The sequence below is a fragment of the Burkholderia sp. 567 genome (assembly GCF_040545115.1).
In the GTDB taxonomy this organism is placed as follows: Bacteria; Pseudomonadota; Gammaproteobacteria; order Burkholderiales; family Burkholderiaceae; genus Burkholderia; species Burkholderia ambifaria.
Genome location: NZ_JBEPLG010000001.1, coordinates 449,840 through 560,538 on the forward strand (window position 1 = coordinate 449,840; position 110,699 = coordinate 560,538).

At 67.5% G+C, this 110,699-nt stretch carries 107 protein-coding genes, 3 tRNA genes, 1 other RNA gene and 1 riboswitch (2 of these 112 running past the window's edge); of the genes, 55 read left to right on the plus strand and 56 right to left on the minus strand.

What is annotated here, in order from left to right; genetic code table 11:
- Positions 1–1,001 carry the 3' portion of an exonuclease domain-containing protein gene (locus tag ABIC50_RS02150; protein ID WP_175754788.1) on the plus strand. It extends 127 nt beyond the left edge of the window, so only the last 1,001 of its 1,128 coding nucleotides appear in the window; its start codon lies beyond the left edge, outside the window; it ends in the stop codon at positions 999–1,001.
- A 36-nt stretch (positions 1,002–1,037) separates the two neighbouring features.
- On the opposite strand, the gene ABIC50_RS02155 is transcribed toward ABIC50_RS02150, so the two are convergent.
- Together ABIC50_RS02155 and ABIC50_RS02160 are read right to left on the minus strand one after the other, a co-directional pair.
- Positions 1,038–1,631, minus strand: a complete 594-nt coding sequence (locus tag ABIC50_RS02155) for a chorismate mutase (protein ID WP_354161341.1) — start codon at positions 1,629–1,631, stop codon at positions 1,038–1,040.
- Between the two features lie 220 nt (positions 1,632–1,851).
- Entirely contained in the window at positions 1,852–1,998 is a 147-nt protein-coding gene (locus tag ABIC50_RS02160; RefSeq protein ID WP_006756195.1) for a hypothetical protein, read from the minus strand.
- A 197-nt stretch (positions 1,999–2,195) separates the two neighbouring features.
- Here ABIC50_RS02160 and ABIC50_RS02165 point away from each other — a divergent pair, with 197 nt between their 5' ends.
- The 4 genes from ABIC50_RS02165 to ABIC50_RS02180 all read left to right on the plus strand — a co-directional run bounded on the left by ABIC50_RS02165 (position 2,196) and on the right by ABIC50_RS02180 (position 6,793).
- A complete protein-coding gene (locus tag ABIC50_RS02165) occupies positions 2,196–2,585 on the plus strand; it encodes a DUF2946 domain-containing protein (RefSeq protein ID WP_354161343.1) in 390 nt (129 codons plus the stop codon).
- 127 nt (positions 2,586–2,712) lie between these two features.
- On the plus strand, positions 2,713–5,067 hold the full coding sequence (locus tag ABIC50_RS02170; protein ID WP_354161346.1) for a TonB-dependent receptor: 2,355 nt from the start codon (positions 2,713–2,715) through the stop codon (positions 5,065–5,067).
- Complete coding sequence (locus tag ABIC50_RS02175) at positions 5,055–6,314, plus strand: sialidase family protein (RefSeq protein ID WP_354161349.1); 1,260 nt, start codon at positions 5,055–5,057, stop codon at positions 6,312–6,314. Before ABIC50_RS02170 ends, ABIC50_RS02175 begins: the two co-directional genes overlap by 13 nt.
- Positions 6,311–6,793, plus strand: coding sequence for a TlpA disulfide reductase family protein (locus tag ABIC50_RS02180; protein ID WP_354161352.1), 483 nt, complete (start codon positions 6,311–6,313; stop codon positions 6,791–6,793). Before ABIC50_RS02175 ends, ABIC50_RS02180 begins: the two co-directional genes overlap by 4 nt.
- An 84-nt stretch (positions 6,794–6,877) precedes the next feature.
- On the opposite strand, the gene ABIC50_RS02185 is transcribed toward ABIC50_RS02180, so the two are convergent.
- From ABIC50_RS02185 to pepN, 7 genes are all read right to left on the minus strand, one after another.
- Positions 6,878–7,132 (minus strand): GlsB/YeaQ/YmgE family stress response membrane protein, encoded by a 255-nt coding sequence (locus ABIC50_RS02185; RefSeq protein WP_011656234.1) that lies wholly within the window; start codon positions 7,130–7,132, stop codon positions 6,878–6,880.
- A 260-nt stretch (positions 7,133–7,392) separates the two neighbouring features.
- A complete protein-coding gene (locus ABIC50_RS02190; RefSeq protein WP_354161355.1) occupies positions 7,393–7,605 on the minus strand; it encodes a hypothetical protein in 213 nt (70 codons plus the stop codon).
- The gene (locus ABIC50_RS02195) at positions 7,602–9,347 is read right to left on the minus strand and encodes an FAD-dependent oxidoreductase (RefSeq protein WP_354161357.1); all 1,746 of its coding nucleotides are present in this window, start codon (positions 9,345–9,347) and stop codon (positions 7,602–7,604) included. The genes ABIC50_RS02190 and ABIC50_RS02195 overlap by 4 nt, the downstream gene beginning before the upstream one ends.
- Positions 9,348–9,522: 175 nt before the next feature.
- On the minus strand, positions 9,523–10,332 hold the full coding sequence (locus tag ABIC50_RS02200) for a helix-turn-helix transcriptional regulator (RefSeq protein ID WP_354161359.1): 810 nt from the start codon (positions 10,330–10,332) through the stop codon (positions 9,523–9,525).
- A gap of 185 nt (positions 10,333–10,517) precedes the next feature.
- Positions 10,518–10,593, minus strand: a tRNA-Thr gene (locus tag ABIC50_RS02205).
- Positions 10,594–10,802: 209 nt separating this feature from the next.
- The gene (locus tag ABIC50_RS02210; RefSeq protein ID WP_012363316.1) at positions 10,803–11,822 is read right to left on the minus strand and encodes a class 1 fructose-bisphosphatase; all 1,020 of its coding nucleotides are present in this window, start codon (positions 11,820–11,822) and stop codon (positions 10,803–10,805) included.
- Positions 11,823–12,110: 288 nt separating this feature from the next.
- The gene (gene pepN / locus ABIC50_RS02215; RefSeq protein ID WP_354161362.1) at positions 12,111–14,804 is read right to left on the minus strand and encodes an aminopeptidase N; all 2,694 of its coding nucleotides are present in this window, start codon (positions 14,802–14,804) and stop codon (positions 12,111–12,113) included.
- A 186-nt stretch (positions 14,805–14,990) separates the two neighbouring features.
- Between pepN and ABIC50_RS02220 the strand changes: the two genes are divergently transcribed.
- Positions 14,991–15,692: a DUF4136 domain-containing protein gene (locus tag ABIC50_RS02220; protein WP_175668634.1), complete on the plus strand. Its 702-nt coding sequence runs from the start codon at positions 14,991–14,993 to the stop codon at positions 15,690–15,692.
- Positions 15,693–15,749: 57 nt separating this feature from the next.
- On the opposite strand, the gene ABIC50_RS02225 is transcribed toward ABIC50_RS02220, so the two are convergent.
- The 8 genes from ABIC50_RS02225 to ABIC50_RS02260 all read right to left on the minus strand — a co-directional run bounded on the left by ABIC50_RS02225 (position 15,750) and on the right by ABIC50_RS02260 (position 23,759).
- Positions 15,750–16,322 (minus strand): TMEM165/GDT1 family protein, encoded by a 573-nt coding sequence (locus ABIC50_RS02225; RefSeq protein ID WP_041489770.1) that lies wholly within the window; start codon positions 16,320–16,322, stop codon positions 15,750–15,752.
- 78 nt (positions 16,323–16,400) lie between these two features.
- Positions 16,401–16,541: riboswitch (yybP-ykoY riboswitch) on the minus strand.
- Positions 16,542–16,643: 102 nt separating this feature from the next.
- On the minus strand, positions 16,644–17,960 hold the full coding sequence (guaD, locus tag ABIC50_RS02230; protein ID WP_354161365.1) for a guanine deaminase: 1,317 nt from the start codon (positions 17,958–17,960) through the stop codon (positions 16,644–16,646).
- A gap of 16 nt (positions 17,961–17,976) precedes the next feature.
- A complete protein-coding gene (locus tag ABIC50_RS02235) occupies positions 17,977–18,339 on the minus strand; it encodes a hypothetical protein (RefSeq protein ID WP_354161368.1) in 363 nt (120 codons plus the stop codon).
- Positions 18,340–18,366: 27 nt separating this feature from the next.
- The gene (locus ABIC50_RS02240; RefSeq protein WP_175695593.1) at positions 18,367–19,392 is read right to left on the minus strand and encodes an adenosine deaminase; all 1,026 of its coding nucleotides are present in this window, start codon (positions 19,390–19,392) and stop codon (positions 18,367–18,369) included.
- A gap of 18 nt (positions 19,393–19,410) precedes the next feature.
- A complete protein-coding gene (gene xdhC, locus ABIC50_RS02245; protein ID WP_354161370.1) occupies positions 19,411–20,415 on the minus strand; it encodes a xanthine dehydrogenase accessory protein XdhC in 1,005 nt (334 codons plus the stop codon).
- 639 nt (positions 20,416–21,054) lie between these two features.
- Complete coding sequence (locus ABIC50_RS02250; protein ID WP_011656245.1) at positions 21,055–21,567, minus strand: disulfide bond formation protein B; 513 nt, start codon at positions 21,565–21,567, stop codon at positions 21,055–21,057.
- Positions 21,568–21,699: 132 nt separating this feature from the next.
- On the minus strand, positions 21,700–23,076 hold the full coding sequence (locus ABIC50_RS02255; RefSeq protein ID WP_011656246.1) for an amidase: 1,377 nt from the start codon (positions 23,074–23,076) through the stop codon (positions 21,700–21,702).
- Positions 23,073–23,759, minus strand: a complete 687-nt coding sequence (locus ABIC50_RS02260; RefSeq protein WP_354161373.1) for a GntR family transcriptional regulator — start codon at positions 23,757–23,759, stop codon at positions 23,073–23,075. The genes ABIC50_RS02255 and ABIC50_RS02260 overlap by 4 nt, the downstream gene beginning before the upstream one ends.
- A 269-nt stretch (positions 23,760–24,028) precedes the next feature.
- Between ABIC50_RS02260 and ABIC50_RS02265 the strand changes: the two genes are divergently transcribed.
- The 3 genes from ABIC50_RS02265 (at position 24,029) to ABIC50_RS02275 (ending at position 27,823) form a co-directional block, all read left to right on the plus strand.
- A complete protein-coding gene (locus ABIC50_RS02265; RefSeq protein ID WP_354161376.1) occupies positions 24,029–25,249 on the plus strand; it encodes a gamma-glutamyl-gamma-aminobutyrate hydrolase family protein in 1,221 nt (406 codons plus the stop codon).
- 164 nt (positions 25,250–25,413) lie between these two features.
- Positions 25,414–26,064, plus strand: a complete 651-nt coding sequence (locus ABIC50_RS02270; RefSeq protein ID WP_354161379.1) for a DUF2968 domain-containing protein — start codon at positions 25,414–25,416, stop codon at positions 26,062–26,064.
- A gap of 460 nt (positions 26,065–26,524) precedes the next feature.
- Positions 26,525–27,823 carry an MFS transporter gene (locus ABIC50_RS02275; protein WP_175674740.1) on the plus strand — a complete coding sequence of 433 codons (1,299 nt, stop codon included), beginning with the start codon at positions 26,525–26,527 and terminating at the stop codon, positions 27,821–27,823.
- 75 nt (positions 27,824–27,898) lie between these two features.
- Here the strand turns inward: ABIC50_RS02275 and ABIC50_RS02280 are convergent, their stop codons facing one another.
- Positions 27,899–29,737 (minus strand): tetratricopeptide repeat protein, encoded by a 1,839-nt coding sequence (locus ABIC50_RS02280; RefSeq protein ID WP_471685901.1) that lies wholly within the window; start codon positions 29,735–29,737, stop codon positions 27,899–27,901.
- A 130-nt stretch (positions 29,738–29,867) separates the two neighbouring features.
- On the opposite strand from ABIC50_RS02280, the gene ABIC50_RS02285 reads away from it, so the two are divergent.
- Complete coding sequence (locus ABIC50_RS02285; RefSeq protein ID WP_354161384.1) at positions 29,868–31,520, plus strand: FAD-dependent monooxygenase; 1,653 nt, start codon at positions 29,868–29,870, stop codon at positions 31,518–31,520.
- A gap of 8 nt (positions 31,521–31,528) precedes the next feature.
- Here the strand turns inward: ABIC50_RS02285 and ABIC50_RS02290 are convergent, their stop codons facing one another.
- The 4 genes from ABIC50_RS02290 to ABIC50_RS02305 are packed head-to-tail and all read right to left on the minus strand — an operon-like array spanning position 31,529 to position 36,831.
- Positions 31,529–31,780 carry a formate dehydrogenase subunit delta gene (locus ABIC50_RS02290; protein WP_006750770.1) on the minus strand — a complete coding sequence of 84 codons (252 nt, stop codon included), beginning with the start codon at positions 31,778–31,780 and terminating at the stop codon, positions 31,529–31,531.
- 7 nt (positions 31,781–31,787) lie between these two features.
- On the minus strand, positions 31,788–34,739 hold the full coding sequence (gene fdhF, locus ABIC50_RS02295) for a formate dehydrogenase subunit alpha (RefSeq protein ID WP_354161387.1): 2,952 nt from the start codon (positions 34,737–34,739) through the stop codon (positions 31,788–31,790).
- Between the two features lie 17 nt (positions 34,740–34,756).
- Positions 34,757–36,334, minus strand: coding sequence for a formate dehydrogenase beta subunit (locus tag ABIC50_RS02300; protein ID WP_354161390.1), 1,578 nt, complete (start codon positions 36,332–36,334; stop codon positions 34,757–34,759).
- Positions 36,331–36,831 carry an NAD(P)H-dependent oxidoreductase subunit E gene (locus tag ABIC50_RS02305; protein ID WP_175701841.1) on the minus strand — a complete coding sequence of 167 codons (501 nt, stop codon included), beginning with the start codon at positions 36,829–36,831 and terminating at the stop codon, positions 36,331–36,333. Before ABIC50_RS02305 ends, ABIC50_RS02300 begins: the two co-directional genes overlap by 4 nt.
- 131 nt (positions 36,832–36,962) lie before the next feature.
- Between ABIC50_RS02305 and ABIC50_RS02310 the strand changes: the two genes are divergently transcribed.
- From ABIC50_RS02310 to ABIC50_RS02320, 3 genes are all read left to right on the plus strand, one after another.
- Complete coding sequence (locus ABIC50_RS02310; protein ID WP_354161391.1) at positions 36,963–38,069, plus strand: substrate-binding domain-containing protein; 1,107 nt, start codon at positions 36,963–36,965, stop codon at positions 38,067–38,069.
- Positions 38,070–38,169: 100 nt separating this feature from the next.
- Complete coding sequence (locus ABIC50_RS02315; protein WP_012363336.1) at positions 38,170–38,439, plus strand: hypothetical protein; 270 nt, start codon at positions 38,170–38,172, stop codon at positions 38,437–38,439.
- 324 nt (positions 38,440–38,763) lie between these two features.
- The gene (locus ABIC50_RS02320; protein ID WP_011656259.1) at positions 38,764–39,117 is read left to right on the plus strand and encodes a DUF4148 domain-containing protein; all 354 of its coding nucleotides are present in this window, start codon (positions 38,764–38,766) and stop codon (positions 39,115–39,117) included.
- Positions 39,118–39,356: 239 nt separating this feature from the next.
- On the opposite strand, the gene ssrA is transcribed toward ABIC50_RS02320, so the two are convergent.
- From ssrA to ompA, 4 genes are all read right to left on the minus strand, one after another.
- Positions 39,357–39,726, minus strand: a transfer-messenger RNA (tmRNA) gene (ssrA, locus tag ABIC50_RS02325).
- A 17-nt stretch (positions 39,727–39,743) separates the two neighbouring features.
- Positions 39,744–40,460, minus strand: a complete 717-nt coding sequence (gph, locus tag ABIC50_RS02330; protein WP_175661010.1) for a phosphoglycolate phosphatase — start codon at positions 40,458–40,460, stop codon at positions 39,744–39,746.
- A 13-nt stretch (positions 40,461–40,473) separates the two neighbouring features.
- Entirely contained in the window at positions 40,474–41,172 is a 699-nt protein-coding gene (gene ubiG / locus ABIC50_RS02335; RefSeq protein WP_175735013.1) for a bifunctional 2-polyprenyl-6-hydroxyphenol methylase/3-demethylubiquinol 3-O-methyltransferase UbiG, read from the minus strand.
- Between the two features lie 153 nt (positions 41,173–41,325).
- Positions 41,326–41,994 carry an outer membrane protein OmpA gene (gene ompA, locus ABIC50_RS02340; RefSeq protein WP_006750761.1) on the minus strand — a complete coding sequence of 223 codons (669 nt, stop codon included), beginning with the start codon at positions 41,992–41,994 and terminating at the stop codon, positions 41,326–41,328.
- 538 nt (positions 41,995–42,532) lie between these two features.
- Here ompA and gyrA point away from each other — a divergent pair.
- The 16 genes from gyrA (at position 42,533) to cysM (ending at position 60,245) form a co-directional block, all read left to right on the plus strand.
- The gene (gyrA, locus tag ABIC50_RS02345; RefSeq protein ID WP_011656274.1) at positions 42,533–45,136 is read left to right on the plus strand and encodes a DNA gyrase subunit A; all 2,604 of its coding nucleotides are present in this window, start codon (positions 42,533–42,535) and stop codon (positions 45,134–45,136) included.
- Between the two features lie 83 nt (positions 45,137–45,219).
- Entirely contained in the window at positions 45,220–45,819 is a 600-nt protein-coding gene (locus ABIC50_RS02350; protein ID WP_006750759.1) for a DUF2059 domain-containing protein, read from the plus strand.
- A gap of 161 nt (positions 45,820–45,980) precedes the next feature.
- Positions 45,981–47,063, plus strand: a complete 1,083-nt coding sequence (gene serC / locus ABIC50_RS02355; protein WP_175661011.1) for a 3-phosphoserine/phosphohydroxythreonine transaminase — start codon at positions 45,981–45,983, stop codon at positions 47,061–47,063.
- 34 nt (positions 47,064–47,097) lie between these two features.
- Positions 47,098–48,180, plus strand: coding sequence for a prephenate dehydratase (gene pheA, locus ABIC50_RS02360; protein WP_011656277.1), 1,083 nt, complete (start codon positions 47,098–47,100; stop codon positions 48,178–48,180).
- A 186-nt stretch (positions 48,181–48,366) separates the two neighbouring features.
- Positions 48,367–49,293: a prephenate dehydrogenase gene (locus ABIC50_RS02365; RefSeq protein WP_354161394.1), complete on the plus strand. Its 927-nt coding sequence runs from the start codon at positions 48,367–48,369 to the stop codon at positions 49,291–49,293.
- Between the two features lie 13 nt (positions 49,294–49,306).
- Entirely contained in the window at positions 49,307–50,611 is a 1,305-nt protein-coding gene (gene aroA / locus ABIC50_RS02370; protein WP_175744699.1) for a 3-phosphoshikimate 1-carboxyvinyltransferase, read from the plus strand.
- A 13-nt stretch (positions 50,612–50,624) separates the two neighbouring features.
- On the plus strand, positions 50,625–51,311 hold the full coding sequence (cmk, locus tag ABIC50_RS02375; RefSeq protein WP_006750754.1) for a (d)CMP kinase: 687 nt from the start codon (positions 50,625–50,627) through the stop codon (positions 51,309–51,311).
- Between the two features lie 142 nt (positions 51,312–51,453).
- On the plus strand, positions 51,454–53,166 hold the full coding sequence (rpsA, locus tag ABIC50_RS02380; protein ID WP_034176254.1) for a 30S ribosomal protein S1: 1,713 nt from the start codon (positions 51,454–51,456) through the stop codon (positions 53,164–53,166).
- Between the two features lie 22 nt (positions 53,167–53,188).
- Positions 53,189–53,512: an integration host factor subunit beta gene (locus ABIC50_RS02385; protein ID WP_006750752.1), complete on the plus strand. Its 324-nt coding sequence runs from the start codon at positions 53,189–53,191 to the stop codon at positions 53,510–53,512.
- A gap of 210 nt (positions 53,513–53,722) precedes the next feature.
- Positions 53,723–54,016 carry a lipopolysaccharide assembly protein LapA domain-containing protein gene (locus ABIC50_RS02390; RefSeq protein ID WP_006750751.1) on the plus strand — a complete coding sequence of 98 codons (294 nt, stop codon included), beginning with the start codon at positions 53,723–53,725 and terminating at the stop codon, positions 54,014–54,016.
- A gap of 53 nt (positions 54,017–54,069) precedes the next feature.
- Positions 54,070–55,242 carry a lipopolysaccharide assembly protein LapB gene (gene lapB / locus ABIC50_RS02395; RefSeq protein ID WP_354161397.1) on the plus strand — a complete coding sequence of 391 codons (1,173 nt, stop codon included), beginning with the start codon at positions 54,070–54,072 and terminating at the stop codon, positions 55,240–55,242.
- Between the two features lie 90 nt (positions 55,243–55,332).
- Positions 55,333–56,733: a UDP-glucose dehydrogenase family protein gene (locus ABIC50_RS02400; protein WP_175735009.1), complete on the plus strand. Its 1,401-nt coding sequence runs from the start codon at positions 55,333–55,335 to the stop codon at positions 56,731–56,733.
- Positions 56,734–56,740: 7 nt separating this feature from the next.
- Positions 56,741–57,691, plus strand: coding sequence for a D-glycero-beta-D-manno-heptose-7-phosphate kinase (gene rfaE1, locus ABIC50_RS02405; RefSeq protein ID WP_011656282.1), 951 nt, complete (start codon positions 56,741–56,743; stop codon positions 57,689–57,691).
- Positions 57,692–57,746: 55 nt separating this feature from the next.
- Positions 57,747–58,739, plus strand: coding sequence for an ADP-glyceromanno-heptose 6-epimerase (rfaD, locus tag ABIC50_RS02410; protein WP_105833414.1), 993 nt, complete (start codon positions 57,747–57,749; stop codon positions 58,737–58,739).
- Positions 58,740–58,812: 73 nt separating this feature from the next.
- On the plus strand, positions 58,813–59,157 hold the full coding sequence (locus tag ABIC50_RS02415) for a ComEA family DNA-binding protein (RefSeq protein ID WP_212119016.1): 345 nt from the start codon (positions 58,813–58,815) through the stop codon (positions 59,155–59,157).
- Between the two features lie 185 nt (positions 59,158–59,342).
- Entirely contained in the window at positions 59,343–60,245 is a 903-nt protein-coding gene (gene cysM / locus ABIC50_RS02420; RefSeq protein WP_011656285.1) for a cysteine synthase CysM, read from the plus strand.
- Between the two features lie 76 nt (positions 60,246–60,321).
- Here the strand turns inward: cysM and mltB are convergent, their stop codons facing one another.
- On the minus strand, positions 60,322–61,668 hold the full coding sequence (gene mltB / locus ABIC50_RS02425; protein WP_175713906.1) for a lytic murein transglycosylase B: 1,347 nt from the start codon (positions 61,666–61,668) through the stop codon (positions 60,322–60,324).
- Between the two features lie 43 nt (positions 61,669–61,711).
- Here mltB and ABIC50_RS02430 point away from each other — a divergent pair, with 43 nt between their 5' ends.
- A complete protein-coding gene (locus ABIC50_RS02430) occupies positions 61,712–62,635 on the plus strand; it encodes a histone deacetylase family protein (RefSeq protein WP_006750743.1) in 924 nt (307 codons plus the stop codon).
- Between the two features lie 26 nt (positions 62,636–62,661).
- Here the strand turns inward: ABIC50_RS02430 and ABIC50_RS02435 are convergent, their stop codons facing one another.
- A complete protein-coding gene (locus ABIC50_RS02435) occupies positions 62,662–63,582 on the minus strand; it encodes an alpha/beta hydrolase (protein ID WP_354161400.1) in 921 nt (306 codons plus the stop codon).
- Between the two features lie 215 nt (positions 63,583–63,797).
- On the opposite strand from ABIC50_RS02435, the gene ABIC50_RS02440 reads away from it, so the two are divergent.
- From ABIC50_RS02440 to ABIC50_RS02460, 5 genes are all read left to right on the plus strand, one after another.
- Positions 63,798–64,832 carry a methionine ABC transporter ATP-binding protein gene (locus ABIC50_RS02440; RefSeq protein ID WP_105833416.1) on the plus strand — a complete coding sequence of 345 codons (1,035 nt, stop codon included), beginning with the start codon at positions 63,798–63,800 and terminating at the stop codon, positions 64,830–64,832.
- Positions 64,822–65,475: a methionine ABC transporter permease gene (locus ABIC50_RS02445; RefSeq protein ID WP_011656289.1), complete on the plus strand. Its 654-nt coding sequence runs from the start codon at positions 64,822–64,824 to the stop codon at positions 65,473–65,475. Before ABIC50_RS02440 ends, ABIC50_RS02445 begins: the two co-directional genes overlap by 11 nt.
- A gap of 28 nt (positions 65,476–65,503) precedes the next feature.
- The gene (locus ABIC50_RS02450; protein ID WP_354161403.1) at positions 65,504–66,298 is read left to right on the plus strand and encodes a MetQ/NlpA family ABC transporter substrate-binding protein; all 795 of its coding nucleotides are present in this window, start codon (positions 65,504–65,506) and stop codon (positions 66,296–66,298) included.
- A gap of 228 nt (positions 66,299–66,526) precedes the next feature.
- Positions 66,527–67,276, plus strand: coding sequence for an electron transfer flavoprotein subunit beta/FixA family protein (locus ABIC50_RS02455; protein ID WP_354161406.1), 750 nt, complete (start codon positions 66,527–66,529; stop codon positions 67,274–67,276).
- Between the two features lie 16 nt (positions 67,277–67,292).
- Positions 67,293–68,228: an electron transfer flavoprotein subunit alpha/FixB family protein gene (locus ABIC50_RS02460; protein ID WP_126227367.1), complete on the plus strand. Its 936-nt coding sequence runs from the start codon at positions 67,293–67,295 to the stop codon at positions 68,226–68,228.
- A gap of 324 nt (positions 68,229–68,552) precedes the next feature.
- Here the strand turns inward: ABIC50_RS02460 and ABIC50_RS02465 are convergent, their stop codons facing one another.
- Complete coding sequence (locus ABIC50_RS02465) at positions 68,553–69,839, minus strand: D-amino acid dehydrogenase (protein WP_011656293.1); 1,287 nt, start codon at positions 69,837–69,839, stop codon at positions 68,553–68,555.
- Positions 69,840–69,984: 145 nt separating this feature from the next.
- On the opposite strand from ABIC50_RS02465, the gene ABIC50_RS02470 reads away from it, so the two are divergent.
- Positions 69,985–70,473, plus strand: coding sequence for an Lrp/AsnC ligand binding domain-containing protein (locus ABIC50_RS02470; protein WP_006762687.1), 489 nt, complete (start codon positions 69,985–69,987; stop codon positions 70,471–70,473).
- 103 nt (positions 70,474–70,576) lie between these two features.
- Positions 70,577–71,755: a PA0069 family radical SAM protein gene (locus ABIC50_RS02475; protein WP_175674726.1), complete on the plus strand. Its 1,179-nt coding sequence runs from the start codon at positions 70,577–70,579 to the stop codon at positions 71,753–71,755.
- Between the two features lie 17 nt (positions 71,756–71,772).
- Here the strand turns inward: ABIC50_RS02475 and ABIC50_RS02480 are convergent, their stop codons facing one another.
- Both ABIC50_RS02480 and ABIC50_RS02485 read right to left on the minus strand, forming a co-directional pair.
- Positions 71,773–72,240 carry an NINE protein gene (locus ABIC50_RS02480; protein WP_165751070.1) on the minus strand — a complete coding sequence of 156 codons (468 nt, stop codon included), beginning with the start codon at positions 72,238–72,240 and terminating at the stop codon, positions 71,773–71,775.
- 109 nt (positions 72,241–72,349) lie between these two features.
- Positions 72,350–73,489, minus strand: a complete 1,140-nt coding sequence (locus ABIC50_RS02485) for a PQQ-dependent sugar dehydrogenase (protein WP_354162161.1) — start codon at positions 73,487–73,489, stop codon at positions 72,350–72,352.
- Positions 73,490–73,642: 153 nt separating this feature from the next.
- On the opposite strand from ABIC50_RS02485, the gene rpsP reads away from it, so the two are divergent.
- The 6 genes from rpsP to ABIC50_RS02515 all read left to right on the plus strand — a co-directional run bounded on the left by rpsP (position 73,643) and on the right by ABIC50_RS02515 (position 77,769).
- Positions 73,643–73,897: a 30S ribosomal protein S16 gene (rpsP, locus tag ABIC50_RS02490; protein WP_006476550.1), complete on the plus strand. Its 255-nt coding sequence runs from the start codon at positions 73,643–73,645 to the stop codon at positions 73,895–73,897.
- Positions 73,898–73,939: 42 nt separating this feature from the next.
- Positions 73,940–74,620: a ribosome maturation factor RimM gene (rimM, locus tag ABIC50_RS02495; RefSeq protein WP_175729898.1), complete on the plus strand. Its 681-nt coding sequence runs from the start codon at positions 73,940–73,942 to the stop codon at positions 74,618–74,620.
- Positions 74,617–75,411, plus strand: a complete 795-nt coding sequence (gene trmD, locus ABIC50_RS02500; RefSeq protein WP_354161409.1) for a tRNA (guanosine(37)-N1)-methyltransferase TrmD — start codon at positions 74,617–74,619, stop codon at positions 75,409–75,411. The genes rimM and trmD overlap by 4 nt, the downstream gene beginning before the upstream one ends.
- 133 nt (positions 75,412–75,544) lie before the next feature.
- Positions 75,545–75,937 (plus strand): 50S ribosomal protein L19, encoded by a 393-nt coding sequence (gene rplS, locus ABIC50_RS02505; RefSeq protein WP_006761288.1) that lies wholly within the window; start codon positions 75,545–75,547, stop codon positions 75,935–75,937.
- Positions 75,938–76,023: 86 nt separating this feature from the next.
- Positions 76,024–76,710 carry a CoA pyrophosphatase gene (locus ABIC50_RS02510; protein WP_011656299.1) on the plus strand — a complete coding sequence of 229 codons (687 nt, stop codon included), beginning with the start codon at positions 76,024–76,026 and terminating at the stop codon, positions 76,708–76,710.
- Between the two features lie 120 nt (positions 76,711–76,830).
- Positions 76,831–77,769 (plus strand): CobD/CbiB family protein, encoded by a 939-nt coding sequence (locus tag ABIC50_RS02515; protein WP_011656300.1) that lies wholly within the window; start codon positions 76,831–76,833, stop codon positions 77,767–77,769.
- An 85-nt stretch (positions 77,770–77,854) separates the two neighbouring features.
- On the opposite strand, the gene ABIC50_RS02520 is transcribed toward ABIC50_RS02515, so the two are convergent.
- From ABIC50_RS02520 to ABIC50_RS02530, 3 genes are read right to left on the minus strand one after another with little or no spacing between them, the layout of a single operon-like run.
- Positions 77,855–78,172, minus strand: coding sequence for a putative signal transducing protein (locus ABIC50_RS02520; protein WP_012363366.1), 318 nt, complete (start codon positions 78,170–78,172; stop codon positions 77,855–77,857).
- A 52-nt stretch (positions 78,173–78,224) separates the two neighbouring features.
- Positions 78,225–79,166, minus strand: a complete 942-nt coding sequence (gene rsgA, locus ABIC50_RS02525) for a ribosome small subunit-dependent GTPase A (protein ID WP_229080372.1) — start codon at positions 79,164–79,166, stop codon at positions 78,225–78,227.
- Complete coding sequence (locus ABIC50_RS02530) at positions 79,163–80,422, minus strand: M48 family metallopeptidase (RefSeq protein WP_229080374.1); 1,260 nt, start codon at positions 80,420–80,422, stop codon at positions 79,163–79,165. Before ABIC50_RS02530 ends, rsgA begins: the two co-directional genes overlap by 4 nt.
- A 99-nt stretch (positions 80,423–80,521) precedes the next feature.
- Between ABIC50_RS02530 and orn the strand changes: the two genes are divergently transcribed.
- Complete coding sequence (orn, locus tag ABIC50_RS02535) at positions 80,522–81,142, plus strand: oligoribonuclease (protein WP_011656304.1); 621 nt, start codon at positions 80,522–80,524, stop codon at positions 81,140–81,142.
- A 34-nt stretch (positions 81,143–81,176) separates the two neighbouring features.
- Here the strand turns inward: orn and mog are convergent, their stop codons facing one another.
- Complete coding sequence (gene mog / locus ABIC50_RS02540; RefSeq protein WP_105833462.1) at positions 81,177–81,785, minus strand: molybdopterin adenylyltransferase; 609 nt, start codon at positions 81,783–81,785, stop codon at positions 81,177–81,179.
- Positions 81,769–82,371, minus strand: a complete 603-nt coding sequence (gene yjgA / locus ABIC50_RS02545; RefSeq protein WP_277601550.1) for a ribosome biogenesis factor YjgA — start codon at positions 82,369–82,371, stop codon at positions 81,769–81,771. The genes mog and yjgA overlap by 17 nt, the downstream gene beginning before the upstream one ends.
- 130 nt (positions 82,372–82,501) lie before the next feature.
- On the opposite strand from yjgA, the gene pmbA reads away from it, so the two are divergent.
- Complete coding sequence (gene pmbA / locus ABIC50_RS02550; RefSeq protein ID WP_011656307.1) at positions 82,502–83,872, plus strand: metalloprotease PmbA; 1,371 nt, start codon at positions 82,502–82,504, stop codon at positions 83,870–83,872.
- 91 nt (positions 83,873–83,963) lie between these two features.
- Here pmbA and ABIC50_RS02555 read toward each other — a convergent pair whose 3' ends face one another.
- Together ABIC50_RS02555 and ABIC50_RS02560 are read right to left on the minus strand one after the other, a co-directional pair.
- Positions 83,964–84,464 (minus strand): dihydrofolate reductase, encoded by a 501-nt coding sequence (locus ABIC50_RS02555; protein ID WP_175679002.1) that lies wholly within the window; start codon positions 84,462–84,464, stop codon positions 83,964–83,966.
- A gap of 282 nt (positions 84,465–84,746) precedes the next feature.
- Positions 84,747–85,115 carry a hypothetical protein gene (locus tag ABIC50_RS02560; protein ID WP_471685903.1) on the minus strand — a complete coding sequence of 123 codons (369 nt, stop codon included), beginning with the start codon at positions 85,113–85,115 and terminating at the stop codon, positions 84,747–84,749.
- A 463-nt stretch (positions 85,116–85,578) separates the two neighbouring features.
- Here ABIC50_RS02560 and ABIC50_RS02565 point away from each other — a divergent pair, with 463 nt between their 5' ends.
- Both ABIC50_RS02565 and ABIC50_RS02570 read left to right on the plus strand, forming a co-directional pair.
- A complete protein-coding gene (locus ABIC50_RS02565) occupies positions 85,579–86,976 on the plus strand; it encodes a sigma-54 dependent transcriptional regulator (protein ID WP_012363373.1) in 1,398 nt (465 codons plus the stop codon).
- Positions 86,977–87,018: 42 nt separating this feature from the next.
- Positions 87,019–87,990 carry a thymidylate synthase gene (locus ABIC50_RS02570; RefSeq protein WP_126227378.1) on the plus strand — a complete coding sequence of 324 codons (972 nt, stop codon included), beginning with the start codon at positions 87,019–87,021 and terminating at the stop codon, positions 87,988–87,990.
- Positions 87,991–88,098: 108 nt separating this feature from the next.
- Here ABIC50_RS02570 and ABIC50_RS02575 read toward each other — a convergent pair whose 3' ends face one another.
- Together ABIC50_RS02575 and ABIC50_RS02580 are read right to left on the minus strand one after the other, a co-directional pair.
- Positions 88,099–90,597, minus strand: a complete 2,499-nt coding sequence (locus ABIC50_RS02575) for a DUF6600 domain-containing protein (protein ID WP_354161412.1) — start codon at positions 90,595–90,597, stop codon at positions 88,099–88,101.
- A gap of 162 nt (positions 90,598–90,759) precedes the next feature.
- A complete protein-coding gene (locus ABIC50_RS02580) occupies positions 90,760–91,467 on the minus strand; it encodes an ArsR/SmtB family transcription factor (protein WP_354161415.1) in 708 nt (235 codons plus the stop codon).
- Positions 91,468–91,640: 173 nt separating this feature from the next.
- Between ABIC50_RS02580 and ABIC50_RS02585 the strand changes: the two genes are divergently transcribed.
- Both ABIC50_RS02585 and ABIC50_RS02590 read left to right on the plus strand, forming a co-directional pair.
- Positions 91,641–91,781: a hypothetical protein gene (locus ABIC50_RS02585; RefSeq protein ID WP_166488177.1), complete on the plus strand. Its 141-nt coding sequence runs from the start codon at positions 91,641–91,643 to the stop codon at positions 91,779–91,781.
- Positions 91,782–91,923: 142 nt separating this feature from the next.
- Positions 91,924–92,436: an acyl-CoA thioesterase gene (locus ABIC50_RS02590; protein ID WP_006753077.1), complete on the plus strand. Its 513-nt coding sequence runs from the start codon at positions 91,924–91,926 to the stop codon at positions 92,434–92,436.
- Positions 92,437–92,493: 57 nt separating this feature from the next.
- Here the strand turns inward: ABIC50_RS02590 and fumC are convergent, their stop codons facing one another.
- The 3 genes from fumC to ABIC50_RS02605 form a co-directional block, all read right to left on the minus strand.
- The gene (gene fumC / locus ABIC50_RS02595) at positions 92,494–93,888 is read right to left on the minus strand and encodes a class II fumarate hydratase (protein WP_166725229.1); all 1,395 of its coding nucleotides are present in this window, start codon (positions 93,886–93,888) and stop codon (positions 92,494–92,496) included.
- A gap of 166 nt (positions 93,889–94,054) precedes the next feature.
- On the minus strand, positions 94,055–95,443 hold the full coding sequence (norM, locus tag ABIC50_RS02600; protein ID WP_011656317.1) for a multidrug efflux MATE transporter NorM: 1,389 nt from the start codon (positions 95,441–95,443) through the stop codon (positions 94,055–94,057).
- Positions 95,444–95,571: 128 nt separating this feature from the next.
- Positions 95,572–95,790, minus strand: coding sequence for an RNA-binding S4 domain-containing protein (locus ABIC50_RS02605; protein ID WP_006753074.1), 219 nt, complete (start codon positions 95,788–95,790; stop codon positions 95,572–95,574).
- Between the two features lie 287 nt (positions 95,791–96,077).
- Here ABIC50_RS02605 and ABIC50_RS02610 point away from each other — a divergent pair, with 287 nt between their 5' ends.
- Positions 96,078–96,488, plus strand: coding sequence for a hypothetical protein (locus tag ABIC50_RS02610; RefSeq protein ID WP_011656319.1), 411 nt, complete (start codon positions 96,078–96,080; stop codon positions 96,486–96,488).
- A gap of 115 nt (positions 96,489–96,603) precedes the next feature.
- On the opposite strand, the gene ABIC50_RS02615 is transcribed toward ABIC50_RS02610, so the two are convergent.
- From ABIC50_RS02615 to fdxA, 8 genes are all read right to left on the minus strand, one after another.
- Complete coding sequence (locus ABIC50_RS02615; RefSeq protein WP_105833464.1) at positions 96,604–97,380, minus strand: DUF4088 family protein; 777 nt, start codon at positions 97,378–97,380, stop codon at positions 96,604–96,606.
- A 156-nt stretch (positions 97,381–97,536) separates the two neighbouring features.
- Positions 97,537–97,875, minus strand: a complete 339-nt coding sequence (locus ABIC50_RS02620; protein WP_012363382.1) for an AzlD domain-containing protein — start codon at positions 97,873–97,875, stop codon at positions 97,537–97,539.
- Positions 97,872–98,645, minus strand: coding sequence for an AzlC family ABC transporter permease (locus tag ABIC50_RS02625; protein WP_105833433.1), 774 nt, complete (start codon positions 98,643–98,645; stop codon positions 97,872–97,874). The genes ABIC50_RS02620 and ABIC50_RS02625 overlap by 4 nt, the downstream gene beginning before the upstream one ends.
- A 122-nt stretch (positions 98,646–98,767) precedes the next feature.
- Positions 98,768–99,688, minus strand: coding sequence for an AraC family transcriptional regulator (locus tag ABIC50_RS02630; protein ID WP_354161418.1), 921 nt, complete (start codon positions 99,686–99,688; stop codon positions 98,768–98,770).
- Between the two features lie 61 nt (positions 99,689–99,749).
- The gene (locus ABIC50_RS02635) at positions 99,750–100,235 is read right to left on the minus strand and encodes a CreA family protein (RefSeq protein WP_354161421.1); all 486 of its coding nucleotides are present in this window, start codon (positions 100,233–100,235) and stop codon (positions 99,750–99,752) included.
- A gap of 107 nt (positions 100,236–100,342) precedes the next feature.
- A tRNA-Asn gene (locus ABIC50_RS02640) sits at positions 100,343–100,418 on the minus strand.
- 71 nt (positions 100,419–100,489) lie between these two features.
- Positions 100,490–100,565 (minus strand) — tRNA-Asn (locus ABIC50_RS02645).
- Between the two features lie 105 nt (positions 100,566–100,670).
- Positions 100,671–100,994: a ferredoxin FdxA gene (gene fdxA / locus ABIC50_RS02650; RefSeq protein ID WP_006753067.1), complete on the minus strand. Its 324-nt coding sequence runs from the start codon at positions 100,992–100,994 to the stop codon at positions 100,671–100,673.
- 287 nt (positions 100,995–101,281) lie between these two features.
- On the opposite strand from fdxA, the gene pncB reads away from it, so the two are divergent.
- The 5 genes from pncB to ABIC50_RS02675 all read left to right on the plus strand — a co-directional run bounded on the left by pncB (position 101,282) and on the right by ABIC50_RS02675 (position 107,268).
- Positions 101,282–102,481: a nicotinate phosphoribosyltransferase gene (gene pncB / locus ABIC50_RS02655; protein WP_011656325.1), complete on the plus strand. Its 1,200-nt coding sequence runs from the start codon at positions 101,282–101,284 to the stop codon at positions 102,479–102,481.
- An 86-nt stretch (positions 102,482–102,567) separates the two neighbouring features.
- Positions 102,568–103,230, plus strand: a complete 663-nt coding sequence (locus ABIC50_RS02660) for a LutC/YkgG family protein (protein WP_165751080.1) — start codon at positions 102,568–102,570, stop codon at positions 103,228–103,230.
- A gap of 52 nt (positions 103,231–103,282) precedes the next feature.
- Positions 103,283–104,713: a sodium:proton antiporter gene (locus ABIC50_RS02665; protein ID WP_354161424.1), complete on the plus strand. Its 1,431-nt coding sequence runs from the start codon at positions 103,283–103,285 to the stop codon at positions 104,711–104,713.
- A gap of 81 nt (positions 104,714–104,794) precedes the next feature.
- Entirely contained in the window at positions 104,795–105,784 is a 990-nt protein-coding gene (locus ABIC50_RS02670) for a 2-hydroxyacid dehydrogenase (protein WP_011656328.1), read from the plus strand.
- Positions 105,781–107,268 (plus strand): DNA recombination protein RmuC, encoded by a 1,488-nt coding sequence (locus ABIC50_RS02675; RefSeq protein WP_105833437.1) that lies wholly within the window; start codon positions 105,781–105,783, stop codon positions 107,266–107,268. Before ABIC50_RS02670 ends, ABIC50_RS02675 begins: the two co-directional genes overlap by 4 nt.
- 94 nt (positions 107,269–107,362) lie before the next feature.
- Here ABIC50_RS02675 and ABIC50_RS02680 read toward each other — a convergent pair whose 3' ends face one another.
- From ABIC50_RS02680 to moaA, 5 genes are all read right to left on the minus strand, one after another.
- Positions 107,363–107,848 (minus strand): GNAT family N-acetyltransferase, encoded by a 486-nt coding sequence (locus tag ABIC50_RS02680; protein WP_175661035.1) that lies wholly within the window; start codon positions 107,846–107,848, stop codon positions 107,363–107,365.
- The gene (locus ABIC50_RS02685; RefSeq protein ID WP_006401288.1) at positions 107,845–108,120 is read right to left on the minus strand and encodes a hypothetical protein; all 276 of its coding nucleotides are present in this window, start codon (positions 108,118–108,120) and stop codon (positions 107,845–107,847) included. The genes ABIC50_RS02680 and ABIC50_RS02685 overlap by 4 nt, the downstream gene beginning before the upstream one ends.
- A gap of 37 nt (positions 108,121–108,157) precedes the next feature.
- On the minus strand, positions 108,158–109,453 hold the full coding sequence (moeA, locus tag ABIC50_RS02690; protein WP_354161427.1) for a molybdopterin molybdotransferase MoeA: 1,296 nt from the start codon (positions 109,451–109,453) through the stop codon (positions 108,158–108,160).
- Positions 109,454–109,558: 105 nt separating this feature from the next.
- Positions 109,559–110,176 (minus strand): molybdenum cofactor guanylyltransferase MobA, encoded by a 618-nt coding sequence (gene mobA, locus ABIC50_RS02695; protein ID WP_354161430.1) that lies wholly within the window; start codon positions 110,174–110,176, stop codon positions 109,559–109,561.
- A 28-nt stretch (positions 110,177–110,204) separates the two neighbouring features.
- Positions 110,205–110,699 carry the final stretch of a GTP 3',8-cyclase MoaA gene (gene moaA, locus ABIC50_RS02700; RefSeq protein ID WP_175661038.1) on the minus strand. It continues 618 nt past the right edge of the window, so the window shows 495 of its 1,113 coding nt (coding positions 619–1,113); its start codon lies off the right edge, out of view; it ends in the stop codon at positions 110,205–110,207.

Genomic DNA, 110,699 nt, shown 5'->3' on the forward strand with positions numbered 1-110,699 from the left:
TCGGTGTGTCGACGTGGACGACGCTGGTCAACCCGGGACAGTCGATTCCGCCGTTCATCCAGCAACTGACCGGCATCTCGGACGACATGGTGCGCGACGCGCCGTCGTTCGCGTCGCTCGCGCCCACGCTGTTCGAGCGGCTCGACGGCAAGCTGTTCGTCGCGCACAACGCGAGCTTCGACCGCGGCTTCCTGCGCGCCGAATTCGAACGTGCCGGCATCGCGTTCAATCCGGACGTGCTCTGTACGGTGCGGCTGTCGCGCGCGCTGTTTCCCCGCGAAGCGCGGCACGGACTCGATGCTTTGATCGAGCGACATGGCCTCGTTCCCGCGGCGCGCCACCGGGCGCTCGCGGATGCCGATCTCCTTTGGCAGTTCTGGCGGCAGTTGCACGAGATCGTGCCGCTCGAGCGTTTGCGCGACCAGATTGCGCGTACGACGCGCCACTTCCGTCTCGCGGGCGGCATGACCGAAGCGTGGCTTGATACCGCGCCCGCCGGATGCGGTGTGTACGCGCTGTTCGGGGAGGGCGACGAAGCCCTTTACGTCGGGCGCAGTGTGCGGGTGCGGCAGCGCTTGCGCGCGTTGCTGACCGGCGAGCGGCGCTCGTCGAAGGAAATGCGGCTCGCGCAGCAGGTGCGGCGGGTCGAATGGCGGGAGACCGGCAACGAGCTGGGCGCGATGCTCGCCGAAGCGCAGTGGATCGCCCGCCTGCGTCCGTCGCACAACCGGCGTCCCGCGGCCGATAAAGCCCGTGCGGGCAATGCGGGCTGGCCGTTCGACGGCGCGGTCGCATTCGAAGCCGGCGACGAGCGCCGCCTGTTTCACGTGATCGACGGGTGGCGCTATCTCGGTGCGGCCGAATCACTCGACGCGGCCATGCGGCTCGCGGCCGACGGCCTGGACGGTGCGTACGAACCCCATACCCATCGCCTGCTGCAGACCCATCTTGCGCGCGGCCTGCAACTGATTCCGCTCGCGGCGCTCACGCCTGCCGACTGAGCGCCGCGTGCCGCCGCACGCGGCGGCCGCGCGTCGTCAGCCGATCGCGCTGGCGCCGCCGGCCGAGCACACGTGCGACAGCGCGGTGTCGAGCGCCTGCGAGCGGCTCGCGTCGTAGCGGGTGAGCGTCTTCCAGTTCGCGATGCTGCGGGCAAGCCGCGCCTGGCAATCGGGCGCGTCGCGCAGCGGCGCGATCCGTCCTAGGCCGGCCAGCATCTTTTGCGTGAGCTGGTCGAGCGCCGGCCGCGTGCTGGTCGCCAGGTCGGGCGGCGTGCCTTCGGGCGGCCGCGTCGCGCGCCAGGTGGCAAAGAGCGCGTTCTGCACGTCCTTGCTCGCGGCGATCTGATCCTCGAAGAACGTACGCGCGAACGCCGGATCCACGCCCGACTGTGCGGCGCGCTTCTCCACCGATGCGAGCAGTTCCGCTTCGCGCGGCTGATCCTCGATCGCCTTGTGGTTCGCCCATTTCCAGCGTGCGACGGGTTCGGCAAGCGCGATCCGCTGCGACGCGAGTGCGACGAGGTTGGTGAGCGCGGTGTCGTCGCCGTCGGCGCGCGCGACAAGCGGTGACGAAAAAAGGGCGACGCCGAGCGCGGCGACAGCGACGCTGACACGAATGGCTTGTTTCATCGGAACGATCGGGAGAGCCGGGCGGGCCGGAGGTGGAAAACCAGAAGGATAGACGAAGACAGTCGCGCGGCGAAACGACGCGACAGAAGAATCAGCGGACGCGCTGACCCGGCACCGTCAGGCCGTTGCAGCCCGGGTGCGAAGCGATCTGCGCCGAAAACGCAGCGATGAACCGCATGATCTCGATCGACACGCGGCGGTTACAGAACCGGACGCAGGTTCACTTCGGCGAGTACAGCTTGTGCTGCTCGTCGAAGAATGCCCGGACGTGATCGGGCAATTCGGCGAGGAATTCCACGCCGACGGGTTCCGGATCCGGGCTCATCACTTGCTCGGGCGGGGGCATGCGAGTTGGTCTTTCGTCCATGGTCGTTTCTCCAGCAGGTCCAATAATTATCAACCTCGCGCTTGGATTTGTGCCAGCGGCGAATCGTTAGATTTTGTCTCTGTTGTATTAACGGCACATGCGCTGCGGCGCGCCGTGCGATGCCGGCTATTGCATCCGGCTCAATCGGCAACCGGCGGGTGCTTGCTATACTTGCGCGCACTTTTTCCTGGACCGCGATGAAACGGACGACGCGATGGATCGGCCTCGTATGGCTGGCGCTGGTACTGAACGTACTGTCGCCTGTCATCGGCTACGCGCGTCTCGCGTCGAGCGGTTCCGGCGAGCTCACGCTCGAGCTGTGCAGCGCGGCAGGCGCGCGTCAGGTCACCCTCGCGCAGTCCGGCGACGATCGCGGCGCAGCGTCGTTCGACCATGCCGGCGTGCCGCACTGCGTGTACTGTCCCGGCTTCGCGGCGAACGTCGCGCTCGGCGCGAGCCTGCCCGCGTTGCCGGGTTTCGTGCGCGCGTTCGCGTACCGGGCGGCCGCCCCGGCCGTTTCCGATTTTCCCCGCAAGGGCATCCGCCTCGCGCAGCCGCGCGGTCCGCCTGAAAACGTCCCGGTCTGATTGATATCGTTCGCGCGCCCCGGTGGCGCGCGTGCCGCCCGCGGCCCGATCCGCGCGCCGCGCCGTAGGCGCGCGGCGCGTCGGCGCGCGTGCGGCGGCTCCCGGTCACGTTTTCAGGAATTCATCCATGTCGTTCACCTTCGCCGCGCGGCCGTCGCGCGGTCGGCTCGCGCTCGCGTGCGCGGCCGCTTTTGCGTGGCCTGCCGCACAGGCGGCTGCGATCGATCGCGCATCCGCCGAGCCGGTGCCCGGCGGCTCGGGCAACCCGGCCGGCCGTGCCGCACCGGTTGCCGCGGTCGTACCCGCGCCGCCGGGCGACACGCTGACCGAGGTCAGCGTTACCGCCCGGCGGCAGCCCGTCGATCCGGATACGCCGGCCGTCGTCGAGTCGATCACGCGCGAGCAGATCGACGCGCACACCAACGTCACGACCGAGGACGCGCTGAAGTACGCGCCCAACCTGATGGTTCGCAAGCGCTACATCGGCGACCGCAACAGCGTGTTCGCCGGCCGCGACTTCAACGAACTGCAGAGTGCGCGCGGGCTCGTGTATGCCGATGGCCTGCTGCTGTCGAACCTGCTCGGCTCGAGCTATGCGTACCCGCCGCGCTGGTCGCTGATCGCGCCGGACGATATCGAGCGCGTCGACGTGCTGTATGGCCCCTTTTCCGCGCTGTACGCCGGCAACGCGATCGGCTCGACCGTGCTGCTGACCACGCGGCGGCCCGACAAACTCGAGGCGTCGCTGTCGACGCAGTTCTTCACGCAGCGCTATCACGACGGCTACGGGCTGGCGGACAGCTTCGGCGGCAATCACCAGACCGCGCGGATCGCGAACCGGATCGGCAAATTCTGGTTCTCGCTGTCGCTCGACCGGCTGGAGAACGACGGTCAGCCGATGCAGTATGCAAGCCCCAATTCGGCGTACAACCCGAAGCTCGGCGCCGCGGTGCCCGTGTCGGGCGCGGCCACCGACATCGGACCCAACGGCAAGCCGCGCACGATCGTCGGCGCGCAGAACATCGAGCGGACCGAGCAGCTCAACGAGACGGTCCGGATGGGCTATGCGTTCACGGACCGCATCGACGCGACGCTCACGCTCGGGCATTGGGAGAACCATTACCGGCAGCACGGCGAAACCTTCCTGCGCGACGCGGCTGGCAATCCCGTCTACGGCGGCAACGTGTCGATCGGCGGCCGGAACATGACCGTCGCGCCGAGCGCGTTCGCGCCGCAGCGCGGCCACCAGGAGAACTGGCTGTACGCGCTCGGCCTGAACGGCCGGCTCGATTCGGGCTGGCGGCTGTCGGGCGTGGTGTCCGCCTACGACGTGTCGCGCGACGTGCTGCGCGCGGCATCGACCGCGCAGGGCGGGGCGGGCACGCTGTTCCAGGGCGACGGCACGGGCTGGCGTACGCTCGACCTGAAGGCCGAGGCGCCGGAAGTGAAGGGCCATACGTTCACGTTCGGCTATCACTACGACAACTATTTCCTGCGCAACGTCACGTACAACACGGCCGACTGGCTGGCCGGGCCGACCACCTCGCTCGCGAGCGTCTACCGGGGCGATACGCGCACGCAGGCGCTGTTCGCGCAGGACGCGTGGCGATTCGCGCCCGGCTGGCTCGCGACCCTCGGCCTGCGCTACGAGCGCTGGGATGCATACGGCGGCGCGCTGGGCAACGCGGGCGGCACGATCGGTTACGCGGATCGCGGCGCGAATGCGCTGTCGCCGAAAGTCGCGTTGCAGTGGGACGCGACGGACGTCTGGCGTTTCCGCGTGTCGTTCGCGACGGGCACGCGCTTCCCGACGGTCGGCGAGCTGTTCCAGGGCACGATCTCGAACAACGCGATCGTCAACAACAACCCGGGCCTGCGGCCGGAAAAGGCGATCGACTGGGACTTCACGGCCGAGCGTGACGTGGGCGTCGGCATCGTGCGCGCGAGCGTGTTCCAGAGCGACCTGCGCGATTCGATCTACAGCCAGACGACGGTGTCGGGCGCGTCGACCGTCACCAACATCTCGAACGTCGATCGCGTGCGCGTGCGCGGTGTCGAACTCGGATTCAGCGGCCGCAACGTCGGGCTGCGCGGGCTCGACATCGACGCGAACGTGTCGGCGAGCAATGCGCAGATCCTGGCCGACACCGCGAATCCCGCGTACGTCGGCTCGCGCTTTCCGCGCATCCCGCGCATGCGCGCGAACCTGCTCGCGTCGTACCGCTTCGACGAGCACTGGCTCGCGAGCGTCGGCGTCCGGTACTCCGGTCGCCAGTTCAACACGCTCGACAACAGCGACGTGAATCCGGACGTGTACGGCGGCACGAGCACCTTCACGGTCGTCGACCTGAAGGCGCGCTACCGGTTCGACCGTCACTGGACCGCATCGGTCGGCATCGACAACCTGACGGACCGCCGCTACTACGTGTTCCACCCGTATCCGGGCCGCACTTTCTTTGGAGAACTGAAATGGTCGCTGTGAAATCGTTCGCGGCAGGCTGCGCGCTGTGGCTCGCGGTGCTGTCGCCCGCCGGCGCGCACGACGCACCGAAAACCGCCGACCCGCATGCCGCGCACATGAGCATGCAGGCTGCGCCGGCGCAACAGAAGCAGCCGCTCGCGACCGGCGCCGCGTTCGACGCGCGGCACCGGCTGTGGGTCGCATGGGTCGAAGGCGCGCACGTCGTCGTCGCGCACTCGGACGACGCGGGCCGCACGCTGTCCGCGCCCGTGACCGTCAACGCGATGCCCGAGCCGGTCTACACGAGCGCGGAGAATCGGCCGAAGATTGCGACGAGCCCCGACGGCCGTGCGGTGTACGTGTCGTGGTCGATGCCGCTCGATGCGCCGTACACCGGCATGGTGCGCTTCTCGCGCTCGCTCGACGGTGGGGCGACCTGGAGCGTGCCCGTCACCGTGCATCGCGACCGGCAGGCGATCACGCACCGCTTCGACATGATGGCCGTCGATCCGGCCGGCAACATCGCGATCGCGTGGATCGACAAGCGCGATCTCGTCGCGGCGAAGGCGGCGGGGCAGGCGTACGAGGGCGCGGCCGTGTACTACGCGGTGTCGCGCGACGGCGGCGCGTCGTTCGAGCCCGAGCGCAAGGTGACCGACCACACGTGCGAATGCTGCCGCATCGCGATGGCGATCGATCCGGCCGGACACATCGAAGGCGTGTGGCGCAACGTGTTCCCCGGACAGATCCGCGACCATGCGCTCGCGGTGCTGCCTGTGTCGGCGTCGGAGCCCGTCGTGCCGGTGCGTGCGACGTTCTCGAACTGGCATGTCGAGGCCTGCCCCGAGCACGGGCCGGCGCTTGCGATCACGCCCGACGGGACGCGTCATATCGCGTGGTTCGGCGTCGTAGATGGCCGCGCCGACGTGTTCTACTCGCGCATCGGCGCCGACGGCCGGCCGCGCGGCACGCCGTGGGCATTCGGCGCGAATCCCGCGGTGCCGGCCGAGCAGGCATCGCATGCGGCGCTCGTCGCGCACGGCGACGTCGTCTGGCTCGCGTGGAAGGCGTTCGACGGCGACACGATGCAGATCAAGCTGCGCCGCTCCGACGATCGCGGCGAGCACTGGTCGGCGCCGCGCGTGATCGCGTCGACGTCGGGCGCGAGCGACAATCCGCAACTGCTCGACGATGCGGGCCGCATCTACCTGTCGTGGCGTACGCGTAACGACGGCTACCGGCTGATTCCCGTGGAGGGCGCGCAATGAAACGGCTGATGGTGTTGATCGGCGCCGTGCTCGCGAGCCTGCCGGCGTGGGCCGGCGAGCTGCAGCCGCTGCGCGCGGCCGAGGTCGCGAAGTTGTACGCGACGGCGCACGAACGGCCGCTCGCGGTTGAGATCTGGTCGCTCGATTGCGGATACTGCCGCGAGAACGCCGCGCATCTCGTCGCGTGGCAGCGCCGGCATCCGGACGTGCAGCTCGCGATGGTCGCGATGGACGCTTATGACGACAACGGCGCCGCGATCGCGCAGGCGCTCGCGCAAATGAACGTGCCGCCGCAGGTCGCGCAGTATGCGAACGCGGAGCCGATGCCCGAGCGTCTGCGGGCGGCGCTCGATGCGGGATGGCGGGGAGAAATGCCGCGTACCGTGTGGATCGGTCGCGATGGCGCACGCGAAGCGCGCAGCGGATTGCTGACGACCGACGTGCTCGACGGCTGGTTGCAGCGCGGCAAGCGCCGCTGAAACGGCAGGCGGCGCGCGGGATGTCGCGCGCCGCTTCGATGCGAAAACGAACGAGCGCGCGCCCGAAGGCGCGCGAGAAGATCGTCAGGCCGCGCGCCTGAATAGCCGGATCACGAACAGCAGGATCACGGCGCCGATGACAGCGACGATCACCGAGCCGATGAATCCGCTGCCGATGCCGATACCGAGCATCGTGGCCAGCCAGCCGCCGATCACCGCGCCGACGATACCGACGATGATGTCGACGATCAGGCCGAACCCGCCGCCCTTGACGAGCAGGCCGGCCAGCCAGCCGGCGATCGCGCCGATGATGAGCCACATAATCAAGCCATGAGTCATGGTGATCCTCTCCTTGTATTGAGTCGAAATGACCGGACGTCGGCTGTTTCGCCGCAAGCTGCAGGAAGGCGGCATGCGACCCGCCGCGCCGCCCACGCAATGTAACGCGATAGACGGGTCGGAATCGTTAAGTAATGTTATGCACCCTTAACGGGTTTTTCCAGGGGATTCGTCTGCCTACGGCGCGACGGGTGCGCAGACGATGCGCGGCGAAATGAATATGTAAGGACGGGTGTGCCCGTTAGGCGGTGTGTCCTGCATCATTGCCTGTGCAATGGCGCCGGTGCGCCCGTATCGGGCAAGTCGTCGCCGGCATCTGCAATCAGGCGGGTGACGGTCGCCGTATCGCCGATCGTCTCGATCGCCAGCAGCGCGAAGCGGGCGAGAAAGAGTGCGGCGTCGGTTTCGCCGATGCGGGTCATTGCGCGGCACAGGTCGGTGTAAAGGATGTCGCGTTCGGTGTCGGTCATCATGCGTTCTCCTGAAGATCGGCTGACGTGCGCGGGTGGAGCGCACCCTCGAGTGCTGCGCTTAGATCGGCGGGGCGTGCGTCGTGCCAGCGGCCGAGCACGTGTCCGTCCGGACGCACGAGGTAGACGGTGCCGTCGCGCGCACCGTACAGGTCGAATAGGCGGCCGTCCGCATCGTAGCCGTTGCATCCCGGATGTTGAGGTGCCACATGCCGCGCGAGCGTCACCAGCGCGAACGGTATTTGGGCGTCGTGCAGGCGTCGCTCGAGTTCGGTGAACGACGGATCGGATGCGCCATCGCGCGTGAAGCGCAACGCCATGAAGCATGGGCCGACGAGATCGGTCAGATGGCCGCGGCGTGCGCCGCCGGCGTTGCCGATGTCGCGTGACGCCGGCAGCATCAGCGGACATTCCGCGAGCACCGTGCCGGGCGCCGGTCCGGCCGCAAACGCGTCGCGCTCGTCCGCGTTGAGCGGCGACGCCGTGTAGGCGATGGCCGTCGTCTGGCGCGGATTGATCAGCGAACGCAACGCCGGATGCCGCACAGCAAGTGTCAGCACGGCCTTGCGCATCAGGTCGAATGCGAACGACGGCGGCGCCATGAACTCGGTGCTCTTGGTGCCGTAGCGCAGGTTCTCGTGCGTCGCGAACACCCGCTCGTCCGAATAGCTGTCGAGCAGAGCGTCCGACGCGAGGCCGCGAATCACGTACGCCAGTTTCCACGCGACATTGTCGGCGTCGTCGATGCCCGAATTCGCGCCGCGCACGCCGAAGATCGGCACGAGGTGCGCGGCGTCGCCGCAGAACAGCACGCGGCCGTGCCGGTAGCGTTCGAGCGTCAGCGCGTTCGCCTTGTAGATCGTGATCCAGATCGGCGACCACGCGCCGCGTTCACCCATCATGTCCAGCAGGTTCTGCACGCGCGGGATCACGTTCTCGGGCTTCACGGCCGCTTCGGGATCCTCATCGTCGCGCAGCTGGTAGTCGATCCGCCACACGTTGTCGGGCTGCTTGTGGATGAGCACCGTCGAGCCGGGGTTCGACGGCGGGTCGAAATACGCGAGCCGTTCGGTCGGCCGGTCGCTGTCGAGCGCGATGTCGACGATCACGTAGCGGCCTTCATAGCTCGTGCCCTGAAGCGACAGGCCGAGCGCATCGCGCATCGTGCTGCGCCCGCCGTCGCTCGCGACGATCCAGTCGGCATCGAGTGCGTAGTTGCCGAGCGGCGTGTCGATGTCGACGCGCACGCCGTCCGGGTAGCGCGTGACGCCCGCGACCTTCGCCTGCCAGCGGATCTCGATGAGCTCGGGGCGGCGCAGCGCGGCATCGAGCAGAAACTGTTCGATGTGATACTGCGCGAGGTTCACCATCGGCGGCAGCTTCTGGTTCCCGTCCTGCGGCATCGTGAAATGCAGCACTTCGTCGCGACGATGGAAACTGCGCCCGCCGCTCCACGGCAGTCCGACGCGCAGGAAGTCGTCGAGCGCGCCGAGCCGCTCGATGATCTCGAGGCTGCGTCGCGAGATGCAGATCGCGCGGCTGCCGTGACAGACCGAGTCGTCGGCTTCGAGCAGCACGCTGCGGATGCCGTGGTTGGCGAGGCCGAGTGCGACGGCGAGGCCCACCGGCCCGCCGCCGACGATCGCGACGCGGTGTCGTTGCGTGTCGACACCGTCGCTGCAGGTCGGCAGGTGCGCCGGATGACGCGCGGCGACGAACGGATATGGCTTGAATTCGATGCCCATCGTTGGCTTCCAGGTTGCAGTGATCGGGACGCACGCGCGCGATGACGCGATACGTGCGGCGGGTCGATGCAGTATGGAAGCCGGGCCGGTCACCGCTGTCCCCATTCCGGGTACGGCGAACGGCTGGCGGCGGGTCGGGATTTACCCCGACGTGTTCAGGATCGGCGCGCGCCGTTCACGGTTGCAGGCACAGCGCAAACAGCTGGCGCTGGCTCGAGATGCCGAGACGCCGGTACGCGCGCTTCTGGTAGGTGACGACGCTCGACGCCTTCACGCCGATCGTGTCGCCGATTTCCCGCGCGCTCAGGCCTTCGAGCACACCGCGCAGCACGTCGAGTTCGCGCTTGGACAACGCCGGACAGGCGTCGCGCAGCCGCGCGAGCATCAGTTGCGGGATGCCGATCTGCGTCGAGCCCGCGAGCGCGTAGTGATGTTGCGCCGCCTGCGCGATCAGCGGCGCGAGCGTTTCGATGGCTGCGATCTCGCGCGACTGGAATGCGCCGCTGCGATGCGCGCGATACAGGTTGATCGACAACCAGGTCGAGTCGTTCGGCTGCATCAGCAGCGCGAGGCGATCGGATACGTCGGGGCCGCGATAGCAGGCCGCGCGATACGCGTCGTGACCGATCTCGTCGCCGGCCTGCTGATGCAGCAGCACGTCGCGGCGGTGCGGGCCGCGACCGGCGGCCGAGACGATCGTCTGGTTGCCGTCGAGCGCATAGAAATGTCGCGCGTAGGTGTCGGCGACATCGCTCAGGTAGCGGCCGCCGCGATGATCGGCGACCGACACGGTGCGCGGCCGGTTGCCGAACTCGTACGCGAAGATCGTGCACTGCGTGATGGACAGCGCATCGTCGAACAGCTTCAGGATTTCCGCGGCGAACGCGTTCGGCTCGCTGCCGCCGATCGCGGCGACGAGGCCGGTCGCGCGGCGCACGTCCAGTTGCCCGCTGAGGTTCGGTCGCTCGAGACGCCAGGTGCGCATGATGCAGGGGAGGGCAGGGTGATCCGGCGATTGTAATCGGCGGTGCGCGGGAAGGAAGTCGGGGGATGCCCGCAAGCGAAAACGACGGGGCTCACGATTTCGTGTATCGGAAAACGCGGCCGGAGAAAACGCGGCTGGAAAAGAGAAAAGGCCTGACAAGCGATGCTTGTCAGGCCTTTATGTCTTGGTGCCGGAGATAGGAGTCGAACCTACGACCTTCGCATTACGAATGCGCTGCTCTACCAACTGAGCTACACCGGCAGCAGAGAAATGAAATTATATGGTCAAATCCGAGATCTTGGCAATAGGTTTTGCGAATTTTTTTTCAGCTTGCTGCCGCTGCTTCGCGAAACCATCGATCCGGCGGACTTCCCGCTTTCACTTCACTGCGACGCAGCCTGTCAGGGCCACATCGCGAAGGCGCGATTGTACTGACGTCTCGCCCCTTCGTCCAGAGCTGCGATGCAAATTTATTTGCCTTCGCCTTCGGCGTGATAGCTGGTAACGCGCTCGACTTCGTTCTTCGAACCGAGGAAGACCGGCACGCGCTGGTGCAGGCCGGTCGGCTGCACTTCCATGATGCGCTGCGTGCCCGTCGTCGCGGCGCCGCCCGCCTGTTCGACGATGAACGACATCGGGTTCGCTTCATACATCAGGCGCAGCTTGCCCGGGCGATCGGGCGTGCGCTTGTCGGCCGGGTACATGAAGATGCCGCCGCGGTTCAGGATCCGGTGCACGTCGGCCACCATTGACGCGATCCAGCGCATGTTGAAGTTGTCGCCGCGCGGGCCGTCCTTGCCGGCGTTCAGTTCGTCGACATAGCGCTGGACCGGCTCGTACCAGTGGCGCGCGTTCGACGCGTTGATCGCGTATTCGCGCGTATCGGCCGGGATCTGCATGTTGCTTTGCGTGAGCACCCACGAACCGACTTCGCGGTCGAGCGTGAAGCAGTTCACGCCGTTGCCGGTCGTCAGCACGAACACCGTTTGCGGGCCGTACACCGCGTAGCCGGCCGCGACCTGCTCCGTGCCCGGCTGCAGGAACGATTCCTCGGTGGCCTGCTTGCCGTCCGGGCAGCGCAGCACCGAGAAGATCGTGCCGATCGACACGTTCACGTCGATGTTCGACGAGCCGTCGAGCGGGTCGAACACGAGCAGGTATTCGCCGCGCGGGTAGTTCGCGGGGATCGGGAAGAACGTTTCCATCTCCTCCGACGCCATCGCGGCGAGGTTGCCGCCCCATTCGTTCGCGTCGAGCAGGATCTCGTTCGACAGGATGTCGAGCTTCTTCTGCACTTCGCCCTGCACGTTCTCGCTGCCGGCGGTGCCGAGGGCTTCGCCGAGCGCGCCCTTCGACACGTTGTAGCTGATCGCCTTGCACGCGCGTGCGACGACTTCGATCAGCAGACGCAGGTCGGCGGGGAGGTTGTTGGTCTCACGTTGCTGTTCGATCAGGAACTTCGACAGCGTGGTGCGGCGGGCAATGGACATGACTGACTCCGAAAGGCCAAAGAATCCTTGAATGCCCGCAATTTTACCCGCCGCGCCTCCCGCGCCGCCGGCTTTTTTCGTCCGGTTACATGGCCGGATGGCCGATTCGGGCGGGTTCCCGCGTGTGCGGCGCGGCGGATCGGCCCTGCGGCGGCGCCACTGTCGGCCGGTCGAACGTGCTCTCCGGCTCCGACCCCGCGAACCTTCAGCCGATAAAAAAGCCGGCGCCGCAACGGAGCGGCGCCGGCTTCTGCGCGCGGGAGCGCGACGCGAATCGCGTACGTGCCGTTACGCGAGCGCCTTCTCGACGATCTCGCGCACGTCGCGCGATTTCGCGCCGGCCGCGACCTGCTCGAGCGCTTCGCGCATCCGGTCGCGCAGCGCCGGCGTGAAGCGGCGCCACAGTTCGAGCGAGCGGGCGAGGCGCGCGGCGACTTGCGGGTTGATCGCGTCGAGCGCGAGCACCTGCTCGGCCCAGAACGCGTAGCCCGAACCGTCCGCCGCGTGGAATTGCGCCGGGTTCGCCGCGCAGAAGCTGAAGATCAGCGAGCGTGCGCGGTTCGGGTTCTTCAGGTTGAACGCGGGGTGGGCCATCAGCTTGCGGACTTTCGCGAGCGTCGGCTGGGCGGCCGTGCCGCGTTGCGCGGCCTGCATCGCGAACCACTTGTCGATCACGAGCGCTTCCTTCTCGAAGCGACGGTAGAAGTCGTCGAGCGCATGCGTGGCCGCGTCGTTCGCGCCCGAGGCCGCGGCGGACAGCAGCGCGCCGAGCGCGGCGGCGCGATCGGTCATGTTGTTCGCCGCGTCGTACTGCGCGGTCGCGATGCGCACGGCGTCGGCCGGATCCTCGAGCTCGGCGAGATACGCGAGCGCGAGGTTCTTCAGCGCGCGGCGGCCGGACGCTTCGGGCGTCGGCTCGTACGCGCCGGGCGTCTGGTGCTGCTCGTACGCTGCGAGCCACTCGGCGCGCAGCGCGGTCGCGAGCTGGCGGCGCACGAACTGGCGTGCGCGATGCACGGCGGCCGGATCGGATTCCGCCATCTGGTCGGCGAGATAGGTTTCCGACGGCAGCGTCAGCGCGAGTTCGCGGAACGCGGGCGACAGGTTTTCATCGGTCAGCACGCGGCGGAACGCGGCGACGAAGTTCTCGCCGAGCGTGAGCGGCTGGTTCGCGGCGGCGCGCGCGGCGAGCGTCAGCAGCGCGCGCGTCGCGAGGCGCTGGCCGGCTTCCCAGCGGTTGAACGGGTCGCTGTCATGCGCGAGCAGGAATGCGAGATCGTCGTCGCTGTAGTCGTACTCGACGATCACCGGCGCCGAGAAATTGCGCAGCAGCGACGGCAGCGGTTGTTCCGGCACGTCGACGAACGTGAAGGTCTGCTCGGTGTCGGTGAACTCGAGCACGCGCGTCGTGCCCGCTGCGGCGGCTTCGCCGTCGACGCGCAGCGGCAGGTCGCGGCCGTCGCGGCCGATCAGGCCGATCGCGAACGGGATCAGCAGCGGCCCCTGTTGCGTGTCGCGCGCCGCCGGCGACGCGTCGCCGTAGCCCTGCGCGAGCGTGACCGTGTAGCGGCGGGCGGCCGCGTCGTACGCGGTACGCACCGACACGCGCGGCGTGCCGGCCTGGCTGTACCAGCGCTCGAACTGCGCGAGATCGCGCCCGTTCGCGTCGGCCATCGCGTGACGGAAGTCGTCGCACGTCACCGCGTGACCGTCGTGGCGCTGGAAGTACAGGTCCATCCCCTTGCGGAACCCGTCGCGGCCGAACAGCGTCTGGTACATCCGCACGACTTCCGAGCCTTTCTCGTAGACGGTCATCGTGTAGAAGTTGTTGATCTCGACGTAGCTTTCCGGGCGCACCGGATGCGCCATCGGGCCCGCGTCCTCGGCGAACTGCAACTGGCGCAGCACGCGCACGTCCTCGATGCGCTTGACCGCGCGGGCCGCCGATGCGACGTCGTCGCCCGCCGCCATGTCGGCCGAGAACTCCTGATCGCGGAACACCGTCAGGCCTTCCTTCAGGCTCAGCTGGAACCAGTCGCGGCAGGTCACGCGGTTGCCGGTCCAGTTGTGGAAGTACTCGTGGCCGACCACCGACTCGATGTTCGCGAAGTCGGTGTCGGTCGCGGTCTCGGGGTTCGCCAGCACGTACTTCGTGTTGAAGATGTTGAGCCCCTTGTTCTCCATCGCGCCCATGTTGAAGTCGCCGACCGCGACGATCATGAAGCGGTCGAGATCGAGCTCGAGACCGAAGCGCTTCTCGTCCCAGCGGATCGAATGGATCAGCGAATCCATCGCGTGACGGGTCTTGTCGAGATCGGCCGGTTCGACCCACACCTGCAGCAGCTTTTCCTTGCCGGAACCGGACGTGATCTTCTCCTCGATCGCGACGAGCTTGCCCGCGACGAGCGCGAACAGGTAGCTCGGCTTGCGGAACGGGTCTTCCCATTTCGCGAAGTGGCGGCCGTCGGGCAGCTCGCCCGAGTCGACCAGGTTGCCGTTCGACAGCAGCACCGGATAGGCGGCCTTGTCGGCGCGCAGCGTGACGGTGTACGACGCCATCACGTCGGGGCGGTCGAGGAAGTAGGTGATGCGGCGAAAGCCTTCGGCCTCGCACTGCGTGAAGAAGTTGCCGCTCGATACGTACAGGCCGGACAGCGTCGTGTTCTGGTCCGGCGCGCACGCGCTCTCGAGCGTGAGCTCGAACGCGTCGGGCACGTTTTCGACGGTCAGCCCGTGGTCGTGCGCGCGCACCGCACCGTACGGCGCGCCGTCGAGCCGCGCGCCGAGGAATTCGAGCGCTTCGCCCATCAGCTCCAGATGCGGGGTGGGCGCCGCGTCCGGATTGCGGCGCACGCGCATCGTATTCCTGACGATCGTGCGGGCCGGCGCGAGATCGAATTCGAGTGCGACGGAATCGATGAGGAAGGCCGGCGACGTGTAGTCGGCGCGGCGGATCACGGTGGAGGAGGCGTTGTCGGACATGGTCGTCGAGATCGGAGGGGGGGGATCGGACCCGCAGCGCGGACCGGGCGAATCGGGCCATTGTACAAAGGCTTGCGGCCGCGCGCCGCAGCGAACTTTTTACCGGTTCGGGGAGTCCGCGTATTATCGGCATCCCGTGCGGTTCGCGCGGTGCGACGGACGGATGACGGATCGACGAGGATCGACATGAAACGCGAATGGATTCAACGCGGTGCGGGCTGGGCGGCGGTGCTGTGCGTGGCGCTGCTGACGGGCTGCACCAGCTACGTGACGACGCAGGTCACGGCCTTCTCCGACTGGAGCGGCAGCGACGCGACACGCACTTACGCCTTCACGCGCACCGATGCGCAGAAGCACAGCATCGAGCAGTCGACCTACGAGCCGATCGTCGCGAACGAGTTGTCCGCGTACGCATTCCGGCCGGTGCCGGCCGCGCAGGCGCGCTATCTGGTCGGGCTGACCTACGGGGTCGGCAGCGATCTGGTGACGGTGCCGCAGCCGGTCTACTACGACCCGTGGTTCGCGGGCCCGGGGCCGTACTGGCGGGGCGGGCCGTGGGGCCCGTGGGGGCCCTGGGGGCCGATGCCGGCCGGTTATGTCGCGCAGACCTACCAGGTGTTCGACTACACGCTCGGCATCCGGATCACCGAGCGTGCGACCGGCAAGGAGGTCTACAACGTGACCGCGCGCACCACCGGCGACAACGGTGCGCTGCTGTATGCGATGCCGTTCCTCGCGCGCAGCGCGCTCGCCGATTTCCCGTTGGCGAACGGCGCGATCCGCACGGTGCGGCTGCCGGTCGACAAGCGCGGCGGGCCCGCGGCGCCGGCCGCCAACGAGCGTGCGGTGCCGGCCGTGCCGGCCTCGGGTGCGGCGGTCGCGAAGTAACGCGCTGTCGACACCGGCGCGGCCGCCCGGCCGCGCCAGTTGCCTGCGTTGTATGTGTCAGAACCCGACGCCCAGCAACGCCAGCACGCCCAGCACGACGAACAGCACGGCCGCGATGCCGTGCACCAGCTTCGTCGGCAGCCGGTGCGCGAAACGGTCGCCCAGCAGGATCGCGGGCACGTTCGCGAGCATCATCCCGAAGGTCGTGCCGGCCACCACGCCGATGTAATCCTGGAAGCGCGCGGCGAGCGCGACGGTCGCGATCTGCGTCTTGTCACCCATTTCCGCGAGGAAGAACGCGACGAGCGTCGCGCCGAACACACCGAGCCGCGAGCGGGTCGCATTGGCTTCGTCGGCATCGAGCTTGTCCGGCACGAGGATCCACAACCCCATCGCGATGAACGAGAACGCGAGCGCCCAGCGCATGATCGACGGCGTGACGAGTATGCCCAGCCACTCGCCGAACGCACCGGCGAAGCCGTGGTTCACGAGCGTCGCGACGAGCACGCCGAGAATGATCGGCACCGGCTTGCGATAGCGCGCGGCCAGCACGAGGGACAGCAGTTGGGTCTTGTCGCCGATTTCAGCGAGGGCGACGGCGCCGGTGGAGATCAGGAAGGCTTGAGACACGTATGGGGTTCCACGGGCCGATGTTGTGCGTGCGAGCGACGATCCGCCGCGCGCCGGGCCCTGATACGGCGCGCAGTGAACCATCGGTCTCGCCAGGCCTCGGTGGCTGCGTCCGCCATGGCCGATGAACGGCCAAGTCTGTTGACGGACGCCTCCGTCACGATGCGCGCCGGGAGCGCGGGACATCGAGCGGAGCGGCTACTCCCCAATGAGGGCCGAATTCTAGCACGGCGCGTGCGGCGGGCGGAGCGAATCCGGCGGCTCCGGGATGCGCCGTGGCGCACGCCGGAGCGGGAGAGGGAGCGGGCAAACGCGCGCGCGTTAGGCGGCGGCGCGGCGTGCGGCACCGCGCTCGTGCACGAGCCGGCCGGCCGCGTACGTGCGGTACACGGCGCGATCGTCGCCGAGCAGCGCGAACGCGAACAGCAGTTCCTCGAGCGAATCCGCGCGCTTCGTGCGGCGCGCGAGCAGCGGCGTGGCCTGCGGGTCGAGCACGATGAAGTCGGCTTCGGTTCGCGGCCCGAGCGTGCCGACCGTGTCGGCGAGATCGAGCGCCTGCGCGGCGCCGGCCGTCGCGAGCCAGAACATCCGCGTCGCGCTCAGGTGGTGGCCCGACAGCCGCGCGACCTTGTGCGCTTCGTTCATCGTCTGCAGCATCGAGAACGACGTACCGCCGCCGACGTCGGTCGCGAGCGTGACCGGCACGCCGTATTCGCCGGCCTTGTCGAAGTCGAACAGTCCGCTGCCGAGAAAGAAGTTCGACGTCGGGCAGTGCGCGACGACGGTGCGCGTCTGGGCCATCCGGCGGCGGTCCTCGTCGTCGAGGTGGATGCAGTGGCCGTACACCGCGCGCGGACGCAGCAGCCCGTAGCGATCGTAGATGTCGAGATAGCTGCGGTGGCCGGGGAACAGCTCCGCGACCCATTTCACTTCATCGACGTTTTCCGCGACGTGGCTCTGCACGAACACGTCCGGATGGCGGCGCGCGAGTTCGCTGCACGCCTCGAGCTGCGCCTCGGTGGACGTCGGCGCGAAGCGCGGCGTGAGCGCGTACAGCTGGCGGCCGTTGCCATGCCAGCGGCCGATCAGCTCGGCGCTGTCGTCATAGCCCGATTGCGCGGTGTCGCGCAGGAACTCGGGGCAGTTGCGGTCCATCAGCACCTTGCCCGCGATCATCCGCACGTCGCGGGCAGCGCTTGCCGCGAACAGCGCGTCGGCCGACTGTTTGTGCACCGTGCAGTAGACGAGCGCGCTCGTCGTGCCGCACGCGAGCAGTTCGTCGACGAAAAAGTCGGCGACCTCGCGCGCATGCTCAGGATCGCCGAACTTGCGCTCGGTCGGGAACGTGTACTTGTCGAGCCACGGCAGCAGGCCGGGGGCCGGCGACGCGATCATGTCCGTCTGCGGATAGTGGATGTGCGTGTCGATGAAGCCGGGCACGATCAGCTTGTCGCGCAGGTCGTGGACGATCGCGTCGCGCGCGAGCGTCGGGGCGAGCCGCGCATACGGGCCGGCCGCGACGACCTTGCCGTCGTCGACGATCAGCAGGCCGTCGGTCTCGTGGTTCGCGGCCTGGCTCGACTGCGCCGGGTCGCCGTTGAAGGTCAGCAGCTGGGAACGGAAAGCGGTTTGCGTCATGACGAATGGTCCTGCATCAAGGTAAGGCGAACAGAAGAAAACGGTCGGTGCCGCACGGGCGACGGTATGAAGGGCGCGGCCGTGCATGCGCGATGCGGCGGCGCGAGAAGGCGGGCGCGCCGCGGACTGTGCGTGCGCACGCGAGCGTCGCGGCCGCCATCACGCGGTTGCCGGCGGACGGCGCGGCAATCGCGACGCGCGCGGCGGCGAGCGGCATGACGCGCCGCAACGACAGGCTTCGGTGCACGACGACGCGCAACGCCGTCGCCGCGCGAGCGGCGGACGCGATGCCGGCGTGCAGGCGCCGCGCACGCATGCGGCCGGCGCGGCGCAGGGCCGAACCGGTCGTCACGAAGCGGATGTCGTCGCGCTGTTTCATCTGTCTAGCGAACCTCGATGCCGGCCGTCACGCGGCCTGCCAGTACGAATCGAGACGCGCGATCAGCGCGTCGCGCGCTGCCGCGTCGACGAACGATGCCTCGAAGCCGTTGCGGATCACGGTATGCACTTCGGCGTCCGTCAGCTGCAGCCCGTCGACCGTCGCGAAGTAGTTGTCGTTGACGTAGCCGCCGAAGTAGGCCGGATCGTCGGAGTTGATCGTCACCGCGACGCCGCGATCGAGCAGCGCCTTCAGCGTGTGCTTCGCCATGTCGTCGAACACGCACAGCTTCAGGTTCGACAGCGGGCACACGGTCAGCGCCACGCGCGTGCGTGCGAGGCGTTCGACGAGCGCCGCGTCCTCGATGCTGCGCACGCCATGGTCGATCCGGTCGACCTTCAGCACGTCGAGCGCTTCGTGGATGTAGGCGGGCGGGCCTTCCTCGCCCGCATGCGCGACGAGCTTCAGCCCGAGCGCACGGGCCTTCTCGAACACGCGCGCGAACTTCGCCGGCGGATGGCCGAGCTCGGACGAGTCGAGGCCGACGCCGATCAGCCGGCGGCGATAGCGTTCGAACAGCGGCCGCGCGGATTCGAACGTCGCGAGCGCGTCTTCTTCGGACAGGTGGCGCAGGAAACACAGGATCAGCTTGCTCGACAGCCCGCGTGGCTCGGCGTCGGCGAGCGCGCGGTCGATGCCGGCCACCACCGTTTCGATCGGCACGCCGCGTTCGGTGTGCGTCTGCGGGTCGAAGAACAGTTCGGTGTGGACGACGTTGTCGGCGAGCGCGCGTTCGCAGTACGCGGCCGTCATGTCGTAGAAATCCTGCTCGGTCAGCAGCACGCTCGCGCCTGCGTAATAGATGTCGAGGAACGACTGCAGGTCGGTGAACGCGTACGCGGCGCGCAGCGCGTCGATCGACTCGTACGCGAGCTTCACGCCGTTGCGTTGCGCGAGCGCGAAAATCAGTTCCGGCTCGAGCGAGCCTTCGATATGGATGTGCAGTTCCGCTTTCGGTGCACGGGCAATCTTGTCCTTGAATGTCGGGGTCATGGCGTTGTTCTTGGTCGGTCAGAAGGTAGGGGAAGCCTGCGCGGGTGCGTTCGCCTCGACGGCCTGCAGCAACTGCGCGGCCACCGAGATCGCGATGACTTCGGGCGCCTTGTCGATGATGCCTTCGACGCCGATCGGGCAGCGCATCCGCGCGACCTGGGCCGGGTCGATGCCGATCGCTGCGAGCCGATGATCGAACTGCATGCGCTTGGTGCGCGAGCCGGTCATCCCGAAGTACGCGTAGTCGCCGCGCCGCAGGATGCGCTCGGCCAGCACGAAATCGAGTGCGTGGTCGTGCGTCATCACGACGAAGTACGCGTGCGGCGGCGCCGTGTCGACGGCGTCGGCCGGGCTGGCCACCGCGTCGATCGCGAGATTGCCGATCCCGACGAGCGCCTCGGCCGGCGGGAATACCGCAGCGGGCCCGTCGATCCAGCGCACGTGGCACGGTAGCGTCGCCAGCACCTTCACGAGCGCGGTGCCGATGTGTCCGGCGCCGAACAGCATGACGGGGAACGCATACGGCGCGATCGTCTCGGTCATCAGCGACACGCCGCCGGTTTCCCACAGCAGGCAGTCGGCACGCGCGGCGGGCGATTCGGGCTCGCTCAGCAGCGGCGCGCCCGGCGAGGGGCCGAATGATACGCTACGCACGGTCGCGGCGCCGGCCGCGACGCGCTTCGCGAGCGACATGATCCAGCCGAGGTCGCCGACATCGAGCCGCTCGAACGCGAGCACGACCGCGCCGCCGCAGCACTGACCGAGGCTCGGGCCGAGCGCGAGCCGTTCGAGCCTGCGCGCGTGGGGCACGTGCGCGCCGTCTTTCAGCAGATGCCGTGCGATTTCGATCGCCTTCCATTCCAGATGACCGCCGCCGATCGTATGGCGGGCCGTGTCGCGCGTGACGAGCATCTTGGTGCCGGCCTCGCGCGGCGCGGAGCCGTCGGTATGCGCGACCGTCACGAGCACGGCCGCTTCGCCGTGCGCGAGCAATTGCTGCAGATCGCCGATCCACGCTTCCATCAGCACGCTCCGTTCACGACGACGCGGCACGACGCGCGGCGCGCGCTGGCGGGCGAGGCGATAACGAGGACTGACGGGAGCGACGCAGGCCGGCCGCACGGTCGATGCGGTGCGGCGGCGGGGCGCCGCGGGCGCGCGCGAACGGCTCCGCGGGACGGGCGGACGCCATGAGGGTGACGGATGCGGATGGTGTGCGTTGTCATGAGAAATCCAGTCGACATTGCGGATCGGGCGCGCGTTACGCAGGAGGTGAGACCGCCTGGCCTCGCGCACGTAGATCGCCATCCAGTCGCAAAGATAGCACCGCAACGCGGCGGGAACATCACCGGGCGGTGATCCGGGCTATCAGGCAGCGATCATGTCGATCATAGGCCCGCCGCGCGGGATCGGGGGCGTCGGTGCGCGCGCATCGGGCCGAAACGCTTGCGTGGCGGGGCATGCGCGTGGAGGTCGCGCGGATGTCGTGCGATGTGCGTTCGCCCGAAAATCCGGGCTGCGGCGGGGTTAGGTGTTTACGCGTGGCCGGCCAGGCGCGGCCGGCCAGCCGTGGCCGGCGAGGTGCGGCCGGCAGGGTGCGCCCGCGCGGGACGTCGCCGGCGGCGCCGAACGAACGCGGGGCGGCTACGTGGCCCCGACCGGTCAGCCTGCCAGCTTGCGGCGATGGCGCCAGAGGCTCGACGCGACCGCGACCAGGATCACGGCGAAGCCGATCAGCGCCCAGCCGGGCAGCAGGATGCCGAAAATCGGCGGATAGACTGTCTCGCACAGGCCGGCGACCTTGAACATGCCGGGGAACCACTGGGCGGGCGGCAGGCTGTCGACGATCGGCTGCAGCGTGTCGAAGCCGCAGCTGAAGCCCGGATTCATCTGGATCGACAGGTGCCGCGCGGCGGTGCCGACGCCGCCGGCCGCGGCGATCGCGATCAGCAGCTCGAACACCCAGATGACGCGCCAGTTGCGGATACCGGCCGCCAGGAACGCGAAGATGCCGATCGCCGCGAAGAAGTAGCGCTGGATGATGCACAGCGGGCACGGATCCTCGTTCTTCACATATTGCAGGTACAGCGCGCCGGCCAGCAAGGCGATGCACACCCAGCCGAGCAGCATCAGCAGGCGGCGTTCACGGCGGAGTGCGAGCGTGGAGTCATTCATGTCGGCGGGATTCCTGTCGTTGGTCGGTCCGATAAACAATCGCGCGATTTTAGCGCGAACGATCTGGCACGAAACTGACAGCGCGCGTGCGGCACCCTGCCGCACCCGTCCACCGACATTGCGCTTGCGCGATCATCGAATCGTGTTCAGCACGGCCTCGACCGCCTGGCCGATCGCGAGCAGCGCGTCGTCGCGATGCGGCGCGGCGGCGAGCATCAGGCCGACCGGCGCCGCGTCGCGCGGATGGCACGGCAGCGACAGCGCGCATGCGTCGAGGAAGTTGAAGGCGCTCGGGTTGCGCAGGATCAGCGCATTGGTGCGCGTGAACGCGGCGTCGTCCGCTTCGAGTTCGGCGATGCGCGGCGGCACGACGGGCACCGTCGGGGCGACGAGTGCGTCGAAGCGCGACCAGACCGTGTGTGCCGCTTCGTCCAGCATCGCCTGGCGGGCGGCGAGCAGGTCGAGATAGTCGGCCGCGCTCGCCGGCTCGCCCTTCAGGATGCGCGACAGCACGCGCGGGTCGTATCGGTCGCGGTGCTGCGCGAGCAGCGGGCGATGCCACGCGTACGCCTCGATCGGCGAGAAGCCGAAGCGGTTGATGTCCGGCAGCCGGTCGAGCGCGGAAAAGCGCACTTCCGTGACGATTGCGCCGGCGGCTTCGAGATGCTTCAGCGATGCGTCGAGCGCGGTGGCGACGTCGGCGTCGACGCCGTCCGTCACATAGTTGGTCAGCACGCCGAGCCGCACGCCTTCGAGCGGCCGCGCGGCCGGCACGTGCGGCTCGAGACCCGCGAGCATCCGGTCGACGAGCGCGCAGCAGGCGACCGTCAGGCCGATCGGGCCGAACGAGTCGAGCGTCGTCGACAGCGGCACGCCGCCTTGCGTCGGAATCCGGCTCGCGGTCGGCTTGAAGCCCGTGAGCCCGCACAGCGCGGCCGGAATCCGGATCGAACCGCCGGTGTCGGTGCCGAGCGCGACGGCCGCCATCCCGTCGGCGACGGACGCGGCCGCGCCGGACGACGAGCCGCCGGCAATGCGTGCGTCGCCCGGTACGTCGCGGTGATACGGCGAGCGCGGCGTGCCGAAGTGCGGATTCAGGCCGAGCCCGGAGAACGCGAACTCGCTCATGTTGGTGCGGCCGACCAGCACCGCGCCCGCACGCTTGAGCCGCGCGACGGCGACCGCATCGGCCTGCGCGGGCGGCGCGCCGTCGAGCACGCGCGAGCCGGCGCGCGTCACCTGGCCCGCGACGTCGAACAGGTCCTTCACCGACACGGGGATGCCCGCGAGCGGCGACAGCACGGTGCCGGCGGCACGCAGCCGATCGTGCGCGTCGGCGGCCGCGCGCGCGTTGTCGGCGTCGACTTCGGTGAAGACGGCCGCGCCCTGGCCCGACGGATCGGCGATCCGTTCGAGCGCGACGTCGACGAGCGCGCGGCTCGTGGTCCGGCCGGCGGCGAGGTCGGCGGCGAGCCGGGCGAGCGGGGGGAAGGGCGTGAAAGTGGTCATGGGCGGCTCAGGGGATGTTGGACAAGGGTGGCGCGAAACGAATCGATATGGCGTTCGACGGCCGCGCGCGCGCCGGCGGCGTCGCGTGCGGACAGCCGCTCGAACAGTTCGCGGTGCTCGCGCTGGACGTCGGACAGATGGTGCGGTTCGGACAGCGTCACGAACCAGAAGCGCAGCGAGCGTTCGTGCAGCGCGCGCAGGATCTCCGCGAGCACCGTATTGCGTGCCGCCGCGGCGATCGCCTGATGAAACGCGCGGTCGAGCTCCATCATGCCCTCGACGTCGTGCGTGTCGACGCACGCCTGCCCGTTATCGAGCAGCGCGGCGATGCGGGCGAGATCGTCGGGCATCGCATGGCGGGCGGCGAGCTCGACGCAGTGCGCTTCGTTGATGCGCCGCACGTCGATCACCGCAACGATGTCGTCGAGCGACAGCGGTTGCACCAGCAGCCCCTTGCGCGGCATCACGGACAGCAGCCCTTCGAGCACCAGCCGGTGCACGGCCTGATGGACGGGCGTGCGGCCGATGCCGGTGCGTGCGACGAGGTCGGCTTCGTTGAGCGCGGCGCCGGGCTTCAGGCGCATCGTGATGATGTCGCGCTGGATCAGCGCGTACGCGCGCTCGGCGAGGCTGAGCGCCGAGGCGGCGGGGCGGTCGGGTAGGGCATCGGGCAGGGCGTTCATGCGGAGGCCGGCTGGAGCACGATCATGGCGCGAGTGATCAGGGAAGATAGGCAATCCGTGAATATTATTGTGATATATCACTGATGTCCAGTTCACCGGGGCGACCCTTCGAGGCCGCCAGACGACTTACTCTGACGCGTCCGGCGCCGCATGCGACGACTTGCAACAATATCGACAGGATGTTGCAGGTTTACCGCGCGATCGTGCACTGAAGCATAATGAATCTTCGTCAATCCAAATACGCGCGAGCGACGCACCAGACCATCGTCATGAGCGAAACCACGCCTTCCTCGGCCGGTCTGACCGGCACCCCTTCCGCGTCTTCCCGTTCCCCCCGTTCCGATCCGGCACACGCGCCGGAGGTACCCGCCACGCAATCCTCCGTCGCGCAGGCTGCCGCGGCCGAGGATGTCGCTGCGGACGGCCCATCGCCGGTCACGGCGGCGTCGGAGCCGGGCGCCGCGGGCACGACGCCCGCTGCCGAATCCGCTTCCGAACCCGCTGCTGAACCCACCGCCGCGCCAAAAGCCGGTGCCGCGCCGCCCGGTTTTGGCGCGCAGCCCGATTTCGACACGCCGCGGCCGCCGCCCGCGAGCGCGCAGAATGCGCCGCCGGCTTACCTGAAGAACAGCGACACGCCATGGTCGGTGTTCGGCCGCATCGTCGCGGCGCGTGCGCGCCGGCTGTTCGACCGCGCCGGCCAGCGGATCACGCAGCGCACGTTGCGTATCGGCGTGTCGGCGCGGATCTTCCATCCGGAGCCGGGTGCGAAGGGTTTGCGCGGCAAGACCCTGCAGTATCTCGAGGAATCGATCGCGCACTGGGTGATGTCGCGTGACGTGCTCGTGTTCATGATTCCGACCGTCGGCCATCAGGGCATGCTGCATCCGAGCAACATCCGCCTGCGCGACTACGCGAAGCATCTCGACGGCCTGCTGCTGCAAGGCGGCGCCGACGTGTCGCCGCAAACCTACGCGGCATCGGATGCGCGTCCCGAATGGCCGGGCGACCGCGTGCGCGACATGTACGAGCTCGAGCTGTTTCACGAGTTCGTCGAGTCCGGCAAGCCGGTGCTCGGCGTGTGCCGCGGCTGCCAGCTGATCAACGTCGCATTCGGCGGCTCGCTATACCAGGACATCGCGACCGACGTGCCGACCGCGCATCCGCACGTGAGCGAGCATTACGACCAGCATCGCCATTCGATCCGCTTTCCCGACTCGTCGACGCTCGCGAGCATGTTTCCCGGGCGCAGCGAAGCGATCGTGAACTCGATCCACCATCAGGCGATCCGCGATCTCGGCCGCGATCTGAACATCGAGGCCGTGTCGGCCGGCGACGGGATCATCGAAGGCATCCGCTACCGGCGCGCGCCGTTCGTCGTCGGCGTGCAATGGCACCCCGAGTTCCATCGCGCGGGCGGCTCCGAGCTGCTCGACTGCACGCCGTTGCTCGACGCATTCCTGCGCGCGGCACGCGAAACGCGCCTGTAGCCGGCGCTCGCATCGCGTCGCAGGCAGGCCGGCCGCATCCCGTAAATTCGAGATGCGGCCGTTTCGTTTTGAACGATAATCGCGACTCCCGATTCGTACGCCGGAGTCTGACGTTGGTCTTCCGAAAATTTTCCCCCGCACGATGCGCAACGTGGATCGTTGCGATGGCCGCCTGCGTGCACGCGGGCGCAGCATGGTCGGCCGATGCGAGCGCGCCCGCTGCCGGTACGCGCCCCGCGGTGACGAGCCTGAGCGGCGATGGCGCGCCGGCGACGGCGTCCCCCGCGTCCGCGACGGATGCCGCCGCGCAAGGCAACGTGGCCGAACTCACGCAGATGCTGCAAGACGGGCGGATCGTCGAGATGCGCACCACCTACAACGGCAGCTATGGCGCGAGCCTGATGTTCGATCAGCGCGAGATGACGTATTACGTCGCGCTGTTCCAGGACAAGCATCTGTGGCGCGTGATCAAGTCGCAGGAGAAGAGCCGCGCGGAGAGGGTGTACGCGAACTTCGTCCAGCAGACGGTGCAGCTCGCGGACGTCGAGATCCGTCGCACCGAACTGCAGGCGCAGAAGACGTTCCTCGAACGCGTGATCGCGCTGCAGGCGAATCGCGCGCAGCAACTGCAGGCCGATCTGAGCGTCGCGCGCAGTCAGCAGGCCGAGGTCGCGCAGCGGCAGCAGTCGGCGCGGCAGCAGACACAGGCGCTGCAGGTCGAGAAGCGGGCCGCGCAGGCGCAGCTGCGCGATCTGCAGGAGCAGGTGCGGCAACTCCAGCGGCAAGCCGACACCGGGTTGCCCGCACGCAAGTGACGACAGGTCGGTCCATTGGATCGACGCACGAACGAAACCCGGCGAAGCCTGCTTCGCCGGGTTTTTTATTGGGTGGCCGTCGGCCGGGAAGCGTGCGAAGCAGGTCGGTTGGGCTGCGGTGCGACAGTCGCGACGCATGGTCGAAGTAAGTCTGTGCGTGGGCACCTCCGCGACTCGTGCCGGGGCGATCGGTCGATCGGATTGATCCGACTTTGATGCGCCTTTCGACAGGGGCTGTCCGATCCGCACGGGCCGGATGCGCGGTCGGCAACAGCGACTGCCGGCCCGCTCCAAGGCAACTGTCGGCTTCGCGTGGCATCATTTGCGGGCCATGCCGGCGTGCGCATCGTTGCGCGACGTGCCGCCGGATGGTGGCGATGTCCGTGCGCGCCGACCGGTGCGACACGCATCGCCGGCTCACACGGCGCGGATGTCGCGCCATCCGAACCGAGAGAACAACATGTCCACAGCAGCAACACACGCCGTCGCGCAGGAATCGAAAGTCCGCACCGTGTTCCGGGTCGTCAGCGGCAACTTCCTGGAAATGTACGACTTCATGGTCTACGGGTATTACGCGTCGGCCATCGCGAAAACCTACTTTCCGAGCGGTAACGCGTTCGCGTCGCTGATGCTGTCGCTGTCGGTGTTCGGCGCGGGCTTCCTGATGCGCCCGGTCGGCGCGATCGTGCTCGGCGCGTACATCGACCATCACGGCCGCCGCAAGGGGCTGATCCTGACGCTCGGCCTGATGGCCCTCGGCACGCTGACGGTGGCCGGGGTTCCCGGCTACGCGACGATCGGCGTGCTCGCGCCGGCGCTCGTGCTGCTCGGCCGGTTGCTGCAGGGCTTTTCCGCGGGTGTCGAGCTGGGCGGCGTGTCGGTCTACCTGTCGGAGATCGCGACGAAGGGCCACAAGGGGTTCTATACGTCGTGGCAATCGGGCAGCCAGCAGGTGGCCGTCGTGTTCGCCGCGTTTGTCGGCGTGCTGCTGAACCGCGTGCTGCCGGCCGAGGACATGAGCGCGTGGGGCTGGCGCATTCCGTTCCTGATCGGCTGCCTGATCGTACCGTTCCTGTTCCTGATCCGTCGTTCGCTGAAGGAAACCGACGAGTTCCTCGCGAAGCGTCACCGTCCGACGATGGGCGAGATCATGCGTTCGATGCTCGAGAACTGGGGTGTCGTGATCGCGGGCATGGGGATGGTGATCATGACGACGGTGTCGTTCTACATGATCACCGCATATACGCCGACGTTCGGCAAGGAAGTGCTGCACCTGTCGTCGCTCGACGCACTCGTCGTGACCGTCTGCGTCGGCCTGTCCAACCTCGTGTGGCTGCCGCTGTCCGGCGCGCTGTCGGATCGCATCGGCCGCCGACCGGTGCTGATCGCGTTCACGGTGCTCACGCTGCTGTCGGCCTATCCGGCCGTGCTGTGGCTCGTGGCCGAACCGTCGTTCCTGCGGCTGCTGGCGGTCGAGCTGTGGCTGTCGTTCCTGTACGGCTCCTACAACGGCGCGATGGTCGTCGCGCTGACCGAAGTGATGCCGGTCGACGTGCGCACCGCCGGCTTCTCGCTCGCATACAGCCTGGCGACGACGATCGGCGGCTTCACGCCCGCGATCTCGACGTTGCTGATCCACCAGACCGGCAACAAGGCCGCACCGGGGCTGTGGCTGAGCGTCGCGGCGCTTTGCGGGCTGATCGCGACGCTCGTGCTGTATCGCACGCGCGAGGCGCGCAACCAGTACAAGGCGGCCTGACGCCGCCTGCATCGCGCGACGTCGGGTGAAACAAGGGAGCGTGCCGCGCTCCCTTTTCTCATCGGCTTTCGGAATTCACGCGGCGCGCAGCGCGTCGGCGACCGTCGCTGCCACCTCGAGCCATTGTCCCGGTGCGGACTGGCGGGCCAGCCTGGCGTGCGGATACCACGGGCAGTCATCGCCGGTGAACCAGCGCCAGTCGGGCGCGAACGGCAGCATGATCCACAGCGGCTTGCCGAGCGCGCCCGCCAGATGCGCGACGGCCGTATCGATCGTGACGACGCCGTCGAGCCGTTCGATCAGCGCGGCCGTGTCGGCGAAGTCGTTCAGCCGCCCGTCGAGGTGATGCACGCGCGGATGCGCGTCGACGCGCGCCCGTTCGTCGTCGTCGAGCGCGGGCTGCAGCACGACCCAGTCGATGTCCGGCAGCGCGAGCAGCGGCGCGAGCGCGTCGAACGGCATCGAGCGGTTTTCCTGCGCCTGGCGGCGCCCCGACCACGCGAGGCCGAACTTGCGCTTCGACTGGCCGCCGAGCGAGCCGCGAAAGCGCCGGCGCGCGCTGTCCGGCGCGTCGAGGTAACGCTTGCCCGCGACGATGTCGGACGGCTGCATACCGAGCAGGAAAGGCAGGCTCATCAGCGTGCACGCGACGTCCGCCGCCGGCGGCTTCGCCGCGCCCTGTGCGACGAGCGTCACGCGCCAGCGCGTCGCCGCCGGCGCGAGCAGCGCGACGAGCTCCGGCTGCACTTCGAGCACGACGCGCGCGCAGCGCGCGCGGGCCAGCGGCACGAAGCGGACGAACTGCAGCGTGTCGCCGAAGCCCTGTTCCGCGCGGATCAGCAGCGTGCGCGACGCAATCGGCTCGCCTTGCCAGCGCGGCAGTGTGCCGAGCGGCGTCGCGCCCGGCGTGTCGTGACGCGTTTCGTACGCGGGCAGGCCGCGTGTGAAGTCGCCCAGCGTCAGCAGCGTGACCGCGCGGTGCAGTTGCGCGAGCTTCAGATCGGGCGCGACGCGCAGCGCCTGGTCGAACGCGCGCAGCGCCATTTCGTGCGCGCCGAGTGCGTGATGCGCATTGCCGAGGTTCAGCCACGCGAGACTGAACGACGGATCGAGGCCGACCGCGCGTTCGTAGTAGGGCAGCGCTTCGCGCTGGCGCCCGAGCGCGCACAGCGCGTTCGCGAGCCCGAACAGGGCGAGCGGGAACGGCGGGTGGAGCGCGAGCGCGGCTTCGAACGCCGCAGCGGCTTCGCCGTGACGGCCGAGCGCCTCGAACGTATTGCCGAGATTGAAATGCGCGGCGACGAAGCGCGGCTGCGCGGCGATCGCCGCCTGGAAGTGCGCGATCGCGTCGTCGGCCCGGCCCATCGCGTTCAGCGCCATCGCGAGATTGTTGTGCGCGCCGGCATGTCCGGGCCGCAGCTCGAGTGCGCGATGGAACGCGGCGAGCGCATCGTCGTGACGGCCGAGCGCGTTCAGCGCGTTGCCGAGATTGTTGTGGATCGACGCGTCGTCGGGCGTGAGCCGAAGTGCGCGGCCGAACGCGTCGACGGCATCTTCGTGGCGCTGCAGCGCCGCGTACGCGTTGCCGAGGTTGTAGTGCGCGAGCGGGAATTCGGGCGCGAGCGTCAGCGCGTTGCGAAACCGCTCGATCGCTTCGTCGAGCCGGCCGAGCGCCTTCAGCGCGTTGCCGAGATTGAGCTGCAGCGCGGCGTCGCCCGGGCGCAATTCGACCGCACGCCCGACGAGATCGGCTGCCTCGGCATGCTGGCCCTGCTGATGCCGCAGCACGCCGAACAGATGCAGCGCGTCGGCGTCGGCGGGATTGGTGCCGAGCGCGGCACGATAGCCGTGCTCGGCCTCGGCGAGGCGGCCCGCGCGGTGCGCGGCGTACGCTCGGTCGAATGCGGAATCCATGACGCGAAAACTGGCGGAAAGCGCGTATTTTCCCACACTGCGCGCGGGCGCCCCAGATTGGCCGGTCGGCATATGGCCCCGTCACGCGGAGCGGCGTAGACTTGCAGGATCGCGTGTCATCGAGGCGCACATGGCTGACACACTGCTCGACATCCCGCCCGTGCTGATCGTCGGCGCAGGCCCGACCGGCCTTGCCGCCGCAATGAGTCTCGCGCGCGCCCGCGTGCCGGTACGCATCATCGACCGGCTCACCACGCCCGCGCCGTATTCGCGTGCGATCGGCATCCAGGCGCGCACGCTCGAAATGCTGGAGCAGCATCGCGCGGTCGAACCGTTTCTCGTGCTGGGGCATCGCGCGCACGCGGCCGCGCTGCATGCGGGCGGCCGCGTGATCGCGCGGCTCGATTTCGATCCGCTGCAAACGCGCTATCCGTACCTGCTGTTTCTCGACCAGAGCATCACCGAGCAGCTGCTCGCCGAGCACCTGGCCGGCCTCGGCGTGACGGTCGAACGCGGCGTCACGCTCACGGCGTGCGACGCGGGCGGCACGTCGCTCGACGTGACGATCCGCGGCGCCGACGGGCGTGAACGATCGTTCGCGCCGTCCTACCTGATCGCCGCCGACGGCGCGCACAGCACGGTGCGCCATCTGCTTGGCCTCGGCTTCGCCGGGCAAGCGTTCGAGCAGACCTTCCTGCTCGCCGATTTCTCGGCGATACCCGACTGGCCGGAAGAAGAGATCCACCTGTTCACGACGCCCGACGGCATCGCGGGGCTGTTCCCGATGGGCGGCGGCCGCTACCGGCTCGTCGCCGACCGGCCGCCTGGCGATGCATCTCCCGATGCGCCGCCACCGTCGCTCGCGCAATGCGAGGCGATCGTGCGCGCCCGCGTCGGTGCGTCGATCGCGCCGAGCGACCTCGCGTGGTCGTCGTATTTCCGGCTGCATAGCCGGATGGTCGCCCGGCTGCGTCACGGGCGCGTGTTCTTCGCGGGCGACGCCGCGCACGTTCACAGCCCGGCAGGCGCGCAGGGCATGAACACGGGCATGCAGGAAGCGTTCAATCTCGGCTGGAAGCTCGCGCGCGTGCTTGGCGGCGGCACGCCGGAGCGGCTGCTCGACACGTATCACGCGGAGCGCCATCCGATCGAGCGTGACGTATTGCGGCAGACAGGCCTCGTCACGCAGATCGTCGAAGCCGATCACGGCGCGATGAAGCTGCTGCGCGATCACGTCGTGCCGCTGCTGGCGACGTTCGGGCCCGTGCGCGACGCGGTGCGGCGCACCGTCAGCGAGCTTGGCGTGCAATACCGGAAAAGCCCGCTCACGCTCGAGCGCGTGCTCGACGGCGGGCCGCGCGCCGGCGAGCGTGCGCCGGACGCGCTCGTGCATGTGGTCGACGGGCCGCTCGGGCGGGCACCCGGCACCGCGCGGCTATACGACCTGCACGACCCGGCGAGCTTCACGCTGCTGCTGCTCGAGGAGCCGGCAGGCGTCGACGCGGGCGATGCGAACGACGTGCCGCCGATGCCCGCGGATGCGCGGGCGCTCGCGCAGGGGCTGGAACTGATCATGCCGGGCGCGGTGCGCGCCTGGCGCGTCGCCGATGCCGAAAGCGACGGCGAGGACGGGCTGGCGCAGGCATACGGCCGCTCGCGGCCGTCGTTCTACCTGCTGCGGCCCGATGGTTACATCGCGGCGCGCGGCCGTACGGCCACCGACGCGAACGCGCTGCTGCGCCACTGCGAAAGCTGGTTCGCGGGCATGTCGCTGCCCGCGTAGCGGGGCGCTCAGGCGGAGACTGCGGCCGGCACGAGCGACGCGCGGTGCGCGGCGATCGCGGCGAGCACGATCGGCGCCGCGCGTTGAGCGGCTTCGCTCGACGGGTCGTCGAGCGCGGCGAGCAATGCACGACGCATCCGCGGTTCCCAGAAGCGCCGGATATGCTCGGCGATTCCGGTCAGCGCTTCTTCGCGATCGGGCATCGATTCGAAGAAAGCGCCGATCTGGTTGGCCATGTCGATCAGGTGTCCGTTGTCCATCGCGTCCTCACTTGCCCGTCGTCACGGCGGCCGGCGCGGCCGCGCGGCGCTCGAGCAGGTCGAGCTGCTCCGAGTTGAAGCGCGCGTACGCACGCTGCCAGTCGGACGGCTGCGCGACCGGCATCACCTGCACGGCCGTGACCTTGTATTCCGGGCAGTTCGTCGCCCAGTCGGAGCTGTCCGTCGTGATCACGTTCGCGCCCGATTCGGGGAAGTGGAACGTCGTATACACGACACCCGGCTGCATGCGATCGGACACGAGCGCGCGCAACACCGTCTGGCCCGCCCGCGATTCGATGCCGACCCAGTCGCCGGTCCGGATCCCGCGATCTTCCGCGTCGTGCGGATGGATCTCGAGGCGGTCCCCTTCGTGCCACTGGACGTTCTCGGTCCGGCGCGTCTGCGCACCGACGTTGTATTGCGACAGGATGCGGCCCGTGGTCAGGATCAGCGGATAGCGCTGCGTGACCTTTTCCGGCGTCGGAATGAACTGCGTGATCACGAAGCGGCCCTTGCCGCGCACGAACGCGTCGATGTGCATCGTCGGCGTGCCGTCCGGCGCCTGGTCGTTGCACGGCCACTGGATACTGCCGAGCGCGTCGAGCTTCGCGTACGACACGCCCGAGAAGGTCGGCGTGAGCCGTGCGATCTCGTCCATGATTTCCGACGGATGCGTGTAATGCATGTCGTAGCCGAGCGCCTGCGACAGCAGCAGCGTCACTTCCCAGTCCGCGTAGCCCGCGAGCGGCGGCATCACCTTGCGCACGCGCGAGATGCGGCGCTCCGCGTTCGTGAACGTGCCGTCCTTCTCGAGGAACGTCGAGCCCGGCAGCAGCACGTGCGCGTATTTCGCGGTCTCGTTCAGGAAGATGTCCTGCACGACGACGCATTCCATCGACGACAGCGCGGCGGCGACGTGCTGCGTGTTCGGGTCCGACTGGACGATGTCCTCGCCCTGGCAGTAGAGCCCCTTGAAGCTGCCGTCGAGCGCGGCGTCGAACATGTTCGGGATGCGCAGCCCCGGTTCCGGTTGCAGCGTGGCCGACCATGCGTGTTCGAACAGCGCGCGCACGCTGTCGTCGCCGATGTGGCGGTAGCCGGGCAGTTCATGCGGGAACGAGCCCATGTCGCACGAGCCCTGCACGTTGTTCTGGCCGCGCAGCGGATTGACGCCGACGCCTTCGCGGCCGATGTTGCCGGTCGCCATCGCGAGGTTCGCGATGCCCATCACCGTCGTCGAGCCTTGTGCGTGTTCGGTCACGCCGAGGCCGTAGTAGATCGCGGCGTTGCCGCCGGTCGCATAGAGGCGCGCGGCTTCGCGCACCACTTCGGCCGGCACGCCCGTCACATCGGCGGTCGCTTCGGGCGAGTTCTCGGCACGCGACACGAAGTCGCGCCATTGCTCGAATGCGCGCGCTTCGCAGCGCTCGGCGACGAACGCGTCGGCGACGAGCCCTTCGGTGACGATCACGTGCGCGAGCGCGTTGACGATCGCGACGTTGGTGCCGGGGCGCAGCTGCAGGTGGTGCGCGGCCTTCACGTGCGGGCCGTCGACCACGTCGATGCGGCGCGGATCGATCACGATCAGCTTCGCGCCTTCGCGGATGCGCCGCTTCAGGCGCGAGCCGAACACCGGGTGGCCGTCGGTCGGGTTCGCGCCCATCACGACGATCACGTCGGCGTGGTCGACCGACGCGAAGGTCTGCGTGCCGGCCGATTCGCCGAGCGTCGCCTTCAGGCCATAGCCGGTCGGCGAATGGCACACGCGTGCACAGGTGTCGACGTTGTTGTTGCCGAAGGCGGCGCGCACGAGCTTCTGCACGAGGTAGGTTTCCTCGTTCGTGCAGCGCGACGACGTGATGCCGCCGATCGAATCGCGGCCGTACTTCTGCTGCAGCTTGCGGAATTGCGTCGCCGCGTAGGTGAGCGCCTCTTCCCAGCTGACTTCGCGCCACGGGTCGGTGATCTTCTCGCGGATCATCGGCTTCGTGATGCGGTCCTTGTGGGTCGCGTAGCCCCACGCGAAGCGTCCCTTCACGCACGCGTGGCCTTCGTTCGCGAGGCCGTTCTTGTGCGGCGTCATGCGCACGACCTGCGTGCCCTTCATCTCGGCCTTGAACGAGCAGCCGACGCCGCAGTACGCGCAGGTCGTGACGACCGAGTGCTCGGCCTGGCCGAGCCGGACGACGGATTTTTCCTGCAGCGTGGCGGTCGGGCAGGCGGCGACGCACGCGCCGCACGATACGCATTCCGAGTCCATGAACGATTCGCTTTCGCCGGCGGCGACGCGCGATTCGAAGCCGCGCGCGGCGATCGTCAGCGCGAACGTGCCTTGCGTTTCCTCGCACGCGCGCACGCAGCGGTTGCAGACGATGCACTTCGACGGATCGTACGTGAAGTACGGATTCGACTCGTCCTTCTGCTCGCGCAGGTGATTCGCGCCGTCGAAGCCGTAGCGCACTTCGCGCAAGCCGACGACGCCCGCCATGTCCTGCAGCTCGCAGTCGCCGTTGGCGGGGCAGGTGAGGCAGTCGAGCGGGTGATCGGAGATGTACAGCTCCATCACGTTGCGGCGCAGCGACTGCAGCCGATCCGACTGCGTGCGCACCTTCATCCCGGCTTCGGCAGGCGTCGTGCACGATGCCGGATAGCCGCGCCGGCCTTCGATTTCGACGAGGCACAGACGGCATGAGCCGAACGGTTCGAGCGAATCGGTCGCGCAGAGCTTGGGCACGTTGACGCCGGCTTCGATCGCGGCGCGCATCACCGACGTGCCGGCCGGCACCGTCACCGGCTGGCCGTCGATTTCGAGCGTGACGTCGGTGTCGGCATGCCGTTGCGGCGTGCCGTAGTCGGTGTCGTCGAACGGATCGAAGGCGCGCGCCTGTGCGGCGCTCTTGCACGCGCATTGGCCTGAGCCGCAGCCGCCTTGGCGGACGTTGTTCGTGTCGAGGGACATGCAGGGCTCCTTCTGGGTCAGGCCGCAGCCTTGACCGGACCCGACGCGGCTTGCTTGCCGGCGGCGAGCCCGAAATCTTCGGGGAAATGATCGAGCGCGGACAGCACCGGGTACGGTGTCATCCCGCCCATCGCGCACAGCGAGCCGGCGAGCATCGTGTCGCACAGGTCGCGCAGCAGCGTGACCTGTCGCTCCGACGTATCGCCTTCGCGAATGCGTGCGATCGTCTCGACGCCGCGCGTCGATCCGATCCGGCACGGCGTGCACTTGCCGCACGATTCGATCGCGCAGAACTTCATCGCGTATTCGGCGAGCTCCGCGAGATTCGACGTGTCGTCGTGCAGCACGATGCCGCCGTGGCCGACGACCGCGCCGATGGCCGTATAGGCCTCGTAGTCGAGCGGCACGTCCCACTGGTGTTCGGGCAGATAGGTGCCGAGCGGGCCGCCGACCTGGGCGGCGCGCGCGGGCCGGCCGCTCGCCGTGCCGCCGCCGTAGTCGAACAGCAGCTCGCGCAGCGTGACGCCGAACGCGAGCTCGACGAGCCCGCCGTGGCGGATGTTGCCCGCGAGCTGGAACGGCAGCGTGCCGCGCGAGCGGCCCATCCCGTAGTCGCGATAGAACGCGGCGCCGCGCGCGAAGATCACCGGCGCGGTCGCGAGCGTGATCACGTTGTTGATCACGGTCGGCTGGCCGAACAGGCCGGAGAGCGCCGGCAGCGGCGGCTTCGCGCGCACGACGCCGCGCTTGCCTTCGAGCGATTCGAGCAGTGCCGTTTCCTCGCCGCACACGTACGAACCGGCGCCCTTCGCGACGTGCAGGTCGAACGCATGCGCGGAGCCGAGCACGTGCTCGCCGAGCCAGCCGGCTTCACGGGCACGCACGATCGCGGTTTCGAGCGCCGCGATCGCGTGCGGATATTCGCTGCGCACGTAGATGTAGCCGAGCGTCGCGCCCGTCGCGATGCCCGCGATGATCATCCCTTCGATCAGGCAGTACGGATCGCTTTCCATGATCAGGCGATCGGAGAACGTGCCCGAATCGCCTTCGTCCGCGTTGCAGACGATGTACTTCTGCGTCGCGCTGGCCTGCCGGACCGTGCGCCACTTGATGCCGGCCGGGAAGGCCGCGCCGCCGCGGCCGCGCAGCCCCGATTCGATCAGCGTCTCGCACGCGGCGTCGCCGTCGAGCGCGAGCGCGTTCTTCAGGCCGGCGAGGCCGTCGTGCTTCAGGTAGTCGTCGATCGACAGCGGATCGGTCAGGCCGATGCGCGCGAACGTGAGGCGCTGCTGGCGCGCGAGATAGGGCAGCGCATCGACGAGGCCGACGCCGCTCGGATGCGTGCCGCCGTCGAGCCAGTTCGCGTCGAACAGCGCGGGCACGTCGGCGGCCGACAGGTTCGCGTAGCCGACGCGCCCGGCGGTCGTGCCGACTTCGACCAGCGGCTCGAGCCACAGCAAGCCGCGCGTACCGTTGCGGACCAGTTCGATCGCGACGCCGCGCCGCTCGGCCTCCGCGACGATCGCGGCGGCAAGCGCGTCGGCGCCGAGCGCCAGTGCGGACGAATCGCGCGGAACGTAGATGCGGGTCGTCATGCGGCCTCCGGGGTGTGGGCGGCCGCGTCGGCGAGCAGCGCGTCGAACTTCTCGGGCGTGACCTTCGCGTGCAGCACGCCGTTGACCGTCATCGACGGCGATTGTGCGCACAGCCCCAGGCAGTAGACCGATTCGAGCGCGACGTCGCCCGGCGCGTGCGCAGCGGCGCCATCGCCGTGCGCGGCGTCGAACCGGCAGCCCGTGCGCGCTTCCGCGTGCGCCGCCAGCGTTTCGCAGCCCATGCTGCGGCACGCCTCGGCGCGGCACATCTGGATCGTCACGCGCGCGGGCGGTGCGGTGCGGAAGTGGTGATAGTAGGTGAGCACGCCGTGCACTTCCGCGCGCGACAGGTTCAGTGCCTTCGCGAGCGGCGCGACGCAGCCGGCCGGCACGTAGCCGGCGTCGTCCTGGATCGCGTGCAGGATTGCGACGAGCGAGCGGCCGGCGCGCGCATGGCGCTCGACGAGCACGTCGGGCGCAGGGGAATTCGGGGACATCGCTTATGCTCCTCCAAAGTCTCATATGCGCTGCGAATGCATATAGTGCGCAGCAGGACTTCGTACTGATTGATTTTCCCCAACGATAAGCGGAAGATTTCGCAGTCGCAATAGGAAATCGGAGTGCATAATTGATTCGAATTGAATGCGACGCGTATCTGACCGTACGCGACACGGAGGGCCGCACCGCAAGCCTGTCGGACGTCGCGCCTTTGCTCGAGCTCGTGGCCGAGACGGGCAGCATCGCGCAGGCCGCGCAGGCGAAAGGGCTGTCGTATCGGCACGCGTGGGGGCTGCTGCGCGCGCTGGAGTCGTGCGTCGGCGGCGAGCTGATCGAAACCGCGCGCGGCAAGGGGTCGACGCTGTCGGAGCTGGGGCAGGCGGTCGTCGACGCGCAGCGCCTCGCGCGCAGCCGTCTCGACGGGAACCTGCGCACGCTGGCGGCCGAGGTGGCGAGCGACCTGAACCGGCGGCTCGCGCAACGCGACGGCGCCGTGCGCATCCATGCATCGCACGGCTACGCGGTCGCGGCGCTCGTTTCCGCGCTCGTCGATGCGCAGGCAGCCGTCGACATCAAGTATCGCGAGAGCGTCGAGGCCGTGCAGGCGCTCGCGCGCGGCGAATGCGAGCTGGCCGGATTCCATCTGCCGCGCGGCGCGTTTCGCGAGCAGTGCGCGCAGATCTACCGGCCGTGGCTCGACGACACGCGTCACGTGCTGATTCATCTGACGCGTCGCCAGCAGGGGCTGTTCGTGCCGCGCGGCAACCCGAAGCAGATCCGTGGGCTCGCCGATCTCGCGCGCAACGACATTCGCTTCGTGAACCGGCAGCCGGGGTCGGGCACGCGCATGCTGCTCGATCTCGCGTTGCGCGCGATCGGCATCGATCCCGAGCGTATCGACGGCTATGCGTCCGCCGAACTCACGCACTCGGCGATCGCCGCGTTCGTCGCGAGCGGGATGGCCGATCTGGGCTTCGGCGTCGAGCCGGCCGCCCATCATTTCGGGCTCGATTTCATCCCGGTCGTCGACGAGGACTACTACTTTGCGTGCGAACGCGCGCGGCTCGATTCGCATCCGCTCGCCGGCGTGCTGGCCTTGCTGCGCGATGCGCGCTTCGTCGAGCGCGTCGCGTATCTCGACGGCTACGACCCGGCCGCATGCGGGACGCTGACCGGCATCGCGGCCGGGCTTGCGGGCACGGCCGACGCGGGTGGGCCGGACGGCAACGCACGGTAACGGCAAGCGTGCGAAGCGCGCTGCAACAGCGGGGGATTTGCGCTACGCTTGCCGCTTGATCAACGTCCCAACAAGCACGCCGTTCAGGCGTCATCCCGCCATGAAATTTTCCGTTCCCCTTGCCGCGGCAGCGTTGACCGCGGGGCTTCTGGTCGCTGTTTCGCCGTTTGCGTTCGCGCAGAATTCCCCCGGCGTGCCCGGCGGGATCCTGAGCGAGCAGTTCCGCCTGGCCGAGCATCCGCAGATGCCGTTCGCGGCGTCAGCGCCGTCGCAGAAATACCAGAACGGCAAAAAGTCGGCGTTGCGCCGCAAGGGCGATCTGGGTGACCCGAACGGCTGCAACCTGAAGTGCCCGCTCGACACCCAGTAAGCTCGCGCCGGCGTGCGGCATCGCTGCCGCCGCGAGCGCGTTGCCGATAACCGCACGAGATCGGGCGGTTGTTTCCGGGCCCCGCGAAGCTTGCTGCTTCGCGGGGCCGTGTTTTTTGCGGCACGTACGTTGTGTTCGAGCTTGAGCATCCGGCGCCGGAGCGGCCAAATGTCGAATTCATGAATCTAGGGTTAACCCTGAATCCAGGAAGGATGTCTTCCTGAAACCTGCCTTATTCTTAAGCATGCGCCTACATAAACTTCGATCTGTCAGCGATGAACGGGTGTTCACCGCGAAATCAGACAAATCTGGAGGTAGGTCATCATGAAGTCGCTCGTTCAAGCCGTTGTCGTTGCTGCCGCTCTCGTCGCCCCGGTCGTGTCGTTCGCGCAACCCGGCTCGGCACTGACCCGCGCACAGGTCCGCGCCGAACTGGTTCAGCTCCAGCAGGCCGGTTACAACACCGCCCGCGGCGAAGATCCGCACTATCCGGAAGCCATCCAGGCAGCCACTGCGCGCGTCGCCGAGCAGCAACGCAGCGCGCTTGCCCAGGCGCAAGGCGCCGATGCCAGCGGCTATGGCGCACAAGCGCAGGGCGCATCGGCATCGGGCTCACGTGCGATCGGCGTGCGCCCGGCCAGTGCCGAAGAAATGAAGTCGCTGTATCGCGGCAGCTAAGCGGCGCATCACCGGATGACGCTGCGCGGGCGGCGCAACGACGACACGTTGCGCCGCGTCGCGATGCCCGGCGGTACCGAACATCCGTGACCTCCGGCCGCCGGCATACCGGCGGCATTCCGCCCGGCCCGCCCGGGGCTGGGCGCTTTTTCGAAAAGGCGCGGGACGTACGGTTTCGCCGGCGACAAAAAACCCCGCAGACTCGCGTCGTGCGGGGTTTGTGCGTCAAGCGCGGAATTTGGTGGAGGCGGCGGGAATCGAACCCGCGTCCAGAAGCGCTCCACGACTAGTTCTACATGTTTAGTTCAGTCATTTGATTTAACCGCAGCGACGCGGACGAACACGCTGCACTACGGCGATTCGCTAAATTTTCGACCCTGGCGTCGCGACGCCGACAGGGCTTAACTGACGTAAATGACCTCTGGCGGTATTGCTACCGGTCTTACGACACTAGCCCGTCAGTGAACTAGGCAGAGGACGGCGGCCGTTAGGCTGCCAGTGCGAACGTATCGTCGTTTGCAGTTACGATTTTCCCATTGATTAACGAGGTGACGGGTCCTCGACATGCCCTAGCCGCTTCACAACCCCTGTCGAAACCAGGTCGCCCCCGCGGATCAGATCGATCATTATAGCCCAACATCGCGCAGCAGTTCGCGTAGTTCCTGCGTCGAGCCGACGAGATGCTGCGCCTGCCAGTCGCCCGGCGCGGCGCCGTCGCCGCAATAACCATAGGCGGCCGCGACCGTCGCCATGCCTGCCGCACTGCCGGCCTGGATGTCGCGAAGATCGTCGCCGACGTAGACGATGCGTTCCGGCGCGAGCGTCATTTGTTCGGCCGCATGCAGCAGCGGGGCCGGATGCGGTTTCGAGTGCGGCGTTGTGTCGCCCCCGACGATGCAGGCCGCGCGTCGTGCCAGCCCAAGCAGGTCGGCGAGCGGTGCGGTGAGGCGCATCACCTTGTTCGTGACGATGCCCCAGCGCACGCCGCGTGTATCGAGTTCGTCGAGCACGTCGCCGATGCCGGGGAACAGCGTCGTGTGCACGCAGATGTCCGTCGCGTAATTGGCCAGGAACTCGTCGCGCATCGCGTCGTAGCCGGGCGATTGCGGGTCGATGCCGAACGCGCCGCCGAGCAGGCCGCGCGCACCGGCCGATGCCAGTGGACGCAGCACGTCGAGCGGTGTTTCAGGCAGGCCGCGCACGCGCTGCATCTTGTTGACGGCTGCGGCGAGATCGGGCGCCGTATCGGCGAGCGTGCCATCGAGGTCGAACAGCACCGCAGCGCAGTGCAGCAGGCGCGGCTCGTCGAGCGCGGCCCGCCCGGTCGAAAGGGGAGTCGTCATGCCGGTTGGAAGGTCACGCGCCGCGGCGGCACGCGACGAGGTAGTTGATGTCGGTGTCGTTCGACAGCGCGAAGCGCTTGCCGATCGGGTGATAGGTAATGCCCTTGATCTCCACGATGTGCAGATCGGTGCCGCGCACGAAGCTCGCCAGTTCCGACGGCCGGATGAAGCGCGCGTAGTCGTGGGTGCCCTTCGGCAGCATTCGTGCGATGTATTCCGCGCCGATCACCGCGAACAGGTACGACTTCAGGTTGCGGTTCAGCGTCGAGAAGAACACCCAGCCGCCCGGTTTGACGAGCGTCGCGCACGCAGCGACGATGCCGGCCGGCGACGGCACGTGCTCGAGCATCTCCATGCACGTGACGACGTCGTAGGTGCCCGGCTCGCGTTCGGCGAGCGCTTCGGCGGCGATCGCCTCGTAGTCGACCGTGACGCCACTCTCCAGGCTGTGCAGATCCGCGACGCCGAGCGCCTCGGTCGACAGGTCGATACCTTTGACCTGCGCGCCGAGCCCGGCCATCGATTCGGACAGGATGCCACCGCCGCAACCGATATCGAGCGCGCGCTTGCCGGCCAGGTGCGCATGCGCATCGATCCAGCCGAGCCGGACCGGGTTCAGCTCGTGCAAGGGCTTGAATTCGGCATTCGGATCCCACCACCGATGGGCGAGGTCGCTGAATTTCTGGAGTTCGTGCGGATCGGCGTTGGTCATGTCGGCAAACGGGCTACGGGAGGAGGGCGGTGCAACGGTGCGTCAGCCCCGAGTATATAAGATGCGGGCGAGCGGCGAAGCGACGAGCGCGTGGACGGCGGCAACGAAAAAGCCCCGCCGGAGCGGGGCTTTGAAGCAGTCGAAAACCGTGGCTTACTGCGCCGGAACGGTCGTCTTCTGGACTTCTTGCGTACCGACCACTTCCACTTCCACGCGGCGATCCGGTGCGAGGCAGGCGATCAGTTGCTTGCGGTTCTTCTGGTTGCAGCCCGTCGTGACCGGGTTGCGCTTGCCCTTGCCTTCCGTGTAGATCTTGTTGGCCGGGACACCCTTGCTGACCAGGTACGACTTGACTGCTTGCGCACGGCGCAGCGACAGACGGTCGTTGTACTTGTCCGAACCGATGCGGTCCGTGTAGCCCGTTGCGACGACCACTTCCGTGTTCATGCCCTGGATCTTCGAAGCCAGTTCGTCCAGCTTCTGCTTGCCCAGCGGCTTGAGCGTTGCCTTGTCGAAGTCGAACAGTGCGTCGGCTTGGTACGTGATCTTCTGGCTCGAGATGGCCGGAGCGACCGGAGCGACCGGCGGCTGCGGTGCCTGGGCGACCAGTGCGCCATCGCACTTTGCGTTGGCGGTGGCCGGCGTCCAGAACGCGTCACGCCAGCAGAGCTCGTTCGTGCCGTTCATCCACACCCATTCGCCCGTGCCGTTCACCCAGTTGTCGTTGACGGCTTGACGCGACGCCGGCACCGACTGTGCCGAAGCGGATGCAGCCATAACTGCGGTAGCTGCAATGAACGCGAGCTTTGAAAGTTTATTCATATTTCTCCTCTCGAAATTGAGATTACCGCAGGTTTACTGCGAGCCTGTTGACGGTGACAAGTCATACATTGCTCGAAGTATAACATTGGTGCGGCACAAAAAACGCGGCACCGCTCTGTGTAGACTTCGAGCAGCGTCTAACTTCCAGTGCGTTGGCATTTTGCCATATCGTTCCCTTCCTACGAAAAAAAATCCTCCCCACCCCAAGATCGCCTCGACGTTTGTGGTGCATGCGCAACACCGACCTGCCGTAACTTTTAGGGATTGTCAAGGGCGTGTCGGCGAAATTGCGCGAAAGGCTGCATATGTTTACTCGCGTGCGTTACGCCCATTCGCGGACCCCGCAGCGCAGTGAAGGGGCGGGATCAGGGGCTGGGACGGGGGCGGCCCGCGCGTGACGCCGTTTCTTGCTGTTTACATATAGAGGGGGTGGCGAACTGGCGGCCGATGGGCGCATGTTAGAATCTCGCGTTGCGTTGCGCATGCAGCGCCCACGCGAAAGGCGGTCGCCGTCTTCGCTCCGAAACGATACGGATACATGGATCAATTCGCCAAAGAGACCCTGCCCACCTCCCTTGAGGAGGAAATGCGCCGTTCGTATCTCGATTACGCGATGAGCGTGATCGTCGGACGTGCCCTTCCGGATGTCCGCGATGGCCTGAAGCCCGTGCACCGGCGCGTACTGTTCGCGATGCACGAACTGAACAACGACTGGAACCGCGCGTACAAGAAATCGGCGCGTATCGTCGGTGACGTGATCGGTAAGTATCACCCGCACGGCGATACCGCGGTGTACGACACGATCGTCCGGATGGCGCAGGACTTCTCGCTGCGCTACATGCTGATCGACGGGCAGGGCAACTTCGGCTCGATCGACGGCGACAATGCCGCGGCGATGCGTTACACCGAAATTCGCATGGCGAAGATCGGTCACGAGCTGCTTGCCGACATCGACAAGGAAACGGTCGACTTCGAGCCGAACTACGACGGCAACGAAATGCAGCCGGCGGTCCTGCCGTCGCGCATTCCGAACCTGCTGATCAACGGCTCGTCGGGCATCGCGGTCGGCATGGCGACCAACATCCCGCCGCACAACCTGAACGAAGTCGTCGACGCTTGTCAGCACCTGCTGAACAACTCCGAAGCGACGATCGACGAGCTGATCGAGATCATTCCGGCCCCGGATTTTCCGACGGCCGGCATCATCTACGGCGTCGCCGGCGTGCGCGACGGCTATCGCACCGGCCGCGGCCGCGTCGTGATGCGCGCCACCACGCACTTCGAGGAGATCGACCGCGGCCAGCGGATGGCGATCATCGTCGACGAGCTGCCGTACCAGGTGAACAAGCGCTCGCTGCTCGAGCGGATCGCCGAGCTCGTCAACGAGAAGAAGCTCGAGGGCATCTCCGACATCCGCGACGAGTCCGACAAGAGCGGCATGCGCGTCGTGATCGAGCTCAAGCGCGGCGAAGTGCCGGAAGTGGTGCTGAACAACCTGTACAAGGCGACGCAGCTGCAGGACACGTTCGGCATGAACATGGTCGCGCTGGTCGACGGCCAGCCGAAGCTGCTGAACCTGAAGGAAATCCTGCAGTGCTTCCTGTCGCACCGACGCGAAGTGCTGACGCGCCGCACGATCTACGAACTGCGCAAGGCCCGCGAACGCGGCCACGTGCTCGAAGGTCTCGCGGTCGCGCTCGCGAACATCGACGAGTTCATCGCGATCATCAAGGCCGCGCCGACGCCGCCGATCGCGAAGCAGGAACTGATGGCGAAGCCGTGGGATTCGTCGCTCGTGCGCGAGATGCTCACGCGCGCCGAGACCGAGAACGCATCGGCGGGCGGCCGCTCCGCGTATCGTCCGGAAGGCCTGAACCCCGCGTTCGGGATGCAGACCGACGGGCTCTACCGTCTGTCCGACACGCAGGCGCAGGAAATCCTGCAGATGCGTCTGCAACGCCTGACCGGTCTCGAGCAGGACAAGATCATCGGCGAGTACCGCGAAGTGATGGCACAGATCGCCGACCTGCTGGACATCCTCGCGCGCCCGGAGCGGATCACGACGATGATCGGCGACGAGCTGACGTCGGTGAAGGCCGAATTCGGCGACGCACGCCGCTCGCGCATCGAGCTGAACGCGACCGAACTGAATACGGAAGACCTGATCACGCCGCAGGACATGGTCGTCACGATGTCGCACGCGGGCTACGTGAAGTCGCAGCCGCTGTCCGAGTATCGCGCGCAGAAGCGCGGCGGTCGCGGCAAGCAGGCGACGCAGATGAAGGAAGACGACTGGATCGAGACGCTGTTCATCGCGAACACGCACGATTACATCCTGTGCTTCTCGAACCGCGGCCGCGTGTACTGGGTCAAGGTCTATGAAGTGCCGCAGGGCTCGCGCAACTCGCGCGGCCGCCCGATCGTCAACATGTTCCCGCTGCAGGAAGGCGAGAAGATCAACGTCGTGCTGCCGGTCAAGGAATTCTCGGCCGACAAGTTCGTGTTCATGGCGACGTCGCTCGGCACCGTGAAGAAGACGCCGCTCGAGGCATTCAGCCGCCCGATGAAGAAGGGCATCATCGCGGTCGGCCTCGACGAGGGCGACTACCTGATCGGCGCGTCGATCACCGACGGCGCGCACGACGTGATGCTGTTCTCCGACTCCGGCAAGGCCGTGCGCTTCGACGAGAACGATGTGCGCCCGATGGGGCGCGAGGCGCGCGGCGTGCGCGGCATGCAGCTCGAGGACGGCCAGCAGGTCATCGCGCTGCTGGTCGCCGGCAGCGAGGAGCAGACCGTGCTCACCGCGACCGAGAACGGCTACGGCAAGCGCACGCCGATCGCCGAGTACACGCGTCACGGCCGCGGCACGAAGGGGATGATCGCGATCCAGACGTCCGAGCGCAACGGCAAGGTCGTGGCCGCGACGCTCGTCGACGCCGAGGATCAGATCATGCTGATCACGACCGCCGGCGTGTTGATTCGTACCCGCGTTTCCGAGATACGCGAGATGGGGCGCGCTACGCAAGGTGTTACACTCATCAGTCTCGATGAGGGTACCAAGCTCTCCGGCCTGCAGCAGGTCGCGGAAGCCGAAGAGGGCGAAGGCGAGGCCGACGAGGCGTCGGACGGCGAAGCCTGAATAACGGATGAGACTCGAGCCGCCGCGGGCGCTACGCGCCGCGGTCGGCGAGCAACCATTCATATTTCCAAAAGGGAGTGATGATGCAAAAGCAATTCAAGCAACTGGTTCTGCTGGCTGCACTGGTGCCGACGTTCGCGATGGCGCAAGCGCTGTCGAATTCCGCACCGGCTGCGACCGCGGCAGCTGCGCCGATCGACGCCGACAAGAAGGCTGCGATCAAGGATCTGCTCGACGCGATCGACGCGCCGAAGCTCGTGTCGGCTATCGGCAACAGCGCCGAAATGCAGGCAAAGCAGCTCGTGCCGGCGATCCTGTCGGACGCGCTGTCGGAAAACAAGTCGCTGAACGACAAGCAGAAGCAGGCGGCCGTGCCGTCGCTGCAGAAGAACGCGGTGCCGAAGCTGGTTGACGGCGCAGGCAAGGTGTTCGGCACGCAGCAGTTCCAGAGCGACGCGATGTCGGCTCAGTACGACGCCTACGCGAAGTACTACAGCACGTCGGAGATCAAGGATTTGACGACGTTCTACAAGAGCCCGACGGGCCGCAAGTTCATCCAGGTTCAGGATCAGGTCGGTCGCGACGTGGTCAACGGCCTGATGCAGAAGTACATGCCGCAAGCGATCCAGGCGACGCGCGCGCAGGCTGACAAGGAAGTCGCGGCAGTCAAGCCGGGCAAGTAAGCCGTCCGGGCACGCCGCCCGGCCATTCGGCCGGGTTTGGCGGGAGCCTGATGACAGTGCGATAATGGCCGTTTGCGCGCGAGCGCAAGCGGCCATTCCTTTTCTGGCGCGGTTCTTACTGCCGGCGGCAAGCCGGTCGCGTCCCTCCCGAGGTTTTCACGATGCGCGTCTTTAATTTCTCCGCCGGTCCTGCGGCGCTGCCCGAGGAAGTGCTGCGGCAGGCCGCCGACGAAATGCTCGACTGGCACGGCAGCGGCATGAGCGTGATGGAGATGAGCCATCGCGGCAAGGAATTCATGTCGATCCACGAGGCGGCGCTGGCCGACCTGCGCGAGCTGCTCGAGGTGCCGGCCAGCCACCGGATCCTGTTCCTGCAGGGCGGCGGCATTGCCGAGAACGCGATCGTGCCGATGAACCTGCTCGGTTCGCGCAAGACCGCCGACTTCGTCGTGACGGGCTCGTGGTCGCAGAAGTCGTTCAACGAAGCGAAGAAATACGGCACGCCGCATCTGGCCGCATCCGGCAAGACGGCCGACGGTTTCACGCGCGCGCCCGCCCGCGCCGAGTGGCAACTGTCGGACGATCCGGCGTACGTGCATCTGTGCACGAACGAGACGATCGACGGCGTCGAGACGTTCGAGATTCCCGACCTCGGCGACGTCCCGCTCGTCGCGGACGTGTCGTCGCACATCCTGTCGCGTCCGATGGACGTCGCGAAGTACGGCGTGCTGTTCGGCGGCGCGCAGAAGAACATCGGGATGGCCGGCGTGACGGTCGTGATCGTTCGCGAGGATCTGCTCGATCGCGCGCTGTCGATCTGCCCGTCCGCATTCGAATGGAAGACCGTCGCCGCGAACAACTCGCTGTACAACACGCCGCCCACCTATGCGATCTACATCGCGGGCCTCGTGTTCCAGTGGTTGAAGCGGCAGGGTGGCCTCGAGGCGATCGAGGCCCGCAATACCGAGAAGGCGAAGCTGCTCTACGACACGATCGATGCGAGCGGCTTCTACCTGAACAAGGTCGAGCCGGCGGTGCGTTCGCGCATGAACGTGCCCTTTTTCCTGGCCGACGAAACGCGCAATGAAGACTTCCTTGCCGGCGCAAAGGCGCGCGGGCTGCTGCAGCTGAAGGGCCACAAGTCCGTCGGCGGCATGCGGGCGTCGATCTACAACGCGGTGCCGCTCGAGGGCGTGAAGGCGCTCGTCGAGTACATGAAGGACTTCGAACAGCGCGGCGCCTGAGCGCGACGCTGTTCAAACAGCACGGCAACTACGCATGGACGACGAACTGAATTCCCGCCTGAAACCGCTGCGCGACCGCATCGATGCGATCGACGCGCAGCTGATCGCGCTCCTCAACCAGCGCGCCGCGGTGGCGCTCGAGGTAGGCGAGGTCAAGAAGCATTTCAACGCGCCGGTGTTTCGGCCGGAGCGCGAGCTGCAAGTGATCGCGCGCCTGCAGGACATGAGCGCGGGGCCGCTCGCGGGCGAGCACATCAGCGCCATCTGGCGCGAGATCATGGCCGCGAGCCGCGCGCTCGAGCAGACGATCCACGTCGCATTCCTCGGGCCGGTCGGCACGTACAGCGAACAGGCGATGTTCGAGTATTTCGGCCAGTCGATCGAAGGGCTGCCGTGTCCGTCGATCGACGAGGTGTTCCGCTCGGTCGAGGCCGGTGCGGCCGCATTCGGCATCGCGCCCGTCGAGAATTCGACCGAAGGCGCGGTGTCGCGCACGCTCGATCTGCTGCTGCAAACGCAGTTGCTGATCAGCGGCGAGCTCGCGCTGCCGATCCATCACAACCTGCTCACGCAGAGCGGCACGCTCGACGGCGTCACGCGCGTCTGCGCGCATGCGCAGGCGCTCGCGCAATGCCAGCAGTGGCTTGCCGCGAACGCGCCGCAGCTCGAGCGGCAAGCGGTGTCGAGCAACGCGGAGGCCGCGCGCCTCGCGGCGGCCGACCCGAGCGTCGCGGCCATCGCCGGCGATCGCGCGGCCGCGCACTACGGGCTGCAGATCGCGTTCTCGCTGATCCAGGACGATCCGCACAATCGCACGCGCTTCGTGATCATCGGCAAGGAGCCGGCCGGGCAGAGCGGTCATGACCAGACGTCGCTGATCGTGTCGGTGAAGAACGAGCCGGGCGCGGTGTTCAAGCTGCTCGAACCGCTCGCGCGGCACGGCGTGTCGATGACGCGCTTCGAGTCGCGTCCGGCGCGCGTCGGCACGTGGGAGTATTACTTCTACATCGACATCGAAGGGCACCGGGACGAGGCGGCCGTGGCCGCCGCGCTCGCGGAGCTCGGCCAGAAGGCCGCGTTCCTGAAGATACTCGGTTCGTATCCGCGCGCGCGCTGACGCGCGGCGGCCCGTCACCCGCACCGCGCGGGCGGCGGGTGAATCGGGCAGGGCAGGCCGGGTGGCACTGCCGAAGGCGGGCTCGGGCAGTATCCGGCGCAGGGCGCGCCGGGTGCGGGCCCGTTGCCCGGGATCTGGACTTCCGTGCGCGGGGCGTCGTTCCGCGCGCGTCACTTGGCTCTTGTCGTGTCAGGCTTTGCATTCAACAAACTGGTCATTTTCGGCGTCGGCCTGATCGGCGGATCGCTGGCGCGCGCACTGCGCGAGCGCGCGCCGGGCGGCGCGGGTGAAGTCATCGGCGTCGGCCGTTCGCGTGCGTCGGTCGACCGCGCGCTGGCACTCGGCGTGATCGACCGCGCGGCGGCGCTCGACGACGACGCGCAACTGCGCGACGCACTGGCCGGCGCCGATCTCGTGCTGCTGGCCGCCCCCGTCGCGCAAACGGGCCCGCTGCTCGCGCGCATCGCGCCGTGGCTCGACGCCGCGACGATCGTCACCGACGCGGGCAGCACGAAGTCCGATGTCGTCGCGGCCGCGCGCGCAGCGCTCGGTGCGCGGATTGCGCGGTTCGTGCCCGGACATCCGATCGCCGGGCGCGAGTCGAGCGGCGTCGAAGCCGCGCTGCCCGATCTGTACGTCGGCCGCAACGTCGTGCTGTGCCCGCTGCCGGAGAACGCGCCCGCCTCGGTTGCGCGGATCGACGCGATGTGGCGGGCGACCGGCGCCGACGTGCGCGCGATGAGTACCGAGCAGCACGATCGCGTGTTCGCGTCGATCAGTCATTTGCCGCACGTGCTGTCGTTCGCGCTCGTCGAGCAGATTCTCGGCGAGGCGGATGCCGAACTGAAATTCTCGTATGCGGCGGGCGGCTTTCGCGATTTCACGCGGATCGCGGCGTCGAGTCCGGAAATGTGGCGCGACGTGTGCGTCGCGAATCGCGCGGCGCTGCTCGACGAGCTCGACGGCTACACGCGCGTGCTCGCACGGCTGCGTGCTGCGATCGACGCCGGCGACGGCGCGGCGCTCGAAGCCGTGTTCACGCGCTCGCGCGCCGCACGCAAGGCATGGCAGGAGCGCGGCGCGCAGCCCGCTGCCGAACCGGTCAAGAAATAACAGGACGATTCCCATGGACTATCTCGATCTCGGCCCGTATTCCAGCGCTTCGGGCACCGTGCGCCTGCCCGGCTCGAAGAGCATCTCGAACCGCGTGCTGCTGCTCGCGGCGCTTGCCGAAGGCGACACGACGATCACCAACCTGCTGGATTCCGACGACACGCGCGTAATGCTCGATGCGCTCGGCAAGCTCGGCGTGAAGCTCGCGCGCGACGGCGACACCTGTGTCGTCACCGGCACGCGCGGCGCATTCACCGCGAAGACTGCCGACCTGTTCCTCGGCAATGCGGGCACGGCGGTGCGGCCGTTGACCGCGGCGCTCGCGATCAACGGCGGCGACTATCGCGTGCACGGCGTGCCGCGCATGCACGAGCGGCCGATCGGCGACCTCGTCGACGGCCTGCGCCAGATCGGCGCGCAGATCGACTACGAGCAGAACGAAGGCTTTCCGCCGCTGCGGATCAAACCCGGGGCGATCGCGGTCGACGCGCCGATCCGCGTGCGCGGCGACGTGTCGAGCCAGTTCCTCACCGCGCTGCTGATGACGCTGCCGCTCGTGAAGGCGAAGGATGGCAGGACCGTCGTCGAAATCGACGGCGAGCTGATCTCGAAGCCGTACATCGACATCACGATCCGGCTGATGGAGCGCTTCGGCGTGACCGTCGAGCGCGACGGCTGGCAGCGCTTCGTCGTGCCGGCCGGCGTCCGCTACCGGTCGCCGGGACGCATCATGGTCGAGGGCGATGCGTCGTCGGCCTCGTACTTCCTCGCGGCCGGCGCGCTCGGCGGCGGTCCGCTGCGCGTCGAGGGCGTGGGGCGCGCGAGCATCCAGGGCGACGTCGGCTTCGCGAATGCGCTGATGCAGATGGGGGCGAACGTGTCGATGGGCGACGACTGGATCGAGGTGCGCGGCATCGGCCACGACCACGGCAAGCTCGATCCGATCGACATGGACTTCAACCTGATTCCCGACGCGGCGATGACCATCGCGGTCGCGGCGCTGTTCGCGAGCGGCACGAGCACGCTGCGCAATATCGCGAGCTGGCGCGTGAAGGAAACCGACCGCATCGCGGCGATGGCGACCGAGCTGCGCAAGGTCGGCGCGATCGTCGAGGAAGGCGCCGACTATCTGGTCGTCACGCCGCCGCAACGGCTCACGCCGAATGCCGCGATCGATACGTACGACGATCACCGCATGGCGATGTGCTTCTCGCTCGTCAGCCTGGGCGGCGTGCCCGTGCGGATTAACGATCCGAAGTGCGTCGGCAAGACGTTCCCCGACTATTTCGACCGCTTCGCCGCGCTCGCCAAAGCCTGACCCGACTCACCCGATGAAATCGACCCGACCCTTTCACCCGACCCCCGTCATCACGATCGACGGCCCGACCGCTTCCGGCAAGGGGACCGTCGCGGCGCTCGTCGCCGCGCATCTTGGTTTCCACCTGCTCGACAGCGGCGCGCTGTACCGTCTCGCGGCGCTCGCGAGCGTGCGCTACGGCATCGCGGCGGAGGACATCGATGCCCTTGTGAAGCTGATCGACGATCTTCACATCACGTTCCGCGAGGGCTGCGCGCAGCTCGACGGCGTCGACGTGTCGAACGACATCCGCGCCGAAGCGGTCGGCAACCGCGCGTCGGCGATTGCCGTTCACGGGCCGGTGCGCTCCGCGCTCGTCGCGCGCCAGCGCGCGTTCCGCAAGACGCCGGGCCTCGTCGCCGACGGGCGCGACATGGGCACCGTGATCTTCCCGGACGCCGTGCTGAAGGTGTTCCTGACGGCCAGCGCCGAGGCACGCGCGGCCAGACGGCATAAGCAATTGATGCAAAAAGGTTTTTCTGCTAATATAGATGACTTGCTCCGGGATCTTCGTGAACGTGACGCGCGCGACAGCAATCGCGCGGCGGCGCCCCTGAAGCCCGCGGCAGATGCCGAGCTGCTCGATACGTCGGCGCTTTCGGTCGATGAAGCTGTCGACCAGGTGCTGCAGTGGTACCGGGCGCTTGGCCAGCCCGCCTGAAAAGGCGGGTGTTGTAGGTGCTTCGCGCTGGAGCGCGAAGCGTGTTTCGAACCCTTAACCCCGTGTGGAATTCGATCTGGCCCTTTCAGCCTGCCATTTCGGCCGGCGTGGCGCACAGCGATCCATGCACAATCAGATTTTTATGTCCGACCTGCAAACCTCCACCCCGAATACCGAATCCTTTGCGGCTCTGTTCGAAGAGTCGCTGACCCGTCAAGACATGCGCGCCGGCGAAGTGATTTCCGCCGAAGTCGTGCGCGTCGACCACAACTTCGTGGTCGTCAATGCAGGCCTGAAGTCCGAGGCTTACATTCCGATCGAGGAATTCCTGAACGATCAGGGCGAGGTTGAGGTGCAGTCGGGCGATTTCGTGTCCGTCGCGATCGACGCACTCGAAAACGGCTACGGCGACACGATCCTGTCGCGCGACAAGGCGAAGCGCCTTGCATCGTGGCTGTCGCTGGAAAAGGCCCTCGACAACAACGAACTCGTCACCGGCACGATCACCGGCAAGGTGAAGGGCGGCATGACCGTGATGGTCAACGGCATCCGCGCGTTCCTGCCGGGTTCGCTGGTCGACACGCGTCCGGTCAAGGACACGACCCCGTACGAAGGCAAGACGCTCGAGTTCCGCGTGATCAAGCTCGATCGCAAGCGTAACAACGTCGTGCTGTCGCGTCGTGCAGTGATCGAAGCAACCCAAGGCGAAGAGCGCGCGAAGCTGCTCGAGACGCTGAAGGAAGGCGCGATCGTCAACGGCGTGGTCAAGAACATCACCGACTACGGCGCGTTCGTCGACCTCGGCGGCATCGACGGCCTGCTGCACATCACCGACATCGCATGGCGTCGTGTGCGTCACCCGAGCGAAGTCCTGTCGGTTGGCCAGGAAGTCACCGCGAAGATCCTCAAGTTCGACCAAGAGAAGAACCGCGTCTCGCTGGGCATCAAGCAACTGGGCGACGATCCGTGGGAAGGCATCTCGCGCCGTTACCCGTCGGGCACGCGCCTGTTCGGCAAGGTCACGAACATTACCGACTACGGCGCATTCGTCGAAGTGGAATCGGGCATCGAAGGCCTCGTCCACGTGTCGGAAATGGACTGGACCAACAAGAACGTTGCTCCGTCGAAGGTTGTCCAGCTGGGCGACGAAGTCGAAGTCATGGTCCTCGAGATCGACGAAGACCGTCGTCGTATCAGCCTCGGCATGAAGCAGTGCAAGCCGAATCCGTGGGATGACTTCAGCCGCAACTTCAAGAAGGGCGACAAGATCACGGGCGCAATCAAGTCGATCACCGACTTCGGCGTGTTCATCGGTCTGCCGGGCGGCATCGACGGCCTGGTCCACCTGTCGGACCTGTCGTGGAGCGAAGCCGGCGAAGAAGCCGTTCGCAAGTACAAGAAGGGCGACGAAGTCGAAGCAATCGTGCTCGGTATCGACGTCGAGAAGGAGCGTATTTCGCTCGGCATCAAGCAGCTCGAAGGCGACCCGTTCAGCAACTACGTTGCAATGAACGACAAGGGCTCGATCGTCGACGGCGTGGTGAAGTCGGTCGATGCGAAGGGCGCTGTCATCACGCTGACGGGCGACATCGAAGGCTACCTGCGCGCATCGGAAATCTCGCAGGATCGCGTCGAAGACGCACGCAACGTGCTGAAGGAAGGCGACAAGGTCAACGCGATGGTGATCAACATCGATCGCAAGTCGCGTGGCATCAACCTGTCGATCAAGGCGAAGGATTCGGCTGAACAACAGGAAGCGATCCGCGGCCTGCAGTCCGACTCGAGCGCTGCCGCGACCGGTACGACCAACCTCGGCGCGCTGCTGAAGGCGAAGCTCGACGGCCAGAACCAGTAAGCCTCACGAGGTCTGCTGAAGTATGACCAAATCCGAGTTGGTCGCGCAGCTGGCACTGCGATTTCCGCAACTTGTCCTCAAGGATGCGGATTTCGCGGTGAAAACGATGCTCGATGCGATGTCCGACGCCCTGTCGAAAGGGCATCGCATCGAAATTCGGGGTTTCGGCAGCTTCGGCCTCAACCGTCGCCCGGCGCGCGTCGGACGCAACCCGAAGTCGGGGGAGAAAGTGCAGGTGCCCGAGAAGTTCGTGCCTCACTTCAAGCCCGGCAAGGAATTGCGCGAACGCGTCGACGGCCGCGCCGGCGAGCCGCTGAAAGCTGATGATCCGGACGACGAGCGTTGAGCGTCGTTCGGCTTGCCCGGAACCTGTCCGGCGAAGGCTGAAGAAAAAAGCGCCCCTAGCGGGCGCTTTTTTCGTTTTCAGCGGCCGCGTGGCAACGCGCATCCACAGGATGTGCGGTGACGCGGAAACGCTTCCTTTACAATACGGGTCGATTCGGCGTCGCGAAGGGGAGTCGCGCGTCACGGCAAACCTCAACAAAGAGAGGGCTACATGAAGTTTATCGTCTGGCTGATCCGGGTATTGGTGTTCGTGCTGCTGCTGGTGCTCGCACTGGCCAATACGCAAACCGCGACGCTGAATTTCCTTGCCGGCTACGCATGGCAAGCGCCGCTGATCCTGATCGGCCTCGCGTTCTTCGTCGTGGGTCTGCTGGCCGGCCTGCTGTCCGCGCTGCCGGCGATCTTCCGTCTGCGCCTCGAGAACGGGCGCCTGAAGCGCGACCTGCGCGCCGTGCGCGAAACCCCGGTCGTCGTCGATCAGCCGCCGATGCCGCCCGTCATTTAATACGGACGCCGCGCGAATCTCGCGCGGTTTTCGTCTCTGCTTCGATATTTCGCATGGATCTGGATTTCTGGTGGTTGCTCGCAATTCCGGTGGCGTTCGCGCTCGGCTGGGCGGCGTCACGCTATGACTTGAAGAACCTCCTGTCGGAGAGCGCCAACCTGCCGCGATCGTATTTCCGCGGCCTGAACTTTCTGTTGAACGAACAACCGGACAAGGCGATCGACGCGTTCATCGAGGTCGCGAAGCTCGACCCGGAGACGGTCGAGCTGCACTTCGCGCTCGGCAACCTGTTTCGTCGCCGCGGTGAAACGGACCGGGCGATCCGCGTGCACCAGAATCTGCTGAGTCGCACGGACCTGCCGGTGAACGAGCGCGACCACGCGCTGTATGAACTCGGCCAGGATTTTCTGAAAGCCGGCCTGCTCGATCGTGCCGAAGAGGCCTTTCACCGGCTCGCCGACGGCGACTACGCGCTGGGTGCGCAGCGGGCACTGCTGACGATCTACGAGATCGAGAAGGACTGGAACAAGTCGATCGATACCGCGAAGCGGATCGAGTCGATGAGCGACAAGCCGCTCGCCATCGAAATCGCGCAGTTCCACTGCGAACTCGCGCAGGACGCGCTGCAGCGCAAGGACGCAGCGGCAGCGGCCGAACAGCTGAAGCTCGCGCTTGCCGCGAACCCGCAGAACGTGCGCGCGACGATACTGTCGGGCGACGCCGCGGCGGCAGCGGCCGATCACGCGGGCGCGATCGAGCACTGGAAGCGCGTCGAAGCGCAGAATCCGGCGTATCTGCCGCTCGTCGCCGACAAGCTGATGAAGGCCTATGTCGCGCTCGGCCAGCCGGTCGAGGGCGCCGAGCTGCTGATGGGCTATGTCGAGCGTTATCCGTCGAACGACCTGCTCGAAATCGCGTATCAGCACATCGCCGGGTTGCGCGGCCAGGAGGCCGCGCATACGCTCGCACGCACGCAGATGGAGAAGTCGCCGAACCTGTCCGGCATGCTGCACCTGCTCGACGCGCAGATCGCGGCCGCCGACGAGCCGCGCCGTAAGGAACTTGAAATGATGCGCGCGCTGATCAAGCAGCGCACCAAAAATCTGCCACGCTATACGTGCCAGAATTGCGGTTTCCGGGCACGGCTCTTCTACTGGCAGTGCCCCGGCTGCAGCGGCTGGGAAACCTATGCGCCGCGCCGCGTCGAACCTGCGATGCCGGGCTGATCCCGGCGTGCGGCGCCGACACGCTGCGGTTGCCGCCGGGTCCGGCCCGGCGGCCAAGTTAGTCAATTACCGGGACGTACCGGAACATCTATGAAAATCACCATCATCGGCACCGGCTATGTCGGTCTTGTCACGGGCTCCTGTCTCGCCGAGATCGGCCACGACGTCTTTTGCCTGGATGTCGATCCGCGCAAGATCGACATCCTGAACAACGGCGGGATGCCGATTCACGAACCGGGCCTGCTGGACATCATCGCGCGCAACCGCGCGGCTGGGCGTCTGCGCTTCTCGACCGACATCGCGGCGAGCGTCGCGCACGGCGAGATCCAGTTCATCGCGGTCGGCACGCCGCCCGACGAGGACGGGTCGGCCGACCTGCAATACGTGCTCGAGGCCGCGCGCAACATCGGCCGTCACATGACGGGTTTCAAGGTGATCGTCGACAAGTCGACGGTGCCGGTCGGCACCGCGCAGCGCGTGCGTGCGGTGGTCGACGAGGCGCTCGGCGCCCGCGGGCTCGCGGGCAGCGTCGCGCACCGGTTCTCGGTCGTCTCGAATCCTGAATTCCTGAAGGAAGGCGCGGCAGTCGAAGACTTCATGCGCCCGGACCGCATCATCATCGGCGTCGACGACGACGAGACGGGCACCGTGGCGCGCGAGAAGATGAAGAAGCTGTATGCGCCGTTCAACCGCAACCACGAACGCACGATCTACATGGACGTGCGTTCGGCGGAATTCGCCAAGTATGCGGCGAATGCGATGCTCGCGACGCGTATCTCGTTCATGAACGAGATGTCGAATCTCGCCGACAAGGTCGGCGCCGACATCGAAGCCGTGCGCCGCGGGATCGGCTCCGATCCGCGCATCGGCTATCACTTCCTGTACGCGGGCGTCGGTTACGGTGGCTCGTGCTTCCCGAAGGACGTGCAGGCGCTGATCCGCACCGCGGGCGAAAACGGCCAGCCGCTGCGCATCCTGGAGGCTGTCGAAGCCGCCAACTCCGCGCAGAAGGACGTGCTGATCGGCAAGATCGAGCAGCGCTTCGGCGCGGACCTCACCGGTCGCGAATTCGCGGTCTGGGGCCTCGCGTTCAAGCCGAATACGGACGACATGCGCGAGGCGCCGAGCCGCCGGCTGATCGCCGCGCTGCTCGAGCGTGGCGCGACCGTGCGCGCGTACGATCCGGTCGCGATCGACGAAGCGCGCCGTGTGTTCGCGCTCGATCTTGGCGAGGCTTCCGACGCGCTTGCGCGCCTCCATTTCGTCGATACCCAGGACGCAGCCGTGATCGCCGCGGATGCGCTCGTGATCGTCACCGAGTGGAAGGAATTCAGGAGCCCGGATTTCACGCGCCTGAAGGCCGAGCTGAAGGCGCCGGTGATCTTCGACGGGCGCAACCTGTACGAGCCGGACGCGATGGCCGAACTCGGCATCGACTACCATGCGATCGGGCGTCCGCATGTCGCTCCCCAGTCTTCCTCCCGTGGATGAACGCACGATGACTACCCTTCGAGAAGTGGTGCCGGTACCGCGTGCGCAGCTCGCGGGTTCGCGCGTGCTCGTCGTCGGGGACGTGATGCTCGACCGCTACTGGTTCGGCAACGTCGACCGCATTTCGCCGGAAGCGCCGGTGCCCGTCGTGCATGTGCAGCGTCAGGAGGAGCGCCTCGGCGGCGCGGCCAACGTCGCGCGCAACGCCGTGACGCTCGGCGGTCAGGCCGGGCTCTTGTGCGTGGTCGGCTGTGACGAACCGGGCGAGCGGATCGTCGAGTTGCTCGACAGCAGCGGCGTGACGCCTCATCTGGAGCGCGATGCGTCGCTGCCGACGACGATCAAGCTGCGCGTGCTCGCGCGTCAGCAGCAGTTGTTGCGGGTCGACTTCGAGGCGATGCCGAAGCACGAGGTGCTGCTCGCGGGGCTCGCGCGTTTCGATGTACTGCTGCCGCAGCACGACGTCGTGCTGATGTCGGATTACGCGAAAGGCGGCCTGACGCACGTGACGACGATGATCGACAAGGCCCGCGCGGCCGGCAAGCCGGTGCTCGTCGATCCGAAGGGTGGCGACTGGGCGCGCTATCGCGGCGCATCGCTGATCACGCCGAACCGCGCCGAGCTGCGCGAAGTCGTCGGTCAGTGGCAATCGGAAGACGACCTGCGCGCGCGCGTCGCCAGGCTGCGTGCGGATCTCGATCTCGACGCGCTGCTGCTCACGCGTTCGGAGGAGGGGATGACGCTTTTTTCCGCAAACGGCGAACTGCATGCCCCGGCGCTCGCGCGCGAGGTGTATGACGTATCCGGCGCGGGCGATACCGTGATCGCGACGGTCGCGACGATGCTCGGCGCCGGCGTGCCGCTCGTCGATGCCGTCGTGCTCGCGAACCGTGCGGCAGGCATCGTGGTCGGCAAGCTCGGTACGGCCACGGTAGACTACGACGAACTGTTTCACTGAGCATATTCGGCGGCGCGCCGCACGGATGTCTCGCAATTTTTCAGGCAGAACGATCATGACCGTCATCGTCACCGGCGCAGCCGGTTTTATCGGCGCGAACATCGTCAAGGCGCTCAACGAGCGCGGCGAGTCGCGCATCATCGCGGTCGACAATCTGACGCGCGCGGACAAGTTCCGCAACCTCGTCGATTGCGAGATCGACGACTATCTCGACAAGACGGAATTCGTCGAGCGCTTCACGCGCGGCGATTTCGGCAAGGTACGCGCGGTGTTCCACGAAGGCGCCTGTTCGGACACGATGGAAACCGACGGCCGCTACATGATGGACAATAACTTCCGCTACAGCCGCGCGGTGCTCGACGCGTGCCTCGCGCAGGGCGCGCAGTTCCTGTACGCGTCGTCGGCCGCGACTTACGGCGGCTCGACGCGGTTCGTCGAGGAGCGCGAGGTCGAGGCGCCGCTGAACGTCTACGGCTATTCGAAGTTCCTGTTCGACCAGGTGATCCGCCGCGTGCTGCCGAGCGCGAAGAGCCAGATCGCCGGGTTCCGCTACTTCAACGTGTACGGCCCGCGCGAGACGCACAAGGGCCGCATGGCATCGGTCGCGTTCCACAACTTCAACCAGTTCCGCGCGGAAGGCAAGGTCAAGCTGTTCGGCGAGTACAACGGTTATGCGCCGGGCGAGCAGACGCGCGATTTCGTGTCGGTCGAGGACGTCGCGAAAGTGAACCTGTTCTTCTTCGATCATCCGGAGAAGTCGGGCATCTTCAACCTCGGCACCGGCCGTGCGCAACCGTTCAACGACGTCGCATCGACGGTCGTGAACACGTTGCGCGCGCTCGACAACCTGCCGCCGTTGACGCTCGCGCAGCAGGTCGAGCAAGGGCTGATCGAATACGTGGCGTTCCCCGACGCGCTGCGCGGCAAGTACCAGTGCTTCACGCAGGCCGACCAGACGAAGCTGCGTGGTGCCGGCTACGATGCGCCGTTCCTGACGGTGCAGGAAGGTGTCGACCGCTACGTGCGTTGGCTGTCCGGCCAGGTTTAAACGCACGCGCTGCCTCGCTAGACTGGGTCTCACGGTCGGCAGCCGCCGATCGTTTTCATCGGAGATCCAGCACATGATCAAAAAATGGTTTGCCGCGGCCGCGATGCTCGGCGCGATCGCGTCGGCATGGGCGGCCGTCGACGTCAACACCGCGAATGAAGATGCACTGGTCGGCATCAAGGGCATTGGTCCCGCGCGGGCAAAGGCGATTCTCGACGAGCGCGGCGCACGCGGGCCGTTCAGGAATGCAGAAGATCTCGCGTCGCGCGTGAAAGGCATGGGCGGCCATACGGTCGAGCGCCTTCAGCAGGAAGGGCTGACGATCGGCGCGGCCGCTTCGGTCGCGACGGCCCCGGCCGCCGGCAAGCCGGCTGCGGCGAAACCTGCCGCGGCGCCTGCCCGCACCGCGCAGAAGTAACGCACACCAGACGAAAGGCTCCTTCAGTCGCCGTCTTGCGACGGCTTCCCGCGGCATGCCGCGGGTTTTTTGCGTCATGCGTCATGCGGCAGACCTATTCCATCGTCGCGATGGGGTTGCCGGCGCGCGCCCCCGCGCTGGTTTACAATCGACTGATTGATCGGCCTCGCACTCACGGTATCTCCATGGCTTACAAAACTATCGAAGACACGATCGGCAACACGCCGCTCGTGCAACTGGTCCGCCTGCCGGACGACGAGATTCGCGCACGCAACAACGTGGTGCTCGCCAAGCTGGAAGGCAACAATCCGGCGGGGTCCGTGAAGGATCGCCCGGCGCTGTCGATGATCAGCAAGGCCGAGGCGCGCGGTCGCATCAAGCCGGGCGATACGCTGATCGAGGCGACGAGCGGCAACACCGGCATCGCGCTCGCGATGGCCGCGGCCATCCGTGGCTACAAGATGGTGCTGGTCATGCCCGAGGATCTGTCGGTCGAGCGCCGCCAGAGCATGGCCGCTTACGGCGCCGAAATCATCCTGACGCCGGTAAAGGGCGGGATGGAACTGGCGCGCGACCTCGCGGAGCAGATGCAGCGCGAAGGCAAGGGCGTGATCCTCGATCAGTTCGGGAACCCCGACAATCCGGTCGCGCACTACGAAGGAACGGGCCCGGAGATCTGGCGCGACACCGAAGGGCGCATCACGCACTTCGTGTCGGCGATGGGCACGACGGGCACGATCATGGGCACGTCGCGCTATCTGAAGGAACAGAATCCGGCGATCGAGATCGTCGGCGCGCAGCCGGAAGAGGGGTCGCGCATTCCGGGCATTCGCAAATGGCCGGAAGCCTACATGCCGACGATCTTCGATCGCAGCCGCGTCGATCGCGTCGAGAGCGTGAGCCAGGCCGCGTCGGAGACGATGGCGCGCCGGCTCGCGGCCGTCGAAGGCATCTTTGCCGGCATTTCGTCGGGCGGCGCGTGCGAAGTCGCGATGCGCATCGCCCGCCAGGTCGAGAACGCGACGATCGTGTTCATCGTTTGCGACCGCGGCGACCGCTATCTGTCGACCGGCGTGTTTCCTGCCTGAGCCCGATCGGCGTCCGCTGCGTCGAACGATAAAAAAACGCCGCATCAGCGGCGTTTTTTCTTTGCGCGGGCCGGGCTTACTGCGCCGGCGTCTCCGTATCCGCGGCCGGCAGCGGCAGCGCGCCGTTCGCTTCCATCTGCGCCTTCACGGCTTCGCCGAGCTGGTACACGGTGAGCGCGTAGAAGAAGCTGCGGTTGTAACGCGTCAGCACGTAGAAATTCTTCAGGCCGAGCATGTATTCGGTCGCGCGTCCCGGCGACGGCAGGTCGACCACGGTGACCGGCGTGCCGCCTTCGGTGGTGATGTTGACCGTCGGCTCGTTGAGGGTCAGGCCGGCGCGCAGCAGTTGCGACAGCGCCCAGTGCGGCTCGGGCTGACCGTCCGCCGCTGCCTGCGCGATGCCGAGGCTGCCCGTGTCGGGCGTGATGCGCCAGACCACCGGGCGATCGGTCTCCCAGCCATGCTGCTTCAGGTAGTTCGCGACGCTGCCGATCGCATCGGCAGGACTGCTGCGCAGATCGACGTGGCCGCCGTCGTAGTCGACCGCATACTGGCGGATGCTGCTCGGCAGGAACTGCGGGATGCCGATCGCACCCGTGTACGAGCCGAGCACGGTGGTCGGGTCGAGCTGGTTGTCGCGAGTCCAGACCAGGAAGTCCTCGAGATTCTTGCGGAACGTTGCCTGGCGGCTGTCGCGATTCGGCGTGTCCGGATAGTCGAACGTGAGCGTGGTCAGCGTATCGAGCACGCGGAAGTTGCCCATGTAGCGGCCATAGATCGTTTCGACACCGATGATGCCGACGATCACTTCGGGCGGCACGCCGAATTCCCGGGACGCGCGCTGCAGCGTCGCCTGGTTCGCCTTCCAGAATTTCACGCCCGCGTTGATGCGGATCGGCTCGATGAAGCGCGAACGATAGACGCTCCAGTTCTTCACCGAAGGCGTCGGCGCCGGCTTCACGAGCTTCACGGCGGTGGCCGAGTAGCTGATGCGTGAGAACAGCGCATGCAGGCTCGCGGAATCGAAGCCGTTGCGGCTCACCATCTCGTCGATGAACGCATCGACCTTCGCGTTGTTCGCGTAACGCTGCGGAACGATTTCCTCTTCGAAGGTCTGGCCTTGCGACGGCTGCTGCTGCGATTGCTCCTGCGCGACGCGCGTGCCGGAGGACTTCGCAGGCTGCGTCTGCGCGACGGCGGGTGCGGCGGCCAGCGTAGCGGCGACGGCAGCGGCAACGAGCGGAACGCGAACGCGCGACAGTGCGGAGAGAAGGGCGGCAGGCTTGCTGGAATTCATGTCGAAGCGGGCTGACAGGGCGATGGGGTTCGGCGCAGTATACCCGACGCACCCTGCGTGCCGGGGCGATGCAGCGCACCGTTGTGGTAAGTTAGCGGCGAATTCGCGGCAGACGATGGACATCATTGATGGAGACTCGTGGCGCACCTTGCGTCGCGGATGACAGCTTATGGCAACCGCCTTCTATACGCACCCCGATTGCATGCTGCACGAGATGGGGGAATGGCATCCGGAATGCCCGGCCCGACTGTCGGCGATCCAGGATCAGCTGATCGCGAGCCGCATCGACGACCTGATCGTGCACGAAACCGCCCCGTTCGCGAGCGAGGTGGCGCTGGGCCGCGTGCATACGCAGGCCCATATCGACTACATCCGCAGCATGACGCCCGTCGACGGCTACGTCGAGATCGATCCCGACACGCTGATGAACCGCGACACGTGGCGCGCCGCGCTGCGCGCGGCTGGCGCTGCGATCGCGGCGACCGACGCGGTGATCGAAGGCCGCTACGCGAATGCGTTCTGCAGCGTGCGGCCGCCCGGCCATCACGCGGAACCCGCGCGTGCGATGGGCTTCTGCTTCTTCAACAACGTGGCGATCGCCGCGCGGCATGCGCTCGACGTCCACGGTATCGAGCGCGTCGCGATCATCGATTTCGACGTGCACCACGGCAACGGCACCGAAGCCGCGTTCGCGAACGACGAGCGCGTGCTGATGTGCAGCTTCTTCCAGCATCCGCTGTACCCGTTCTCGGGCGCCGATCATCAGGCGCCGAACATGGTCAACCTGCCGATGCCGGCACGCAGCAACGGGATGGCGATCCGCGAAGCGGTCGACATGTTCTGGCTGCCGCGTCTCGACGCGTTCAAGCCGCAGATGCTGTTCGTGTCGGCCGGTTTCGATGCGCATCGCGAGGACGACATCGGCAACCTCGGTCTCGTCGAGGCTGATTTCGAATGGCTGACCGCGCAGGTCGTCGACGTCGCGCGCCGACATGCGCAGGGCCGCATCGTGAGCTGTCTCGAGGGCGGCTACAACCTGTCCGCGCTCGGCCGCAGCGTCGTCGCGCACCTGCGCGTGCTGGCCGGCATTTGACCGGCAGGCAGCGCGGCAGCGCGCGTTCAGCGCGCCGGCACGCGCGCGTGAATCCACGCGATCAGCGCATCGATCACGCGATCGCGCTCGAGATCGTTCATCGTCTCGTGGAACCCGCCTTCGTATAGCGTCAGCGTGCGATCGGGCGAGCCGACGTGGGCGCCGAATGCGAGGCTTCCGTCGGGCTCGGTCAGCTTGTCCTCGGTGCCGTGATAGACGAGCACCGGCACGCGCAGCGCACCGCGGCCGCGCTCGATGCGCGCCATCGCGTCGAGGATTTCGGCACCGGTGCGCGCCGGCACCGCGCCATGGTGCACGAGCGGATCGGCACGATTGGCCGCGACGACGGCCGGATCGCGCGACAGCAGCGCCGCATCGATCCTGATTGCGGGGAAGGTCGGCCATGCGCGGCTGATGAAGCGGCTCATCGCGAGCATCCAGCGCGGCACGTCGCGCCCCGGCGCGAGCGCCGGGCTCGACAGCACGAGGCCGGCCAGCGCGTGGCCGCGGGCCGGCACGCGTTCGATCGCATACAGCGCCGCGACGGCGCCGCCCATGCTGTGTCCCATCAGGAAGAGCGGCGTATCGCCGCAGGCGGCTTCGGCAACGAGTGCATCCGCATCGTTCAGGTAACCGTCGAAGCGCTCGACCCACGCACGTTTGCCGGGCGACTGGCCGTGCCCGCGCAGATCGATCGCCAGCACGTCGATGCCCGACGCGTTCAGTCTGGCCGCCACCGCCGCGTAACGGCCCGCATGTTCGGCGAGGCCGTGCACGAGCGCGAGCGTCGCGCGCGGCGGCACCGTGCCGTCGCCGGCCGGCCAGCGATACGACGCCAGTTCGAGTCCGTCCGCGGTGCGCAGCCGGCCCATGCGCGGAGCGGGCGGCGACGCCGGCTCCGGTGCTGCGGTGATGGGTCCGGCGGCCGGCGTGGTGGTGGCGTTCATCTGGCGGGTCCCCTGTTCGTTGGCATCGGTGTTCCGGATCATAGTCGCCGCATTCGCGAGGCGGGCCAGCAGCGCCCCTCTAATTTCGTCTGGTTATGAAAAGATCGAAATCGATTATTAAGGGGAATGAGGCGTTTGCGGTAAAATCGCCGGCTATTCCAGATGCATCGGCGGCCGACTGGCGGCCCTCGCCAGCCGGCCGCCGTTCTGTTTACATGATCGAATTACGCAATCTGTCTCAGCGTTTCCCCGGCCCGACCGGCTGGGTCGACGCGTTGCACAACGTCAACCTGACGATCCCGCAGGGCGAGGTGTTCGGCATCATCGGCCGAAGCGGCGCCGGCAAGAGCACGCTCGTGCGCACCATCAACCTGCTCACGCGGCCGACCGAAGGCAACGTCGTCGTCGGCGGACGCGATCTCACGCTGCTGCCGGCGGGCGCGCTGCGCGAAGCGCGCCGCGAAATCGGCATGATCTTCCAGCACTTCAACCTGCTGTCGTCACGCACGGTGTTCGACAACGTCGCGCTGCCGCTCGAGCTGGCCGGTGCAGGCCGCGCCGACATCGAGGCGGCCGTGCTGCCGCTGCTCGATCTCGTCGGGCTATCCGCGCAGAAGGACCGCTATCCGGCGCAGATCAGCGGCGGCCAGAAGCAGCGCGTCGGCATCGCGCGCGCGCTCGCGAGCAAGCCGCAGGTGCTGCTGTCGGACGAAGCGACGTCGGCGCTCGACCCAGAGACCACGCGCTCGATCCTCGATCTGCTCAAGCGCATCAATCGCGAGCTCGGCCTGACGATCGTGCTGATCACCCACCAGATGGAAGTGATCAAGCAGGTGTGCGATCGCGTGGCGGTGCTCGACGCCGGCCGCGTGGTCGAAGAAGGCCGCGTGATCGACGTGTTCCTGCAGCCGCATCACGAAGTGACGCGCGCGCTGATCGGCGACGTGATCGCGCAGGAGCTGCCGCCGGCGCTGAAGGCGCGGGTGGCCGAGCGGCTGAAGACAGGCAGCGGGCATTTGCTGCGGCTGGCGTTCACCGGCTCGGGTGTCGATCAGCCGATCCTGTCGGAGACGATCCGCCGGTACGAACTCGATTTCAACATCCTGCACGGCCAGATCGACGAGATCCAGGGGCAGGCGTTCGGGTCGCTCGCGGTGCTCGCGGGCGGCGAACCGGGCAAGGTCGGGCAGGCGCTCGCGTTCCTGCGCGAGCAAGGTGTGGTGGTAGAGGAGCTTTCGTATGTTGAGTGAGATGTTCGATATGTTCGTGCAGTCGTTCTGGGAGACGCTGATCATGGTCGGCATCTCGGGAGCGGTCGGCGCGCTCGTCGGGCTGCCGCTAGGCGTGCTGCTGTACCTGACCGACCGTCAGGGCGTGCTGCAGAACCTCGGCCTGAATCGCGTGCTCGGCGGCATCGTGAACGCGGTGCGCTCGACGCCGTTCATCATCCTGCTGGTCGCGGTCATTCCGCTCACGCGGCTCGTCACGGGGTCGTCGATCGGCACGGCCGCGGCGGTCGTGCCGCTGACGCTCGCGGCCGCGCCGTTCGTCGCGCGGCTGGTCGAGACCGCGTTGCGCGAGGTCGACCGCGGGCTGATCGAGGCCGCGCAGTCGATGGGCGCGACGACGTCGCAGATCGTGTTCAAGGTGCTGCTGCCCGAATCGCTGCCGGGCATCGTCGCGGGCCTGACGATCACGTTCGTGTCGCTCGTCGGCTATTCGGCGATGGCCGGTGCGATCGGCGGCGGCGGGCTCGGCGATCTGGGCATCCGCTACGGCTATCAGCGCTATCTGCCGGAAGTGATGTGGACGGTCGTCGCGATCCTGATCGTGTTCGTGCAGATCGTGCAATCGTTCGGCGACTGGCTCGTGCGCCGGCTGAGCCACAAGTAAAACGACATTCATCCATTTGGGGGAGACGATGCAACGACGTTTCATGCTGAAGTTCGCGGCCGCACTCGGCGCGGCCGCGCTGTTCGTGAGCGCACATGCGCAGGCCGAAACCATCAAGGTGGGTGTGACGGGCGGCCCGCACGCGCAGATCATGGACGTGGTGAAGAAGGTCGCGGCCAAGAGCGGCCTCGACATCCGCGTCGTCGAATTTTCCGATTACGTGCAGCCGAACGCGGCGCTCGCGTCAGGCGATCTGGACGCGAACAGCTACCAGCACGATCCGTATCTGCAGGCGCAGGTGAAGGATCGCGGCTACAAGCTGATCAAGGTCGCCGAGACGGTCACGTTTCCGATGGGCGTCTATTCGAAGCGCGTGAAGTCGCTTGCCGAGCTCAAGCCCGGCGCGCGCATCGCGGTGCCGAACGACCCGACCAACGGCGGCCGCGCGCTGCTGTTGCTGCAGAAGCAGGGGCTCCTGAAGCTGCGCGCGGACGCAGGCCTCAAGGCGACGCCGCTCGACATCGTCGACAATCCGCGCAAGCTGAAGATCGTCGAGCTCGACGCGGCGCAGATTCCGCGCTCGCTGGCAGACGTCGACGCGGCCGCGATCAACACCAACTACGCGATGGAAGCGGGGTTGAAACCGAAGCAGGACGCGATCGCGATCGAGGGCCCGAACGGTCCGTACGCGAACGTTCTCGCGATCCGCGACGCCGACCGGAGCAAGCCGTGGGTCGCGAAGCTGGTCGCGGCCTACCATTCGGCGGAAGTGAAGCAGTTCATCGAACAGAAGTTCGGCGGGGCGGTCATCGCCGCTTGGTAACACGATGTACAGGGCGCGCCCGGCGAGATTAGAGTCGATGATCGAAAACCCGGGCTTTGCGTCCGGGTTTTTTCTCTTTTAAAATAGAACGACCGTTCGCTATTGCCGGCGCGCCGAAGAGGAGCGCTATCCTCGATAGCCGCGATGGATGGGTCCGCTGGGCCGCGCAGTCACGAGGCCTCGCTATAGAATGGCCTCTGGTCGTATTCGTAACTTTGGAGCGTGTGCATGAAAATCCTGGTGCCAGTGAAAAGAGTGGTCGATTACAACGTGAAGGTCCGCGTGAAGTCGGACAACACGGGCGTCGACATCGCGAACGTGAAGATGTCGATGAACCCGTTCGACGAAATCGCGGTGGAAGAAGCGGTGCGCCTGAAGGAAGCGGGCGTGGCGACCGAAGTGATCGCGGTGTCGGTCGGTGTCGCGCAAGCGCAGGAAACGCTGCGCACGGCGCTGGCGATCGGCGCGGATCGCGCGATCCTGGTGGAATCGAACGACAGCGTCGAGCCGCTGGCCGTCGCGAAGATTCTGAAAGCGCTGGTCGACAAGGAGCAGCCGCAGCTGGTGATCCTCGGCAAGCAGGCGATCGACGACGATTCGAACCAGACGGGCCAGATGCTGGCCGCGCTGGCAGGTCTCCCGCAAGCGACGTTCGCGTCGAAGGTGACGATCGCCGACGGCAAGGCCACGGTCGCACGTGAAGTCGACGGCGGCGCGGAAACGCTGTCGCTGACGCTGCCGGCGGTGGTCACGACCGACCTGCGCCTGAACGAGCCGCGTTACGTGACGCTGCCGAACATCATGAAGGCGAAGAAGAAGCCGCTGGAAAACGTGAAGCCGGAAGACCTCGGCGTGGACGTCGCGCCGCGTCTGAAGACGCTGAAGGTGGCCGAGCCGCCGAAGCGCGCTGCCGGCGTGAAGGTGCCGGACGTGAAGACGCTGGTCGAGAAGCTGAAGACCGAAGCCAAGGTGCTGTAAGAGGGAGCGGAAAGAAATGACGATTCTGGTGATTGCAGAACACGACAACGCGTCGATCAAGGCCGCGACGCTGAACACGGTGGCGGCGGCCGCGAAGATCGGCGGCGACATTCACGTGCTGGTCGCGGGCCACAACGCGCAAGGCGCAGCCGACGCGGCCGCGAAGATCGCGGGTGTGTCGAAGGTGCTGCTGGCCGACGCGCCGCAGCTCGAAGCGGGCCTGGCGGAAAACGTCGAAGCGACCGCGCTGAACATCGCGAAGGATTACTCGCACATCCTCGCGCCGGCCACGGCCTACGGCAAGAACATCGCGCCGCGTATCGCCGCGAAGCTGGACGTCGCGCAGATCTCGGACATCACGGCAGTCGATTCGGCTGACACGTTCGAGCGCCCGATCTACGCGGGCAACGCGATCGCGACGGTGCAGTCGAGCGACCCGATCAAGGTGATCACGGTGCGTGCAACGGGTTTCGATCCGGTAGCGGCCGAAGGCGGCAGCGCATCGGTCGAGAAGATCGAAGCGGCGGCCGATGCAGGCAAGTCGCAATTCGTGAGCCGTGAAGTGACGAAGCTGGACCGTCCGGAACTCACCAGCGCGAACATCATCGTGTCGGGCGGCCGCGGTCTGGGCAGCGGCGAGAACTACACGAAGGTGCTCGAGCCGCTGGCGGACAAGCTGTCGGCGGCACTCGGTGCGTCGCGCGCGGCAGTCGACGCCGGCTACGTGCCGAACGACTACCAAGTCGGCCAGACCGGCAAGATCGTCGCGCCGCAGCTGTACATCGCGGTCGGCATCTCGGGTGCGATCCAGCATCTGGCCGGCATGAAGGATTCGAAGGTGATCGTCGCGATCAACAAGGATCCGGAAGCACCGATCTTCAGCGTGGCCGACTATGGCCTCGTCGGCGATCTGTTCGCGCTCGTGCCGGAGCTCGTGAGCGAGCTCGGCTGACGCGACGCGCCGCTTCGGCGGTAAGCATGCAGCAAGACAAGGGGCGCGATGAGCGCCCCTTTTTTTGTGGCGTGCAGGTGAAGGCGGGGTGTTCTGCGATGGACCGAGCCGCGATTGCGCAACGCTGCGGGGAGCATGCTCTTGTGCAGGCAGGCAGGCAGCCCCGCAGCGTCGATCGTTGGCGGGAAGAGCAACGAATGTGGGCGCGCTTGCGCAAGCCCGCTCCGGCGCCGGCAACGCGTTCGCTGCAACGAAAAAGGCGCCCCGCAAGGGGCGCCTTTCGATCGATGCCGGCCGCCCTGCGTCGCCGCGGGCCGTTCCGGCTTATGCGTATGCCGGGCGCGTCTGGCCGGCCACGTCCTTCAGGTAGCGATGCACCGACAGGTCGTCGGCCTGAATCGCCGGCTTCTTGCCCGAGATCAGGTCGGCGAGCAACTGGCCCGACCCGCACGACATCGTCCAGCCGAGCGTGCCGTGGCCGGTGTTCAGGAACAGGTTCGAGACCGGCGTGCGGCCGACGATCGGCGTGCCGTCCGGCGTCATCGGGCGCAGGCCCGTCCAGAACGTTGCCTTCGACGTATCGCCGCCGCCTGGGAACAGGTCGTTCACGCACATTTCGAGCGTTTCGCGGCGCGCGGCACGCAGGTTCTTGTCGAAGCCGACGATCTCGGCCATGCCGCCGACGCGGATGCGCTGGTCGAAACGTGTGATGGCGATCTTGTAGGTCTCGTCGAGCACCGTCGATACGGGGGCCGCCGCGTCGTTGACGATCGGCGCGGTGATCGAATAGCCCTTCAGCGGATAGACGGGGATCTTCATCAGGTTCGAGATGAAGCTGGTCGAGTACGAGCCGAGCGCGACGACATACGCATCCGCGCGCACCGTCTCGCTGCCGCACTGCACACCGGCGATCCTCCCGCCCGCGATCGCGAGCGAGTCGATCGGCGTGTTGTAGCGGAACTTCACGCCGAGCGATTCCGCAAGCGCCGCGAGGCGCGTCGTGAACAGCTGGCAGTCGCCCGTTTCGTCGCCCGGCAGGCGCAGGCCGCCCGTCAGCTTGTGCGACACGGCGGCGAGCGCCGGTTCGGCGTTCTTCAATTCGGCCGGCGACAGCAGTTCGAACGGCACGTTGGCTTCCTGCAGCACCGCGATGTCCTTCGCCGCGCCGTCGAGTTGCTGTTGCGTGCGGAACAGTTGCAGGGTGCCGCCCGTGCGCCCTTCGTACTGGATGCCCGTATCGGCTCGCAGCGCCTGCAGGCAATCGCGACTATATTCGGCGAGGCGGACCATGCGGCCCTTGTTGACTGCGTAGCGGTCGGCCGTGCAGTTGCGCAGCATCTGCCACATCCACTGGAGCTGGAAACGCGTGCCGTCGAGGCGGATCGCGAGCGGCGCGTGCTTCTCGAACATCCACTTGACGGCCTTCAGCGGCACGCCGGGCGCGGCCCACGGAGCCGCATAGCCGGGCGAGATCTGGCCGGCGTTCGCGAAGCTCGTCTCGAGCGCCGGGCCGGCCTCGCGGTCGATCACCGTGACTTCATGACCGGCGCGCGCGAGGTAATACGCGCTTGCCACGCCCACCACACCGCTGCCCAGAACGACGACTCGCATAGCTGCTCCAGATGGAAGGGATCAGGTCGAGGCCGGGCGCACCTGCGTCTCCGTGTAACCTCTAGCTGATCTAGTTTTTTGAGCTATGGTATTGTCGAATGTGCAGGTTTTGTTATCGTATTTTTCAGGTTTTCAGAATAAACAAATGAGAACGCAACGCCAGCCAGTACGCTCGCTCGACAAGCTCGACCGCCGCATCCTCAAACTGCTGCAGGACGACGGCCGGATGGCGATGAAGGACCTCGCGGAACAGGTCGGCCTGACCGTGACGCCGTGCATCGAGCGCGTGCGCCGCATGGAGCGCGACGGCGTCATCACCGGCTATCACGCACGCGTCGATCCGGGCCAGCTCGGCGCCGCGCTGCTGGTGTTCGTCGAGATCACGCTCGGCCACAAGGGCGGCAACATGTTCGAGCAGTTCCGTCGCGAAGTGATGAAGATCGACGAGGTGCTCGAATGCCATCTGGTGTCCGGCGACTTCGACTACCTGATCAAGGCGCGCATCGGTGAAATGGCCGACTATCGCAAGCTGCTCGGCGACATCCTGCTGCAACTGCCCGGCGCGGTGCAGTCGAAGAGCTATGTCGTGATGGAGGAAATCAAGGAAACGCTGACGATTTCGGTCGGCGAATGACCGCTGCGGCGGCCGGTTGCCGGCGCCGCTGTCGGGCCCCTTATCTCGCCCTTGGCATGCTGCACCCAATACTGTATAAATATACAGTATTGGGTGCAGGCGAATGGGTGAGCGCATGGACGGCCGGTCCGACAACGAATTTCCGATAGCGCCGCCGGCGCCCCGCAAGGGGCGCGGTGCGGTCGACAACCTCCAGGGGCGGTACGAAACGGCGCTGCGCGAAGCGGTCGACGACGGCTGGGTGCACGAATCGGACGACGCCGATCTGCCCGCGCCGCTGCGCACGCAGGTGTTCGAGGAGCGGGCGAAGAGCATCCTGACGCACAACCAGTCGCCGGACATTCCGTTCAGCGTGTCGCTCAATCCGTATCGCGGCTGCGAGCACGGGTGCATCTACTGCTTTGCACGGCCGACCCACAGCTATCTCGGCCTGTCGCCGGGGCTCGATTTCGAGAGCCGTATCTATGCGAAGGTCAATGCGGCCGAACTGCTCGAGCGCGAGATTTCACGCAAGCGTTACGTGCCGGAGCCGATCGCGCTCGGCGTCAACACCGACGCATACCAGCCGGTCGAGCGCGACCTGCGCATCACGCGCAGCGTGATCCAGGTGATGCACGATCACGCGTTGCCGTTCGCCGCGATCACGAAATCATCGCTGATCGAGCGCGATCTCGACCTGCTTGCCCCGATGGCCGAGCGCGGGCAGGTGATGGCGGCGGTCACGATCACGACGCTCGACGCCGATCTCGCGCGCACGCTCGAGCCGCGTGCGGCGACGCCGGCACGCCGGCTGCGTACGATCCGCGCGTTGCGCGACGCGGGTGTGCCGGTGGGCGTCAGCATTGCACCGATGATCCCGTTCGTCACCGAGCCGGACATGGAGCGCGTGCTGGAGGCCTGCGCGGAAGCCGGCGCGACGCATGCGAGCTATATCGTCCTGCGGCTGCCGTGGGAGGTCGCGCCGCTGTTCAAGAGCTGGCTCGCCGCGCATTTCCCCGATCGCGCGGAGCGCGTGATGAACCGTGTGCGCGACATGCGCGGCGGGAAGGACTACGACTCCGATTTCTCGAAACGGATGAAGGGCGAGGGGATCTGGGCCGACCTGTTGCGGCAGCGTTTCCGTCAGGCCGTGAAGCGGCTCGGGTTGAACGAACGCAGGAACGGCATTCTGGATCTGTCGCAGTTTCGCGGCGCGCCGGCGGCCGCGGTGGCGCCACGGCGCACCGTGGTGGGCGCAACGGGCACGAAGTCGCGTGACGACACGCAGTTGAGCCTGTTCTGACCGGTGTGCGTCGGCGCTTACTGCGAAATCTGCTTCGCCGCTTCGACTTGCGATTCGAAATACGTCTGGAACGACAGCGCAAGCGCGGTCATCAGCAGGAACGCGCCGATCAGCAGCGAGAAGATCACGATGAAGATCACCGTCCAGCCCGACCGGCTCTGCTTGCCCGTATCGGCATTGAATTGCGCGTCCCATTTCTCGTCGGGGCGCAGTCCGTAGACGAGCGCGGCGAGGAACGCGGCGAGCAGCGAGATCGCACCCGGCACGGCGAGCCACCAGCCGAGGCTGGCTGTGCGTTGGGTGGCGGCGAGCAGCATGAAACCCGGAATCCCGACGATCGTCGCGAGCAGGTGCGCCCAGCCGTACACGTCGCGAAGGCCGTACAGGTAGAAGCGGTGCGCGCCGAGCGAACCGAACAGGAACGCGAGGGCGGCGGTGAGCGTCTTGGAGCGGAAGCGGCGGGACGGTGCGGTGCTGCTGGACATGGGTGGCGGCGGATGATCGTTGGCGTGGCGGCCGGCAGGCCGGCGCGGGGCGCTCGGCCCGGCACGCATTCTACGATGCGCGGTCGGCCACGGTCACTCCTCGGCTGCGTCAAGGTGCCGCATAGGTGACGCGGTAGATGGCGCCTGCATAGTCGTCGCTGACGAGCAGCGAGCCGTCGGGCAGCGGCAGCACGTCGGCCGGGCGTCCCCACACGGTGCCGTCCGCGCGCAGCCAGCCGGTGATGAACGGCGTCTGGCGCGCGTGGCTGCCGTCGGCCGACACGACCGCGCGCATCACGCGGTAGCCGACCTTGCTGCTGCGGTTCCACGAACCGTGCTCGGCAATGAACACATTGTTGCGATACGACGCCGGGAACATCGGCCCCGTATAGAAGCGCATGCCGAGTGCCGCGACGTGCGCGCCGAGTTTCAGCACGGGCGGCACATGGCGGCGGCACGCGTCGGCGCTCCCGAATTCGGGGTCGGGCGTGTCGCCGCCATGACAGTACGGAAAGCCGAAGTCGAGGCCCGCGCGCGGCGCGCGGTTCAACTCGTCGTCGGGTACGTCGTCGCCCATCAGGTCGCGCCCGTTGTCTGTGAACCACAGCTCGCCCGAGTCGGGGTGCCATGCGAAGCCGACGGTATTGCGCACGCCGCGGGCAAATACCTCGCGGCCGCTGCCGTCGGCGTTCATGCGTGCGATGATCGCGTAGCGGCTGCGATCGGCGAGGCAGACGTTGCACGGCGCGCCGGTCGGCACGTAGAGCTTGCCGTCGGGGCCGAATGCGATGAATTTCCAGCCGTGGTGATGATCGGTGGGCAGCGCGTCCGTCACGACCGCCGGCGCGGGCGGCCGGGCGAGCCGGTCGTCGATGTGGTCGAGGCGCAGGATGCGCGACACGGCGGAGATATAGAGCGCGCCGTCGCGATACGCGACGCCGACGGGCATGTCGAGGCCCGATGCGACCACGTAGCGGGCCGTGATCCGGCCCTCGCGCATCACGAACGCATGCACACGGCCTTCCCGTGAGCCGACATACAGGATCCCGCGCGGCGACCACGCCATTTCGCGGGCGGTCGGCACGGCGTCGGTCAGTACGGTGACGTGAAAGCCGGGCGGCACGACGAGTTCGCCCACCGGCGGCGCGGCGCACGCCGCGGTGGCTGCGAGGCAGATGGCGAAGCCGGTCAGCAGGGCCGTGAGGCGATGCTGCGCGCGGTACGCCAGGGCGGCGCAAGATAGCGGCATGGCGGCGGGGAGCGTCGTGAACACGACGATTGTAGGCCCGGCGAACACGGCGCCTGCGGAATTTTTGCGCGTAAGTGTTTGTTGTGGCTTTGGTTTCCGGCTATAATCGCACGTTTCAGTAGTTTCGAACCCGGTTTCCCCGAAGGATTTCATATGGTTATCATCCGTCTGGCTCGCGGCGGCTCGAAGAAGCGCCCGTTCTACAACATCGTTGCTACCGATTCGCGCAATCGTCGTGACGGCCGCTTCATCGAACGCGTCGGCTTCTACAACCCGGTCGCCACGAAGGGCGAATCGCTGCGTATCGCTCAGGATCGCCTGACGTACTGGCAAGGTGTTGGCGCGCAACTGTCGCCGACCGTCCAGCGTCTCGTGAAGGAAGCGCAAAAGGCGCAACCGGCCGCCTAACATGGCGCGGTGTGCCGGTCGTGCCGGCTGCAAGGAGCATTGATGTCCGGTCACGATTCCGGTAACGCAAAGCGCGGGCGAGCGTCGTTTGGCGCATTCGTCCGCAAGCCGGTCGAGCGCGACGTTGTCGCGAGCGCCGGTGAGGCTGCCGAGCAGGGCAGTCTCGAAGCGGTGCAAGCCTGGCCCGACGATGCTGTCGAGGTCGGGGCAGTGGTCGACGCCTATGGCCTGAAAGGCTGGATCAAGGTGGCGACGCATGCCGACGCCGGTCGCGGCGGCGATGCGCTGCTCGACGCGCGCCGCTGGTGGCTGGAACGGGGTGGGGAGCGGTTGTCCGCCCGCATCCTGCAGTCGAAAACGCACGGCGACACAGTCGTCGCGCATGCCGCGGGTGTCAGCGACCGCGATGCCGCATTGGCTTTGCGCGGCTTTCGCGTGTTCGTGCGCCGGGAAGATTTCCCGGCATTGGCCGCGGACGAATTCTATTGGGTCGACCTGATCGGTCTCGAGGTCGTCAACGAGCAATCGGTGGCGCTTGGGACAGTGAGCGGGATGATCGACAACGGCGTGCATTCGATCATGCGCGTCGAGTATCCGGCAGTCGGCAAGGATGGTCAGCCGACCACCGGCGAACGGCTGATTCCGTTCGTCGGCGTATACGTCAAGACGGTGGATCAGGCGGCACGTCGCATCGTCGTCGACTGGGAAGCCGATTACTCATGAACCAGGTTACGGAGAGCGCGGTGCAGTTCGACGTCGTCACGCTCTTTCCTGAAATGTTCCGCGCGCTGACCGACTGGGGTATCACCAGCCGGGCCGTGAAGCAGGAGCGCTTCGGGTTGCGCACCTGGAACCCGCGTGATTTCACGACGGACAACTACCGCACGGTCGACGATCGTCCGTATGGTGGCGGTCCGGGCATGGTGATGCTGGCCAAGCCGCTCGAGGCCGCGATCTGCGCTGCGAAGGCAGCGCAGGCGGAGCAGGGCGTCGCGAGCACGCGTGTGGTGATGATGTCGCCGCAAGGTGCGCCGTTCACGCACGAACGTGCGGTGCGGATGGCGCAGGAGCCTGGTGTCATCGTGCTGTGCGGCCGCTACGAGGCGATCGATCAGCGTCTGCTCGACCGTTGTGTAGACGAGGAAATCAGCCTCGGCGATTTCGTTCTGTCCGGTGGCGAACTGCCGGCGATGGCGATGATGGATGCCGTCGTGCGCCTGCTGCCCGGCGTGCTGAACGATGCGCAGTCAGCCGTGCAGGACAGCTTCGTCGACGGGCTGCTCGATTGTCCGCATTACACGCGCCCCGAGGAATACGAGGGAATGCGCGTGCCTGACGTGCTGCTCGGCGGGCATCATGCCGAGATCGAGCGGTGGCGTCGCGAGGAAGCATTGAAGAATACGTTGCGGAAGCGGCCGGATCTGATCGTCCGGGCGCGCCGCGAAAAGTTGTTGAGCCGGGCCGACGAGGCTTGGCTTGCGAACCTCGCACGCGAAGCGAAGAACGCCTCCTGAGGCGGCGTCGCGGGCGGGAAATGGCGGTGCCGTGCATGCGTGCGCGGCGCCTGATGTGAATCCATCCTCTGTCGGGGCCAGGCCTGGAAGCAGGCGGGCGCAAACGCCGACACGATGGCTTTAGGAGTCAGTGATGAATCTGATTGCAAAACTTGAGCAGGAAGAGATCGAGCGCGCGCTCGCCGGCAAGACGATCCCCGAATTCGCCCCGGGCGACACGGTGATCGTGAACGTGAACGTGGTTGAAGGTACCCGCAAGCGCGTTCAGGCTTACGAAGGCGTCGTGATCGCGATTCGCAACCGTGGCCTGAACTCGAACTTCATCGTCCGCAAGATTTCGTCGGGCGAAGGCGTCGAGCGTACGTTCCAGACCTACTCGCCGCTGCTGGCGAGCATCGTCGTCAAGCGTCGCGGTGATGTGCGTCGTGCGAAGCTGTACTACCTGCGCGAGCGTTCGGGCAAGTCGGCTCGAATCAAGGAAAAGCTGGTGTCGAAGGATCGCACCGCAGCAGCTTCCCAAGAGTAAGAGCTGTAAGGAAAAAGCACCCTCCCGGGTGCTTTTTTCATTCTGGCGCGACAATATGCTCGATACGTCACGAACCGAGAGTCCCATTGAATCGCCGCCCCATCGTTGATCCCGAAGTGCTGCCGGTCGAAGGCACCGGCGCCGGCCTGCCGTCCATCGATGCACGCCTGCTGACGCCGCCCGGGCTGCGCGAACGTTTCGCACGCACGCTCGAATGGAACGTCGAGCCCGGCGAGGCTCGCCTGGTGGAAGGCGTCGATCCGCGCAGCGCCGCCGTCCTCATCCCGCTCGTGGTGCGCGAGAGCGGCCTCACGGTGCTGCTGACCCAGCGCGCCGATCACCTGAACGACCATGCCGGGCAGATCAGCTTCCCCGGCGGCCGCCGCGAGTCGTACGACCGCGATGCGACGGCGACCGCGTTGCGCGAGGCGAAGGAAGAAATTGGCCTGACGGCCGAACGGGTGGAGATTCTCGGCGCGCTGCCCGACTACCTGACGGGTACCGGCTTCTGCGTGACGCCGGTCGTCGGGCTCGTGCATCCGCCGTTCACCGTGCAGGCCGATGCGTTCGAAGTCGCCGAGATTTTCGAGGTGCCGCTCGCGTTCCTGATGAGTCCCGCGAACCACCAGGTGCGCGTGTTCCGCTGGGAAGGCGGCGAGCGTCGTTTTTTTGCGATGCCCTATCCGAATGGCGAATCGGCCGGGCATTACTTCATCTGGGGCGCAACTGCCGGCATGTTGCGCAATCTGTACCGCTTCTTGGCAGCCGGATAACATCGCGCCCGAGCATGCCCACGCGGCCGGCTCGCGGCCCGTCGCGCCAGCAGCCATCCGTCGCTTACGCTGTGCTATCGTTATGCAAAAAATGACATAACTCGGAAGACGGCGCCACGCATGACTTTCTTTTCGGTTCTCCTCGCTCTCATCATCGAACAGGTCCGCGCGTTGTCGCCAAGCAATCCGGTGTTCGCGCTGTTCCAGTTTCATGCGGAAACCGTCGCGCATGGCCTCGACGCCGGCAAGCAAAAGCATGGCGTGCTCGCCTGGCTCGCAGTCGTGCTGCCGTGGGTGCTGATCGTCGCGCTGATCTACTTCCTGCTGTACAAGGTGAGCTTCGTGCTCGCGTTCATCTGGAACGTCGTCGTCGTGTATTTCACGCTTGGCTTCCGCCAGTTCAGCCACTACTTCACCGATATCCATCTCGCGCTCAACAACGATGACGTGCCGCGCGCCCGCGAAATCCTGCATGAATGGACGGGCCTCGACACGGTCGACATGCCGGTCGGTGAAATCGTCCGCCATACGCTGATTCATGCGGTCGTTGCGTCGCATCGCCACGTGTTCGGCGTGTTCTTCTGGTATGTGCTGCCGATCGGTCCGGCAGGCGCCGTGCTGTATCGCATCTCCGAATATCTCGCGCGCAGCTGGTCGACGCCGGGCGACGATCGCACGGCCGCGTTCTCGACGTTCGCGCAGCGGGCGTTTTTCGTGATCGACTGGATTCCGTCGCGCTTGACCGCGCTCGGCTTCGCGATCGTCGGCAACTTCGAGGATGCGATCTACGCGTGGCGCAATCACACGCGCCAGTGGCCCGACCCGAACGACGGCGTGCTGCTCGCGGCCGGTAGCGGCGCACTTGGCGCGCGCCTCGCGGGCCCGCTCGCGGAACCGTCGAGCCTCGACGCGCTGGCGGTCGGCGACAGCGGTCCGTTGACGGTCGGCGACGATTGCACGCCGCGCACGCTGCAGTCGGCGGTCGGCCTGGTGTGGCGCGCCGTGATCCTGTGGATGATCCTGCTGTTGATGCTGACGCTGGCGGTCTGGGTATCGTGACGCGCTTGCGCGGCGCCCGATGAAATGACAAGGCCGGCTCGATGCCGGCCTTTTTGCTGTGCGTCGGTCAATCCGGTGATTCCGGTCAGTCGTCGAGCGGATCGCGCACGGCGCCGCATTGCCAACAGGTGGTGAATTGCGCCTCGAGCGTCTCGCCGCACTGGCGGCAGCGCCATGGCGCGGCGCCGGCCGACGGGCCGTGTGATGCCGCATCGAGCAGCCGCCGCGCGAGCGCATCGTCGCGCTCGTCGTCGAGCCACAGCTCGGGCGCGCATGCGTCGGCGGGCAGGCCGCCGAGCGCACCGGGCGCATAGCAGTTGTGCAGCTCGCAACCGATGCCGGCCACCTGCAGCACGTTCGCCCAATGCTGCGCAGTGGCGAGGTCGGGGGCCTTGAAACGCATCGCGGCTCCTGTCGGTGAAGGCCGGGCCGGCGGCCGTCTGCCCGCCGTATGGTCAGCGGACGATCTGGCTCGCCTCGTGCACGAGCTGCGCGTAAAGCGCATGCCGCGACGGCGCAATGCGGCCGTCGGCCACGGCTTCGAGAATCGCGCAGCCGGGCTCGTGCAGATGATGACAATTATAGAAACGGCAGTCCGCGAGCAGCGGGCGGAATTCCGGAAACGCGCGCTCGAGACGCCCCTCCGTCAGGTGGTACAGGCCGAATTCCTGGAAGCCGGGCGAATCGATCAGCGCGCCACCGCCATCGAGCGGGTAGAGGCGCGTGAACGTCGTCGTATGGCGGCCGCTGTTGAGCGCGGCCGAGATTTCACGGGTCGCGGCCTCGGCATCGGGCACGAGCAGGTTCACGAGCGTCGACTTGCCCATCCCGGACTGACCGAGCAGGATCGTCGAGTGCCCGGCCAGGTGCGGCATCAGCTGCGCGCGCGCATCGTCGGGCGAGCCCTTGACCGACAGTTCGAGCACGTCGTAGCCGAGCGCGCGGTAGGGCGCCAGGCGCTCGCGGGCGACCGGCAGCGCGGCTTCGACGTCGATCTTGTTGAGCACGACGAGCGGCTTCAGTTCGTTCGCTTCGGCCGCGATCAGCGCGCGGCCGAGCAGATCCTCGCTAAAATAGGGCTCGGTCGCGAGCACGATCAGCAACTGGTCGAGATTGGCCGCGAACAGCTTCGACTTGAACTGGTCGGAGCGGTACAGCAGGTTGCGCCGCTCGCCGATCTCGACGATCACGCCCTGGTCGGCCGATGCCTGTTCGTACACGACGCGGTCGCCGACCGCGATCTCGCTTTTCTTGCCGCGCGGGAAGCACTGCAGCATCGGGCCGCCGTCGTCGGGCGCGACGATGTAGTGGCGGCCGTGCGCCGCGATCACGCGGCCTTCGACACGCTGCGCGCCCGATGCGCGCGGGGCCGGCTTGCGGGAGGTCGGCCGGCTCATGCGTGCTGCATCAGGCGGTCGATCCGCTGCGACGCAGGCGGATGCGAGTAGTAGAAGGCCGTATAGACGGGGTCGGGCGTGAGCGTCGACGCGTTGTCTTCGTAGAGCTTCACGAGCGCGCTGACGAGATCCTGGGCGTCGGTCTGGCTGGCCGCGAACGCGTCGGCCTCGAATTCATGCTTGCGCGACGTGAGGCTGCTGAACGGCGTCGCGAAGAACAGGAACACGGGGATCGCGAGGAAGAACAGCACGAGCGCGGCGCCCGCGTTGCTCGTGTCGAGCGACGGCGTGACGCCGAGCCCCGTATAGAACCACGTGCGCTGCGCGAGCCAGCCGAGCAGCGCGAGCAGCACGAGGCTCAGCACGAACGACACGAGCATCCGCTTCATCACGTGGCGGCGCTTGAAGTGGCCGAGTTCGTGCGCGAGCACGGCCTCGATTTCCTCGCCGGACAGCCGCGCGAGCAGCGTATCGAAGAACACGATCCGCTTCGATGCGCCGAAGCCCGTGAAGTACGCGTTGCCGTGCGCGGAACGGCGGCTGCCGTCCATCACGAACAGGCCCTTCGCCGCGAAGCCGCACCGTTTCATCAGCGACTCGATGCGCGCGCGCAGCGCTTCGTCCTTCAGCGGCTCGAACTTGTTGAAGATCGGCGCGATGAAGGTCGGGTAGATCAGCAGGACGAGCATCTGGAACGCGACCCAGACGATCCAGGTCCACAGCCACCACAAGGCGCCGGCCTGGTTCATCAGCCACAGCACGACGAACAGCAGCGGCAGGCCGAGCACCGCGCCGAGCAGCGTGTTTTTCAGCATGTCGGTGAAGAACAGGCGCTTGGTCATCCGGTTGAAGCCGAACCGCTGTTCGATCCCGAACTGGCGGTAATACTCGAACGGCACGTCGATCACGCCCGTGATCACGAGCACGGCGGCGACGAGCGCGACCTGCTGCCCGTAGCCGCGGCCGAACCAGCCCGTCAGCAGCGTGTCGAGCGCGCCGACGCCGCCGAGCAGCGTGAGGCCGACCAGCACGGCCGCGCTGACGACGATCTCGAACATCGCCAGCCGCGTGCGCTCGACCGTGTAGTCGGCCGCGCGCTGGTGGGCGGTCAGCGGAATGGTGGCGCTGAACTGCGCGGGCACGCCGTTGCGGTGCGCGGCGACGAAGCGGATCTGCCGCGACGCGAGCCACAGCTTGGTGACGACCATCGCGAGCACGGCGACCGCGAACAGCAGGGTGAACGAAAAGGGTGACATCGAAGGCGCCAAAGGGTTCTATGCGAGAATTATATGTTCTTGCGGACCGGGCCCGCTTACGCGATGCCGCCCGCCGTCCGCCATTTTCCAGGATGACTCATGACCGATACCGCCGCTTCCGCCAGCCAGCCCGCGCTCGTGCGCAACGAGTTGAACCTCGTCTGGCTCGACATGGAGATGACGGGCCTCGACCCGGATAACGACCGCATCATCGAAATCGCGGTCGTCGTCACCAATTCCACTCTCGACATCGCGGTGGAAGGCCCCGTGTTCGCGATCCACCAGAGCGACGAAACGCTCGCGAAGATGGACGACTGGAACAAGTCGACGCACGGCCGTTCGGGGCTGATCGATCGCGTGCGCGCGTCGACCGTGACCGAGGCGGACGCCGCCGCGCAACTGCAGGCGTTCCTCGCGCAGTACGTGTCGCCCGGCAAGTCGCCGATGTGCGGCAACTCGATCTGCCAGGATCGCCGCTTCATGGCGCGCTGGATGCCGGAATTCGAGCGGTTCTTCCACTACCGCAACCTGGACGTCAGCACGCTCAAGGAGCTGTGCCGCCGCTGGCAGCCCGCGATCTACAAGGGTTTTCAGAAGCGCGCGATGCACACGGCGCTCGCGGACATCCACGAGTCGATCGACGAGCTGAAGTACTACCGCCAGCATTTCCTGATTCCGGCCGCGTCGGCGCCGGCAGGCGAGTCCGCGCCGGCCGCCTGAGCGGGCCGGCACGCGCCCGGCGCTCGCTACAGGCTCAGCGCCGCGCGCTCTTCGGCCGGAACGCCGCGACCACCGCGGCGTCGGTCTCGATGTACGGGCCGCCGATCAGGTCGATGCAGTAGGGCACCGCGGCGAAGATGCCGGGCACGGTCGACTTGCCGTCGGCGTCGCGCAGCCCTTCGAGCGTTTCCCGGATCGACTTCGGCTGGCCGGGCAGGTTGATGATCAGCGCCGCGTGGTCGGCCGTCTCGCGGATCACCGCGACTTGCCGCGACAGGATCGCGGTCGGCACGAAATTCAGGCTGATCTGCCGCATCTGTTCGCCGAATCCCGGCATTTCCTTCGTTGCCACGGCCAGCGTGGCTTCCGGCGTCACGTCGCGGCGCGCGGGGCCGGTGCCGCCGGTCGTCAGCACCAGGTCGCAGCCGGCGATGTCGACGAGTTCGGTCAGCGTGGCGGAGATCGTCGGCGCGTCGTCCTGGATCAGGCGCGTTTCGGCACGCCACGGCGACACCAGCGTGCCGGCGAGCCACTCCTGCAGCGCCGGAATGCCCTTGTCCTCGTAGACGCCCGTACTCGCGCGGTCGCTGATCGACACGAGGCCGACCACGAGCTCGTCCGGATGGTTACGCTTCGTCGTCATGGTCGTCCCCGGCCTCGTCGGCCGTTTCGTCATCCCCGCCGGGCGTGCCGCTCGCGGTCTTGATCCACTGGAACAGCTCGCGGAAATAGCGCGGCGGCTTGCCTTGCTGGGCTTCCTTGCGCGCGTTGCGGATCAGCGTGCGGCCTTCCTGGATGTCGGCGTCGGGGTGCTGGCGGAGGAATTCGGTCAGCGCGTCGTCGTTGGCGAGCAACTGGTCGCGCGTGCGCTCGATCCAGTGCAGGCGGGCCGTCGCGGCCTTGTTCACGCCGCGCTGCGCGTCGAGCGCGGTGCGCAACGCGGCCGTCTCGTCGTCGGTCAGCGTGCGCATCACGCGGCCGACGTACTGGAGCTGGCGGCGCTTGCCTTCGTGATCGGTGATCCGGCGCGCTTCGCGGACGGCGTCCGACAGGCTTTCCGGCATCGGCATGCGTTTCAGCGCGTCTTTCGGCAGATCGACGAGCGCCTGGCCGAGCACCTGCAGCTCGTGCATTTCGCGCTTCAGTTGGGATTTGCTGGGGCGATCGTAGCCATTGTCGTCGACTTCGGCGGCATGCTCGATCGGCTGGATTCGGGTTTTGCGTGTCATGGGCGGCATTGTATCGCGGTGCGGACACCCCAAGCTTGTCTGTGCCCGGCGCCGGACCTTGCTATGATCGCGGGATACGTAACATTTTGACCATGCGGGCGCCCGCCCGCCACCGGATACCAAGACGACGATGGCAGCCAATCTCGACGTACAAGCGCGCTATTTCCCGCACACGCAGGACCAGCTCAAAGAAATTGCCTCCGACATCCTCCGCCATGCGAAGGCGCTCGGCGCGACGGACGCCGCCACCGAAATCTCCGAAGGCGACGGCCTGTCGGTGTCGGTGCGCCGCGGCGAGGTCGAGACGATCGAACACAACCGCGACAAGATGGTCGGCGTGACGGTGTTCATCGGCAAGAAGCGCGGCAACGCGAGCACGTCGGACTTCTCGCCGGCCGCGATCAAGGATACCGTCGCCGCCGCGTACAACATCGCGCGCTTCACGGCAGAGGACGACGCGGCCGGCCTCGCCGAGGCCGAGCTGCTCGAAACCGACCCGCGCGACCTCGACCTGTATCACCCGTGGGCGCTGTCGGCCGACGAGGCCGTCGAGCTCGCCCGCCGCGCGGAAGACGCCGCGTTCGCGGTCAGCCCGCAGATCCGCAACTCGGAAGGCGCGAGCGTGTCGGCGCAGCATTCGCAGTTCGTGCTCGCGACGTCGCGCGGCTTCCTCGCCGGCTATCCGTACTCGCGCCACTACATCGCATGCGCGCCGATCGCGGGCAGCGGTCGCCACATGCAGCGCGACGACTGGTATTCGTCGAAGCGCAGCGCGGTCGATCTCGCGGCGCCGGAAGCCGTCGGGCGCTACGCGGCCGAGCGTGCGCTCGCGCGGATGGGCGCGCGCCGTCTCGACACCCGCAAGGTGCCCGTGCTGTTCGAGGCGCCGCTCGCGGCCGGCCTGCTCGGCGCGTTCGTGCAGGCCGTCAGCGGCGGCGCGCTGTACCGCAAGACGTCGTTCCTCGTCGACAGCCTCGGCAAGCCGGTGTTCGCACCGCACGTCCAGGTCGTCGAGGATCCGCACGTGCCGCGCGCGATGGGCAGCGCGCCGTTCGACGAGGAGGGCGTGCGCACGCGTGCGCGCAGCGTCGTCAAGGACGGCGTCGTCGAAGGCTACTTCCTGTCGACCTATTCGGCACGCAAGCTCGGCACGCAGACGACCGGTAACGCCGGCGGCTCGCACAACCTCGCGCTGCGCAGCTCGGACACGCAGCCGGGCGACGACTTCGACGCAATGCTGAAGAAGCTCGGCACGGGTCTGTTGCTGACCGAACTGATGGGGCAGGGCGTGAACTACGTGACCGGCGACTATTCGCGCGGTGCGGCGGGCTTCTGGGTCGAGAACGGCGTGATCCAGTATCCGGTCGAGGAAATCACCGTCGCGAGCACGCTGCAGGAGATGTTCCGGCATATCGTCGCGATCGGCGCGGATTCGATCGTGCGCGGGACGAAGGAAACGGGCTCGGTGCTGATCGAGCAGATGACGATCGCCGGGCAGTAAGCGGCGCGGCATCGGCCGCCAGGATACGCAAAAGCCCGACCGGCGCGAGTGAGCCGGTCGGGCTTTCTTTTTATCGCGTGCCGCGTGTCGGTCAGTCGTGCTTGCGCGCGTAGACGACGAACGCAAAGCCGAACGCGTTCGGCGCGGCAGCCTGATGCGGTTCGCGCGACACTTCGTGCCAGTGCGCGGGATCGGGCGCCGGAAACGACGCATCGCCGTCGAAGTCCGCGTCGATCTCGGTGACGATCAGCTTGTCGGCGAGCGCGAGGCCTTCCGCATAGAGCTGCGCACCGCCGATCAGGAATGCTTCGGCCGCACCGTCACGCGCGGCGAGCGCGAGCGCGTCGGCGAGCGACGTGACGGTGTCGCAGCCGTCGAAGCGGCGCGCTGCGTCGCGCGTGACGACGATGTTGCGGCGGCCCGGCAGCGGCCGGCCGATCGACTCGTGGGTTTTGCGGCCCATCACGATCGGCGCGCCCATCGTCGTGCGCTTGAAGAATGCGAGGTCTTCAGGAAGTTTCCAGGGCAACTGGTTGTCGCGGCCGATGATGCCGTTGCGGGCACGCGCGACGATCAGGGTCAACGTCGTCATGAAGGTCGGGGAAGAGGAGAACCGGAATGGCGCCGATTCTACCGGAACGGCGGCGCGCGCCGGCTTCGTGCGGATGCGCCGGCACATTCGCCGTGCCGGCGCGTACGCACTGCGGCGTTCGCATCGCGACGTCCAGAATAAAAAGAGTGCCCGCCGGGGGACGGACACAAAAACGGTTCGTGTCGTTACGTCGACGACGCCGGGCGCGATCGTGATTGTCTGCCGCGCATCAATTCAATATGGATTCCTTGGCAATTTCGGGTATGCGGTATCGCATGCATATCATTGCACCGTGCCGTTGCGGGCATGTCCTGCCATCGCATGCTGCACGTGGCCGGGCCGCGGCGCAGGGATTGGTATCGGCAACGGAGACCGCGGAGCGATTTCATCCCACAGCGTCACCGATGCCTTGTCGGCCGAATTCGGTTGCGGCACCGCCACGGGCACGATGCCGAAGCCGTTGTCCCGTTGCATGCTGGATGCACTGCCGACGAGCAGCGCTGCATGTGCGGGCGTCACGCATTCGTCTGCACGTATCGACATGAACGGGAGCGCGCCGGAGAGCGCAAACGTTGTCTGCAGGAAAGAAAGCAAAATGAGTTTGCGCATGGCCGCGTGCTCCCGATCTGTGATGAATTCAGCGAAATGCATGCCATCGCGCCGCAAGCGTTGTCGCGCCTGCGACTCAGGAGCGCGCGTTGTGAATCGCGATCGAAAGTGCCGGAAAATGTTTCAGGCTTGAAACGATGGGGCTTGGGAATACTGCGGATTCAATCGATACGCTGCAAGGATGAAAATCGGCGCGTGTGTCGATGCAGGTACGGGTCGCTGCCCATGTGTTCTGTGCAGATGATTGATGAACGTCGACCGCTGAGCGATTCGGCCGCTCGCCCATTCGCGCTGCAATCCGTTTGTCGTATTCAGCGCCTATAACTCAATAAGCTGTGTTGATCAAAAAATAACTGGACGCGAGATAAGCGCCATCATGCGAGGCTCTGTCGTTGCCGCGCATCGGCATGGCGAATCGAGCGGCTTCGGCTGACCCGGTTCGATCCTTTTGCACGTGACTTCGCACGTGCGGCAATCGTTAGACGGTTGATGAACGGGGTGGTATATGGGAGCCGAGCAGCGGCATGTGATCTATTTCTCGCGCGAACCGAACGACGCGTTGCGCGGGCATTTCGACGAATGCGGATGGTGCGTCGATCTCGCGGAAAGCGCACGCGACTTGCGGCGTGTCGTGCAGCACGGCGTGGCATCCGCCGGCCTGCTCGATTTCTCGCCGGGTTTCAGGCCCGCGGATCTGCGCGAACTCGAAGCGTGTCTGAGCATCCAGCACATCGGCTGGATCGCGGCGACCCGGCGTGGCCAGTTGCAGGACGCCACGTTGCGCCATCTCATTCGTGACTATTGCTTCGACTACGTGACGATGCCGTACGAGACGTCGCGCATCGTCGAGACCGTCGGCCACGCGCACGGCATGATCGCGCTGACCGACCCGGTGGCGTCGCCGGTCGGCGCCGGGCGCACCGAAGGCGAGATGGTCGGCACCTGCGATGCGATGCTCGGGCTTTTCAGGACGATCCGGCGCGTCGCGACGACCGATGCGCCGGTGTTCATCTCCGGTGAATCGGGTACCGGCAAGGAGCTGACGGCCGTCGCGATTCACGAGCGCTCGGCGCGCGCGCACGCGCCGTTCGTCGCGATCAACTGCGGGGCGATTCCGTCGACGCTGCTGCAAGCCGAGCTGTTCGGCTATGAGCGCGGCGCATTTACGGGCGCGAACCAGCGCAAGATCGGCCGCGTCGAGGCTGCCAACGGCGGCACGTTGTTTCTCGACGAAATCGGCGACCTGCCGCTCGAGAGCCAGGCGAGCCTCCTGCGGTTCCTTCAGGAAGGCAAGATCGAGCGGCTCGGCGCGCATGTATCGGTGCCGGTCGACGTGCGCGTGATCTGCGCGACGCATGTGGACATGGAAACGGCGCTGCGCGAAGGGCGCTTCCGCGAGGATCTGTTCCATCGTCTGTGCGTGCTGAAGATCGAGGAGCCGCCGCTGCGCGCGCGCGGCAAGGACATCGAGGTGCTCGCCCGCCACATGCTCGAGCGTTTCAAGGGCGATGCGCATCGTCGGCTGCGCGGCTTCTCTCCGGACGCGATCGCCGCGCTGTACGGCTATTCGTGGCCGGGCAACGTGCGCGAGCTGATCAACCGCGTGCGCCGCGCGATCGTGATGTCGGAGGGCCGGATGATTACCGCGGCCGATCTCGAGCTCCATGAATTCGCGATACTGGCGCCCGTCTCGCTCACCGAGGCGCGGGAAGCGGCCGAGCGGCAGGCGATCGAGCAGGCGCTGCTGCGTCATCGCGGCCGTTTTGCCGATGCGGCGCGTGAGCTCGGCGTGTCGCGCGTGACGCTGTACAGGCTGATGTGCGCGCATGGCATGCGCGATCGCGGCGACACGCTGGCAGGGTTTTCGGCGCCGGCGCCGGAGGTTCCGCGTCACGCTTGCTAAAATTGGCGGGTGACGGCCGCCCTCGCGGCCGAAGGAACCCGCATGAAACAGTACCTCGACCTCGTTCGCACCATCCTCGACACCGGCACCTGGCAGGAGAACCGCACGGGCATCCGCACCATCAGCATGCCCGGTGCGATGCTGCGGTTCGACCTGCAGCAGGGCTTCCCGGCCGTGACGACCAAGAAGCTGGCGTTCAAGTCCGCGATCGGCGAACTGGTCGGTTTCCTGCGCGCGTCGCGCAGCGCGGCCGAGTTCCGCGCGCTCGGCTGCAAGGTGTGGGATGCGAACGCGAACGACAACGCGCAGTGGCTCGCGAACCCGTACCGCCAGGGCGTCGATGATCTCGGCGACGTGTACGGCGTGCAATGGCGCCAGTGGCCCGGCTACAAGGTGCTCGACGCGGGCGCCGACGCGCAGATCGCCGACGCGACGCGCCGCGGTTTCCGGATCGTCACGCGCTTCGACGAGGACGGTGCGCCGAAGGTGCTGCTGTACAAGGCGATCGATCAGCTGCGCCAGTGTCTCGATACGATCATGGAGAACCCGGCCGACCGTCGCATCCTGTTTCACGCATGGAATCCGGCCGTGCTCGACCAGATCGCGCTGCCTGCGTGCCATCTGCTGTACCAGTTCCTGCCGAACGTCACGAAGCGCGAGATTTCTCTGTGCCTGTACATCCGCAGCAACGATGTCGGCCTCGGCACGCCGTTCAACCTGACGGAAGGCGCCGCGCTGCTGGCGCTCGTCGGCCGGCTGACGGGCTACACGCCGCGCTGGTTCACGTATTTCATCGGGGATGCGCACATCTACGAGAACCAGCTCGACATGCTCCAGCAGCAGCTCACGCGCGAGCCGTACGAGAGCCCGCGGCTGGAGATTGCCGAGCGCGTGCCCGATTACGCGAAGACGGGCGTGTATGCACCCGAATGGCTCGAGCAGATCGAGCCGTCCGATTTCTCGCTCGTCGGCTACCGGCACCATGAGCCGCTGACCGCGCCGATGGCGGTCTGAGCACCGGCGTTAGGCGGCGGCGCGGGTGACGCGACCCGCATCAGGGACGATGACGAAGGCCCGAACGGCACCCGCCGCTTCGGGCCTTTCCGTTTCATCGCGCGACGGTTACTGATGGCGTCGTTCGTCGTGGCCGCCTGATGGCGGATTGCTCGGGCGCGGCGCCTCGACGTGGGGCGCCGGTTGCGGCCGCGGTTCCATATGCGGTGCGGGCATCGACGGGCGGGGTTCCATGTGCGGCGCTGGCATCGATGGTCGCTGCTCCATGTGCGGCGCGGGCATCGACGGCCGCGGCTCCATCCGCGGGGCCTGCGGCTGCGGTCGCGGCATGTCATGCGCCGCGGGCGCGGGCGGGCGGTACTCGTTCACGTGCGGCGGTGCGACTTCGCGGTGGGGTGCCGGTTGCGCGAAGTCGGGGCGCGGATGCGGCTGCGGAATCTGCGCGGTCGTGTCGGGCCGCGGTTGCGGCCGCGCGCGCGGCGCTTCCTGATGGCCGCCGGGTTGCGTTCCGGGCGTGCCGTCCGGATGCGGGACCGCCGCCGCGCTGCGCACGGGCGGCGGCGCATTCTGGCCCGCCGCGTGGAGGGCGCTCGGCGGCGTCGGGCGCTGACGCTCCATCGGCGTATGCGGCTGCATCCAGACCGGGGCCGGCGCCGCGGCTGCATGCGCGTTGTCGTGCCGGGTCGGTTCGTTGCCGGCCGTCGGCGGGTGCGGGACGCCATTACCCGGGCTCACGGCCTGATGCGCAGCCGGATTGCCCGGCGCTGGTGGCATCGCGCCGTTGGCGAAGCGCGGCGCATTGGGGGCTTGGGCGTTCATCGGTCGCGCGCCATTCGGCATGACCGGCGTCGGCGCGCCCGGCCGTGCAGCCTGTGTGAGCGCAGGCTGGCCGTCGCGCGGCGCGTGCGCTGGCTGCACGACGGGGCCGTGCGGATTCACGAGCTGCACGTTGCGCATCGCCCACGCACCGGCTTTCGGATTGCCCGGAACACGGACCGGGCGAGCCGTATAGTCGGCCGGCACGCTGGTTCTCGCGATTGGCGCGCCCGCGCCCGGCACGTGTGCGCCCTGCCGGGCGAGATGGACGGCCGCCTGATCGCGATACGCGGCCGGCACCGCCGGATTGCGCGTCGCGACGAACGGGTGCTGTCCGACCGCCGCCGGCGGCCGGTAGCTGGCCGTGCGCAATCCGCCGTTCAAGCTTTGGCGTACCGGCGCAATGCCGGGCGTGCCCGGCATCACGTGCGCGTTGCGCCACTGTTGCGGATCGACGTGCTGCGAGAAGTGCGCGACCGGCTGGCCGTGCACGAACGCGGACGCCGGCACGGCCGTGATCGCGTGCGGCGCGCGGAAGTTCACGTACGTCTTGTTGATGTTCGTGATGTTGGTGATGTTCGTCACGTTCACGGTCTTGTTCACTGTGACGTTGTTCACCACGATGTTCCGGTTCACGCGTTCGTAGTAATGCGGGCTCCAGCCGCCCCAGCCGGGATGCCACGCTTCGCCCGGGCCGAGGGCGAACCATGCGCAGCCGGCCGCGGCGACGCCGCCGACCGTCAGCGCGACGCTCCAGTCGGGACCGCTGCCGCCGCCCACGAACGCGACCAGCGCCGGTGCATAGGCGGGCGGCTGGCTGACGGCCACCGGGCCGGGCACCCACGCCCAGCTGTCGTCCACATGGGCCCAGCGGCCGTAGTGGTACGGCGCGAAGCCCCACGGTGCGTCGTCGACCCAGGTCCAGCCCCACGGCGCCTGCCAGATCCAGTGACCGTCGTGATACGGCGCCCAGTCGGCCGGCGTGTCGTTCGGCACCCAGACCGCACCGTAGTTCGGGGTCTCGCGCCACGTCCCGTTCGCGTCGAGATCCTGGTAGCCGGGAATGTCGCGCGACACGTAGCGGGCCGATACCGAGCGCTGCTCGGCCGCATCGCGGCTGGCGGCCCATTGGTCGAGCGCGTCCGGGGCCGGCGCGGCCGATTGCTGCGCGACCTGCAGGTCGGTGCCGGTGAACACGACCTGCTGGCCGGGCGACAGCGGATATTGCCCGTTGCTGCCGTACACGGTCGCGCTGCCGCTGCGCACGGTGACCGTCGTGCTCGCGCCGTTCGGCGCGACATCGACGCGATAGTCGCCGGGGCCCGCCAGGCCGAGCGCAAGATTGGGCGTATCGATTTCGTACGATCCGCCGGGCGACAGGTCGCGTACGTGCGTCGATACGGTGCCGAGGCCGACCTTCAGTTGCGTCGTGGTGTCGTCGAGGTTCAGCACCGACAGGCTCGTCGATTCGCCGAGTCGCACCGCGGTCGAGCCGATGTGCAGCTCGGAGCGCGCGCCGGCGTCGTTCCACAGCTGGTCGCCCGTCGTCAGCGGCCGGTTCACGGCGGCGTATGACCATGTATCGCTGCCGGCCGGCTCCGTCGTCACGGCACCCGACATGTAGTTGAGCCGGGCGACGCGGCTCGGCGGATCGCCGCCCGGCTGGCGGGCGGCGGCCGCGTACGGCGCGGCCTGTGTCGCTTGCGCGAATGCGCATGGCAGGGGCGCCAGCGCGGCGAACGCGAGCAGGGTGCAACGGGCGGTTCGCTTGAGCGTGAACAGGGGAGCCATGTTGAGCGTCTTCGTCGTTATTGCGGCGCGTCGATTCGTGCCGTCGAGTTCACGATATCCGCTCGGCCTGTTTCCGTGCTCGGTGTTTTGTAAGTCGAATGGCACGCGATGTAACAAAACCTGTCCGTCGCGCGCCGTTGTCGTCCGGTCGCAATCCGCGTGTCAAGCGGACGTAAGCCAGTCGTCGAAAACCTGCCGTCCGGGCACGGTAACCCGCAGCACGCGAGGCCGCGCCGTGCGCTCGATCCAGCCGTGCGCGCAGAAGCTGTCGAGCAGGGCGGCGCCCAGCGCGCCGCCGAGATGCGCACGCCGCTCGCTCCAGTCGAGGCAGCCGCATGCGAAGCGGCGCCGGCGCGTGCGCTGCTGCGCGACGTCGATGCCCCAGCGCCCGAGGGCTTGCGTGCCGAGCTCGGTGGTCTCGATCGCATCGCCGTCCGCGTGCAGCCAGCCGCGCGCGGTGAGCCCGTCGAAGATGCGGACCGCGAGTTCGCCGGCCATGTGGTCGTAGCAGGTGCGCGCATAGCGCAGCTCGGGCGGCACCGTGCGGGCCGGCGGCGGCACGGGACGGTTCGGCGCGGCCGCCCGGGCCACGTTCGCGAGCGCTTCGAGCGACGCCGCGATGTCGGCCGACGCGAGCCGGTAGTAGCGGTGCCGGCCGCGCACGTCGAGCGCGAGCAGGCCGCCTTCGGTCAGGCGCGCGAGGTGCGCGCTCGCCGCGGACGGCGACAGCCCCGCGATCATCGTCAGTTCGCCGGCCGGCCGCGCGCTGCCGTCCATCAGCACCCATAGCATCGCGGCGCGTCCCGGATCGGCGAGCAGTGCGCCGATCCGGCTCAGGCCCGGAAAGTGGTGGTCGTCTTGATCGGTCATCGTCGGGTCTCGTCAGGCGCAATGACAGCAGTGTAGGCGCTGCGCACATTCGATGTTTCGCGTTCGGATGAAATGTCGGATGCGGCGGAGGGCAGCCGCGGTCGCCGGCCGCGCACGCGTAGAATGGCCGGACGCGGCGGCAGTGGGCCGCCGGGATGCGACACGATGCAACGATGAAGACGATTTTCTGCCTGTTGGCGGCCGCGCTCCTCTGCGCGGCCTGTGCGCAGGGCGGCGCGGGCGCCGCCGGCGAGCGGGGCGGCAGCCTCGAGATGTACGGGACGATCGATCAGGGAATCACGGTGCGCCGCTGACGGGCGCCGTTTTCCTGTTCCGATGCCGGGTCGACGTGCGGGTGCCCGTGCGGTCGCGACCGAGCGGCGGCCCAGCCACGGGTTGCCGCGGTGCAACGTATAATGCGCCGATTGCAGTACCTCGCCGCCTGGAGTTACCACGATGTCCCCACAGTCCCCCGTGCCGGCCGCCCTGGACCGCACCGAAACCGTATTCCGCTTCCTCGCCGAGCCGTCGTCCGTGAACTTTGGCGGCAAGGTGCACGGCGGCGCGCTGATGAAGTGGATCGACGAGGTCGCGTATGCGTGCGCGGCTGTCTGGTCGAGCCGCTATTGCGTGACGGTCAGCGTCGGCAACATCCGCTTCCAGCGTCCGATCCTCGTCGGCAATCTGGTCGAGCTGAAGGCGCGCGTCGTCGCGACGGGCCGCACCAGCATGCACATCCATGTGTCCGTGCATGCCGGCGATCCGAAGGGGGGCGTGCTGCGTCAGACGACCGACTGTCTCGTCGTGTTCGTCGCGGTCGACGAGAACGGCAACCCGGTGCCGGTGCCGCCGTTCGTGCCCGAGACCGACGAGCAGAAGGTGCTCGCGAAATATGCGGCCGACGTGCGCGCCGCGCTCGACAAGATCGTCGAGATGAAGCCCGAGGAAGTGGCGAAGGGTACCGTCTGACGGCAACGGGCGCAGCGTTCGCGCCGCGCCCGTCCGGTCATCGCGCTACACCCGCGATCACCGCGATCCGATCATCTCTTCGGGTCGCACCCACGCATCGAATTCCGCCTCGGTCAGGTAGCCGAGCGCGAGCGCGGCGGCCTTCAGCGTCGTGCCTTCCTTGTGCGCCTTCTTCGCGATCTGCGCGGCCTTGTCGTAGCCGATGTGCGGATTGAGCGCCGTCACGAGCATCAGCGATTCGTTCAGCAGCAGGTCGATGCGCGCGCGGTTCGGCTCGATGCCCGCCGCGCAGTGATCGTTGAAGCTTTGCGCGCCGTCGGCGAGCAGCCGCACCGACTGCAGCACATTGTGCGCGATCATCGGCCGGAACACGTTCAGCTCGAAGTTGCCGCTGGCGCCGCCGACGTTCACGGCGACGTCGTTGCCGAACACCTGGCAGCACAGCATCGTCACGGCTTCCGACTGCGTCGGATTCACCTTGCCCGGCATGATCGAGCTGCCCGGCTCGTTTTCCGGAATCGACAGTTCGCCGAGGCCGCAGCGCGGCCCGCTCGCGAGCCAGCGCACGTCGTTGGCAATCTTCATCAGGCCGGCCGCGACCGTCTTCAGCGCGCCGTGCGCGAACACCAGCGCGTCGGCGGCGGCCATCACCTCGAACTTGCTCGGCGCGGTCACGAACGGCAGCTTCGTCAGCCGGCCGATCTCGTCGGCGACGCGCACCGCGAACTCCGGATGCGCGTTCAGCCCGGTGCCGACCGCGGTGCCGCCGAGCGCGAGCTCGTACAGGTGCGGCAGCGCCGACTCGACGTGCCGCACGCTCTGGTCGAGTTGCGCGACATAACCGGAAAATTCCTGCCCGAGCGTGAGCGGCGTCGCGTCCTGCAGGTGCGTGCGGCCGATCTTCACGATGTCGGCGAAGGCCTTCGACTTCGCGTCGAGCGTCGCGCGCAGCGTACGCAGCGCGGGCAGCAGGTGGTTGACGATCGCGTACGCGGCCGCGACGTGCATCGCGGTGGGGAACACGTCGTTCGACGACTGGCCGCGGTTCACGTCGTCGTTCGGATGGACCTTGCGCGCTTCGCCGCGCTCGCCGCCGAGCAGCTCGCTCGCCCGGTTCGCGATCACCTCGTTGAGGTTCATGTTGGTCTGCGTGCCGGAGCCCGTCTGCCACACGGCGAGCGGGAATTCGCGCGGATGCTTGCCCGCGATGATCTCGTCGGCCGCGTCGATGATCGCGCGTGCCTTGTCGTCGGCCAGCACGCCGAGCGACTGGTTCACGGCGGCCGCGGCGCGCTTGACGATCGCGAGCGCGTGGATCAGCTCGGGCGACTGCTTCTCGGTCGAGATCCGGAAATTCTGCAGCGAGCGCTCGGTCTGCGCGCCCCAGAGCCGGTCGGCCGGCACGGCGATCTCGCCGAATGTGTCGCGTTCCATCCGAACTGCTTCGTTCATGATGCACTCCTCTTGGGAAGGGGAAAGGCCGCGCGTCGCGCGGCGTCGGGCGTATCGTGAGGCAGGCGCGCCGCTGGCGCGGCGTCTTGGGGCTTCAGCCGACAAGCATAGCGCCGGCCGCGAATTCGCGTCGTGTCGTGCCGTGTCGTGCCGTGTTGTATCGCGCTCAGCGCGCCGACGCGATGAGCGACGCGGTCTTCATGTGAAACCGACAGGCCATCAGCACGGCGACGCTCGCGAGGCCGGCCGCGAGCCCCCACCACAGGCCGCGTGCGCCGAGGCCCGCGTGGAACGCGAGCCAGTAACCGGTCGGGAAGCCGATGCCCCAGTAGCCGAGGGTGGCCGCGAGCATCGGGATGCGCGTATCCCGCAGCCCGCGCAGCGCGCCCGACGCGACCGTCTGCATCCCGTCCACGATCTGGAACACCGCGGCGATGCCGAGCAGCGACGCGGCAAGCGACACGGTTGCCGCGTTGGCCGGGTCGTCGAGATGCAGGTACAGGCCGACGATCGCATGCGGCGCGACGATCAGCACGAGCCCCGACAGCGACATGAATGCGACGCCGAGGCCGAGCGCGACGAAGCCCGCGTGCCGCGCGGCGACCGGCTCGCCGGCGCCGACCCAGTAGCCGACCCGTACGTTCGCGGCCTGGCCGATCGCGAGCGGCACCATGAACGCGAGCGATGCGACGTTCAGCGCGATCTGGTGCGCGGCGAGCGACGTCGCGCCGAGCACGCCGACGGTCAGGCCCGTCGCCAGAAACAGCGTCGATTCGACCCCGTACGTGATCGCGACCGGCCAGCCGATACCGATCAGCTCGCCCATCATGGGCAGCTTCGGGCGGGCGGCGGTCACGAAATGGCGGAACCGCTCGCGGCCGTGCAGCAGCCAGATCAGCGCGAGCGCGGTGAGCCAGATCGTGATGGTCGTCGCGACCGCGGAGCCGAGGAAGCCGAGCCGCGGCAAGCCGAATGCGCCGTGGATCAGCCCGTAGTTCAGCACGGCGTTGACACCGACACCGCCGATCGACACCCACAGCAGCCGCCGCGCGGCGCCGATCGCGGGGAGAAAGGCGCGCATCAGCCCGACGCCGATCAGGCTGCCGAGCGCCGCGAACCGCAGGATGCCGGTGTATTCGCCGACGTGATGCGCGAGCGTCGGCGGCTCGTGGAACATCAGCAGGATCGGCTCCGACAGCGACAGCGCGACGATCGCCGGAATCGCGAGCAGCAACGACAGTACGAAGCCGGTCCAGTAGATGTGCGGCACGCGGTGCTCCGCCTGCGCGCCGCGCGCATGCGCGACGCTCACGCTGACCGACGACAGCACGCCTTGCAGCACCGTCACGATGACGAAGAAGTAGTTCGCGCCGAGGCCGCCCGCCGCGAGCGAATCGGGGCCGAGCGAGCCGAGCAGTACGGTGTCGGTGACGCTCATCGCCATCTGCGAGAGCTGTGCGATCGCGAGCGGCGCGGCGAGGCGCGCGGTATCGGCGGCATGACTGGACAGGGAGGGCGGCGCGGCGGCCGTCCGCGTAAGACCGGAATGCGACATGGAATGGGCGCTCGCGCGGGTGCGGGCCCGCGCTGTCTGTATTTATTTTGAGAGACAGCTAGCTTACGGCTTTATTCGAACGGTGTCGAACGCGCGCGCCGATGGCCATGTCACGGTCAGGGGAACCGCTATGCGTCGTGCACCGCGATCCGCGTATCGCCGAACAGCACTACCTGGCCCGCGCGGATCTTGCAGGTCTTGCGCAGCTCGACCACGCCGTCGACTTTCACCGCGCCGGACGCGACGAACATCTTCGCGGTGCCGCCGCTGTCGGCGAGACCGGTGATCTTGAGAAGGTTGTGCAGTTCGACGTATTCGCCGGTCAGCGTGAAATCCAGATTGGGCATGACGAAGGAGGCGCGCGATGCGCGGGAGGAATCGCTCCGCATCATACGGCACCGCGGCCCGGCGCGCGAGCGCGGACGTCCGCGCAGGTTCATACGGGTTCGCGTGCAGTTGTTAAGGACTGTGAGCGATTCGTCAGCAAATGAAACGGTGGGTAACAGTCTGAGAGATTCGAGAACCGGCCGGCCGGCGCGCGGGTCTTCTGTCGTACCTGCTGCGTGTTGCGGCAGGGGACGCGACGGAGCGTATCGATGTGCTCCGCGCCCACAACTTCTCGAGGAGGATAGTCATGTCCAAGATTCGTACGATGCTGATCGGTGCCGCGCTGACGGCGTTCGCAACTTCGGCCGCATTCGCGCAGACGGGCGTCGCAACGCAGGGTACCGCAGGCGCCGGCGTGCAGACGCAGACCCCGGCAGCAGGGGCCGGCGCCGGCGCGGGCATGCAGGGTGGTGCCGGTATGAATGCGTCGGGCAGCGCGGTCGGTGGCGCGACCGATGCGGTCGGTGCGGCAGCCGACGGCGCGAAGGATACGGCGGCGTCGTCGGTCCACTCGACCAAGAAGCACGCGAAGCATGCGACGAAGTCGGCCAAGCACCAGGCCCGCTCGACGAAGTCGAAGGTCGGCGACGAGGCGGTCGAAGGCGGCGCGTCGACGGGTGTGCAGGGCGGTGCATCGGCTGCGGGCGGCACGCAGTAAGCGGCGCCCGCCCGTCATGATGTTCGCCCCGGACGGCGCGTCGTGACGGCGATCGAACGGCGGCCCGGCTCGCTTCGTGCGAACCGGGCCGTTCTTCATGCGTGCGGGGCGAGCGTCATGGCCGGCGCTGTTCCGGCCCCGGCCCGTGCGCCGGTCGTGCGGCGGACGGCGCGAACACGCCGCGCAGCCACGCGGCAAGCCGCGCGAATACGTCGTACGGTTCCTCGATGAAGATCTCGGGCTTCAGGAGCCGCAGGTATTCCATGATCTGCTGCGCTTCCTGTTTCTGGAACGAACCGTGCGCGAGCCCGAGCCGCAGCAGGCCGCGCAATTCGCCGAGCTTGTCGCGCGCGGCGCTGCCGACGCTCATCTCGCACGCGAGCTTGGCCTCGTAGATGCGCTGGCGCAGCGATTCCGCGAGCCGCCACGCGGGCGTCTGCATCATTTCCTCGAGCGCCTGGATGTCGTGCACCGCGCTCTTGATCTGCGCGGCGAGCGGATCGATCAGCGACGCGTCGCCCTGCGCTTCGGCGACGATCGCCTTGGCCCAGTCGCGGCACGCCTTCGCGAGCTCGTCGGGGGTCCATTCGGCGCGCGACGCGAAGCCGAAGCCGAATTCGGCGGCCTGCCGCATCAGGATCGCGACGACGTCCGGAAATTCCTTGTCGAGCGTGCGCTTCGCCCACGCGTACTGGCCGCCTTCGAGCATCCGCTGCACGGCATGCTCGGTCAGCGGCACCATGTTGTCGAGCAGCTTGGCGCGCAGGAAATCCTCGAACGACGGCGTCGCGAACTGCGGGTCGAGTTTCAGCGATACGCGTACGAACGCGTCGTAGTCCTTGCGCAAGGACGCAAGCGTGTCGTCCTTGAGGGAAAGGGTGATCTGGCCCATGAATCGTCTCGATGGCGGCCCGCGCGTGTCGGCGCCCGGCGTCGTGCACCGGTACGGGCGCAGCGTCGACGGACCGTTCGCGCCGAGGCTGTGGCGGGTCTTCATCCCCTATATCGGCGCGCCGGACGAAAACTTGAGCGCGGCCGGCAACTCCGCTCAGGCCGGCAGCCAGTGCGGCATCACGATCCCTTGCCAGAAGAAGAACACCGCGAGCCCGACCGCGATCGTCACGAGCGGCCGGCGCGTCGTCGCCGACACCAGCACCGCGGCGAGCGCGCCGACGAGCTGCGGATTGCGCCACGTCAGCTCCGCCGTGCCGCCATGCGGAGAGACGGTCATCGGCACGATGATCGCGGTCAGCACGGTGACGGGCACGAAGCCGAGCGCGGTCCGCACGAGCGGCGGGAAGGTCAGCCGCTCGCCGAACAGGAACAGCGTGGTCCGGATCGCATAGGTGATCGCGGCCATCCCGAGGATCAGCAGCGCATAGCTCACGAGGCGGCCTCCGTGCGTGAACCGGTGCGCGAGCGCTCGTGCCGCAGCGTGAGCGCGACACCGACCGCAACGCCGGCGGCGACCGCGCCCAGCAACCCGAGCTTGTACGGCCAGCCCTGCCAGAAGTAGGCGAGCGTGCCGGCTGTGGCTGCGGCCGCGAAATAGCGCAGCTTGCCGAGCTGCGGGACGACGATCGCGATGAAGGTTGCCGCCATCGCGAAATCGAGGCCGAGCGACTGGAGGCCCGGGAAGGCCGCGCCGAAGCCGATGCCCGCGAGCGTCCAGACCTGCCAGTTCAGGTACATCGCCAGGCCCGAACCGAAGAAGTAGTGGGGGCCGATCGCACCGGGCGGGAAGTGCCGGTAGTGCGAGTAGGCGACCGCGAACACCTCGTCGGTCAGCAGCGCGCCGAGCGTCGCGCGCCAGCGCAGCGGCAGGTGCGCGACGTACGGCGCGAGCGTCGCGCTGTACAGCAGGTGACGCAGGTTCACGATCAGCGTGGTCGCGAGCACGACGACGAAGCTCGCGCTGCCGGCGATCAGGCCGAGCGCGATGAACTGCGCGGAGCCCGCGAACACCGCGAGCGACATCAGCGCGCCGTGCCAGGCGGCCAGCGGCCCGCCGGCGACGAGCGTGCCGAAGATCACGCCGAACGGCGCCGCGCCGATCATCATCGGGATCGTGTCGCGCGCGCCGTCGAGCCATTCGTTGAACGGACGGCGCGGCGGGGGCGACGGTGTGGATGGGGGATTCAAGGGACGCTTCTCCATGACGGGGAGGATAGCGGGCCGATGCCGTGACGGCTTGTATGTTCTTGCGCCCGCGGGGGCCGGCGGCGCAATCCGCGTGCCGGTTGCAGCGGGTGGTCGATGCAGGGAGGGGGGTGGGCGCGTCAGCGCGCCTGCCAGCGTCCGGGCGGTACGCCGAACATCCGTTTGAAATGTCGCGTGAAGTGACTCTGGTCGACGAAGCCGCTGGCCGCGGCGACCTCCGCAATCGACACGCCCGCGCGCAACGGCGCGAGCGCACGCTGCAGCCGCAACTGATTGCGCCACGCATGCGGCGGCATCCCGGTCGTGCGGGTGAACAGGCGCGCTGCATGAAACGGCGACAGGCCGGCGGCCTGCGCGACGTCGCCGAGCGTGACCGGGCACGTGAGATCGGCGGCGAGCCGTTCGCGCATCACCTCGACGCGCGGCTCGTCGGCCGCGAGCGCCGCGGGCTGCAGCCGCGCGTCGGCATGGCGCGCGATCAGTGTCGACAGCGCGTCGAGCATCGCCGTTTCGGCGGCGAGGGGATCGTAGAGGCGCGGTACACCCGCTGCCGGAGCGCCGGCCGCCGGAGCGTCATCGGCCGGCTGGTCGTGCGGGTGGGCGGAGGACGGTATGCGTTCGCTGCCGGCCTCCATCATCCGGTGGGCCAGCGCAAGCCGCGCCGCGAGATCGGGGTCGCGGATCACGTCGGACGGAAACCACGGCGCATCCTGCGGCCGACCGGCGATCGTGCTGGCGAGCGCGCGAATGTAGTCGACCGGCACGTAGCTCACGCGATAGCACCAGCCTTCGTCGGTCGCGCGCGAGCCCGTGTGCACTTCGCCGGGATTGATCACGGGCACCGTGCCGGTTTCGGCGACATGGCCGCTGCCGCGACACGTATAGCGCTCCGCACCCTCGAGGATCACCGGAATCGTATAGGCGTCGTGCCAGTGCGGCGCGAATGCGTGGTTGCGATAGGTGGCCGTGAGCAGATCCGCGTCCGGCAGCAGCGGCGTGCGCCAGTAGCGTGCGGCGTCGGGAAGGCGGGTGGCGGACATGATCGGGCGCGGAGCGGTCGAATGGGTAAGTGTAGCGCTCGCGCACCCGGCAGGCGCGCGCTTACTTGACCGGAATCGTCGTGCCGGCGGGCATCGGCACCGCGGTGACGGCGTTCTTCGGGCTGCCGCTGACGATGCGATCGCTGTAGGTCAGGTAGACGAGCGTGTTGCGCTTCTTGTCGACGACGCGCACGACGTGCAGCGTCTTGAAGATGAACGACATTCGCTCGCTGAACACGTCGGTCTGCTGCTTGAGCGGCTCCTTGAAGCTGAGCGGGCCGACTTGCCGGCACGCGATCGACGCTTCGCTCGGATCCTCCGCGACGCCGAGCGAGCCCTTGATCCCGCCGGTGCGCGCCCGCGACACGTAGCAGGTGACGCCGGTCACGAGCGGATCGTCGTACGCTTCTACGACCACGCGGTCGGAGCCCGTCACGCGGAAATGGGTGTTGACGCTGCCGACTTCCTCCGCGTGCGCGAGCGGCGCGGCGGCAAAGGCCGAGAGGAGGAGGGCGAACGGCAAGGCGGAAAGGAGGCGGTGCTTCATCGACGGAACCGGATGCGAATGCGGGATAAAGACTCTAGCATGCGCGGCGGTGACCGACGGGCGCCGGAAAAACAAAAGGCCCGTCGAATGACGGGCCTTTCGCTGTCTGGCTCCCCGACCTGGGCTCGAACCAGGGACCTACGGATTAACAGTCCGGCGCTCTACCGACTGAGCTATCGGGGAATAAATCGGTACATCTGCTTGGTTTGTTTCCAACAAGAAACCCGCGCACATTCAACGGGCCTTTGCTTTTTTGGCTCCCCGACCTGGGCTCGAACCAGGGACCTACGGATTAACAGTCCGGCGCTCTACCGACTGAGCTATCGGGGAACAAACAACAACAGCAGAGAAACGAGATTGTATGGAGCGTTGGCTAACCTGTCAATACCTTTGAGCGGCGGGGCGCAAAAAATATTGCGCGGCGCCGCTGCGCGATCAGCGCTCGAGCAGGTGCAGCTTTTCCTGCACGTCCTTCCACTCGTCCGCGTCGGCCGGTGCCGGCTTGGTCTTCGTGATCGACGGCCAGTTCTTCGCCAGCTCGGCGTTCAGCTCGGTGAACTGCTGCTGGTCGCCCGGAACGTCTTCTTCGGCATAGATCGCATTGGTCGGGCACTCGGCGACGCACACGGCGCAGTCGATGCACTCGTCCGGATCGATGGCGAGAAAGTTGGGACCTTCACGGAAGCAATCCACCGGGCACACATCCACGCAGTCCGTGTATTTGCACTTGATGCAGCCTTCGGTCACAACGTGAGTCATTAAAACGCTCCTGCTTGGCGGTATATATGGGGTGGCGTTTGCGCCAAAAGCGGCATTGTAACTGAAGCGCAAAACCCGCATGACGTGGTCGGCTTTCCGGCTTATATCGTTTCGTGATTAGTTTATGGGGCCGACGGGGGTCGCCGCGCGTGCGCCGGCCGCGGCCCCGGCGGAAGCGGGCAGGCGCGCTTTCACGATGGTCCGGCCCGCATTCGGGTAACATGGCCGACAGACCGGGCGGCGCGCGGTGTGCCGGACCCTGTCTCGATATTGGCGGTGCCGTAATCATGATCATCACTTCGCTGCTCGACACGGATCTCTACAAGTTCACGATGATGCAGGTCGTCCTGCATCACTTTCCCGCCGCAAACGTCGAGTACCGGTTCCGGTGCCGCACGCCCGGCGTCGATCTCGTCCCGTACATCGACGAGATCCGCGACGAGGTGCGCGGCCTCTGTTCGCTGCGCTTCACCGACGTCGAACTCGATTACCTGCGGCGGATGCGCTTCATCAAGAGCGATTTCGTCGACTTCCTCGCGCTGTTCCACCTGAACGAGAAGTACATCTCGATCACGCCTTCGCCGAAGGGCAACGGCGAGATCGACATCGTGATCGAGGGGCCGTGGCTGCACACGATCCTGTTCGAGATCCCGGTGCTCGCGATCGTCAATGAAGTCTATTTCCGCAACACGCAGCGCGAGCCCGACTATCGCGAAGGCCGCGAGCGGCTGCGCGAGAAGATCAAGCTGCTCGGCGCGAAGCCCGAGTTCGCCGACTGCAAGATCGCCGACTACGGCACGCGCCGACGCTTCTCGAAGGTGTGGCACGAGGAGGTCGCGCTGACGCTGCGCGACGGGCTCGGGCCGCAGTTCGCGGGCACGAGCAACGTGTTCTACGCGATGAAGCACGAGCTGACGCCGCTCGGCACGATGGCGCACGAATACCTGCAGGCATGCCAGGCGCTCGGCCCGCGGCTGCGCGATTCGCAGACTTACGGTTTCGAGATGTGGGCGAAGGAGTATCGCGGCGACCTCGGGATCGCGCTGTCGGACGTCTACGGGATGGATGCGTTCCTGAACGACTTCGACATGTACTTCTGCAAGCTGTTCGACGGCGCGCGCCACGATTCGGGCGACCCGTTCGAGTGGGGCGAGCGCATGCTGCGCCACTACGAGGCGAACCGCTGCGACCCGCGCACCAAGGTGCTCGTGTTCTCGGATGCGCTCGACATCCCGAAGGTCATGCAGCTGTACGAACGATTCCGCAACCGCTGCAAGCTCGCGTTCGGCGTCGGCACCAATCTCACGAACGATCTCGGCTACGTGCCGCTGCAGATCGTGATCAAGATGGTCCGCTGCAACGGCCAGCCGGTCGCGAAGCTGTCGGATTCGCCGGGCAAGAGCATGTGCGACGACCGCGCGTATCTCGCGTACCTGCGCCAGGTGTTCGGCATCGCGCAGCCGGCCGACGACGACGCATCGCAGTAGGCGTCGGCCGTTCGGCCTGGTGCGTCGCGGCGAGGGCGGCCGGTATAATCCGACGATATCGCACGCTCATGTCACGAGGACCGTTCATGGACACTTCCGCTGCCCGTCGCCAGATCCTCGCACGCATTCGCGCGGCGCAAGGACGCGCGCCCGAACCCGATGCAGCGGAGCGCGACGGCGTCGCCGAGTATCTCGCTCGTCATCCCGAGGGGCCGCGCCCGCCGATGCCGGCCGACCTCGTCGCCGCATTCGTCGATGAAGCGGCGCGCCTGTCGACGACGGTCGACGAAGTCGCGACGCTGGCAGATGCGCCCGCCGCCGCCGCCCGCTATCTTGCCGCGCACGGCCTGCCGATGCAGGCCGTCGCATGGCGTACGCTCGCCGAGCTCGACTGGGCCGGCGCGGGCCTGTCGGTCGAATGCCGCAAGCCGCGCGACGGCGATCTCGTCGGCCTGACCGGCTGCTTTTGCGCCACCGCCGAAACGGGTTCGCTGGTGCTGCTGTCCGGCCCTGACACCTATGCATCGGCCGCGCTGCTGCCGGAGACGCACATCGCGATCGTGCCGGCGTCGCGGATCGTCGCGGGCCATGAAGATGCCTTCGCGCTGATTCGCGCGGAGCGCGGCGAATTGCCGCGTGCAGTCAATTTCGTATCGGGGCCGTCGCGCACGGGCGATATCGAGCAGACCATCGTGCTGGGCGCACACGGCCCGTACCGCGTTCACGCGATCGTCGTGCGCGGCGCATGACGCGCGCGCCGGCTTCATCCTCACTCGACTCACTCGCACAAGGAAGTTCTGCATGAAACGACATGCCGCCTGGGCGGGCATGGCGTCGGGAGCCGCGCTTGGCGCGTTTCCCGCGCTCGCATCGGCCGCCACGCTCGACGGTGCCACGCTGTCCGCACTCTGGGGTATCCCGTTCGCCGGGATCCTGCTGTCCATCGCGGTGTTCCCGCTCGTCGCGCCGGTGTTCTGGCATCACCATTTCGGCAAGATCGCCGCGGCGTGGGCGATCGCGTTCCTGGCGCCGTTCGCGCTCGCATTCGGCGCCGGCACGGCGTTCGGTACGCTCGTGCACGCGCTGCTCGAGGAATACATCCCGTTCATCGTGCTGCTGACCGCGCTCTATACGGTCGCCGGCGGCATCTGCGTCAACGGCAACCTGCACGGCACACCGAAACTGAACACCGCGATCCTCGCGCTCGGCACGCTGCTCGCGAGCGTGATGGGCACGACGGGCGCCGCGATGCTGCTGATCCGCCCGCTGCTGCGCGCGAACGATAACCGCAAGCATGTCGTGCACGTCGTGATCTTCTTCATCTTTCTCGTCGCGAACGCGGGCGGCTCGCTGTCGCCGCTCGGCGATCCGCCGCTGTTCCTCGGCTTCCTGAACGGCGTGAGCTTCTTCTGGACGACTACGCATCTCGCGCTGCCGATGCTGTTCATCTGCGCGGTGCTGCTGACGCTGTTCTTCGTGCTCGATACGTACTTCTACCGGAAGGGCGGCGAGGAGCGGCCGGCCGCGCTCGACCCGACGCCCGACGGCGGCGCGCTGTCGATCGACGGCAAGGTCAACTTCGTGCTGCTCGCGGCCGTGATCGGCCTCGTGCTGATGAGCGGCATCTGGAAGCCGGGCATCGCGTTCGACGTGTGGGGCACGCACGTCGCGCTGCAGAATCTCGTGCGCGACGTCGCGCTCATCGTCGTGGCGCTCGCGTCGCTCGCGCTGACGCCGCGCTCGGCGCGCGAAGGCAACGCATTCAACTGGGCGCCGATCGAGGAGGTCGCGAAGCTGTTCGCCGGGATCTTCGTGACGATCGCGCCGGTGATCGTGATCCTGCGCGCGGGCGCGCAGGGCGCGTTCGCGCAGATCGTCCATCTCGTCACGGGCCCCGACGGCAAGCCGATCGACGCGATGTACTTCTGGGCGACCGGCCTGCTGTCGTCGTTCCTCGACAACGCGCCGACCTATCTCGTGTTCTTCAACCTCGCGGGCGGCGACGCGCAAGCGCTGATGACGACGGGCGCGACGACACTCGCCGCGATTTCCGCTGGGGCGGTGTTCATGGGCGCGAACAGCTACATCGGCAATGCGCCGAACTTCATGGTGAAGGCGATCGCGGAGTCGCGCGGCGTGAGGATGCCGAGTTTCTTCGCGTATCTCGGCTGGGCGCTCGTGATATTGGTACCGGTATTCCTGCTGACGTCGTGGCTCTTCTTCCCGGCGTAGGCTGATTATTTTCAACCAAGCGCGGACGGTTCCGGCGGCGCACGATGCGCCGCGTTCCGGCCGCGGCATGCGGAGATGGCGATGCAGAAGATCCTGGTCGCACGTCCGATCTTTCCGGACGTGATCGAACGGCTCGAGCAGTATTTCGAAGTCGACTGGAACAACGGCGACGCGCTTGCGCCCGATGCGCTTGCCGCGCGTCTCGCCGACAAGGATGGCGCGCTGACGGCGGGCGACCCGATCGGCGCGGCCACGCTGGCGGCGGCGCCGCGCCTGCGCGTCGTGTCGAACATGGCGGTCGGCTACAACAACTTCGACATGGCCGCGTTCAACGCGGCGAACGTGCTCGGCACCAACACGCCCGACGTGCTGAATGAGTCCACCGCGGATTTCGGCTGGGCGCTGATGATGGCGGCCGCGCGCCGGATCGCCGAATCCGAGCACTGGCTGCGCGCCGGGCACTGGCGGAAGTGGGCGTACGACGGTTTTCTCGGCAGCGACATTTATGGCTCGACGCTCGGCGTCATCGGCATGGGGCGCATCGGCCAGGCACTCGCACGCCGCGCGCGCGGCTTCGGGATGCAGGTGATCTATCACAACCGCTCGCGGGTCGCCCCCGAGATCGAGGCCGAGCTGAACGCCGAATACGTGGCGAAGGACGCGCTGCTCGCGCGCGCCGATCACGTCGTGCTCGTGCTGCCGTACACGAAAGAGAACCATCACACGATCGGCGCGGCCGAGCTCGCGAAGATGAAGCCGACCGCGACGCTGACCAACATCGCGCGCGGCGGCATCGTCGACGACGCGGCGCTGGCTGCCGCGCTGCGCGACGGGACGATCGCCGCGGCCGGCCTCGACGTGTATGAAGGCGAGCCGAACGTCCATCCGGCGCTGCTCGAGGTGCCGAACGTCGTGCTGACGCCGCACATCGCGAGCGCGACCGAGAAGACGCGCCGCGCGATGGCGAACCTCGCGGCCGACAACCTGATTGCCGCACTGGGCGTCGGGCCGCGCGCGGGGCAGCCGCCGAATCCGATCAACCCCGACGTGATCGGGAAGCCGCGCGCATGACGACGATGTTGTTGCTGGCGGCGGTCGTCGTGCTGGCCGTCGCGCTCGCGGTGGCGATCGTCGCGCTCGTGCGCGGCGGCGGCCGCCACGACGATGCGGCCGTGCTCGGCGACCAGATCGAGGACGCCGCGCACGCGCAGGCGCTCGCGGTCGAACGGCTCGAACGCGAGCTGCGCGGCGAGATCGTCGAGAACGCGCGCGGCTCGCGCACCGAGCTGGCCGGCAGTTTCTCGCAGCTTCAGCAGACGCTCGCGACCCAGCTGACGAGCATCGCGACCGTGCAGAACAACCAGATCGACGGTTTCGCGCAACAGCTCGGCAAGCTCGTCGCCGGCAACGCGCAGCAGTTCGACGCGATGCGCGAAAGCGTGCAGCGCCAGGCGCAGCAGGCGCGCGAAGAGCAGACGGTCGCGCTGCGCCTGTTCGGCGACACGCTGAACCGGCAGCTCACGCAACTGACGGAGGCCAACGATCGCCGGATCGGCGAAGTGCGTGCGACGCTCGAGCAGCGGCTGAAGGAAATCGAGACGAACAACGCGGCGAAGCTCGAGGAGATGCGCCGCACCGTCGACGAGAAGCTGCATGCGACGCTCGAACACCGGCTCGGCGAATCGTTCAAGCTCGTGTCGGACCGGCTCGAGCAGGTGCACCGCGGGCTCGGCGAGATGCAGACGCTCGCGGCCGGCGTCGGCGACCTGAAGAAGGTGCTGACCAACGTGAAGACCCGCGGCACCTGGGGCGAGGTGCAGCTCGAGGCATTGCTCGAGCAGATGCTCACGCCCGACCAGTACGCGAAGAACGTCGCGACGGTGCCGAGGAGCAGCGAACGCGTCGAGTTCGCGATCCGGCTGCCGGGCCGCGCCGCCGGGACGGGCGACGCGCCGCCGGTGTGGCTGCCGATCGACGCGAAGTTTCCGCGCGAGGACTACGAGCGGCTGATCGATGCGCAGGAACGTGCCGATTCGGTGGCGGTCGAGGAAGCGGCCCGTGCGCTCGAGGCGCGCGTGCGGATGGAGGCGAGGACGATCGCCGAGAAGTACGTCGCACCGCCGCATACGACCGATTTCGCGCTGCTGTTCCTGCCGACCGAGGGGCTCTTTGCGGAGATCCTGCGTCGCCCCGGGCTGACCGATATGCTGCAGCGGGACTATCGCGTGACGGTGGCCGGGCCGACTACGCTGACCGCGTTGCTGAACAGCCTGCAGATGGGCTTTCGCACGCTCGCGATCGAGCAGCGCTCGAGCGAAGTGTGGCAGGTGCTCGGCGCGGTGAAAACCGAGTTCGGCAAGTTCGGCGATGTGCTTGCGCGCACGAAGGCGCAGCTCGAAACGGTCACGCGCTCGATCGAGGCGGCCGAGCAGCGCACGCGCGTGATGAACCGCAAGCTGAAGCAGGTCGAGGCGTTACCGGGCGATACGGCGGCCGGGCTGCTGGGTGCGGAAGTCGCGGACGGCGCAGACGGTGCCGATGCGGACGAGGCATGACGCATGACGTGTGCGGCCGCAGTCGGTTGAAACGGAAAACGGGCGCCGCGGCGCCCGTTTTTTTGCAGCGGCGACCGGCATGGCCGGCCCGCGTTCAGCGTGCGGCGAGCGCGTCCAATGCGTCGCCGGTTACGCGCACGATGCGCCACTCCGGCAGCACGGTCGCGCCCATCTTCTCGTAGAAATCGATCGCCGGCTGGTTCCAGTCGAGCACCGACCATTCGAAGCGCGCGCAGCGGCGTTCGACGGCGAGTGCCGCGAGGTGCTGCAGCATCGCGGTGCCGAGACCCGTGCCGCGCTGCGACGGCTGCACGTACAGATCCTCGAGATACAGCCCGCGACGGCCGAGAAACGTCGAATAGTTGTGGAAAAACAGCGCATACGCGACGATCGCGCCGTCGCGCTCGGCTACCAGCGCTTCGGCGGCGGGGTGCGCACCGAACAGTGCGTCGGCCAGATCGGCGTCGCTCGCGACGAACAGGTGCGTGAGTTTCTCGAACTCGGCCAGCTCGCGCATCAGCGCGAGGATCGCGCCGACGTCGCGCGCTTCGGCCGCGCGGATCAGCGGCGTGCCGCTCACGCTTCCTCCGGCGGATCGGACAGCACGATCTCGATGCCGCCGAAGCGCGAGGCGACCCAGTTGTAGGCGTGGCAGGCGATCCACAGCAGCACGAAACCGAGGATCGCGTTCAGCAGCAGCGCGCTCAGGATCGTGCTCAGCTCCACCATCCCGTAGCGGACGTACGCGACCAGGATGCCGAGCAGCACGATCGGCACGCTGAACGTCAGGTAGACGAGGATCAGCGCCTTTGCGGTCTGCCCCGCGGCGATCGACGAGATTTGTTTCTTCATGTGCGGATTGCCCCCGTAGAGATATATCGATTGGAATTCAGATCAGGCCGTCGAGCGGCAGGATGTCGACCGGGGCGCCCGCGTCGACTGTCGCGCAATCGTGGCCCAGGACGATGAAACAGTTGGCGGCCGCGAGACCGCCCAACGATGCGGAACTCTGCGAACCGGCCGGCGCGACGTGCCACTGGCCGTCGGCGGCACGCGTTGCGATGCCGCGCAGGTATTCGGTGCGGCCCGGACGCTTTTTCAATGCCACGGTGCTGAGCGCCGTGTACGTCGCCGGCGGCGGCGTGTGCGCGCCGGCCAGCGTCAGCAGCGCGGGGCGCACGATCGCGTAGAACGTCACGGCGGACGCGACCGGGTTGCCGGGCAGCCCGAAGAACAGCACCGGGCCGGCGCCGTCACCCGCACGCGAAAGCGTGCCGCATGCGAGCGGCCGCCCGGGTCGCAATGCGAGGCTGGCGAAGGTCACGTCGCCGAGCCGCGCCATCACGTCGCGCGTGAAATCGGCTTCGCCGGCCGATACGCCGCCCGACGTGATCATCGCGTCGGCCCGTGCGTCGGCGGCATCGCGCAGCGCGCGTTCGAGCGCGGCCGGATCGTCGCGGACGATCCCGAGATCGAGCGCGTCGATGTGCAGCCTTTCGAGCATCGCGACCAGCATCGCGCGATTGCTGTCGTACAGCGAGCCGGGGCCGAGCGGCTCGCCCGGTTCGCGCAGTTCGTCGCCGGTCGAGAACACGGCGACGCGCACGCGGCGGCGCACCGTGACTTCGCGCAACCCGAACGACGCGAGCAGGCCGAGATCGGACGGGCGCAGGATGCGGCCGGCGGCGAGCGCGCAGGCGCCGCGCGCGAGATCCTCGCCGGCGCGGCGGCAGTTTGCGCCGCGTGCGACGTCGTGTGCGGCGAAGCGGATCACATCTCCGTCGACGCGCACGCGTTCCTGCGGAATGACCGTGTCGCACCCGGCCGGCATCGGCGCGCCGGTCATGATGCGAATGCATGTGCCGGCCGTCACGGATCCGTCGAACGGATGGCCGGCGAACGCCGAGCCGGCGACCGTCAGCGTGATATCGGCGGCCGCTGCCGGCGCGCCTGCGCTCCCGTCGAACGCATAGCCGTCCATCGCCGAGTTGTCGTACGCGGGAATGTCGAACGGCGCATTCACGTCGACCGCGAGCACGCGGTCGAGTGCGTCATGCAGCGACACCGTGTCGCACGCGTCGACCGGCACCGCGAACCGGCACGCGAGCGCCTGCGCGTCGGCGAGCGACAGCGGGGCGGCGGAATCGGGTGCGGTTCGGGAGGCGGGCGAGGATTGCGTGATCATCAGTCGGACTGCGCCGCAAGGCGTATCGGGTTCGTGGCCGGTGGCGCGCGGACGGCGCCTGAGCGCGAAGGCGCATGCGGCGGGCGGGAACGGATGCCGGTGCCGTCAGCGGCGGGCAAGCGCGGCCAGTTCATGCCAGGAATTGGCATTGTAAAACGCACGCTCGTCGCGAAACTCGACTTCGACCGTCTTGTGGCGTGCGTACCACGCACGGACCTTGCGCTCGCCGGCCGCGAGCGCGGCGGCGAGATCGTCGGCAAGCGACGTGCGCAGCAGCGCGAAGGTCGGCTGCGGCGAACGTGCGTCCTGCGCGTCGACGGTCACGGCCATCGCGATGTCGGCCTGCTGCGCGTCGAGCGCCGCGTGCAGCCGCGCGACCAGGTCGGCCGGCAAATAGGGCGTATCGCACGGCGCGCACGCGACGAGCGGGGCGCGCGCCGCCCGCATGCCGGCGAGCAGCCCCGCGAGCGGGCCGGGGAAATCGGCTGTTTCGTCTGCCACGATGCGCGCGTCGAAAGGCGCACCGAGCTCGGCGTAGCGATCGGCGTTGCGATTCGCGCTGATCAGCGTCTCGTCGACCTGCGGCGAGAGCCGGCGCAGCACGTGCAGCGCGAGCGGCGTGCCGTCGAGCAGCTGCAGGCCCTTGTCCGCGCCGTCCATGCGCGTGGCACGGCCGCCCGCGAGCAGCAGGCCGGTGATGGAGGGCGATGAGGAAGCGGACATCGCGGCAAGTCGGCTGGGGCGGCGCGCGTCAGCCGCCGATGTACGACATTTCGACGCGCTTGCCAGCGCCGTCGGGCGCGGCGTCGGCGGCCGCGCTGCCGCGCAGCTGCGAATAGCGGTCGGTGCGGGCCTGCCAGATCCGGGCGATCGCGGTCGCGATCTCGGCGTCGCTGGCGCCGCCGCGCACCAGTGCGCGCAGGTCGTGGCCCGTCGACGCGAACAGGCACAGGTACAGCTTGCCTTCGGTCGACAACCGGGCGCGCGTGCAGTCGCCGCAGAATGCCTGCGTGACGCTCGAGATCACGCCGATCTCGCCGCCGCCGTCCGCATAGCCCCAGCGCTGCGCGGTTTCCGCCGCCGTGTGCGCGTCGAGCGGCACGAGCGGGAACCGCTCGGCGATCCGCGCGACGACGTCCGCGGACGGCAGCACCTCGGTCATGTTCCAGCCGTTCGACGTGCCGACGTCCATGTATTCGATGAAGCGCAGGATCACGCCGGTGCCGCGGAAACGCTCGGCCATCGG

Excerpts from the sequence above, each read along its gene's own strand:
- ABIC50_RS02300 (WP_354161390.1), bottom strand. The coding sequence starts at position 36,334 with ATGACGACCCGCATCTACGTTCCGCGCGATTCGTCCGCACTGGCGCTC.
- ABIC50_RS02670 (WP_011656328.1), top strand. The coding sequence starts at position 104,795 with ATGCAGAAGATCCTGGTCGCACGTCCGATCTTTCCGGACGTGATCGAA.
- ABIC50_RS02590 (WP_006753077.1), top strand. The coding sequence starts at position 91,924 with ATGTCCCCACAGTCCCCCGTGCCGGCCGCCCTGGACCGCACCGAAACC.
- ABIC50_RS02605 (WP_006753074.1), bottom strand. The coding sequence starts at position 95,790 with ATGCCCAATCTGGATTTCACGCTGACCGGCGAATACGTCGAACTGCAC.
- ABIC50_RS02530 (WP_229080374.1), bottom strand. The coding sequence starts at position 80,422 with ATGTCACCCTTTTCGTTCACCCTGCTGTTCGCGGTCGCCGTGCTCGCG.
- ABIC50_RS02585 (WP_166488177.1), top strand. The coding sequence starts at position 91,641 with ATGAAGACGATTTTCTGCCTGTTGGCGGCCGCGCTCCTCTGCGCGGCC.
- ABIC50_RS02190 (WP_354161355.1), bottom strand. The coding sequence starts at position 7,605 with ATGATGACCGACACCGAACGCGACATCCTTTACACCGACCTGTGCCGC.
- ABIC50_RS02235 (WP_354161368.1), bottom strand. The coding sequence starts at position 18,339 with ATGAAACAGCGCGACGACATCCGCTTCGTGACGACCGGTTCGGCCCTG.
- ABIC50_RS02240 (WP_175695593.1), bottom strand. The coding sequence starts at position 19,392 with ATGACCCCGACATTCAAGGACAAGATTGCCCGTGCACCGAAAGCGGAA.
- ABIC50_RS02290 (WP_006750770.1), bottom strand. The coding sequence starts at position 31,780 with ATGGACAACGGACACCTGATCGACATGGCCAACCAGATCGGCGCTTTC.
- ABIC50_RS02465 (WP_011656293.1), bottom strand. The coding sequence starts at position 69,839 with ATGCGAGTCGTCGTTCTGGGCAGCGGTGTGGTGGGCGTGGCAAGCGCG.
- ABIC50_RS02520 (WP_012363366.1), bottom strand. The coding sequence starts at position 78,172 with ATGCGTTTCAAGGCCCCCGACCTCGCCACTGCGCAGCATTGGGCGAAC.
- ABIC50_RS02195 (WP_354161357.1), bottom strand. The coding sequence starts at position 9,347 with ATGGGCATCGAATTCAAGCCATATCCGTTCGTCGCCGCGCGTCATCCG.
- ABIC50_RS02475 (WP_175674726.1), top strand. The coding sequence starts at position 70,577 with ATGGGTGAGCGCATGGACGGCCGGTCCGACAACGAATTTCCGATAGCG.
- ABIC50_RS02435 (WP_354161400.1), bottom strand. The coding sequence starts at position 63,582 with ATGAACGCCACCACCACGCCGGCCGCCGGACCCATCACCGCAGCACCG.
- serC (WP_175661011.1), top strand. The coding sequence starts at position 45,981 with ATGCGCGTCTTTAATTTCTCCGCCGGTCCTGCGGCGCTGCCCGAGGAA.
- mobA (WP_354161430.1), bottom strand. The coding sequence starts at position 110,176 with ATGTCCGCTTCCTCATCGCCCTCCATCACCGGCCTGCTGCTCGCGGGC.
- pepN (WP_354161362.1), bottom strand. The coding sequence starts at position 14,804 with ATGTCCGACAACGCCTCCTCCACCGTGATCCGCCGCGCCGACTACACG.
- ABIC50_RS02265 (WP_354161376.1), top strand. The coding sequence starts at position 24,029 with ATGAGCGAAACCACGCCTTCCTCGGCCGGTCTGACCGGCACCCCTTCC.
- ABIC50_RS02615 (WP_105833464.1), bottom strand. The coding sequence starts at position 97,380 with ATGGGCCAGATCACCCTTTCCCTCAAGGACGACACGCTTGCGTCCTTG.
- pheA (WP_011656277.1), top strand. The coding sequence starts at position 47,098 with ATGGACGACGAACTGAATTCCCGCCTGAAACCGCTGCGCGACCGCATC.
- ABIC50_RS02580 (WP_354161415.1), bottom strand. The coding sequence starts at position 91,467 with ATGACCGATCAAGACGACCACCACTTTCCGGGCCTGAGCCGGATCGGC.
- moeA (WP_354161427.1), bottom strand. The coding sequence starts at position 109,453 with ATGATCACGCAATCCTCGCCCGCCTCCCGAACCGCACCCGATTCCGCC.
- ABIC50_RS02430 (WP_006750743.1), top strand. The coding sequence starts at position 61,712 with ATGGCAACCGCCTTCTATACGCACCCCGATTGCATGCTGCACGAGATG.
- ABIC50_RS02180 (WP_354161352.1), top strand. The coding sequence starts at position 6,311 with ATGAAACGGCTGATGGTGTTGATCGGCGCCGTGCTCGCGAGCCTGCCG.
- ABIC50_RS02630 (WP_354161418.1), bottom strand. The coding sequence starts at position 99,688 with ATGTCCGCCACCCGCCTTCCCGACGCCGCACGCTACTGGCGCACGCCG.
- rfaD (WP_105833414.1), top strand. The coding sequence starts at position 57,747 with ATGACCGTCATCGTCACCGGCGCAGCCGGTTTTATCGGCGCGAACATC.
- ABIC50_RS02445 (WP_011656289.1), top strand. The coding sequence starts at position 64,822 with ATGTTGAGTGAGATGTTCGATATGTTCGTGCAGTCGTTCTGGGAGACG.
- rpsP (WP_006476550.1), top strand. The coding sequence starts at position 73,643 with ATGGTTATCATCCGTCTGGCTCGCGGCGGCTCGAAGAAGCGCCCGTTC.
- ABIC50_RS02675 (WP_105833437.1), top strand. The coding sequence starts at position 105,781 with ATGACGACGATGTTGTTGCTGGCGGCGGTCGTCGTGCTGGCCGTCGCG.
- xdhC (WP_354161370.1), bottom strand. The coding sequence starts at position 20,415 with ATGGAAGCGTGGATCGGCGATCTGCAGCAATTGCTCGCGCACGGCGAA.
- mog (WP_105833462.1), bottom strand. The coding sequence starts at position 81,785 with ATGACGACGAAGCGTAACCATCCGGACGAGCTCGTGGTCGGCCTCGTG.
- pncB (WP_011656325.1), top strand. The coding sequence starts at position 101,282 with ATGATCATCACTTCGCTGCTCGACACGGATCTCTACAAGTTCACGATG.
- yjgA (WP_277601550.1), bottom strand. The coding sequence starts at position 82,371 with ATGACACGCAAAACCCGAATCCAGCCGATCGAGCATGCCGCCGAAGTC.
- ABIC50_RS02175 (WP_354161349.1), top strand. The coding sequence starts at position 5,055 with ATGGTCGCTGTGAAATCGTTCGCGGCAGGCTGCGCGCTGTGGCTCGCG.
- ABIC50_RS02170 (WP_354161346.1), top strand. The coding sequence starts at position 2,713 with ATGTCGTTCACCTTCGCCGCGCGGCCGTCGCGCGGTCGGCTCGCGCTC.
- trmD (WP_354161409.1), top strand. The coding sequence starts at position 74,617 with ATGAACCAGGTTACGGAGAGCGCGGTGCAGTTCGACGTCGTCACGCTC.
- ABIC50_RS02220 (WP_175668634.1), top strand. The coding sequence starts at position 14,991 with ATGAAACGCGAATGGATTCAACGCGGTGCGGGCTGGGCGGCGGTGCTG.
- ABIC50_RS02610 (WP_011656319.1), top strand. The coding sequence starts at position 96,078 with ATGTCCAAGATTCGTACGATGCTGATCGGTGCCGCGCTGACGGCGTTC.
- ABIC50_RS02625 (WP_105833433.1), bottom strand. The coding sequence starts at position 98,645 with ATGGAGAAGCGTCCCTTGAATCCCCCATCCACACCGTCGCCCCCGCCG.
- rimM (WP_175729898.1), top strand. The coding sequence starts at position 73,940 with ATGTCCGGTCACGATTCCGGTAACGCAAAGCGCGGGCGAGCGTCGTTT.
- ABIC50_RS02575 (WP_354161412.1), bottom strand. The coding sequence starts at position 90,597 with ATGGCTCCCCTGTTCACGCTCAAGCGAACCGCCCGTTGCACCCTGCTC.
- rpsA (WP_034176254.1), top strand. The coding sequence starts at position 51,454 with ATGTCCGACCTGCAAACCTCCACCCCGAATACCGAATCCTTTGCGGCT.
- rfaE1 (WP_011656282.1), top strand. The coding sequence starts at position 56,741 with ATGACTACCCTTCGAGAAGTGGTGCCGGTACCGCGTGCGCAGCTCGCG.
- fdxA (WP_006753067.1), bottom strand. The coding sequence starts at position 100,994 with ATGACTCACGTTGTGACCGAAGGCTGCATCAAGTGCAAATACACGGAC.
- cysM (WP_011656285.1), top strand. The coding sequence starts at position 59,343 with ATGGCTTACAAAACTATCGAAGACACGATCGGCAACACGCCGCTCGTG.
- ABIC50_RS02210 (WP_012363316.1), bottom strand. The coding sequence starts at position 11,822 with ATGTCCATTGCCCGCCGCACCACGCTGTCGAAGTTCCTGATCGAACAG.
- ABIC50_RS02315 (WP_012363336.1), top strand. The coding sequence starts at position 38,170 with ATGAAATTTTCCGTTCCCCTTGCCGCGGCAGCGTTGACCGCGGGGCTT.
- ABIC50_RS02285 (WP_354161384.1), top strand. The coding sequence starts at position 29,868 with ATGGCTGACACACTGCTCGACATCCCGCCCGTGCTGATCGTCGGCGCA.
- aroA (WP_175744699.1), top strand. The coding sequence starts at position 49,307 with ATGGACTATCTCGATCTCGGCCCGTATTCCAGCGCTTCGGGCACCGTG.
- ABIC50_RS02390 (WP_006750751.1), top strand. The coding sequence starts at position 53,723 with ATGAAGTTTATCGTCTGGCTGATCCGGGTATTGGTGTTCGTGCTGCTG.
- ABIC50_RS02440 (WP_105833416.1), top strand. The coding sequence starts at position 63,798 with ATGATCGAATTACGCAATCTGTCTCAGCGTTTCCCCGGCCCGACCGGC.
- ABIC50_RS02385 (WP_006750752.1), top strand. The coding sequence starts at position 53,189 with ATGACCAAATCCGAGTTGGTCGCGCAGCTGGCACTGCGATTTCCGCAA.
- ABIC50_RS02570 (WP_126227378.1), top strand. The coding sequence starts at position 87,019 with ATGAAACAGTACCTCGACCTCGTTCGCACCATCCTCGACACCGGCACC.
- fdhF (WP_354161387.1), bottom strand. The coding sequence starts at position 34,739 with ATGTCCCTCGACACGAACAACGTCCGCCAAGGCGGCTGCGGCTCAGGC.
- ABIC50_RS02165 (WP_354161343.1), top strand. The coding sequence starts at position 2,196 with ATGAAACGGACGACGCGATGGATCGGCCTCGTATGGCTGGCGCTGGTA.
- ABIC50_RS02450 (WP_354161403.1), top strand. The coding sequence starts at position 65,504 with ATGCAACGACGTTTCATGCTGAAGTTCGCGGCCGCACTCGGCGCGGCC.
- lapB (WP_354161397.1), top strand. The coding sequence starts at position 54,070 with ATGGATCTGGATTTCTGGTGGTTGCTCGCAATTCCGGTGGCGTTCGCG.
- ompA (WP_006750761.1), bottom strand. The coding sequence starts at position 41,994 with ATGAATAAACTTTCAAAGCTCGCGTTCATTGCAGCTACCGCAGTTATG.
- ABIC50_RS02305 (WP_175701841.1), bottom strand. The coding sequence starts at position 36,831 with ATGTCCCCGAATTCCCCTGCGCCCGACGTGCTCGTCGAGCGCCATGCG.
- orn (WP_011656304.1), top strand. The coding sequence starts at position 80,522 with ATGACCGATACCGCCGCTTCCGCCAGCCAGCCCGCGCTCGTGCGCAAC.
- ABIC50_RS02275 (WP_175674740.1), top strand. The coding sequence starts at position 26,525 with ATGTCCACAGCAGCAACACACGCCGTCGCGCAGGAATCGAAAGTCCGC.
- ABIC50_RS02350 (WP_006750759.1), top strand. The coding sequence starts at position 45,220 with ATGCAAAAGCAATTCAAGCAACTGGTTCTGCTGGCTGCACTGGTGCCG.
- ABIC50_RS02480 (WP_165751070.1), bottom strand. The coding sequence starts at position 72,240 with ATGTCCAGCAGCACCGCACCGTCCCGCCGCTTCCGCTCCAAGACGCTC.
- ABIC50_RS02565 (WP_012363373.1), top strand. The coding sequence starts at position 85,579 with ATGGGAGCCGAGCAGCGGCATGTGATCTATTTCTCGCGCGAACCGAAC.
- gyrA (WP_011656274.1), top strand. The coding sequence starts at position 42,533 with ATGGATCAATTCGCCAAAGAGACCCTGCCCACCTCCCTTGAGGAGGAA.
- ABIC50_RS02160 (WP_006756195.1), bottom strand. The coding sequence starts at position 1,998 with ATGGACGAAAGACCAACTCGCATGCCCCCGCCCGAGCAAGTGATGAGC.
- ABIC50_RS02320 (WP_011656259.1), top strand. The coding sequence starts at position 38,764 with ATGAAGTCGCTCGTTCAAGCCGTTGTCGTTGCTGCCGCTCTCGTCGCC.
- ABIC50_RS02635 (WP_354161421.1), bottom strand. The coding sequence starts at position 100,235 with ATGAAGCACCGCCTCCTTTCCGCCTTGCCGTTCGCCCTCCTCCTCTCG.
- ABIC50_RS02250 (WP_011656245.1), bottom strand. The coding sequence starts at position 21,567 with ATGAATGACTCCACGCTCGCACTCCGCCGTGAACGCCGCCTGCTGATG.
- ABIC50_RS02485 (WP_354162161.1), bottom strand. The coding sequence starts at position 73,489 with ATGCCGCTATCTTGCGCCGCCCTGGCGTACCGCGCGCAGCATCGCCTC.
- mltB (WP_175713906.1), bottom strand. The coding sequence starts at position 61,668 with ATGATGTCCATCGTCTGCCGCGAATTCGCCGCTAACTTACCACAACGG.
- ABIC50_RS02660 (WP_165751080.1), top strand. The coding sequence starts at position 102,568 with ATGGACACTTCCGCTGCCCGTCGCCAGATCCTCGCACGCATTCGCGCG.
- ubiG (WP_175735013.1), bottom strand. The coding sequence starts at position 41,172 with ATGACCAACGCCGATCCGCACGAACTCCAGAAATTCAGCGACCTCGCC.
- ABIC50_RS02515 (WP_011656300.1), top strand. The coding sequence starts at position 76,831 with ATGACTTTCTTTTCGGTTCTCCTCGCTCTCATCATCGAACAGGTCCGC.
- cmk (WP_006750754.1), top strand. The coding sequence starts at position 50,625 with ATGAAATCGACCCGACCCTTTCACCCGACCCCCGTCATCACGATCGAC.
- ABIC50_RS02185 (WP_011656234.1), bottom strand. The coding sequence starts at position 7,132 with ATGACTCATGGCTTGATTATGTGGCTCATCATCGGCGCGATCGCCGGC.
- ABIC50_RS02470 (WP_006762687.1), top strand. The coding sequence starts at position 69,985 with ATGAGAACGCAACGCCAGCCAGTACGCTCGCTCGACAAGCTCGACCGC.
- ABIC50_RS02255 (WP_011656246.1), bottom strand. The coding sequence starts at position 23,076 with ATGACCACTTTCACGCCCTTCCCCCCGCTCGCCCGGCTCGCCGCCGAC.
- pmbA (WP_011656307.1), top strand. The coding sequence starts at position 82,502 with ATGGCAGCCAATCTCGACGTACAAGCGCGCTATTTCCCGCACACGCAG.
- ABIC50_RS02455 (WP_354161406.1), top strand. The coding sequence starts at position 66,527 with ATGAAAATCCTGGTGCCAGTGAAAAGAGTGGTCGATTACAACGTGAAG.
- norM (WP_011656317.1), bottom strand. The coding sequence starts at position 95,443 with ATGTCGCATTCCGGTCTTACGCGGACGGCCGCCGCGCCGCCCTCCCTG.
- ABIC50_RS02400 (WP_175735009.1), top strand. The coding sequence starts at position 55,333 with ATGAAAATCACCATCATCGGCACCGGCTATGTCGGTCTTGTCACGGGC.
- ABIC50_RS02280 (WP_471685901.1), bottom strand. The coding sequence starts at position 29,737 with ATGGATTCCGCATTCGACCGAGCGTACGCCGCGCACCGCGCGGGCCGC.
- ABIC50_RS02555 (WP_175679002.1), bottom strand. The coding sequence starts at position 84,464 with ATGACGACGTTGACCCTGATCGTCGCGCGTGCCCGCAACGGCATCATC.
- ABIC50_RS02665 (WP_354161424.1), top strand. The coding sequence starts at position 103,283 with ATGAAACGACATGCCGCCTGGGCGGGCATGGCGTCGGGAGCCGCGCTT.
- ABIC50_RS02415 (WP_212119016.1), top strand. The coding sequence starts at position 58,813 with ATGATCAAAAAATGGTTTGCCGCGGCCGCGATGCTCGGCGCGATCGCG.
- ABIC50_RS02560 (WP_471685903.1), bottom strand. The coding sequence starts at position 85,115 with ATGCATTTCGCTGAATTCATCACAGATCGGGAGCACGCGGCCATGCGC.
- ABIC50_RS02460 (WP_126227367.1), top strand. The coding sequence starts at position 67,293 with ATGACGATTCTGGTGATTGCAGAACACGACAACGCGTCGATCAAGGCC.
- ABIC50_RS02270 (WP_354161379.1), top strand. The coding sequence starts at position 25,414 with ATGGCCGCCTGCGTGCACGCGGGCGCAGCATGGTCGGCCGATGCGAGC.
- ABIC50_RS02200 (WP_354161359.1), bottom strand. The coding sequence starts at position 10,332 with ATGCGCACCTGGCGTCTCGAGCGACCGAACCTCAGCGGGCAACTGGAC.
- ABIC50_RS02685 (WP_006401288.1), bottom strand. The coding sequence starts at position 108,120 with ATGAAGAAACAAATCTCGTCGATCGCCGCGGGGCAGACCGCAAAGGCG.
- fumC (WP_166725229.1), bottom strand. The coding sequence starts at position 93,888 with ATGAACGAAGCAGTTCGGATGGAACGCGACACATTCGGCGAGATCGCC.
- guaD (WP_354161365.1), bottom strand. The coding sequence starts at position 17,960 with ATGACGCAAACCGCTTTCCGTTCCCAGCTGCTGACCTTCAACGGCGAC.
- rsgA (WP_229080372.1), bottom strand. The coding sequence starts at position 79,166 with ATGAGCCGGCCGACCTCCCGCAAGCCGGCCCCGCGCGCATCGGGCGCG.
- rplS (WP_006761288.1), top strand. The coding sequence starts at position 75,545 with ATGAATCTGATTGCAAAACTTGAGCAGGAAGAGATCGAGCGCGCGCTC.
- ABIC50_RS02260 (WP_354161373.1), bottom strand. The coding sequence starts at position 23,759 with ATGAACGCCCTGCCCGATGCCCTACCCGACCGCCCCGCCGCCTCGGCG.
- ABIC50_RS02155 (WP_354161341.1), bottom strand. The coding sequence starts at position 1,631 with ATGAAACAAGCCATTCGTGTCAGCGTCGCTGTCGCCGCGCTCGGCGTC.
- gph (WP_175661010.1), bottom strand. The coding sequence starts at position 40,460 with ATGACGACTCCCCTTTCGACCGGGCGGGCCGCGCTCGACGAGCCGCGC.